Genomic DNA, 80,766 nt, shown 5'->3' with positions numbered 1-80,766 from the left:
TCGGTCGTCGTCACGGCCCGGGCCGGTGACGCACCGGCTACCAGGCCGCCGAAGGCGGCGGTGCCGACACCGGTCGCCGCGGCGCCGATGAACGTGCGCCGGCTGAGGCCGGTGGGGTCACCCGGAACGGTGGTCTCGGGTAACGGTGCTGCTGTGCTGGGCATTTTGCTCTCCTGTGCATAGAGTTGTTGCGTTCCGCCGCCGTGCGGACGGAACGTGGGGTACCTGTTCATCGCGCGCTCGTCGGTGTTGTGAGTCCTGTTTGCGCGCGGACACCTGCGGGCTGGGTCGACAAAGAGAGGAGCGCGGGCCGCTCCTGAAGGCTCCCGTTTCCTCGGGCAGGTATTCGTCGCGGCCGTCGCTCGATATACGGTGAACGTGGCGCCGGGTTGTCGGATCGTGCGCGTTCGGCATGGGTGGCCGGGTCCGGCGGCCAGTGGAAGGGGGCGTCACCGGGTATCCGGTGGCCGCCGACACTCATTGAGCCCTGGCTGTCTCACGCCCCACGGTCGGCGGTGTCGTGAATCCGAGTCGGCGAAGGAAAAGGCTCGTTCGCGAGCCGATCGCGCCCGGGTCGTTCGGTCAACTTGTCCGTTTATGTATAGAAGATTCGTGTGCGGGAGATTTTTAGCATGTGTTCAGAGTGTTATACAAGTATCCTCGTTGGAGGATGTTCCGGGATCGGCGAGCCGACCCACTTATCGCATATATTGGATAATTTGAGATCGCAAATTATGGCGTTTGAGGTGTGCGATGGTCCCTGGAAACGGATCTCAGACCTGCACGCCGAACCCGAACCCGAACCCGAATCCGGATCCGGATCCGGATCCGAGGAGTGGCCGTGCCTTCGGGGGTGCTCCACCGCCCGAAGGCACGGCTGTGTCCGGGCAACCGCGACCGGTGTCGGTCACGGTTGGATCCCGCGTATCGGTAACCGCGCCGTCCCGTAACAGCGCGGTCAGAGCCTCCCGGCGCCAGGACCGGCCGCGGTGGCCAGGCCGGCCTCGGCCAGGAGGGCGCCCCACCGGGTGCGCACGGCAGCGGCGATCTCGGCGGCGTCACGTCCGCTGCCGGTGGCGAGCAGCCGGCCCCCGGAGCCGGCCATGGCGTCACCGAGCGGGGCGAACTCGTCGAGGTGGCCCTGCAGCACCTCCCGGTTGGCCTCGTCGGCGAGCAGAAACCTGGTCAGCGCGGCAGTCCACCGCCAGCCGCGCTGGGCGTCGATCCACAGGTTCTCCAGGATCAGCGCGTCCAGCCGGGCACCGGCCTCGGCGCACTGCCTGCCGAGCTCGCTCAGCGTCAGCAGGTCGGCGACCGGCTTCACGACAAGGTTGGTGACGACGAAGGCGCGGTCCCAGTCGAACTCGACAAGCGCGAGCTCGACCGCACGGCGGATCGGCTGCCAGTCGTCGGCGCCCTCCCAGTCCTGGCGCTCCCCGGTCGCGAACCCGGCCCGCGGATGGGCCGACCGCAGCTGGGTCGTGCGGTAGGCGGTGAGCTGCACGCGACGCAGCTGGTCCGCGGTCTGGAACGCGGCGCAGTTCGCGACATAGCTGCTGGACGCGAGCTGCTGCAGGTAGGCGGAGAGCATCTGCTGGCCGTGCGCCAGGTAGCGGCTCGGCGCCAGGGCCCGCCGCAGCAGGGCGAYGGCCTCGGAGCCGAGCGTCGCGTCGTGGTCCTCCCGCTCGAACTGCTCCAGCAGGCCTTCGACGTAGGTCTCCTGATCGTCCTGCTGCGCGACGTACTTGCCGTAGGTCATCGCGTCCGGGTCGCGGAAGGCGTCCCAGTCGGCGCAGCGCAGCCTCGTCGCGTCCCGGTGCTCGCGCAGCCACACGTTGCCATGGACGTCCGGGCCCATCTCCAGCGGCACGGGGCGCCCGGTGGTGTGGTTGAGGCCGTGGGTGAGGATCTCGTACTCGGTCGGCCGCCGGCCGAGGTTCCCGAACGCGCTCCAGGTCTTCAGCGCGCGCTGGCGCGATCGGGGCGTGGCCTGGGGATTCGTCATCGCTGATCTCCTGGGGTGGCGGCGCCGCGCTGGTTGTAGAACCACAGGTACTCGTCGTCGCGGGTCTTCAGCCTTCCCCGGAACGACGGCATGTCGATCTCGAGCTCGGCGAGCCGGCAGGGCTGGCCGAGGCATGCCTGCAGGCTCGCCTGGGTCAGCCGGCAGGTGCCGAGCGTGTGGACCCGGACGTAGTCGTCGCGGTCGAGGACGAGGACGTCCGAGCCGGGATTGTCGAGGGCGACCGCCTCGATGACCGCCTCGGCGAGGTTGCCGGCCCGGATCACCGGGCCGACGAGGTCCGGCGAGGCTTCGGCGTCGGGCGTCATCTCGAGTATCGCCATCTGGGTGCCAATCCTTCGGTCGGACGGGGCGGGTGCGGGCTGTGGGGCGGGGCGAGCATGCGGCCGGCGGTCTGCTAGCGGGCCTGCGCGGGTTCCGTCGGGGCTGGCCGCGCGCCGGAACGGGCGCGGGCGCAGAGCCGGACCTGGATCACACCGGACTCGTCGATCCGCACGTCATGCCTGGTCAGGCGGCTTCCCCGGGGGTTGATGCTCTCGCCGGTGCGCGCGTCGAACTGCCACTCGTGGGCGCTGCAGGTCAGCACGCCGCCGGCCAGCTCCCCGTCGACGAGGGAGATGCTCTGGTGCGGGCAGGCACCGTCGTAGGCGTGGATCTCCCCGTCGACCCTGAGCAGGAGCACCTCGTCGGCGCCGACGTCGAACGCCTCCATCTCGCCGTCCCAGAGGCTGTCGGCGTCGACCAGGTCGACGAAGCCGTCGCCGGGCTCAGGCATGGACGGCGCCCGGCTCGGCGGTGGGGAGCTTCGGCTCCCGGAACCGGACGTCGAACCACTGCAGCGGCAGGATCTGGTGCTCGGCGATGACCTGGCCGAAGGTCGCGGCCGGGTCGAGGACCCGGCCGTCGAACAGAACCTCGTACCCGGGCTCGGCGGTGGGCCGGGCGACGCGGCGCCCGACGCTGTGGACCGCCACCTTCGCGGCCACCTCGTCCAGGGTGTCCTCGGTGTCGACGGCGACGAGATGCGGGACGAAGTCGCCGACGAACCGGCCGGTGATCGGAAACGCTGCCATGCGGACATCCCTTCGGATTTCTGGCGTTCGGCCTGGAGGCCGGCCAGGATGGTCGGCCTGGAGGTCGACCATCCTGGCCGGTTTTCCGGGGGGATCCCGGTCAGTCGGATTCGGTGCCGGCGTAGTCCTTCGCCCAGGCGTAGTTGTAGACGTCCTCGCCCATCACCTCGGGGGTGATGCCCATGTACGCCAGGCCACCGGTGAGGTCGGGTGGCAGGATCTGGCCGTCGATGAACCGGTCGACGATGTTCTGATGGCCGGCGTAACGTTCCGGATCCTGCTCGAAGCACCATTTCGAGACCGCATGGTCGAAATGGTAAAGACGGCCCCGGTGGACCAGCTGGTGCGGGGCCAGGTCATGCCGGGACGCGGCGGAGCCGAGCGGCAGCTGGGTCAGGTTGCACAGTGACGGCAGGGTCTCGGGAAGGGTCTGTTCCATCGAGCCGTCGTTGACATTCCTGATGATCTCGTCCCACAGGACGCCCCAGTTCTCCTCCCAGGTGGGATATTTCTCGTTCAGCCAGGCCCGCTCGTCCTTGGAGACCCCGGCATTGGGCCGCCAGAACAGCGTCGGGCGCCAGAACCAGGTCCCGATGTGCATGGCATGGTGGCCGTTCTCCAGCGAGTGCAGGAAATCGTCCCAGTACCACGGCTTCTTCAGCCCGTAGTCCTCCAGAACCCGCTCGTGGTGGTTCACGATCCACTCGAGCATGAACTCCTTGAACGACATCTTGCGCTGGTCGAGCGGCGTGTAGTAGTCCATCGCGGGGCCGGTCAGGGTCTGGAACAGCCGGGTCGACCGCCAGAAGGCGACGTCGAGTGCCTTCTGGGCCCGCTCGGGGTCGTGCTCCATGAGCACGGCCAGCGTCGGGAAGCCCTGCTGTGCGTGCCGGGCCTCGTCGGTCTGGATCGAGGACAGCAGGTTCGACCAGTTGATGTCGCCGGCCGCCATCGCGTCGGCGGCCAGGGCGACGAACTGGATGTTGGTGAATCCGTGTTCGACGGTGAGGCTGGTCGCGAGTGCGGCCTCGACGCAGTCCGCGTTGAGCATCACGTCGTCGAAGAAGTTCTTCACGGCCAGCACGCCCCACTCGTTGGTGTGGAACGCCTTCTGGGTCCAGTCGAACCGCTGGTCGTGCCGGAGCAGGTTGTGCGCGAAGCGCATGTCCAGCTGGGTGTGCCGGGTTTCGTCGAGCATGCCGAAGACGCCGAGGTTGCGCCACCGGGGCGTGGGTGCGAACCGGCAGAACCGGCTCTGCATGGTGACCGCCATGTGCTCGACCATGCAGGTCGTGCCCATATGCAGCTGGGAGGCGGCGACGTGGGCCGGGTCGAGCTTCTCGTAGGTGGCGGACCGCAGCAGCGCATTGCTGACCGCCTTGACGCCGGCCTCCTTCTCGCGCTGGATCCGGACGTAGTCGCGGTAGGAGACCCGGAACGGCTCGTCCCACGCCTGCCAGGCCTCGGCCGGAATGCCCTGGGTGCCTGACCACCGGGCCGGGAACGCCAGCTCGGGGTCGACATAGGACAGGGTCCACTCCAGGTCGCGAGAGGTGTCGTACCAGTCGTCACGATTCAGCGGCATCGGCGCGATTCCTCCAGGTGGACGACATCCAGGCCGCCCGGCGCGCGCGGCCTTCCCGGGCGCTTGGCTACCGTTTGCTCCACAGCACGAAGACGCCCGGTTCAGCCGGGCGGGCCGTGCGGTGAATGCGCCTGGACGAGCGGATCTTAGACGCGCCGTCCGGCCGCTGGCCGGCATTTGCCGAATCCGCCGGACGGATACTCACTCTGTACATCGCGAACCGAGAACTCGGCGACCGTTTTGGCCGTTTCAGGTTGTGGGCCCAGGTAATCCCCTCCCTGGTCGGAGGTGTCGGTGTGGCTGGTGGCTGGTGGCGGTCGTCGGCTGGTTCGACCGTGGATGTTGACGTCGATCTCGATATCGAGAACGATGTCGACCTGCGATGCTGACAGGAGATCCAGGTGGGAGGCAGCGTGACCGACGCCGACGACGCCGCTGCGATCATGGCGGTGCAGAACTCCTATGCGATCGCCATCGACCGCCGGGACTGGGTGGCGCTGCGTGCCTGCTTCGCGCCCGACGCCACGATCAGCTTCGGCATGCGGCTCCAGGTGGGAACCCTGGACGAGTTCATGGCCTGGGCCGCCGACTTCCACGACCCTCTCGGCCCGACACTGCATCAGATCTCCACCCACCAGGTGGTGTTCCAGGCATCGGCCGCCGTCGCCGAGGCGTCGTGCTACCTGCACGCGGTCCTGGTGGAAGCGGCGCGCGGTTCAGCCACCTCCGTCTTCGGCCGGTACGACGACGAGTTCATTCGGAGGCGCGATCGCTGGGAGATACGGCGGCGGCGCTTCCGCCCGACCTGGCTGTCGACGTCCGGCGCGACGGAAGGCCCGCGGACATGACGCATGGGTCGGTTCGGCCGGGCCACGGGCCTGTCCGGCTGGGAGTGGTGCTCCCGCAGGCGGAGATCCGTCCGAGCGACCCGCGTGCGGTACGACGTTTCGTCGAGCACGTCGAGGAGCTCGGATTCGATCATCTGATCGCCTACGACCACGTGCTCGGCGCGGACTCGCAGAGCCGCCCGGGCTGGACCGGCCACTACGACCACCGGACGCCGTTCCTCGAGCCGCTGACCCTGTTCGCGTATCTCGGCGCCACCAGCTCCCTCGAGCTCGTCACCGGGGTCCTCGTCCTGCCGCAGCGGCAGACGGCGCTCGTGGCCAAGCAGGCGGCGACCGTCGACCTGCTTCTCGACGGCCGGCTGCGTCTCGGCGTCGGCATCGGGTGGAACGAGGTGGAGTACGAAGGCCTCGGCGTGTCGTTCCGCTCGCGCGCCGCCCGTCTGGAGGAGCAGATCGGTCTGCTGCGCCAGCTGTGGACCCAGCCCGTGGTGGATCACCGGGGCCGGTTCGACACCATCGACCGCGCCGGCGTCGAGCCCCTGCCGGTCCAGCGACCGATTCCGATCTGGATCGGATGCGGTGACGCACCCACCGCACTCGAACGGGTGGGCCGGGTCGCCGACGGCTGGATACCCCATCCCGCGCTCGGCGGCGGCAGCCGGCTCGCCGCGGCGTGGACGGCCGTGCGCGCGGCGGCGGAACGGGCCGGCCGAGACCCGGCAACCCTCGGCCTGCAGGGGCAGGTACGGCTGACGCCCGGCAGCCTGAACGACGTGACGACCAGGATCGACCGCTGGATCGAGCTGGGCGCCACCCACGTGGCCCTCAACACCCTGGAGGCGGGGCTCACCTGGCCAGCCGACCACCACGACCTCTACACGCGGATCGCGCGGGCCTGGCGAGCCCGGTAGCACCTGGCAGGCCCGGTAGCACCCGTCAGGGCCGTGCGGCCCCGGCACGGCGGTCGGCCGCGGTGAACTCGACATGCAGCGCCTTCAGGCCGCGGAAAAGGCTGGTCGGGTCGTAGTCGTACCGGCGGGCGCCGGCCCGGCCGTGCTCCGCGGTGGAGATTCTGATGCCGGCCATCCGGTCGAGGATGTGTTCCAGACCGATGCGGGCCTCCGCGCGGGCGAGCGGCTGGCCGAGGCAGGTGTGGACGCCCCGTGCGAAGGTGACGTGTTCGTAGCTGTTGCGGCGGTCGAGGCTGAACTCGTCCGGCGCGTCGAAGCGGCGCGGATCGCGGTTGACGGCGCCGATCATCACCATCACGGTGGTTCCGGCAGGTATCGACACACCGCCGAGTGTGGTGGCCTTCCGCGCCAGCCGGAAATGATCCTGGACCGGGCTTTCCAGCCGGAGGATCTCCTCGATGAAGCCCGGGACGCGGTCCCGGTGCTCGCGGAGGAACTCCTGCGTCCGGGGATACTCGGCCAGGTACTGCACGGCGAAGGCCAGGGTTCGCGCGGTGGTCTCCTGCCCGGCGGCGAACAGGAAGGCGGCCTCGTTCGCCAGCACGGTGGTCGTCGGTGTCGAACCGTCGGGGAAGGTGACCTGCGCCAGATGAGTGAGAACGTCCCCCCGCGGCCGGCGCCGACGGTCCTCCAGGTAGCTGGTGAAGGCGTCCTCGAAGGATGACAGGACGTTCAGGTCCTCGACCTGGACCCTTCCCTCACCGGCGGTGTTGCGGGCCTGCTGCGCGTCGAACCAGGCCCGGAAACGCGGCAGGTCCTCCTGCGGCACGCCGAGGAGCGTGGCGATCACCAGCATGGTGTACGGCACCGCGAACTGGTAGATGAGCTCGCAGGCTCCGCGTTCGAGGAACTCGTCGATCTGGCGCTCGGCGAGCCGCCCCATGAAGGCCTCGGTCGCCGCGAGCCGCCGTGGGGTGAACAGCCCGGTGAGCAGGGAACGGTACGCGGTGTGCTGCGGCGGGTCCCAGGTGGCCATGTACCCGTGCAACGGCATGTCCGCGCGGTGTTGCTCGACCAGTGCGCTGACGTCGTCGGCCTCGGAGGTGGCGGGGAATCCCGAGAACGGCCCGGAGGGCGCGTTGCACGAGGAGAACGTCTCGTGATCTCGGTAGACGGTGAGGGCCTCCTCATACCCGGTGACCATCGCCATGCCGTGGACGGGCTCGATCCAGACCGGTCCACGCCGCTCGTGCAGGAACTGGTAGTACGGGTACGGATCCCGGATGATTGTTCCGTCGGTCAGGAAGTCGAGTGACTCGTACCTGTCTGTCGCTGCCTCGTRCACCGTCCACCTCCGCTGGCGGGGACCTACCGGGGTTCCAGACCACGCAGCACGGTGGTGGCGAACTGGTCGAGTGCGTCCGCCCGTGCCGCGTTGTTCTCCTGTGTGAGCAGCAGTGCGTAGAGCCCGAGAAGGAAAACCGTCGCGCTGTTCGAGGGGTCGGCCGCCGCATCGATCTCGCCGCGGTCCCGAGCGGAACCGACCTCCGCGATGACGCGGGCGACGACCGGATGCTCAGGCCACAGCCGAAGCTCGGGGCGCGACGGCGAGAAATAGAGCGCGAGCAGGTCTCTGAAAAGAAGCGTGCCGATGCGCTCCTCCAGCGACACCGCCATCCCGGTGACGACCGCGAACAGCTCCGTCAGGCCCCGGGGAGCCGCCAGGAAGGCATCGAGCTCGGCGGCCATCCGGACCTCCTCGCGCTGGCCCAGCTCGGCGACGACGTGCTCCTTCGTCGGGAAATGCGAGAAGAAGGTGCCATGGGCCACGCCGGCCGCCCGGACGATCGCGCCCACGTCGGCCGCCGCTGAGCCGGCCCGTTCGAACTCCGCCACCGCGGCGGCGAAAAGCCGTTCGTGGGTCGCGCGTCGCTGCGCCTCCCGGCCTCCAGCCTTCGCGCCCGCCGCCACATCCGGAAAGCTAGCGAGCTCGATGACTTGAGTCAATGACTTGAGTCATCGCTGTAGGTCGGAACCCAGTGTGGCACCGTTGCGTCGACGGAGTCTGCCGTACCGGCGGCTGCCGATCGGCCGTGATCGAGTGATGCGTCGACCTCGTGTAGGTCCGCGGTCAGGCGCCGCCGAAGGCAGGGGCGATCGCGTCGAAGGCGACAGCGAGAGGGCCCGGTGGCAGCGGCGGGCGGCGGGTGAGATCCGCGACGAGGTCCGCGAGATAGTCGCGGACGGTTCGGACCTCCGTTCCGAAGGTGTCCCGGCGGCTGTACAGATGGCGAAGCCCCCGCTCCCGGTAACGCCGGAACTCGGCGCCGTTCGGAGCGAACTGGACGGCGGGGAAGGGCGGCTTCGCGAGCCGGTCGGCGTAGTTCGCGGGGTTGTCCCAGAGCACCGGGACGATCGAGCCCGCCGGCCTGCCGGTCGCCCGTTCGAACTCGTCCTGGCGTTGGGTGAAGTAGGCCCACTCACGGCCGCAGCCACGGCTGCTCATCAGGCTCACGCTGTAGAAGGGCATGAGGACCCGGCAGCCTGAGAGGGCCTCGACGAGCTCCGGTGACCATTCGAGGCCCACGCTCAGGCCGGTGTCGACGTAGAGAGCCCGGGCCGGACTTACACCGGTGACGCGGACAATCGCGGCCCGCAGATCGTCGACGAACAACCCGAACTGATCGTCGTCGTCCGCCCCGTGGCCGTAGCTGACGAACACGACCGGCGGGTCATCGCCCGAGACCGACGGTGCCGCAGTGGCCGTTCTACTCCCAGTCATCGTCGCGGCGGCGAGCGCGGCCTCGGGCCGGTCCTCCGGTCCACCGGCCGGCGTCGGACCAGCCGTCAGATAGGGCCGTGCCCACTCCCGCAGCTGTCGGTTCCCACTGGTGGCGAGGGCGGCTTCCACGAGGTCGACCAGCCAGTCGTCAACGGCCGCCGCTTCGACCACTCGGAGCGAGATATCCCGCAGGTCGGAGGCCTGGGGTGCGTAGTCGGCCAGGTATCGATCAAGTCGGAACAGCAACAGTCGTTCCCAGTCTGCACGGGCCGGAAATGCCCTCCGCAGGACCTCGCCGAGCGTGCCCCGCTCCGGACCGGTCAGAGCTCGGATCCGATCGCCATCGAGCAGACTCATCTGTTCCTGTCTCCTACGTGTAGCCGGAGGATGCCGTGCCGCCACCGTTATATCCGGAGGGAAACGAGCACCGCTGACGGCCGCTGGGCATTCGGGCGGCTCTTCGCGTGGGCGGGGCCTTACCAGCGTCGGGCGCCCGCCCGGCCACGCATGCGCCAGAATCGACCGGGCCCGGAAACGGCGAACGTCGCCGTGGCATTAGAATGTCGCGACACGGCGACGGGCGGGGGGACATCGGCGTTGGCCGGGGTGCGTTCTTGATGGACCTTGACGTTGACCGGCTTGAGGGGCTGACAGGCCCTCAGCTCCGCCCCTTCTTTGACGCGTTGAAGGAAGCGTTTCCCGAGCGTGCGGCCGTGGATCGGCTCCTCCTCTTCAACCTGGACAAGCGAGTCGGCGACTACGCGGGTGACGGCAGTGGCATCTCGGAGATCCTGATGGCGGTGTTGACGGCGGCCAAGGCCGGGGGATGGTTGCCGCAGCTCGTGGCGGCAGCGAGCCAGGAGGCACCGGACGACAGACATCCGTTACGGATTTTCGCGCGGCAGTTCGAACGTCACCCGCAGGCGTCGGACACTCCCCGCATGGGCGGCAGCGCCGACTCCGGCGGGCGGGCTTTCGTCCCGGCCATCGATCGCCACTTCAACAGCACCTTCTTCGATCTCGCCTCGGTGGACGACATCGTGCTGACCGCTGTGGGTACCGGCGCGCCGATCCTCGCCTTCGCCACCACGTACGCCGAGGACATGTTCCTGGACAAGCTCCAGGTCCGCATCGAGGGCCTGGTCAGCGACGACGTCGCCCGGAAGACCCCGATCAACCTGCGTGAGGACATCCGGCCGCCCGGACGGTGGGCGGACGAGCTGTGCGGGCATCGCGACGAGCTGGCCTGGCGAGACCTGTCGTTCCGGGTCCACGTCGACGGGGTCGAGCGGGGGACCAGCGACCGGATCCCGGCGGCGATCGAGGTGTTCTGGAACCGCGTACGAAGCGATTTCGTCGCCGGGCCCCGGCAGCTGGTCCTGCTGTTCGTCAGCCGAGTCGGTATGGCTCTGCCAGACGACATCATCGCTCTCGACCCACCCCGCTTCACCTCGTCGGACGTCAGGACATGGGCGCACGGCGCGGTGTCACGGCTGGCGGAGACCCACGGCTGGCCGCTGGCCCTGCGCTGGGCCTGGCAGGAGCAGATCTGCCGGCGTGCCGCGCTGGGTCTCCCGGACAGCGAGGTTCTCGACGTCCGGGCGCTGTACTCGGCGATCGACGAAAGCGTCGATGAGCTGCATCGGGATCAGGCCGCCTTCCGCGGTCGACTGGAAGGAACCGGCTGATGCGTACCCGCCATCGGGTCGACACGTCCACGCGGTTCGACCCGGCCGCGGCCCTCCCGGAACACCGGCGCATCGAGCGGGTCGACCTGGAGCCGGTGCCGGCCACCGTCACCGACACGGTGGAGGTTGGCCGCGAGCCCTACATCGCCGGCCCTCGACTGGCCGAGGCGGTCAACGTCGCTGTCGCGTTGGGCCGGCCGCTGCTGCTCCAGGGGGATCCGGGCGCGGGCAAGACGCGGCTGGCACACGCCGTGGCCTACGCGCTGGGCCTGCCGCTGGAGGAGATGTACGTCAAGTCGACGACCCGGGCCCAGGACCTGCTCTACAGCTATGACGCAGTCCGCCGGCTGTACGACGCCCAGCTCCCGGCGGGAACAGCCGGAGACCCGAGGAACGTCGGCGACTACGTCCGGCTGGGGCCGCTGGGGCGGGCCATCGCCCGGGCCGAACAGGGGCGGCGCTCCGTCCTCCTGATCGACGAGATCGACAAGGCCGACATCGACTTCCCGAACGACCTGCTGCGCGAGTTGGACCAGCTCGCCTTCGACGTCGCTGAGCAGCCCGGCCGCCGTCACGCCGTCCCGGAGAACCGCCCTGACCTGCGGCCGATCATCTTCGTTACGAACAACGAGGAGAAGGTGCTGCCGAGCGCGTTCCTGCGGCGGTGCGTCTTCCACTTCGTGGAGTTCCCGCGCGACGTCGGGCTGCTGGACGAGATCCTGGCCGCGCACGACGTGCCCGAGGCGGCGCTGCGCGAAGGCGCGATCGACGTCCTGGTCCGGCTGCGATCGCTGAACCTGACCAAGCGGCCCGGCCTGTCCGAGCTGCTGGACTGGGTCGGCTACCTGCGGGCTGTCCAGACGCCGGTCGTCGAGCTGGACCTCCTGCCCTACATCGGCGCGCTGCTGAAGGTGCGCTCCGACGTGGCGCTGGCCGAGACCATGCCGGCACCGAGTGCTGCCTCGCCATCCGGCCGAGTAGCGGGGGAGCGCCTGCCGCGCGGCCTGCCGGGCGGGGACGGCGGATGAGCCCCGGGCCGCCGCCGTTCGTCACCGATCTGATCGACCAGCTGCGGCGGCGAGCGTTCATGCTCGGCCCCGAGGACGTGGCCGCGCTGCGCCAGGCTCTCGCCGCAGGCTTCGGCTGGTCCTCCCGCGCGGCGCTGGAGGACCTCTGCGTCACGCTGTGGGCCAAGTCGGACCGCGAGGCCGATGTCGTGCGTGCCGCGTTCCTGCGGGTGGACGTGCCGGACCTCGACCCGCCGGCCGCGGCCGAAGACGAGCCCGCCGCAGACCTGGACGCGAGCAGGTCTGACGCGGAGCCAGATGCCGTCGCATCACCTGCGGCTGAAGAGGTCCGTGCGGAGCCGATGGGTGGTCTGCCGGCGCTCCCGGCCCCTTCCTTCGCCAGCGTCGACCGCCGACTGGTACTGGTTCCGCGGTACCCGGTGAGCGAGCGGGAGATCGCGCAGGCCTGGCGCCGGGTCCGCCGCCCGGTGCGGGTCGGCCCGGCCGTCGAGGTCGACGTGGACGCATCGCTGCGTCGGCGCTGCGACAGCGGCGTGGCGACGGCGCCTGTCCTCGTCGCCCGGCGGCGCAACGCTGTCCGCATGCTGGTCCTCATCGACGCGGGCGGGTCGATGACGCCGTACGCGGACTATGTCGAACACGTCCGGCGCGCGCTGACGGAGACCGCCCGCTCCGAGACGACCACCGTTCGGTATTTCCACAACGTGCCGGCCCCGAGCCCCGACCGGCGGCTGCTGGACACGTTGTCCGACCCGTTCGCCGGCAACCTCGACGAGATCCTGCTCCGGATCTCGCCACTGCCGAACGGTGCCGTCTACGCCGACCCGGCGCTGACCCGGGCGGAGCGGCTGGCCGACCTGCTCGACCTCGACGACGCGGCGGCCGGCGGCCCGACGGGAGCGGTGGTGATCGGGGACGCGGGGGCCGCCCGTGGCCGCTACGACCCGGTGCGGCTCCTCGACACGATCGCCCTCCTGAAGGCACTACGGGAACGGTGCGGTCGCCTGGTCTGGCTGAACCCGACGCCGGTCGGCCGCTGGGCCGGCTCGACCGCCGGGCGGGTCAGCCGGCACGTGCCGATGTTCCCGCTGGCCACCAAGGCCGGCCTCGACACGGCGGTGGAGGCCCTGCGGGGCCGGTCGGTCCTGGTGGACGCGCCGCTGTGAACGCCGCCGCTGACACCGACACGGGCGACGTCGCGCGTCGCCGCTCGGACGTCCTGGCCGAGCTGCCTGACGGGCCAGTGGCGCTGGCCAGCCACGCCGCCGTGCCGGTGGTCGTCGACGCCCGCCTGCTGCACCTGCTGCGGGTGAACTTCTTCCTCGATGACGAGCCGCTGGACTACGCCGTGGAGGCCGATCTGCTGCTCTCGCCGGTGTTCCGCGACATCGGCGACGGCCTGTTCGAGATCGAGCCGGAGCTTCGCCGGTTCCTGCTCACCTCGCTGCGCGCGCGGTACGGGATGGACCGGGTGCTCGCCGTCGCCAACCTGCTCTGGCAGTACGCCGAGCAGACCGGTACCTGGCGGCATCGCCCCGAGCTGGAGAAGGCCCAACAGCTCACCGCGCTGCACCTGCTCGACCCGGAGGCGGCCGAACGCTGGCTGGCCGAGTCCGAGTCGACCGCGGGCACCGAGCACTCGCTGGCTCCCGGCTGGTTCGCGGCGATGCGCTACCAGTTCGCCCACCAGCCCGACCTCAGCCGCATCCCGGACGTGGAAGCGGCCCTGCCCACGATCGACGAATCGAAGATCGCGGCGATGAACGACGCGCAGCGACGAGCGGTACAGGACGCGCTCCTCGTCGTCTGTTCAAGCCGGGACCGGCTCGACGAGCTGCTTCACAGGCTCGAACGGCCTTCGGCGCACATGCTCGAGCGCGAGCGTGGCCCTATGACGGAAGTCGTGTTCAAGGTCGTCGGGGAGGCGCAGGCCGAGGGCTGGCTGGCACACCTGCTTACCGAAGCCGCCAGGGAGTACCCCGCCAGCCGCCAGCTCGCCGACGTGGTCCGCCTGTTCGAAAGCTCCGGCCGCGGTGTCGCCGACGATACTCCGGTCGACTCGTTGACCAGGTTTGAGGTGCAGGCCCTCGCGGCCGTCTATTCCGAGCGGACCGTTGCTGGTCAGCTGCTTTCCCGGGCCGGTCTGAAACCCGAACAGCAGCCGCCGACGACACCGATCGAGATCGAGTACTGGCACGCGGTCAACGCCACGCTCGTCCGGGGCGTGCTCCCAGGCGCCCGCCTCCGGATTCTCACCCTCGCGGCTCGCGACTTTCCCGCCAACAAGGCGTTCCAGACGGGGATGGCCGCCGCGCAACACGCCGAATCCGTGGCAGACTCGCCCCGCGACGCCAGCCCGGAGCCGCGAACGGATGGCGGGCTGCCCGCGAACAGCACCGTCATCGCCTTCGACACCGTCGGCGACAGCGATCGCAATATCGTGGAGATGAGGCGGCTGCGGCAAATCATCGAGAGCTCCCTCATCAGGGCCAAAATTCCCCGGGCGCTCCAGCAGCAGGACCGGGGCGATGACTATCCCATGGTGTTCTCGGCCGACATTCCGAAAGCATGGATCGTCGTCGACTTCGTCCGCGAGCTGGTTATCGCGCTGCGGGCGTACAACTCGACCCGCGATGATCGCGACCGTATCCGCCTGCGGGTCGCGATGCACGAAGGCCAGAATATCGTGGACCCCGGGACCGCCTGGGCCGATGAGGCCGTGGTGACCTGCGCGCGGCTCGTCGACTCGGCGCCGATCCGCGATGCGCTGCAGCGCAACAGGGACGCGGACCTGGCGCTGATCCTGTCGTCGAAACTTTTCGACACGGTGGTCCGCCCCGGGTTCCATGGCCTCTCTCCGGACGACTATCGCGAGGTCGCGGTGTCGGTGAAAAGTTTCACTGGTACCGCCTGGCTGACCCTGCCCGGCCGCGGGGCGCCTTCCACGCCGATGATCGGACCGTCGAACCAGTCGCTGGCCACGGGAACAGCGACCGGTCCGGAGAGCCGGGAACACACAGGTGGTCTCGATGCCCCGGTCCGGCCGGACGGCACCAGGTGGGACTTCTTCGTCTCCGCCGTCAGCGCCGACGAAGCGTGGAGCAGGTGGATCGCATGGCAGCTTCAGGATGAATATCTCGTTCGCGCCGACGCCTGGTATCCCACCGGGACCAACAGGATTTCCGCGCTCGAGGAGAGCCTGCGGTTCTCGGCCCGCGTTGTCGTCGTGCTGTCACAGGCCTACCTCGAGGCGGACGACATGCGGCCGGTCTGGCAGGCGGTCTTGAGTCGAGACCCAGGGGGACTCCACCGCTCACTGATTCTGGTCCGGGTGGAGGAATGCGAACCCGAAGGCCTGCTGCGCGGGATTCGCTACATCGATCTGGTTCCGTTCGCGAACGACGCCGATGGTGCACGCGAGTATTTGATCGACGAGATCAGGCGATTGGTCGAGGGCTCCTCCCGCCCGTCAACGGCGCCACCGTTCCCGGGCTGACCGGCCTCCTGGACGATCTGCCGTATCGGGTCAGAGTGTGTTCTTTGCGCTGATGGCCGAGAATGCTTGTTATATGCGAAGAGGCGCTTCTGTCGCATGTACCGGGATGTCTGAGGAACTACTCTCCGAACGCGGCCTGATCCGCCGGCGCGGGAGGCGGGCGGGTCTGGTCGGCGTTCGGGGGTAGCGGGAGCGGTCCCGGGGGCGCGAGGTAGTGGCCCTGCGCCTGGTGAACGCCGGCGCCGATCAGGACGTCGAGTTCCGCGGCGGTCTCGACGCCTTCGGCGAGCACCAGCCCGTCGGTCTCCCGCGCGAAGCTCACCAGCGCGGTCGCGAGTGCGCGCCGGGCCGGATCGGCGTCGATGTGCTGGGTGAGGCACCGGTCCATCTTGATGAAGTCCGGCCGCAGCTGTACGAGGTGACGCAGGCCTGCGGAGCCGCGGCCGACGTCGTCCACGGCGACCCGGACGCCCGCCCGACGCAGGACGTCGAGCGCGCGGTCCATCGCCGGGTAGTCCTCGATGTAGTCATGCTCGGTGATCTCGAGGACGAGGCGCTCGGCGGGGACGTCGACGATCATTCTGGCGATCTCCCCGGAGACGACCGTGGTCGGAGACGCGTTGATGCCGAGCCCGAACTCGGGTGGAAGCTGCGGCAGGGCGCCGAGCGCCGCCCTGATCGCGGACACCTCGAGGGCGATGGCCAGACCCAGCTCGGCGGCCTCCGCGAAGCAACGCTCCGGGCCACCGAAACCTGGCGGGAACCGTGCCAGCGACTCCGCTCCCATGCAGTCCATCGACGGCAGCTCGAAGACCGGCTGGAACGTCATCCGGGGACCGCCGTTGTCGATCAGCTGCCGGAACCGCCCGCGCCGTGCCTCCAGGTCCGGCCGCTGGCAGGAGAGCGACTCGGCGAGCACGCCGGCGAGCAGGATCAGGGACCGCGCCTGGCGGCCACGTGCGGTGAGGACGCGGTCGCGGCTCAGGCAGCACAGCATCCCGTACGGTCGCCCGTCCGCCAGCACCACCGGGACCCCGAGGTACGAACCCGCTCCGAGCCGTCCGGAGACCTGCCCCTCGGCAACCGTCGTGCCTGTGCCTGTGCCTGTGCCTGTGCCCGAGCTCGGGCTCGCCTGATCGGCCGGTGCGGGCCGGTGGCCGGTGTGCCCCCGCGAGTGCCGTCGGTCGCCGTAGCGGACGGTCGAGCCGGGACGAACGCCGAACGAAACCGCGTCCCCGCTGCAGGCCTCGATCACCTGGGCCCCGCCGATCAGCCGGGACAGCCAGCAGACATCCACTTCGAGGCAGCCGCGGGCGGTCGCGAGCAGCCCGGCCACCGCCGCCGGCACTGGCTCCAGCCCAGCCACAGGCTCCAGCCCAGCGGGGTGCTCCGGGTCCGGCTCCGGCCTCGAGTCCGGCTCGGGACGAACCGAGCACGGCGGTGCCCTCGTGCCACCGCGATCCCCGCTCTCCGCCACGGCCATCTCCTCCGTGCAGCTCCTCCCTCGGATGCTTCCCGGATACCCGGCAGGCACACGGCCGGGCATGCGGGCACGGCCACGTGGCCGTGGCACGTGGCACGTGCCGGGGCTGGGACGTGCAGGTCAAAGATCGGGATCGTTGTGGAGCATGCCGTGCACCCGGTTGAAGCGCTCCCGCAGCTCGTCCCAGTGGACCGTTCTCGTCGGAGCGATCCCTCTGGAGACGTAGAAGCTGTCCAGAAAGCGCGTGAGGTAGGCGACGTCCAGGCTCAGGTCGCGGGCCATCGCCTCCCGTGCCGCGGCCTCCTCGATACCGGCGATCACGTGTTCCCGCCGCAGGATCAGCAACTCGACCGTGTCGGCCAGCTCGCACACCTCGTCGGCACGGGAGCGGGCGGGATGGTCTGCTCCCAGGTCCTCCCTCCACTCCCGCACCAGCCGGACGGCGTCCGCCGCTCCCAGCGGGTGCGGCTGCGGAGGAGGGGGCGGCGGCTGCGGGCCGCGTCGGGTGGCCGTGATCAGGACGAGGGCCGCCGTCACCGGCCCGGCCACACCGGCCAGCCACGGCCACGGCCCGACCAGCCCGGCCACGAACGCGCCGAGCCCGAGCACGACGGCCTCGCCGACCCCGACCGGATCCTGGAACCGCTGTGGAAGCGCCACCGTTCAGCCGAAGTTCCGGAAGACCCGGACGAAAGCCGCGTCGATGTCCAGCGGGTTGCGGGCGTCGTACTGGGCCGCCCGGGTCAGGCGCGCGATCTCCGCGAGCGTGCCGACGTCGGCGTTGTCGGCCCGGCCGTAGGGGACGGTGAAGATCCGGACTGGCGTGTCCGAGGTGCCCGGGTCCAGGGCGGCCAGCAGCGCCGTCGCGTCACCGTGGTACGGCTCGGTGTTCTGCCCGTCGCTGAGCAGCACGATGGCGTTGATGCGCTCCGGGTCCGCGTTCGCCGTCATCATCTCGCTGGCCCGCTGGGTGGCCTCGAACAGGGCGGTGTCCCCGCGTGCCTGCAGTCCCCGCAGCCGCTCCTGCAGCGCGGCGCGGACCGTACCGACCGGTGACACCGGCACGACCTCGGTGTAGGCCGGGCCTGAGGAGAACGTCCACAGGCCCACCTCGTCATCGTCGTCGAGCAGCGTGAGCGCACGTTCGGCGGCCGGGATCATCAGCTGCAGCTTCGTGCGGTCGACGGCCTTGTCCGGGTCGTCGACCGGTTCGTTCATCGAGCCCGACACGTCGAGCAGCAGCAGCACGCGGGCCTTGCGCCGTACCCGGTCCCAGTTCTCCAGCATCGCCGCGAGCAGCTTGCCGTCGGGGATCGGCACGAGCGCCGGCGTCTGGTCCGCCGGTATGCCGAGCGTCCGTACGAGCTGCTCGGTCGGCCGGGTGGCCGTGGCCTGCTCGCCGTTCTCGCCGTTCTCGCCGTTCCCGCCATGCTCGGTGGAGCTGGCGGGCAGCGGGCGGAAACCGACGTCGGCGAACAGCCGCTGCTGGTCGTCCTCGACCAGAAAACGGTAGAAGTCCTCCGCGACCCGCCGCTGCGGCGGCGTCGCCGAGGCCAGCACGACGAACGGGTGATCGAGCTCGAGCGTGCCGTCCTGCGGATACACCACCCGAAGCGGACGGCGTGGCTGGCGCTCATCGCTCATCTGGGCCGGATCGCCGCCGGGCGCGCCTCGGTTGTACAGGTAGACCATCTGCTCCTGGATGACTATCGCGTCGACATACGGCCGGTAGGCGGCCTCGTCCTGTTTTTGCTCGGCGTCGTAGATCTGCTGCATGAACAGCACCGCCTCGTCGCCGTAACGCGAAACCGACGACTCGATTCCGTGCACGAAACCGACGACGTCCGGATCGTTGAGCCAGTCGGAGGTGGGTGTGGTCGCGGTACCGGTGGCGTGGGCGGCGGCGAGATAGGTGGCGACCGTGGCGGCCAGCCCGGAGGTCGACGTCTCCGCGTTGTCCCGGCCGAGCACGAACTTCCCCCAGTCCGGTCGGCCGTAGGYGGACCAGCCTTTCCGCGCCAGGTCGAGCACGTCCTTCCAGGTGGCGAGCGGGGCGCTGTGCTGCGCCAGCGTCTCGGCCACCGGCTGCGGCATCGCGATGACGAGCATGCTCCGGGTCACCGACCGGTGCGCGGGCTCGGATACCAGGAGGTCGCCGTGCCCCTCCTGCGCGAGCAGGCTCGTCCACATCGACGATGTCGGCAGCCACACCTGCGGTGGGTCCTTCTTGCCCTCGGCGAGGTCGTTCTTCGTCGCCCCGGAGGTGCGGGCGCTGAGCTGGACGTGCCCGCACAGGCCGGCCACGGCGCGCCCCGCGTCGTTGTACCGGTCGACGAGCTGCGCCATCACGCCGGCCTTCTCCGTGGACGAGGTGACCCGGATCGTCTCCGTGCGGTCGCAGTCGGCCGGGCCGTGGCCGCCGACCGCGACGCGCGGCGCCACCGCGGTCACCGCGACGAGGACGACGCCGACCAGACCGCCGAGTGCGTGACGGCGGCGGAAGAACCGGTGTGCCCGTCCGCCGAACACGGTCGCCTCCTGATGGGTCAGCGGGGCTCGGTCAGATCCCAGGTCTCGAAACTGAACCGCGCCGTCGTTCCCGCCCAGCGCCGGTAGGTGGGAAGACTACTGTGTACGGAATTCCCGTCTCCCAGCAGAGCCAGCAGACGCGCCCAGATGTCGTGTACCCGCCAGGGCTGTTCGCGGCGGGACAGCTCCTCGATCAGCTCGTGGATACCGGTCCCGTCGACTTGTCCGTGTAGCGCCTTTATCAGGGTCCGGCCGCCTTCCGGATCGGCCACGAGTACCGCGAGCAGTACGAGCACCGCCTGGTAGGGGCCGTTTTCGTCGGTGCCGATGAAGTCGTCGAGCTCGTTGTCGGGAATGCCCGCGCGCACCAGGCGGTACAGATTGACGAACCGTTTCAGCGCGCGCGGTGTCTCCAACATCGGGCGCAGCCGCTGGACGAACCGCAGCTCCTGGGGACGCAGCCGCAGCTGGTCCGGCTGGGGCGGCATCCCGCCGGGTGTGGCCGCCCGCCCGGTGCGTCCCGGCCCGGGCCGGTCGGGCTCCCCGGAACCCGGGCGCGGCCTGGCCTCGGGCGGTTCGGCCTCCCGGCGCCGGGGGCGTTCGTCCTCGGCGGCCGTCGGCACGAGCCACTCGACGTAGCGGTCGGCCTCGGCCCCCATCGGCCGCAGCGCGAAGACCACCTGGAAGATCTTGTCCAGGTAGTCGAACGGTGTCGCGCCGCCGGCGGCGTCCGCGTTCCCGGCGAAGATCTCGGCGTAGTACTGCTCGAGGCAGCGCCGAAGCCACCGGGGATCCACGGCGACCACCACCACGAACAGCGGAAGCGCCAGCAGCATGTGCACCGCGGCGAGAACGTCGACCACCCTGCGCGGTGAACAGCGGTCGAGGTCGTCGATGTAGAGGATGACCCGCTCCAGCGGAGGCCTGCCCCGGGAGCCGGTCCTCGTCCACTCGGCGAAGGCCCGCCGCGCGCTGTCGCTGAGCTGGCGCAGGTCGGCGTGGACCTGGCCGAGCAGCCCGCGATACTGGTCGTAGGCGCCCGACCGGGCCTGCTCGATCACGACCGCCAGCCGCTGCGCCGCGTCGAGCGTGGCCAGCTGCATCCGGGTGTCCCGCGCCTGTTGTTCCAGGACGTCGACACGCCGCTGGTCGAGGCCGCTGACCGCCTGCCAGGCCGCCAGGAGCCAGCCGACGATGGGAAACCCGGCCAGCACGGCGACGACGCCACCGACCGCCGCCACCGGGGCCGGGCCCCACAGCAGTCCGACCAGACCGGTGCACACTCCCAGCACCAGCACCGCCCCTGCCAGGACGAGCCGGCCACGCCACCGCGCGAGGTCGACCCGCCACAGCCGGGCCCGGGCCCGCAGCCGCTGTGCCCAGCCGGTGTCCTCGGCGGCCAGGTCCTCGAAGGCGCGCAGCCTGTCGCGCAGGACCTCCCGCCTCGCGCGGATCTGCTCGGTGTCCGACGGCTCCGGCTCGACGAGGCCGGCGAAGAGGTGCTCGGCCATGCCCACCCAGAGGTGGTCGTCGTTGTAGTGCCAGGCGTCGAAGCGCACCTGGCGGATGTTGGTCGCGAAGATGCTGCGCGCCGCGCTGCGGCTGGACTGCTCGGCCAGCGCGGCCACCCGGTCGTGGAGCTGGCGGGCGAAGCTCGACTTGCCGGAGCCCCACCGGCCGAGCAGCGCGATCGCCAGCGGCGGCTCGGTCGAGCGGTCCGCGAGGAGCGCGGCCATGCTCTCGACGTCCGTGGCGAACCCGAGCAGGTCGAGCGCGCTTTCCTGATCGCTGACGTGGCCGGGCAGCGGGCCGGGGGCGGCGCCCGGCGTGATCCGCGCACCCGTCGCCAGGTCCCACAGCCGGATCGTGCCGTCATCGGCGCCGCTGACCAGGCGCTTGTTGTCCGGCGTGACGGCGAAGGCCCGCACCGCGGTGGCGTGGCCCCGCAGCCGCACCGGTGCCTGGCCGGGCTGCTCTGCACTCCACACCCAGATCCCGCCACCGAGGCCACCCGCGACGACCTGCCTGCCGTCCGGGGTCACCGCCAGGGTGACCGGGTCCTCGCAGCCGGCCAGGTCGACCGCGGTACGGGAACCGGCCGTGTCCCAGTACCGCACAGCTCCCTGGATCGCGACGGCGATGTGGCTGCCGTCGTGGGAGGCCGCCACCGCGACACTGCCGTGCGCGGCACCGTCCAGCCGGCGCAGCTCGGCCCCGTGCCGATCCGTCACGCGGACGATCGGCTCCGATCCGCCGGTGACGACCTGCCCTCCGTCGCTCACCGCGATGCTGTCGACGCGCCGGTGGCCGCTGGGCCAGCTGCCGGTCCCGGGTGGCTGGATGACGACGTTCTGGCCGGTGTCGATGCTGACCACGGTGTCCCCGCGGGGCGAGACGGCTGTCTCGGCGACGCGCCTCGGATACGGCACCGAGGATGGCGCCGCGGACGAGGCCGCGGCAGGCTCGTTCGCCCAGACGACCGTCTTCCGCTGGTCGCTGGAGACCACCTGGCACTGCTCGTCCACCGCCACCGCGAGGACGGGGCCGGTGTGCGCGGTGTGTTCGGTGAGCAGCCGGCCCGACGGCAGGTCCCAGACCCGGATTCTGGTGTCGGCTCCGCCGGTGACGATTCGGCGGCCGTCCGGGAAGACCGCGATCGCGCGCACGGCGCCCTCATGTCCGGCAAAGAAATCCGCGGGTGTGGTCATGGTGGTCGCCGAGAATAGCCGGCACCGGCCGACCGGCCCACCGGGCCCGCGCGATCGGCCTATCCGATGGCTGACATCGTGCCAGGTGGGGCCGGAAAAGGCCCCCACCCAGCCGGCGCGGCCGTCGGCGGATCTCGTTGTCGCTTTGCTGTGAACAGGGTGGAGAAACCCTCTGGAAAACGCACCCGCCTCACCCGGTCGTGCGCCCGGCGGCGTCGGTCGCTGTGCGCGCCGTTCGTGTCCGCAGGCGGGGGAGGATGGCGGCGACGGCGAACCCGGCCGCGATCGTGACGGCGCCGTCGATGGACAGGGCCATCCTGATGCCGTCCAGCGTCGCCTCGTCGGCGGCGAGGGTGCCGGGGGCTCCGGCGGCGTTCGCGGCGACGACCGCGCTCAGGATCGGGATCCCGACGGTGAGCCCGATCTGCTGGGTCATGGTCGCGAGCCCGGTGGCCAGACCCTGTTCGTCGTCGGGCAGGTCCGCGGTCGCCGTCACCAGGAACCCGACGATGCCGAGGGCATGGCCGAAGAACCCGAGCACCGACGCGATCATCACCAGGGTGAGCGAGGTGCGGTCGAGGTCGACGAACGCCAGCGCCACGGCGGACGACCCCTGGACGAACAGCGCCGTGACGAGGGTCGTCCGCGGGCTGACCCGGCGCAGGACCCGCGGCGCGACGATGCCGGCGGTGAAGGCCGCCGCGCCCGGGACACCGAAGATCAGCCCGGTGACCATGGCGGAGTAGCCGAGCAGCTCCTGCAGGTAGACGGTGAGCAGGAAGACGATCGCGCTGCCCATCGCGAAGATCACGAATCCGCCGGCGTTGCCGCCACCCACCGCGCGCCGGCGCAGCACGGCCAGTGAYGCGAGCGGATGCGAGCTGGTCGACTCGATGCGCCAGAAGGCGACCAGCAACGCCAGGCCCACCCCGGCGGTGATCCACACGACGGGCCGGCCCCAGCCGTCCTCGCCACCGGTGGAGATCCCGTAGATCAGCGCCACCAGCCCGCCGGTGACGGTCAGCGCACCCGGGACGTCCAGTCGCCCACCGGTCTCACCGCGCCCGTCCGTGACCACCCGCGGTGCGGCGGCCAGGATGGCGAGCGCGATCGGCACGTTCAGCAGGAAAGCCCAGCGCCAGCTCAGGTACTGCGTGAGCAGGCCGCCGATGAGGGCGCCGATGGTGAACCCGGCCGGCAGGAGCGCACCGTTGAGTCCGAGCGCCCGCTGGCGGGCCGGCCCCTCCGGGAACGTGGTCACCAGCAGCGAGAGTGCGGCCGGCGTGGCGATGGCCGCGGCCAAACCCTGGCCCACGCGGGCGGCGAGCAGCACCGCCGGTGTGCTCGCCACCCCGCCGACCAGCGAGGCGACCACGAGCAGCCCCAGCCCGGTCATGAACAGCCGGAGCCGCCCGGTGAGATCGGCGACCCGCGCGAACAGCAGCGTGAAGCCGGCGGACGGGAGCGCGAAGGCCGTCGCGATCCACTGCAGGTGGCCCTCGGAGATCCCCACACCGGCGCCGATCGAGGGCAGGGCGACGTTCAGGATGGAGAAGTCGACCGCGAGCATGAACTGCGTTCCGAGCAGCAGCAGGAGCGCGACGCGCTGCCGAGCGGTGAGACGGTCGGAGCCCGCCGCCGCCGACAGCGGAGGCTGCGTCGTGGCGGGCAGGTCATCCGGTGCCTGCCGGCCGGGTTCCGCGGAACCGCGTCCGGTCTGCGCCTGCGCCCGTGCCTGCGCCGGGACGGCGACGGGCGTCGGTGTGGCGGTCGTGTCGGTCATGGGCCTGACGATCCAGGCGCCTGCGCGGGGTAGCCATCGCCATGCACGGGCTATCCACCGGGTGGGTAGCCCTGGCAGGGTCACCTTCCAGGTGCCGAAAACGTCTGCCGGCGGAGCGACAATGCCAGAATGACCGAGCTCGGTGAGTTCCTTCGTTCGCGTCGCAACCGGCTCGCGCCCGCGGAGGCCGGTATCGCCCGCCCAGGTGATCGGCGCCGGGTGCCTGGCCTGCGCCGCGAGGAGCTCGCCCAGCTCGCCGGGGTGAGCGTCACCTACTACACACGGCTGGAGCAGGGCCAGAGCCGCAACGCCTCCGACGCGGTGCTCGGCTCACTCGCCCGGGTGCTCAGGCTCACCGACGACGAGCAGGCTCACCTGCTCACCCTCGCCCGCCCGGAGCGGGCGGCCCGGCGCAGCCGCCAGCTGGAGCGGGTGCGTCCCGGGGTCCGGATCCTGCTCGAGTCGGTCCGTGACAGCCCGGCCCTCGTGATCGGCCGCCGCACCGACGTGCTCGCCTGGAACCGGCTCGGGCACGCACTGGTCGCGCCGCACCTGGACTTCAACGCCCCGGACCGCTGCGCCTCCCGCCCCAACATGGCCCGGCTGATCATGCTGGACGCCCATGTCCGCGACCTCTACGTAAACTGGCGGCGCAAGGTCGAGGACCTCGTCGGCTATCTCCGCCTCGCCTCGGGGCAGTATCCCGACGACGAGCAGCTCACCACCCTCATCGGTGAGCTCTGCGTGAAGAGCGAGGAGTTCGCGTCGGGGTGGGCGCGCCATCCGGTCAAGGACTGCGCCAGCCACGTGCGGGCCTACCGCCACCCGCTGGTCGGTGAGCTGACCCTGCACGAGGAGACGCTGCGCCTGCCGGAGGACCACGGCCAGCGCATCGCCATCCTGTCGGCCGAGCCGAACTCGCYGACCGCCGAGCGGCTCGCGCTGCTCGCCTGCCTGGGCGCAACCGCGCTCCAGGGGCCCTGCGGTCCTCCCGCCCAGCCCAGGGCTGACCGGGAGGCGGTCGCCGAACCCGCAGGCCCCGCGCGGGGGCCGGGCGCCTGACGCCCACGGGAAATCTCCCCGGACACTGCTTTCACTCCCGGGTATCTCCTTCAGCTCGGCGGGCCGCGGTCGCGATTGGCCCGCGATCTGGACAGAAGTCCGGATTTCGTCAGGCGGTGGCGTGGGGATCTGCGCAGGTCCATAAGAATGCCGCCGAATTCGGCCCCTAGCCCGGGCTGCCGACGTACGCTCGATCTCGGCCGTTTTCCGGGGGGAGGGCGTTCGTGCGTACTGGCGCGATGCGGGTCGGCGTCGTACTACCGATCGTCGAGTAGCGCCTCGTCGCGCAGCCGGATCGCGTCGTTGAACACGACCCGGGCGCAGCCGAACGCCCGCGCGAGCGCCTGAACCTGCCCCGGTTCGGGATAGGCCCGGTAGCGGTACCGCACGATCGGCATACCACCGATCATGCTTGCCCTATGGACATCTCCGACGACTATCGGCGTGGTAGGCATGTGGTTTCTGCACTTCACGTCCACTTGGTTTTCTGGCGAAGTACCGGCGTGGCGTGTTCGACGAGGCGATGCTCGACGCCTACGAACGGACGATGCGCGACGTACGCGCCGACTTCGGCACCCGCCTGGTCGCGTTCGACGGCGAAGACGACCATGTGCACCTGCCGGTCGAACACCCACCGAAGGTCGCCGTGTCCGCGCTCGTGAACTCTCCGAAGGGCSTGTCCACGCGGATGCCACGGGCCGAGTTCACCGGCCGGGTGAACCACGCCTCGATACGGGGGCGTTTCTGGTCGCCGTCATACTTCGCGGTCTCCGCCGGTGGAGCCCCCATCGCGCTGCCGCGCGAGCACATCGAAGGCCATCGAAGGCCAGCCCCGATGCGCTGACCCCGCCCTGAAGGACGGGGCTCGCGCGCTACGTTCCTCCGGTCAGACGTGGCCCGCGGCGAGGATCCCGGTGCCTGCGGCGTCGCGGGTCAGGGTGTGGGGTAGGCGGTGGTCACGGTGCCGGCCTGCCCGTGGAAGGTGAACGTGACGCCGAGCGGCACGCTGACCACCTCGGGACGGGAGAACCCGAGAGGGTAGGCACCGGTCGCGTCGGGCAGCCCGACGGAGAACAGGATCTGTTCGGCGAGCGGCACGTCCGCGTTGATGAGGATCCAGTTTCCGACCGCCGTGTGGCTGAAGGTGCGCAGGCTCAGCGACACCGTCGCGCCGGTGAGGACCCTGCGGAAGACGAGCTGGCCGTCGATCTGCGCGGTGATCGACCCGGCACCGCGCTGCGGGGGCTCGAGCGGGAAGGTGAGCCGTTCCGAGAGCGGGTTCAGGCACACGCTGGTCTGGCCGGGCGCGGTGGCGTAGGCGATCACACCCGCCCTGGCGAGCGCCAGCAGGAACTCGCGGTTGAAGGTGAACTGCGCGGTGCCGACCCCAGACGCCGGTGTCGCCGGTGGAGTCGGGGAGCACAACGGCCCGGATGAGGCGGCGGCCTGAGCCGCCAGCGTCGCGGCGAGGCCCGGCGCGGCGGCCGGGCTGGCCGCGCCTGCGGTTCCCGCCGTCGCGGTGAGTGCGGCCAGCACTGATAACAGGCCCGCGACAAGGATTGGCATCTTGTGTCGGATGGTCATGGGCGTCCCCCTCGACAGCACACGCACACCTTTGGGCGATCAAGCTAGCCGGAACCGCTCGTTCGCGCTGTGAATACAGTCGAGCACCTGCCGTAAGGTGCCATTGAGGGTTCTGGTTCGGCGCCGGCCGCGGCCGGTCAGGGCAGGAGTGTGGCGACCCGGTCGATCTCCGCGCGCACGGGTGCGGTCAGGCTCGTGAACGGCGAAGTCTCGATCGTGTCCCCGCGGCCGCGTAGCCGGCGCCGTTGCCAGGTCGCGACGATGCGGCCGTCATGGACGACGGTCGGTCGGAACACACCGTTGCCGCCGGGGACGACCCGCTGGAATTCCTCGCGGCCGAGCATCGCGGACCGGTCGGTGTAGCCGAGCACCAGTTCGTCGAACGCGGGCAGCAGGTGGACGGCGCGGGCCTCCTCCCGGCAGGTCGCCAGGCGCTCCGGGGTGAGCGGGTCCATCAGGTGCTCGACGCCGTCCACGTCCAGACCGGCGAGGTTCGGCCGGGCCACCGCGACGGCGGTGCGGACGTCCGCCGCCAGCAGCTTCGTCCACTTCGCGAAGTCGTCCCGGCTGGCTGGCCCGTGCCCGCGGAAGTAGGCGAGCGCCAGCACGCCGAGAGCCTCGTCCCGGTCCAGCTGCCGGGGCCGGCGCACCCACTCGGTGACCAGGACGAAGGCCTGCTGCCCGTCCTGGGCTGGGCCGAGGCAGAGCGTTCCGGTCTCTGCCAGGTGGACGATCAGGTGATACCCGCGCTGGCCACCGGTGACGATGCCCGCGGCCTCCCAGACGGCGTACAGCTCGTCCCGGAGCAGGCGGCGGCCCCCGGCCAGCGCCTCGACGGCCCGCGTGCGGGCCTGCTCGAAGACGGCGGAGTCCAGTCCGAGCTCGGCTCGGCGCCGGGCGGCGAGGGTGGCCAGCCGGGGAGCGGTGAGCGCGGTGAGCCAGCCGAGATCCTCCGCGGGGACGGTATGCAGCGTGCCCCTGATCGGCCAGCTGGTGACCAGCTCGCCGGCGTCGAAGGCGGCTGCCACGCCAGCCTGGTTGCGGGCGGTGGTGCGCAGCGCGACGGACATCAGCAGGCTTCGCCGCTCCTGCGCCTGCAGACCGCCGAGCGTGCGCACCGCCTCGGCCGGTGTCGCCGCGGGCTCCCCGGCGAGCCGCTGCGCCACCAGCCTGAGCAGGCCGATCTCGGACATACCGGGCATTACCGCTCCTCCTGCAGGGTGACGGGTAGGCCGGTGACGGGCCTGTTGGGCGGTGCCGAGAGGTCGTCGAGCCGTGCGGCGAGATCGGTCGGCAGGTCGAGGTCGAGGCTTGCGAGGTTGTCGGTGAGCTGGTCGATGGTGCGTGGGCCGAGGATCACCGAGGTGATGCCGGGACGCCGCAGAGCCCACGTTATGGCGACGGCTGACGGGGTGGTGGCGAGATGGTCGGCGACCTCCGTGACGCCGTCGGCGATGTCGAAGCTCCGGTCGCGCAGGAGTGTGGCCGCCCAGCGGGCGGCGGTGGGGTTGAAGGCGAGCCACTGGTGCAGGCGGCTGCCCGGTGCGGGCTGGGCACCGCGTCGGTACCGGCCGGCGAGCACGCCACCGGCGAGCGGTCCGTAGGCGATGGCGCCCAGGCCGTGGCGCGCGCAGGCCGGCAGGATCTCGGCTTCGATCTCGCGGGCGAGGAGCGAGTAGTGGGGCTGGAGGCTGACGAAGGGCGTCGTTCCCAGCCGCTGACTCGCCCACTGGGACTCGATGATCTGGCTGGCGGTGTAGTTGGAGCAGCCTATGTAGCGGACCTTGCCCTGGCGGACGAACCCGTCCAGGGTCGTCATCGTCTCCTCGACGGGCACGTCCGGATCCCAGTTGTGGCACTGGTAGAGATCGACGTGATCGGTGCCCAGGCGGCGGAGGCTGGCGTCCAGCGCACGGCTGAGATGGCGTCGGGACAGGCCGCGGTCGTTCGGGCCCGGGCCCAGCGGGCCGGCGCCCTTGGTGGCCAGTACGACCGAGTCCCGGCGGGCGGCGATGGCGCGTCCGACGACCTCTTCCGAACGTCCCCCGGTGTAGATGTCGGCTGTGTCGATGACGTTGCCGCCCCGGTCGAGGAATGCGTCGATGATCCGGCGTGCCTCCGGTTCGTCGCAGGGCGCGCCGGGACCGGCGCCGAAGTTCATGGTCCCAAGTGCCAGCCGCGACACCTTGAGGCCGGATCGTCCCAGCAGTGCGTACTCCACAGGATCTCCTCCATCTATCCGGGGCGCCGCCCCGCTTAGTGGTGACCACACTGTACGGGGCGGCGCCCCGCTTCGTGCCGGGAGCTCGTGGCGCAGACTGTGGAACGCGCAGGAACGTAGCCGGCCGCGAAGGTGGAAGGGAGTGCGGTGCCATGACGGACCGGACGGGCATCGCAGGCACGGCGGCGGCAGAGACAGACCCGGGCACGTCGCTCTCCGGGCGTCCACTGCGGGCTGACGCGCGGCGAAACCGGGCGCGAGTGCTCCGCGCCGCCCGTGACCTGTTCGCCGCCGACGGCCTGTCCGTTCCGCTGGACGAGATCGCCCGACGTGCGGGCGTCGGCGCGGGCACGGTGCACCGTCATTTCCCGACCAAGGAGGCGCTGTTCGCGGCGGTCGTCGTCGACCAGGTGGAACAGCTCGTCGCGGATGCCGCCACATACGCCACGAATGCCGATTCCCGTGAGGCGCTGCTTGCCATGCTGGCCCGAATGCTGGCGGAGGGCATCGAGAGCAGGCCGCTCAAGGCCGCGCTCGCCGGAACGGACTTCGATCTACGAACCGCCGCGCCCGACGTCGCGGCTCGTCTGCGCGAGACTCTGCACGACCTTCTCCAGCGCGCGCAGCGGGACCGCGCAGTCCGCGGCGACATCGACGTCGACGATCTGTTCGCCCTGCTGGCGGGGGCCTTCGCCACTCTGCGCCACGCGGACGCAGAGGGGGCCCCCGACCGGTTCGCGCGTCTCAACGCCGTGCTCTTCGACGGCCTGCGCGCACCGAGGTAGGCAGGCGGTCAGCGCGACATCTCCGTTCCTTTTCAGGAACCGGGGCGCCTGAAAGGGAACGGAGGAAGCGCGGCCGCGGTGGGGGCTCGTCTGTTCAGAGGGTCAGGAACCAGCGGACGATCGCGGCTGTGCCGAGCAGCTCGGATCCCTCGTGCACGAAGCCGCTGTAGTCACGGTTGACCCCCAGGTCGACAAGCCGAACCCGGCTGCCGCCGGCGGCGAACCGCTCCTGGCAGTGGACGGTGTTGAGGTTCGCCGCCTGCTCGTCACCAGGGCTGTAATACAGCCGGGACGGGGCGGCCGGAGCCCAGCCCGAACAGACGCTGTCGAGTACCGTCAGCGCCTGCGCGAACGCGCCGGAGGGCTGGGCCAGCAGCGCGAAACCCTGGGGTGTCAGCAGGTCCGCCAGTGTGTCGGGAAGTCCGTTGAGAACCTCGAGGCCCTGGTGGGTTCCGTCGAACAGTTCGGCGACGTCCACGTAGGACGGCTGGAATATCGCGGCCGGTGTGTCGTAGATGTGATGAAGCCGGTTGTAGGCGACCAGCAGGTACGCCGTGTAGGCCACGGAGAACTTCGGGTGCAGCTCGCCGTCGAGCATGGCCGGTATCTGGGCGTTCTGGAAGTCGTAGCCACCGCTGATCGGTGCGAGGGCACCGAGCCGGAACCACGGGTCCGCGCCGTCGTGCAGGGCTCGGCCCAGCCCCAGCGCGGCCGACGCGCCCTGGGAGAACCCGGTGGCCAGCACGTCCCGCCCGAGCTGGGTCCCACGGCCGGCCAGGAACGAGCGGGCGGCCCGCAGCAGGTCGAGCGACGCGGTCGTCTCCGACTGGACGTCCATCCACGGGTGCGGACCCGGGCCCTCGCCGAGGCCGAGATAGTCGGGTGCCACCGCCGCGAAACCGGCGGCGGCGAAGGTGATCGGCGGACCGGTGAGAAACCCGTCGGAGGACGTCGAGGGCGCATCGCCCTTGAAGATCTGCGTTCCGTGCGCGAAGGAGACCGGCCGCAGGCGCCGGTTGTCGTTCAGGGGCAGGGCCAGCAGCCCGCTGGCTGTGATCGGTGCGCCGTGCGGGTCGACCGTCCGATACACCAGCCGGAATGTGCTGACGCCATACCGGACGGCGCCCGCGTCGAAGCTCTGCTCACGCAGGAACGCCGCGGCCTCGGCTCGGTTCGCCAACGTGGTGAGCGGTGTCGACGAGACGAGGGCACCACGCCACTGGGCCGGGCGGACGGCAGTGCCACCGTGGTCCTGTACGGCGGTGTGCCCGTGGCTTTCGGTGGCGAATGCGGGAACGGCGCTGATTCCCGGTGTCACGAGAACGGCGGCTATTGCTCCGGACACGGCCAGAAAGCCGGACCGGCGCAGGCGCGACCGCCGGGAACCCGCCGCCTGTCGTTCGGGGTGGGAAGTCATGATGCGGAACGCTATGTCTCGTCCGCTTTCCGTGACCGCCGGCGGCCCGGTGTGTTCAGGGTGGGGTTTCCCCCACCCTTCTTCACACCGGTGGCCGCGGCCGCGGGGCCAGCCCGGTGGACTCCGCTGCCGTCAGCCCGGTATCAGCCTGGGAACGGGGGTGCCTCGGGGGGGCGGTAGTAACCTTTGACTGACCGCTCAATCTGCTCGTCCAGGTGCTTCCGGGCGTTCTCGGGGTCCTTCTTGAACGGAACCAGGTCGATGTAGCGGATCCCACCCAGCAGGCCCCCGGGTTCGCATTTTTCGATCCTGACGGGGATCAGTCTGCGGCCCAGGCCGGCCGGGTCGCGTTTGAACGCGGTTCCCCAGGAGGCCTGGACCTTGTCCGACGCCAGATAGGCCTGGGACAGCACGACGATCATGTGTTTCGAGAAGTTCAGGCCTTCGTCGAGTGCCCAGTAGTCGTTGGTGCCCGCGGGATTCCACGCGTCGTAGCGGACCAGATAGTCGTTCTGCAGGAGTCCCGCGATCCAGTCTCCCCAAGCCGCGTCGGTCTCGAGCACGGAGACGAAGAAGTCCCACTTCGTGCCGTCCGGCCGAACCGGGGCATCCAGACCATCCGGATCGTCCAGGCCGTTCGGGCTGGGCGGGTCGACCAGGCCGGACGAGCCGTCCGGGCTGCCGGGACCTTTCTGGCTCACCGGGGCGGCCGGGGTCTGCGTGCTTGCCGGGCTGCCCGACGGGCTACCAGCCGGCGTGGCGGCCACGGCGGCCACGCCGGGAACAGCGGGCAGTGGGCGGCCGGGAAGGGTCAGCCAGGCGGTGGCGGAGAACTTCTTCACCGTCACAGCGACCTCGCGGAAGTCGCCCGGGGAGAGCCCGCGCAGCCGCCGGGCGACGACGGAGTCGAACAGCGTGGCGGAAAGGATCAGCGCCAGGTCCGCGTCCGGATCGCGCTGCAGCAGTTCACGGATGGGTGTCGAGTCGACCAGTCGTGCGCAGATCACCACGGTGTCACCGGCCCAACCGGTGTCGTGCTCGAGGATGTCGCCCTCATGGATCGCGACCCGCAGCCGGATCCGGCCGAGCTTGTTGCGGGTCGCGTTGTACTCGTTCAGCGTGATGCCCAGCTCACGGACGAAGTCGGCGACGATCCGTGCTTTCGGGGTGGCGGCCGAGAACACCATGAGGAAGCCGTCGCCGCGGTCCTGCCGCAGGGGTGCGGGGGGTATTCGCGCCTCGCTCAGGGCGCCCTCGATGATTCCCCGCAGCCCGTCGCGCAGCTGCTTCTGCTCCAGCATGTTGAGATCGCTGTAGCCGACGGCGTCGAAGGCGATGACGGTGCCGTTCGTGGGCAGCCCGTCATCTGCCCGCGGCTCCGGGCCGCCGTGGTGGGACGGGCTGCCCACGGCTTCGGCGTGGGCAGCGGCCAGCCCCGTCCGGAACGCCGGGTTTGCGGGGAAGTCACGAGCCGCGATGGTGAGAATCCTGCGGCGGGCATCGGGGAGCACACCCCTGCCGAGCGTGGCGTTGACCGCGTGCCAGTACTCGATCGCGGTCGACGTCCCCTGCGGCTGTCGTTCGGACTCCAGGCCAGCCTGGCTGAGTAGCTGACCAGCGGAAATCCGCTCGGAATAGACGGCCGCGAGGGCCAGCACCTCCGCCTCGGCCAGCGAATGGACCAGCGCCCCGCCGCCGCTCGTCACCGCGACCTCGACTCATCAACCTCGGACACAGACCGCCCTCCCCGTACGTGCCGGCGCCGCTAGCTGCTTTTTCCTTTCGGAATGCTGGCAGACTATCCGGCGCCGGCAGAATCATTGCCGTCGGTGGCCGGTTTCTGACCAGGCGCGGCGGCGATCCGAGGAGGTTGCCGGCGGGAGATGCCGGCGGGCGCGGGGCGGCGGGTCAGATGATCTCGATGATCATGGCGGCGCCCATGCCGCCTCCGGCGCACATCGAGACGCAGCCGAGGGAGGCGCCGCGGCGGCGAAGCTCGCCGACCATGGTGACGACCATCCGGGCACCGGTGGCGGCGATGGGGTGACCGAGGCTCGCCCCGCTGCCGTTCACGTTGACGATCTCCGGGCGGATGCCGAGCTTGCGCACGGCCGCCACCGGCACCGAGCAGAACGCCTCGTTGATCTCGAACAGGTCGATGTCGGCGAGAGTGAGCCCGGCGCGGTCGAGCGCGCGGGGGATCGCGAGGGTGGGTGCGAGGCCGGTCAGCGCCGGCTCGATCCCGGCGGTGGCCCAGGAACGGACCCGTGCCAGCGGGGTGAGGCCGTGGGCGGCCGCGTAGTCGCCGCTGGTCAGGGTCACCGCGGCGGCGGCGTCGTTGAGGCCGGCGGCGTTCGCGGCGGTGACGGTGGCGTTCGGCAGCTCGGGGTGCAGCAGGGGCAGCGTGGCGAGGCGTTCCAGGGTGGTGCCGCGTCGGGGGTGCTCGTCGGTGTCGAACCGCTTGGTGGTGCCGTCGGGCAGGGTGACGTCCAGCGGGATGATCTCGTCGACGAAGGCGCCGGCGTCGATGGACGCCAGCGCGCGCTCGTGGGTGTAGACCGTCCACTCGTCGACGTCGCGGCGGGTCAGGCCCATCTCCCGGGCGGTGTTCTCCCCGACGGTGATGGACATGTCGAACGCGGGGGCCTCCGGCGTCTCCGGGTGCGACGGGGCCATCCAGGGCTGGTACTCGCCGGTGGCGTCCCGCTTCGAGCTGCGGGCCGCGTTGGTGAGGCTTTCGGTGCCGCCGGCGATGACGACGCGGTCCATGCCGGCGCGGATGCTGCCGGCGGCGATCGAGACTGCGGTCAGGCCGCCGGCGCAGTGCCGGTTCGTCGCGGCGCCGGAGGCATTGAACAGGCCGAGCCGGACGGCGATGTTGCGGGCGATCACCCCGCCGCCCTGGTACGACTCGGCGAGGACGACGTCGTCGACGTCCGCCGCGGGCACGCCGCCGCGCTCCAGGACGGCCGGGACGACGGCCTCGGCCAGCTCGAACGCGTCGAGGCCGACGAGGCTGCCCTTGCGGGTCCGGCCGATCGCGGTGCGGGCGGTGGAGACGATGACTGCTTCGGTCACGGGGGATCTCCTCGATCTCGACCGGACGACTATCTGGGTTTGCCTGGGGCCTGGGCCTGGGTTACTTGGGCGGGAAGCGCAGGGCGCCGTCGAGGCGGATGTTCTCGCCGTTGAGGTAGGGGTTGCGCACGATCGACTCCACCAGCAGGGCGAACTCCTCGGGCTTGCCCATCCGCTTGGGGAACTGGATGGTCTCCACCAGGCGTGCCTTCAGGGCGTCCGGTGCGCCGAGCATGATCGGCGTGCCCATGGTGCCCGGCGCGATCGCGCAGACCCGGATGCCCGCCGGGGCGAGGTCGCGGGCCATCGGCAACGTCATGCCGAGGATGGCCGCCTTGGCCGCGCCATAGGCGAGCTGGCCGGCCTGCCCTTCGAGGCCCGCGATGGAGGCGGTGTTGACCACGACGCCGCGCTCCCCGTCCTCGGTGGGCTCGTTGCGGCTCATCGCGGACGCCGCGAGCCGGGTCACGTTGAACGTGCCGATCGCGTTCATGTTCATGACCTTCACGAACGCGTCCTTGTCGTGCGGGGTCCCGTCGCGGGCGACGGTGCGCCCGGCGATGCCGCCGCCGGCGACGTTCACGACGACCGACAGGACGCCGAGATCCTGCGCGGCGGCGATGGCGGCGAGGACCGCGTCGTCGTCGGTGACGTCACCGCTCACCGCGGCGGCGGCCGGGCCGATGCTGTCGGCGAGCTCCTTGGTGCGGCCCTCGTGCAGGTCGAAGACCACGGTCTTCAGGCCGATGCCGGTGAGGTGGCGGACGCAGGCCGCGCCCAGCCCGCCCGCTCCGCCGGTGACGATCGCCGAACGCCCTGCCAGATCCACTGGTTCCTCCCGCGACGAACAACATCAAGATGCGACAATATTGACATCAAGATCGAAAAACTGTTCAAGATCGAAAAGGATCGAACTTCGAAATTGACATCGAAGTTGCAAAAAAGTTATTGTGCGCGAGTGTCGGTGTCAAAGGTTGCGCTAGGGCTCAGTCTCGCCGGAATCCGCGGTGACGCGGCCACCCTCGCCGCGGTCGCGCGGCGGGCGGAGGAGTCGGGGTACGACTCGGTCTGGACCAACGAGGCGTGGGGTAACGACGCGTTCACGCCGCTGGGCGTCATCGCGGCCGTCACCTCCCGGCTCGGGCTCGGCACCGCCATCGCCCAGATCCCGGCCAGGACACCGGCGACCACGGCGATGACCGCCCTGACACTGCAGCAGCTCTCCGGCGGCCGGCTCACCCTCGGGCTCGGCGCCTCCGGGCCACAGGTCGTCGAGGGCTGGCACGGTGTCCCGTTCCGCCAGCCGGTGCGGATGACCAGCGAGTACCTGGCCGTGCTGCGCAAGGCGCTCGCGGCGAAGGAGCGGCTGGAGTTCGCCGGCTCGATCTACACGATTCCCTACGCCGGGGCGGATGCCACCGGCCAGGGCCGGCCGCTGCGTTCCACGATGCCGCCCGCCCCGGACACGCCGATCCTCGTCGCCGCGATGGGCCCGAAGAACGTGGCGATGACTGTCGCCGAGGCCGACGGCCTGCTGCCATACCTGTGGAGCCCGACCCGCTGGAGCGCGGCCTGGGGCGAGACCCTCGCCAAGGCGCCGGCCGGGTTCCAGGTCGCGCCGACCGTCCTCGCCTGCGTCGGTGACGACCTCGACAAGTGCCGTGACCAGGTCCGTCCGCGCATCGCGCTGCACATCGGCGGGATGGGCTCGAAGAAGACGAACTTCTACGCGGCGCTGGTCTCCCGCTACGGGTACGAGGCCGAGGCCAGCCACATCCAGGACCTCTTCCTCAGCGGCGACCGCGCCGGCGCGTGCGCGGCCGTCCCCGACGAGCTCGTCGACGACCTGGCGCTGGTCGGGCCGCTCGAGCGGATCGCCGACCAGCTCGCCGCCTGGCGCGACGGCCCGGTCACCACCATGATCATCGAACCGGCCGACCTGAGCATGCTGGAGCCCATCGCCAGCCTGTGGTGACGTAACCATGCTCGGGCCAGTGCGAGAGAGTCAGACTTCGAAGGAGACAGCCATGCCAGCAGCGGCGACCGGGGGCGCGCAGGAAGCGGCAGGCGCGGGCACGGCGACCACGGCAGACGTGGCTGCGGTCACGGCTGCGACCGCCGTCGCGTCCGCGACCACGGTCGCGGATGTCCTGCTGGCGCGGGCCGGGCAGGACGAGCCCGCGTTACTGGTCGCCGACCGGCAGTGGACCTACCGCGAGCTGGTCGAGGAGGCGGCCCGCCGGGCGGCGCTGTTCGAGCAGCTGCGTGACGCCGACCGCCCCCCGCACATCGGCGTCCTGCTGGAGAACGAGCCCGACTACCTGTTCTGGCTGGCCGCGGCCGCGCTGTCCGGGGCGGTCGTCGTCGGCATCAACTCGACCTACCGCGGGGACGCACTCGGCCAGCTGATCCGGCACAGCGACTGCCAGCTGCTGGTCACCTCGACCGGTCAGCAGCCGCTGCTGGCCGGCGTGGACACCGGTGTCGCCGCCGACCGGGTGCTGCTGGTCGACGACCCCGACCACATCGCGCTCGTCGCCCGCCAGCAGGCGGAGCCGCCACAGCGGCAGGCGGCGCCCGAGGACCTCCTTCTGCTGATCTTCACCTCGGGTTCGACGGGCCTGCCGAAGGCGGTGCGCTGCACCCAGGGCCGGTACGCCCGCACCGGCGCGCACGTCGCGAAGATCGCGCAGCTGGGCGCGGGTGACGTCGTCTACTCCCCGCTGCCGTTCTTCCACTCGAGCTCGCTGTTCACCGGCTGGTCGTCCGCGCTGAACGCCGGCATCCCGATCGCGACCCGGTCGAAGTTCTCCGCCTCCAACACGCTGCCGGACGTCCGCCGCTTCGGCGCAACCATGATCACCTACACCGGCAAGGTGCTCAACTACATCCTCGCCACCCCCGAGCGGCCCGACGACGCCGACAACCCGCTGCGCCTCGCGGTCGGCAACGAGGCCTCCGCGCGCGACATCCGCGACTTCGCCCGCCGCTTCGGCTGCACCGTCCGGGACAGTTACGGCTCGACCGAGGGCATCATCATCATCCGCCGCGACCCGGCGATGCCCGAAGGCGCGCTGGGCGTCGCCGACCCGACGGTGAAGGTGCTCGACCCCGACACCGGGCTCGAATGCCCGCCGGTCACGCTCGGCGCGGACGGACGTCCCACCAACCTGGACGTCGCCGTCGGCGAGATCGTGGAGACCGCCCCGACCGGCGGGTTCGAGGGCTACTACCGCAACGAGGCGGCCACCCAGGCCCGTTTCCGCGACGGCTGGTACTGGTCCGGCGACCTCGCCTACCGCGACGCCGACGGCTGGCTGTACTTCGCCGGCCGCTCCAACGAATGGCTGCGCGTCGACGGCGAGAACTTCGCCGCCGCCCCCGTCGAAGCCATCGTCGGCCGCTACCCGGACGCGCGCTCCGTCGCCGTCTACGCCGTCCCCGACGACCCGGTGGGCGACCGGGTCATGGTCGCCCTCGAGCTGCGCGGCGGTGCCGAGTTCGACCCGGCGGCCTTCGACGCCTTCCTCGCCGACCAGCCCGACCTCGGCCCCAAGTGGGTCCCGGCGTTCGTCCGCGTGACGCAGGAGCTGCCGAAGCTCGCCAGCATGAAGATCGACAAGATGCGGCTGCGGCGCGAGGCCTGGCAGGCCGACCAGGTGGTCTGGCGCCCGGGCAAGGGCGAGCCGCTGCGCCGGCTCGACGAGGCCGACCGCACCCGGCTCGCCACCCTCCTCGGCTGAGCGGGGGAGCGCACCCATGACGACGCTCGAGCCGGCGGGCACCCGCCCGTCGCTGCTCACCGACGGCCTCGTCTTCGCGGAGGGCCCCCGCTGGCACGCCGGCCGGCTCTGGTTCTCCGACATGCACGGCGAGGCCGTCCACACCGCGACCTTGGACGGAAAGACCACCAAGGTTCTGGCCCTGCCCGGCGAGAAACCGTCAGGCCTCGGCTTCCTGCCGGACGGATCCGTGCTGGTCGTGGCCATGAAGCGCCGGGCACTGCTGCGCTTCACCACCGACGGCTCGTCCGAGGGCGCCTCGTACCAGGTGCACGCGGATCTAGCGCACCTGGTGTCGGACGAACTGAACGACATGGTGGTCGACACGACCGGCACCGCCTACGTCGGCAGCTACAACACCGAGCCAGGCACCGGCGTGATCGTGCGGGTCGCCCTCAACGGCTCGGCCGCGATCGCCGCGACCGGCCTGGAGTTCCCCAACGGCACGGTCATCACCCCCGACGGTCGGACGCTGATCGTCGCCGAGTCCAAAGGCCGCCGCCTCACCGCTTTCGACCTCGACGACCACGGCAACCTGGCGCAGCCCCGGACGATCGCGACCACCCCGGACGCAGCCCCGGACGGGATCGCGCTCGACGCGGCCGGCGCGGTCTGGGCCGCCTTCCCCCTCGCCCACGAGTTCCGCCGCATCCTGCCCGGCGGCGAGGTCACCGACCGGATCAGCACCGGTGAACGCATGGCCATCGCCTGCACCCTCGGCGGCGACGACCGCCGCACCCTGTTCCTGCTCAGCGCGAAGAACTGGAGCGCGGACGCCCTGGCCGGCGCCCGAACCTCCGTGGTGGAAACCCTCCGCGTCCCGGTACCCGGCGCCGGCCTGCCCTGACCGCTTGTCGCCGCCGGGATCAGGCGTGGGGGTTCATGTCCCCCCCAGCGATGCGACCTCCATTGCCGCCGCACCCGACGCCCGACGCCACGCCAGGCGCTCACGGCCATACACGGGCACCTCGAAGCGCCGACCAAGTAGCTCATCCAGGTTCCATGCCTTCACCCGCACCCCCAGTCATCGGCAAACAGGCAGACGATCTGCCCGGCGGATCGACGGCCCCGGGCACGGCCAGGACATGGATGTGTGTGGTCCGACGCCACACCCGGGACAGTCAGAGAACAGCGCGCCAGTGCCGGCCATCGGAACCGGTGCCACTCGCGTTCTCTTGTTGCCACCTCCTAGCGGAAATCTTCCTAGGAAGCTTGACCAAGCCTGCCCCACCTTCCTAGGTAGGTCAAGACCTTCCTAGGAAGCCTCTACGCTCGCGTAATGAGCAGCAGGCGCGGGGCATCTGATCGGATCTGGGCCGATCTCCGCGAGCAGATCACCACCGGACGCCTTGCCCCGGAGACCGCGCTACCTTCGACCGCCGAACTGGCCCGGCGCTACGGCGTCGCGACCGAGACGGCCCGTCTCGCCGTGACCCGTCTCAAGGAAGAAGGCCTGGTCAGCGGCAGAACCGGAGCCGGTGTCTACGTCCGCTCCCGGCCACATCTGCGCCGACTCGGGATCGACCGGTACGACAAGGCCAAGTGGCGCGACGCCGATCTGGTCGCGTTCGCCGCCGACCGGATCGCCTCCGGTCGGACCTGGAAACCCGGCGACCAGACGCAGACGGTCTGCCGCCTTCCCGCACCACCCGACGTCGCCACGGCACTCGGGATCCCCGAAGGCGCTGACGTGTACGAACGCGCACGCCTGATCCGCGAGAACGACGAGCCCACCCACACACTCACCAGCTACTACCTGCCCGAGCACGTCGAAGGCACCCGCCTCACCGAGGACACCGCCGGCCCCGCCGGTCCCGCTGGGGGATTCCGCGTCCTGTACGAACAGGGCCTCGAGCCCGCCTGGATCGAAGAAGACCTCCGGGCACGAATGCCAACCCCCGACGAGGCCACGACCTTGCAGCTACCGCCCGGCGAACCCGTCGTCGAGCTGCACCGGACCACCTTCACCGCCGAACAGACGCCCGTCGAATACGCCGTCGGAGTCCACGCCGCGTCACGGTTCGCCTGGTCCTACCGGTTCCCGGTACCCGACAGCACCCACCGCCCATGACCCCAACCGCGACACTGCCCACGGCGATACGAGGCCCGGTCGAAGTGCTCTGGAACTACCACGACCTGCACCACGACCCCCAGCCCACCGACATCGGCATCGGCCTGGGCAGCCACGACCTCAGCGTCGCCACCTGCACCGCCACCCTCTACCACCGCGGCCTGTTCCCTCGGATCGTGTTCACCGGCGCCAACGCCCCCACCACCATCGACACCTTCCCCCGCGGCGAAGCGGTCCACTACCGCGAACACGCCCTCACCCTGAACGTTCCCGACGCCGCCATCCTCATCGAGACCACCGCCCGCAACACCGGCGAGAACATCACCCGAACCCGCGACCTCCTCACCGCCCACGGCATCACACCCAGGTCCGTGACGCTGATCTCCAGGCCTTACCAGCAGCGCCGCGCCTACGCCACCTGCCGCAAACTCTGGCCAGACGTACACGTCCGGTGCGCATCCCTACCGGTCACTCTGGACGACTACATCGCCAGCATCGGCGACGCCGACCGCGTCGTGTCCATGCTCGTCGGAGACACCCAACGCATCTGGCTCTACGCCGAACGCGGCCACGCCATCCCCCAGCCCATCCCCGACAACGTCCGCGACGCCTACCGCGAACTCACCGAAGCCGGCTACACCAGCCGCCTGATCACCTGACCGCCGAGCCACACCGGCAGCACCGAGCAGGCCAGGCGGACCGGAAAGATCGTCGCCAATCTTCTGTACGGGTTCAAGGCCGCCCCTCCGGGGCGGCAACCCCCGCGCTCACCAGGCCGGAAATCGAGGCCGAGGGGCGCCGCGCGCCGCGCCGAACAGGACCCCGTCCGGCCCCGTGTCCGGCCGGGACCTGGCCGACAAGCTCAGCCGCGGTATGGACCACATCCATGCCTTCCGGGTGCGGCAGCTCACCGAGACCGCCGGGTCAAGCCCTGCGCTGGTGCGATGACCGTCGCCGTCGCCGAGGATCTGGCGGCTGGCGGGGTATGACCGCAGCCACCGGCTGACTGCCCGGGAGTTCGACGCCCCGCGTGGGCTGGGCGCCACCGGGCTGCGGCGTCTGCATCCCCGCCGATCGCGGGCGCCGGAGTGGGCCGATCTCAGCCGGTTGCTGCGCCCCCTCGACGACGTCAACGCCTGTCAGCGCCCCTACCGGATGGCCTGCGCCCGATGCGACTTCTACACCCGGAAGGACTCGTCGAAAGCCCAGCTGATCGAGGCGAAGACCGGCCTGCAACGCATGCTCGCCAGCATCCCGCTCACCGACGACAAACGCGCGGCGGTCGACGACGACCACGCAGCCCTCGGCCGGCTTCTCGAACGCCTCGCGGACGTCGCCACCCCTGCCGGCCCGACCGCGCGCGCGAACTCCGCGCCGAGCCCGGCACGCCGCTACCGTTGACCGTCAAGTCCAGCCCGCCCCGCTGATCGGAAGCATCGCTGACATGCGCCCGACTCTCTACACGGTCCACCAGCCAGGCCCGGGCCGGTTGAGCATCATGGCCAAACCTCGTGGCCTCGACTGGCTTGACGACGAGATGGCCGCGCTGGCCGCCGCCGGCGTCGACCTTCTGGTCTGCGCGCTCACCCAGCACGAACTCGACGAACTCGGCCTCTCCGAAGAAGCCCCGGCGGCACGCAACGCCGGCCTGCGGTTCGTCGCCCTTCCCATCCCAGACCGCCAGGTCCCCGAACTCGCCGCCGTCCTACCCGCCCTGCGCCACCTCGCCGAGCAGCTCCGACGCGGCGCACATATCGTCACCCACTGCCGGTTCGGGATTGGCCGCGCGTCCCTGCTCGCCGCCGCGATACTGATCCTCAACGACGTCGACCCCACCATCGCCTGGCAGCAGCTCGAACAAGCCCGCGGGCAGACCGTCCCGGACACCCCCGAGCAGCGAGAATGGGTGAGCAAGCTCCTCGAACGGGCATCTATTGACAAATCAGATTCCAGAGAATGATGTGGTTCACGGTGCCTTCGACCTGTCCGGAGCTGTGCGGCAGGGTAAGCCCGTTGAGGACGGCGTCGTGGTCGCGCAGGAGGCCACAGGTGAAGCGGTGAAGTTAGGGCAGGTCGTCGGCGTCGACAGCGGCGATCCAGCTGTTGAGCCGGTCCCCGTGACGACCGATGAGCATCTGCGCGAAAGCGGTGACGTGGCCGGCGGTCTTCTGGAGGCCCGGGCAACGGGAGAGGATCGTCTGTAGCGCCAAGGTCTCGTGCTCGTCCAGGTGGTCGGAGTGCGTGAGGATCCACCGGGTGACGGTGCGGACCTTGGGAGCCTGCCGTGCCGCGGGTGCGGCGGTGCCACCACCGGCGCGGAGTGGGCGGTGGGCGCGACATCCGCCTCGGGTTGATGTCGAGGGCGAGTTCGCAGTGTCTGTGGGCGGATGTTCCGGATCAAGGTCTGGTCGGTGTCACAGTCATCGGTCGCCCGCCGACCTGAGGGCTGGAAAGTTCGTGTGCCGGTTGAAGGCGTGTGTGTAGTGGCCGAGTCCCCCCTCGGACACGTTCCATTACTCCGCGGTAACTTGTGTCGATCTTCATGTCGGCCCTTACCGTGGTGGTCGTGGGGTGGTAGGTCGGGCGTAGCTGGAGCGGCGTGGGACCGAGAGCCGCCCGGCCGCCGGTAAATGCTGACCGTTACGGAGGTGCCAACATTTCGGCCCGTCGTCACCCGTGGTTCAGAATCGGCCAATAGCATTCGGCGTGCATGCGTGGTGTCGTGGCAATGGTCAGAATTGATGTTACCGGACTCCATCGGCATTTTTGCCGCAGCCAACTGAACCTGAAAACCAGGAGCTGACGGAACACGGACACCCAGCTGGCAGCAAGCCACACTCCGGACCGACCGTGATCCTCATCGGGTGTCGACGGGCCGCGTCGTCGGGTCGGCTGTCGGCTCGCTGTCGGGCGAATGAGGTGGGCGCGGCGGCACCGGCCGACCACCGTCAATGCAGGGCCGACCCCTGACCAGCTGCTACAAAGTGAGATCGTGATGGAGATCAAACACATCAGGTCGTTCCTCGCCGTGGCTGAGGAGCTGCACTTCAGCCGCGCCGCGAAACGTGTTCACGTCACCCAGCCGACACTCAGCCAACACATCCAGATCCTGGAACGTGACCTCGCGGTCCAGCTGGTCAACCGAACCTCCCGGAAAGTCGAGCTGACGCCGAGCGGCGAGGCGTTCCTGATGAAGGCGCGCAATGCCATCGCCGAATTCGAGCAGGCTCGTGAGAACGCCCAGCTCGCGGCCGTCGGACGTATAGGGTCCATCAAGGTGGGGTACAGCGTCGTCGCCAGCAGGACGGTATTGCCGGGCGCGGTGAGCGCGTTTCAGGGCGAATCGCAGCGGGTTCACGTCCAGCTGCAGCAGCTACGGACAGGCCCGCAGCTGGCCGCCCTCGAGGCCGGCGAGCTCGATATGGCGATCACGTCCGRCAAGCCGTCCACCTCCGACCTGTCCGCCCACTGGCTGCACCCGATCCGGGTTCAGGTGGTCGTTGTTTCCTCCGACCGCCTCGCGGGCCTCAGCGCGGTCCGTTTCAGTGATCTCGCGAACCGGCCGTGCATCCTGTTCGAACGCGCGCAGAGCCCGATGATGTACGACGCCATCGCGAGCAGTGCGATGCAGGCGGGCGTCGACCTGAAGGTCGCCGACGTCGTTTCCGACCCCTGGCATGCGAACGCGCTGGTCGCGGCGCGCGCGATGGTCGCCTTCACCACCGGCGTGGACCGCGAGCGCCGCCAGACAGGTCCGCATGTGAGCCGTCCGATGACCTATATCCCGCTGGTGGATCCGACTCCCCGGCTGGCGCTGCACGCGATGTGGCGGAAGTCCAGCGAGACACCCCTGCTCGTCCGCTTCATCAACGCCCTCGACGCGGCCGCGGCCGCCATGGCGATGCCCGGCGGGTCCGGTTCGCCGACCCCGCCGGGCATCTGAGTGGTGCCTGCCTCACCAGGCGCACTGCCTCACCAGGCGGGCGCGTCCGCCTCACGTAGCTCGACGCACAGCTGGTCGACCTGGTAGATGCGCATGCCCGGCTTCCAGACGTTCCCGTCGGCGGTGACCCGAACCCGGCCCGGCCGGCGTTCCACCCCGGTGATATGCGCCTCGAAGGTCATCGGGGAGTCGGTCCGGAGAAACTGGCCACGATATTTCCACCTCAGGGTGGAGCCGACCGGGACGACGAACTCCGGACGATCGAGATCCCGGTCGAGACCGGCGTCCAGCGCCCACTCCTGGACCGCCTGGATCAGCGTTTCCACGCCGAACGATCCGGGGATCACCGGATCGAGGCGGAAATGCTGCTCGAAATACCAGGCCGTCGGATCGATGGGCTGTACCCAGTGCAGGTACGCCAGGCCGGCGTTCCCGCCGCCGTCGACGACGTCGAACCCGTCGACGAGCGCCAGCCGGCCCACGGAGCGGGCGACCTGACCTGGGCTGGCCCGGCGCGCGGAGACGTCGACCGTCCGGGTGGCGGCGGTGTCGTTGCGCTCGAGCCAGGTCGGCGCGAGCCGGCCGCCATCCAGGCCGACCTGGTTGTTCAGCGCCTCGTTGCTGAAATAGCCGAACAGTGACGTGCCTCGGTAGAAGGGCTCGCCGGCAAGCGAGCACTCGTAGGCGAACTCCTGCAACAGTGCGCCCGGGGTCACCGACGTCGTGATGACCGAGCTTTCCTGGCTGATGGTCTGGTCGCGCAGGTCGACCGCGCGCAGCAGCGTCGCCTGGCCCTCCAGATTGCGCAGCCGTAGCGGTTCGTCGCCCCCGCCGAGCAGCGTGCCTCCCAGGTAGGGGCCGATGAACGCCGCGGCCTGCAACGAGGATTCCATGTGGACACAGTTAGGCATTCCGGCGTTCGCGCTGTCCCGGTAGTACCAGGCGTCGGCCGGTGAGTCGTACTCGGTCCGCCAGCGGGATTCGCCGTGGACGTCACCCCGCCGGCCGGTCAGCGACATGACGCGGTCGACCAGCAGCAGGTCCCCGCTGGGCAGCCGGACGGCTGGGACGTGCGAGAACCGGGCGAATTCTGGGYCCATCGCAATCGCCTGATCGCCGTCCGAGATGTGGGCGAGGTTGAACTCGCTGAGCAGTGCCCGTTCACCCCGGCCGTTGAACCGGCCGAGAAAGCCGGGCACGATCCCGCCGGCGCCCGGCCCCAGTGGTGCGCCGGGCCGGGGCCTGACGTGGACACCGAGCCCACTGACCCGGCCGACTGTCGCGCCCCGCGGATCATGGAACGTGACATGGGCGGCCAGCCAGGGCAGGGGAACCAGCTCGGCCGCCATCACCTCGACGCGCATCGTGCGCGCGTCGAGGCCGGTCGGCACGGACAGAACAGGTACCGGCCACCCGTCGGGAACGGCGCCGGGGGGGAGCCCGCCGGCCAGCTCACCGTCGGCGAGACACAGGTGCAGGCCGAGGTAGAGCGCCATCACCTCCACTGCCTGCCGTGCCGCCGCGAGGTGCCGCGCCGGAGTACTCCCCGCCGCCCCGGTGGTCCGCAGACGCGCATCGAGCGCGCCGAGGCCGGCCGACCCGCCCGTGAGGCCGAGCCGGTCAACCGCCGCCAGCTCCAGTGGCCGGCCCGCCCCGAGCGCGATCCGCTGGTTGAACCCGGGCTGGGCATAGGCCGCTCCGAGGACGGCGGCGATCTCGCCGCGGGCGAGCGCCGAGAGGTCCTGCTCGACGAGGGCGACGCGGGCGGAGCGGGCCAGCGGCTTGGGCGAGGAACGCCTGGAGGGCCGCGGTGCGGGGTCGGGAGGAGGGCCGGGCCGTTCGACGAGCTGGTCGTCCCGCAGCTCGTAGTGGTGCCAGGCTCCCGGCTCCGGAGCTCGTGCCCCGGGCATCATCGGCGCACCGAGCACGCCGAGGCCGGGCGTGCCGAGGCCACCGAGTTCGCCCGCCACGCCCGCGGTGGGCTCAGCCTGAGACCCGTGGCCCTCCGCCCACCGGCGTACCAGGACCAGTTGCAGCGCCTGCTGCGCGGCGAGGGCGTTGCCGTGGGCCTCCGCCACACCGCGGTGGAGACGGCTGGCGATCCCGGCCGTCCCAGCCGTGCCGCGGATCGGCTCGGGACGTGCCGTCGCCGCGCAGGCGGTGGGCGGCACAGCCCCGAAGGCCGTCCGCGCGCCCGCGCTGTTCTGACCGGAGTCGTGCTCACCGGAGCCGACCTCCGCGGAGAAGTCGGACCAGCCCAGATCGTCGAGTTCGACGATCATGACCTCGCTGTCGGCGAGTTCAGGTCCGTCCTGGAGCCGGTCAGGAACTGACATGGCTACCCCCCGCCGCATCGGACGGCTTCCAGCTCCGCACACCGGCCATGAACTTCTCGTCCAGCCCGGGCGAGGTGACCAGCACGATGCCGGTCAGCCGCTGTAGGAGCAGCCCGGACGCGGACACCGCCTCGGCGTCCACCCGCATCACGTTCGGGTCGTCCCCGACCTTGCGCGCCCGGATGGTGAACGTCTCGGTCAACGGAAGCGGCTCCCGGAGGTCCAGCCGGTCGACACCGAGTGGCAGCCAGCCGACGGTGCCGGACTCGGCGGCGAGCACAAGCGCCGCCTGGAAGACCAGGTCGGTGGGTACGGCCCGGTAGCGCCGCCCACCGTAGCCGGGCCGCTCGGCCGCCGGATCAGGTATCCGGCAGCGGACGAGCAGTTCGTCGACGCCCCGGTGCAGGACGGCCTCGATCCCCTGCAACGCCGGGCCGTGGAAGAGGACGCCCTCCTCGTAGAGGCGCGTTCCGTCCTCCGGCGTCGCCAGGCCGTTCCCGTCCACCGCCGGGTGGGCGATCTGCTCGGGGGCCGGCGGCGCGGCGGCGGGGCCGCCGGTGGTGAGAGCGAGGGTCGCGCGGTAGCGCGCGGGGCCGGGTGGCGCGTCGCGGGCCGGGTGGCCGTCCGCGATCACGGCGGTGACGATCAGCTCGTCCACCGTGTCGGGCCTGGTTGTCAGCCGGACGTGGTGGGGACGGTCCCCGTCCGCGTCGAAGGTGATGCCCCGCAGTACCTCGAAGTCCTCGACCGAGGTGACATGGTGGCCGGGGTGGGCGGCCTCGGCCACCGCGATCATCCAGCCGAGGGCGTGGACCGCGGGCAGCACGATGGCCGTGCCGATGCGGTGCGCGCCGAGGACGCCGTCGGCGGCCAGGTCCGCGAGGTCGCGGCGGGCGATGTGATCCGTGCCGGCCGGGACCGGCTGGCCGTGCAAGGGCAGCGGTGGAGCGAGCAGGAAGCCGCCGCTGTCCCGGTGCTCGATCATCTCGGTGACGAAGGCGTCGGCGGCCGCGTCGGCATCGAGCAGCGGCACGCCCCGTGCCGCGAACAGCGCCCGCAGGTCCGCGGTCACCATCCCGCCGTCCCACGCGCCCCAGGCGATCGCGACGACACGCGGGCGCGGGCCGCTCGATGCCACGACGGGCCAACGGCTCAGCGCCTCGTTCGCGACCGCGTAGTCGGACTGGCCGCTGTTACCGAAGACCCCGGCCACCGAGCAGAACATCGCGACCTGCCGCAGCGGCGCCGCCGAGATAGCCCCGAGGACCGCGGCCATGCCGACCAGCTTGGGGCCGAACACACGACGCAGATCATCGCCACGCTTGCGTGCGAGCAGGCTGTCGGCCAGGGCGCCGGCGCCGTGCACGAGTACGGTGACGCGGTCCCGGTCGGCGTCGAGCGCCTGACTGACCGCTTCCGGATCGCTGATGTCAACGCTGATGTAGCGGGCCCGGGCCCCGGCGGCCCGCACCGCGTGCAGCGTCCGGTCGATCTCCCGTCGCGCCCGTACCTGGTCGACCGCGGCCGTGACAGCCCGCGGATGCGGTGGGGCGCCCGCCCGCGCATGGTCGGCGATCAGCTCCCGCGTGAGGTCCGCGTCGTCGACTCCGACGGACCAGGCGGGCAGGGGCCGCGTGAGGTCGGTCCGTCCGAGCAGGATGAACTCGGCCGGGGCCGCCGCGGCCAGCGCGACGACACAGCGGGCGGTGATGCCTCGGCCGCCACCGGTGACAAGTACGACGTCGTCGGCGCGCACCGCCGGGTCGGGCTGGCCGTCGCGGCCGGTGGGGCCGTCGACGCCCGCGGTGGGAACCGGAACGATCGTGCAGCGGTTCCCGGCGGCATCGAGCCCGACGACCGGTGGGGCGACGGCGGCGTCGCACAGCTCCGCCAGGACGAGGCGACCGAGCTGGCGCGCCGGCACCTCGGGATGGACGTCCAGGGCCCGGGCGAACAGGGTGGGCGACTCGGCGACGATGGTCCTGGTGAGGCCGGCCAAACCGCCGAGGATCCGTGTCGCGGAGCCCGCGTCGCTCTCGGCGCTCTCGTCGGTGTCCGCCGCCGTGCTCTGCTCGCCGGTGCGCCCGTCGATCCGGGTGACCGTGAGGAAGGCCGCCCGGTCACCGGGGACGGTGTCGCGAAGGCGAGTGCCCGCGTGCTTCGCCACGAGCACGGTGTCGGCGAGGCGCCGGACGTTGCGGCTGAGATCGCCCGAAGCCTCCACCCATGCGACGCAGGCGTCGACCCGGGGCAGCGTGGCGAAGAAGTCGGACAGCCGCCGTTCCAGTGCCTCGTCGTCCCAGCTCGTACCGAGCCAGCCCTGCGCGGGCTCGTCGTCGTCGAGAGCCAGCTCATCGACCGTCCAACCCGCTTCGGCGAGATGGTCCGCCAGCGCGCGGGTGTCGGCCGTACCCGTTCCCAGCCGGACGATCACCGCCGCCGGCGCCGTCGGGAAGGGGTCCGGTGCCTGGTCGGCCGGGGGCAGCGGCACCGCTACCAGGCGGTGGCGCGGGATGACGGTGAGCGGCCCGCCGCCGCCAGCACTGCCGCCGCCAGCGCCGTCGTCGTCGGCTGTCAGGCTCGTGCCGTTGGCCGTGGTCGGGTCGGGGGTGGTGAGGTGGTTGACGAGCTGGTCGATGGTGCGTAGTTCGGCGAGGGTCTCGGTGCCCAGGGAGGGCAGCAGCGGGTACTGCTCGCGGAGCTGGCTGGCGATCTGTACGCGTTTGATCGAGTCGACGCCCAGGTCGGCTTCCATGTCCATGGAGGGGTCGATCATCTCGGCGGTGTAGCCGGTGCGGGTGGCCACCATCGCCACGACGGCCGCTCGCAACGACTCCCCGTCCGGGCCGTCTGCGGGCGCGCCGCCGTGCGCCACCGCCGCCGGCGTTCTCCCGGTCCCGTTCCCGTTGCCGGTCGGTGCGGGCTCGACACGGGTGTCGGTGACGGGACCGCCCGCGTCGGTCGGCGACGCGGGCAGCGCGATGGGCAGGCCCGGCCCGGCGGCCAGGGACGGCGGCTGGGCCGCACGCGGCTCGCCGCCCCGCCCACCGGCCGCAGCGGGGTCGGCCGGGGCGTCGGGTGGATCGGACAGGCCGGCGTGCGCGAGCCGGACCAGGAGGCTGTTCGCCAGGGAATGCGCGCCGCTGATCGCCTCACTGACCGCCGCGATGCTTCCGATCAGCTCGGGCTGCCTGACGGCCTCGGGCTCGCGCAGGGCGGTCAGCAGCTCGTCGGCGATCTTCAACTGGCCGTCGAGGTACCGGGTGTGCAGGTCGGTCTGCCGGTTCAGGACGTCGGTGAACCGGTCGAGGGGGTCGGCACCGGCCGGCTCGGCCGCCGGGGCCTGGCCGTTGTCGTCCGTCAGGCCGTGCTGCGGCGACGGCGACGGCCGCGGCGGTGCGCTGACGATCGCCGCCACCGGTGCCACCGCCGCCACCGGTGCCACCGCCGCCACCGGTGCCACCGCCGCCACCGGTGCCACCGCCGCCACCGGTGCCACCGCCGCCACCGTTGCCGCCGGCGTGAGAAGGGGCGTCGGGGAAGCCGCCTCGAGGCGGTGCTCGGCCCCGATCGCGTCGGCGTAGGCCTGCCGGCGCGCCGGTGGCACGTACTCGGCCCCCGTCAGGGCGATCGTCCCGGCGGTCGACACCGCGTCCTCGGCCGTGCTGCCGGCGTCGGGCGTCGGGACCGCTGTGGGCGGCATCCGCAGCGGGACGCCCAGCACGAGCAGCTGCGCGACAGCGCGGTGGAAGGCGACGTCGCTGTCGCCCAGCGGCCCCGCGTCGACGGAGACGGTGTGCACGTCCTCGGCGACGGTCCGCCGGGCGAGCTGGGTGAGCACCTGCCTGGGCCCGAACTCCACGAGGATGTCGCAGCCGGACTCCTCGGTGACGGCCCGCAGGCCGCCGACGAAGTCGACCGGGCGCAGCAGCTGGTTGACGAGCACTTCCCGGTTCGCCGCCACGTCCGGCCCGTAGCCGGCACCGGCGGTGTTCGCGTGGACGGGACCGGCCGGGACGCGTAGGTCGACCGCGGCGACGGCGGCCCGGAACTCGTCGACCGCGTGGGCGACGAGCGAGGTGTGGAACGCGGCTGACACCGGCAGCCGGCGGGCCCTGACCCCGGCGTCCCCGCAGGCGGCGATGACCGTGTCGAGCTGTTCCGTCGGACCGCCGACGACGATCTGGTCGGGCGCGTTGTAGTTGCAGATCGTCACCTCCGCGGCCTGCGCCAGCAGGGGCTGGGCATCGGCGGCCGTGCACTGCAACGCCGCCATCGCCCCGGCGTCCTCACCCGGGTGGCGTGGGGCCATCGCCTGCCCTCGCGCGCGGGCGAGCCGGAAGAAGTCGGCGTCGTCCAACGCGTCGGCCGCCCAGAGCGCGGTGAGCTCGCCGAAGCTGTGCCCCAGGTATGCATCGCAGGTCAGGCCCAGCTCACGCAGCGCGCGGAACTGGCCGACCGACAGGGCGCCGATGGCGGGCTGGGCGAACTCCGTCCGCCGCAGTGTCTCCTCTGCCTCGTCGGCGTCGTCCTCGCGGAATCCGCGTGGCGGGAAGACCACGGGTGCCAGGCGCGTCCCGCCGTCCGCGAAGACGTCTTCGGCCTCGTCGAACGCGCGGCTGACCGCGGGATCGGTGAGGGCCAGCTCGAGGCCCATGTTGACGTACTGGCTGCCCTGGCCGGCGAACAAGGCGCCCACCCGGGGCCGCGGCAGCGCGCGTGACCGGAAGTAGATCCAGGACGGGGTGGACCAGGCGTCCGCGTCGGGCTGGGCCTCGATCAGGCCGGCCGCCTGCTCGCACAGCTCCGCCAGCCGGTCGTCGTCCGTGGTGACCAGGGCGAGGCGCGGGGCCTCGGCGGGGATCGGGCCGTCGGACTCCGCCGCCGCACCCGACCGGACGGCCAGAGCCAGGGCGGAGATGTCCGCCGCGTGCCAGCGGTGGATCCGCGCGCGCCGGTGCAGCGCGACGGCCGGCGCCTCGCCGTGCTCCTGCAGCACGATGTGGAAGTTGGTGCCGCCGAACCCCATCGCGGACACGCCGGCCCGGCGCTGTGGCCGGCCGGGGTCCCGGATCCAGGGGCGGGCGGTGGTGTTGAGGTAGAGGGGACCGCCGTCGAGCGCCTCGTTCGGGTTGTCGACCCCGATGGTCGGCGGCAGGACCTTGTGGAACAGCGCCAGCGCAGTCTTCATGAGGCTCGCCGCGCCGGCGGCTCCCTTGGTGTGCCCGATCTGCGACTTCACACTGCCGATGGCGGCGTACCCGCGGTCGGAGGTGGCCTCGTCGAGGACCGCGGTGAGGGCGCCGATCTCGGTCCGGTCGCCCACCGCGGTGCCTGTCGCGTGCGCCTCGAACAGCTCCACGGACGAGATGGGGAAGCCGGCGTCCTGGTAGGCGCGCCGCAGCGCGAGCTGCTGCCCCTCGGCCCGCGGCGCGTAGATGCTCTTGGCCCGCCCGTCGCTGGAGGAGCCGATCCCGCGGATCACCGCGTAGATCCGGTCCTGGTCGCGCTCGGCGTCGGCCAGGCGCTTGAGCGCCAGCAGCCCGATGCCCTCGCCGAGGAGGGTGCCGTCGGCGGACTGGTCGAACGGCCGGACCCGGTCGGAGTGGGCGAGCGCGCCGGTCTTGCTGAAGCACATGTAGGTGAAGATCGAGTTCTCGGTGTCGCAACCACCGGTGATCATCATGTCGGCGCGGCCGTCGACCAGCTCGTTGACCGCCATCCGCACGGCCGACAGCGACGCGGCGCAGGCGGCGTCGACCGTGCAGTTCATCCCGCCGAGGTTGAACCGGTTGGCGATCCGCCCGGCGGTGACGTTGGCCAGCAGGCCGGGGAAGCTGTTCTCCTCCCAGGGCGCGAAGGCCTTGGTGAACCGGTCGCTGATCTCCTCGGCGTCGGCCTCGGTCAGCCCGCAGCTGCGCACGACCTCCCGCAGGACCGGAGTGGACAGGCGCATGGCCAGCGGGTGCATCAGGCCGACGACGCCGACGACGCCGAGGACGACGCCGGTGCGGGCGGGGTCGTACCACCGCGAGCCGACCGCACCTGCGTCCGCCAGGAGGTCCCGGGCGACCAGCAGGCTCAGGGTCTGGAGGCTGCTCGTGACGCCGAGCAGGTTCGGCGGGAGGCCGAACTCGATGGGGCTGAAGTCCAGGTCGGGCAGGAACCCGCCGCGCTTCGCATAGACCTTGTCCGGCACCTCGGGGTCCGGATGGTAGTAGTCCGCGACCCGCCAGCGGTCCGGCGGGACCTCCGACGAACAGTCGACGCCGTCGACGATGTTCCGCCAGTACTCGCCGCTGTTCCGGGCCTGGGGGAAAAGCCCGGCCATTCCTACGATCGCGATCGGAGTGTTCTCCAACCGTCGGTCCTCGAACGATGAGGTCGAATCCATGGTTTCTCTTTCTCGTGTTTCCGCACGCAGCCCGGCGCGCGGCGGCCGATCAGCCGATCAGCCGGATCAGCCGGATCAGTGGAACGCGAGCGCCGGGGGCAGGGGAGTAGACCCCGGCGCCATCCCGGTGAGCGCGATTCCCAGGCTCTCCGCGACCGCGTCGGCCAGTTCTCCGGCGAACCTCAGGTAGCCGGCCCGGCTGGGATGTATCCCGTCGTCGGACCACAGGTCGTCGTCGTCCCATACCGGTCCCGTGCGGGCCACGTCGAGACAGACCATGTCGAATTCCGCCGCGGTGCCGCGCAGCGCGGCGTTCACGTCCTGGATCCGGGACCTGATCCCGGCTCGGACCGGGGCGGTCAGGGCCATGCGCCGGGTGATGTCCGGATAGGTGGCGGTGAACGCCAGCGACGCGTGGCGGGTCATCGCGTCGAATATCGTCGTGAGGTTGCGCCGCAACTCGGCCGGCTGGTATTCGCTGACGATGTCGTTGAAGCCCGCGATCATTCCGGTGAGCCGGGGGCGTGCGGTCCGGACCGCGTCGAGCTGCCGGTCCAGGACCGTGGTGGTGGTCGCCAGGTGCTCGCCGTGGTTGCGGCACTCGTCGTCGCCCAGGCCGAGAAGGCCCGCGAAGGTCGGTAGCCAGCCGCGGTAGCCGGACCCGCGAGGATCGGGATCGCCGCGGCCCTCGACGAAGCTGTCGCCGATGACCACCAGTCGGACAGGCATGTCGGTTCCTCCGTTCGCGAGGCGTCCGGGCGTCAGACCTCGACGGTCGGTTGGAATCCGACCTCGCGGTACATACGCGCGAGCCGTTCCGGAGCGAAGAACTCGTGACCGGGCATCGCGCCGCCCAGCAGCCGGAAGAACTCCGTGCGGTAGTGCGGGTCGCGGCTTGACGCGTCAAAGGCGTCGTAGACGTCCTGGGGCAGGTCGAGCTCGGAGATCGTGCACGTGAAGTTGTAGGTCTCCGCGGATTCCTCGTCGCGGTGCTCACCGTAGCCACGCAGTGCCGCGTCGAGAACCTCGTCGCTCGCGTCCAGGCCGGACAACAACGCGCTCGACAGCATGCCGGCATGCCGGAACGCATCGGCGATTCCGTTTCCCGTGTACGGATCCTTGTGATAGCCGGCGTCGCCGACCAGAGCCCATCCCGGACCGCTGGCCTGGCGGTAGTAGTTGTCCGGATAGAGCATGGGCTGCAATGGCGCGACCCGTTCCGCCTGGCGGAGATCGGCGCCGAGATCGGGGGTTACCTGATCGACGATCTCCTGGAAGTTCGCCTCCGCGGCGGCGCGGAAGTCCCGGAACCTGGTCCGCTTGCGCATGACGGCGACCAGGTGCAGCCCGTCGTTGGTCGGCCAGGCTCCCATCTGCTGCTCTTCGTGGCTGGTGCGGTGGTGGAAGGAGGTCCAGGGCAGGCCGGCGAAGTAGCTGTAGTAGATGAAGCACGACGCCGGCACATGCTTGTAGGTGGTGGCGCCGGTCAGCCGTGCGACTGTGGAGTTCGCGCCGTCCGCGCCGACGACGATCCGGGCCCGCTCCTCGCTGGCCGCGCCGGAGGCCGACCGTCCCCGGATGCCCACGACCCGGCCGTCGTCGTCGAAGACGAGCTCCTCCACCGTGTAGCCCTGACGGACGTCCGCTCCCGCGCGCTGCGCCGCCTCGACGAGCGCGGCGTCCATCACCGTCCGCCGTGGTGCGTACACCCGGTCGATACCGTCGATCGGGTCGGCGAATCCGCTGATGTTGATGCCCCTGAACGACATGGTCATGTACTGGATGGGCGTGGCGTTGCCCATCGCGGCCTCCAGCACGCCCCAGTCGCGCAGCAGCGCCAGGCCGGTCTGCTGGATGAAGTGGGTCGACACCGTGTCGCTCGGGAACGTAGCCCGATCCACCAGCAGGACTCTTCTCCCGCTGCGGGCCAGCAGCATCGCGAGCGGAGATCCGGCGCAGCGGGCGCCGACGACGATCACGTCGTACATTCCTGTTTCCTTCCGAGAGTGGGTGTCCGCCCGCGCCGCGGGCAGCCGGGATCCACCGCACCGCGTCGCGCGGCGGCGGGTGGGCGGGCCAGGGCAGGGTGCGGGGGTGGGGTGGGGCGCGGGGGTGGGAGAGCGCACGCCGAGCCGCGGACCGCCCGCGGACCGTTGGGTAACGGCTGTTGGTCAGAGCGCGGGGATCAGAGATCGAGGACGAGGCGCTCGGAGCCGGCCGTCGAGACGCAGAGCATCATGGTGTTGCCGGCCAGCCGCTCCGCGTCGGTCAGCACCGAGTCCCGGTGCACGATCTCGCCGGCCAGCACCGGCGTCTCACAGCTTGCGCAGGTGCCCTCCCGGCAGGAGAAAGGGACCTCCACGCCGGCCGCGCACAGTTCGTCGATGATCGATCGGCCTGGCTCGATCGTCAGCGTGATCCCGGAGCGGCGCAGTTCCACCTCGTAGGTACGGGGGGCGGCCGCGCCGGCTTCGACGTCCGCCGCCGGCCGGGGGCGGAAGCGTTCCACGCGCAGCGTGAGGGCGGGCCGTTCGCGGCAGTACCGCTCCACGGCGGCGAGCAGCCCTTCCGGCCCGCAGCAGTACACCGTCGTGCCGTCCGCCGGTCGGGCGCCGAGGATGCCCTCCAGCGGCAGCGGACCCACCTCATCCTCGGGATGCAGCGTGCAGCGCGGGTCGTCGGCCATCCGGGCGGCGAAGGCCATCGCCGCCCGGCGGCGCCCGCCGTAGTGCAGCGACCACGACCGGCCTGTCGCCCGTAGCTGCTCGATCATCGGAAGCAGCGGGGTGATGCCGATGCCGCCGGCGATCAGCACCGTGTGGGCGCCGGGAACGAGCGGGAAGTTGTTGCGCAGCCCGCCGACCGTCAGCTCCGCGCCCTGGCGCGCGTGCTCATGCAGATAGGCCGAGCCGCCTCGGCCAGCCGGCTCGCGCAGCACCGCGATCCGCCACTGGGTGACCTGGGCCGGATCGCCGCACAGGGAGTACTGGCGGATGTCCTCGTCGGCGACTCGGACGTCGATGTGCGCGCCGGGCGTCCAGAGCGGCAGCGGCGCACCGTCCGGCCGGGCCAGCGTCAGCGAGATCACCCCGTCGGACTCGTCCTCCCGGCCGTGTACGAGCAGCGTGCCCACCTCACGGGCGGCGTCGGGGATCGGCGACGTGACGGCCGGCGACATGACGGCCGGGGGTTTGACCGCGGGGGGTTTGACCGCGGGGGGTGCGAAGGCCGGGGGTGTGACTGCATGGGGTGTGACGGCAGGGGGCGCGCCCTCGCCATGGCGCGTCCGCCGGGCCGACACCTGTCGGGACACGGCGATAACCCCCAGCCGCAGGGCGACGCCGGGGCGAAGAAGAATGCGAGGGCTGCGGGTGAGGTTGATGACCTCAAGCAGCCGGGCGGTGACATACGGGGAGACCGCGGTCGCCAGCTGGACGTGCTTGAGGTAGTGCCCGAACATCGTCCCGAGCCGGGTCCGCTCTCCCTTGACGAGCGGTGAGCGCAGGTCGATGGCCGTGGACATGCCCCAGGCGGTGTCGATGACCGGTGCGATGCGCCGGTACCACCGCCGCGGCAGCACCGGTCCCGGCTCACCCAGCACGGCCCGCAGCACCAGCGCCTCCTGCGCGGCCACGGTCATGCCCTGGGCGTAGATGGGGTTGAAGCTCGTCACGGCGTCGCCCATGGAGATCAGGCCGGCGGGCGGATCCGGCAGGTCCTCGTAACGGCGGCGGATGGAGTCGCGTACCCGGTGCTGGACCGGGTCGTCGAGGGCCTCGGCGTTCGAGATCAGCTCCAGCACGTCCGGGATCGGCAGCCGGGCGGCGTAGTCGAGGTAGCCTGCCGGATCGGTCGGCGCCCGCCGGCCGAGCGTGCCCGACAGCGTGACGTGCCAGGCATCGTCTTCGATGGCCAGGACGGCGGCGCCCGGCATCCCCGGCACCGTGGACGCGGTCACCGCGACATCGCCGCCGAGGTCGCCCGGCCGGCGGCGGTAGCGTCGTGAGCAGTAGCCGAGGTCGACCTCGACCCGGGACTCCGTCGGGGTCTGATAGCCGAGCTCGGCCAGCCAGCTACCGGCCGCCGAGTTGCGACCGGTGGTGTCGACCACCAGGTCGCTCGGGAGGATCTCCTCGGTGTCGGAGGCGGCGGCCACCACCCGGACTCCGGTGATCCGGCCAGGGGTGTGGGTCAGGCCGACGACCCTGACCTGATCGCGCAGCGTGACGTTCGGGTAGGTCGCCACCCGGGTCCGCAGCAGGTGCTCCAGCAGCGGGCGGCTCGGCGTGGCCAGGGTGGTCTCGGTGTGGCGGGGTGCCCGCATGGGGGTGCCGCCCAGATACCAGCGGGAGCGCTCGAGCCACCGGGTGCGGGGCGCCCCCCGGGACTCCAGCTCCTCCAGCAGGCCGGGAAAGAGCTCTGCCATGATCTGGCTGCCGCCGTGCATGAGGGCGTGGATGTGCCGGGCCTGCGGGGCACCGTCCCGGTAGCCCTCGGCCCTGAACGCGTCGCGTTCGAGCACGGTCACCCGGTCGAAGTGGTCCGCGAGGACGCGCGCGGCCAGGAGGCCCGCGATACTCGCGCCGAGAACGTGGACATGTCCCCTTGATGTGCTGTCGCGACTGCGCTCGATATCAGGCATCGCGATTCCTCCTAGCTCGCTGGTGCGGGCGCCGGATTCAGCCCTGGACCTTTCCGCCGTTGACGTGCAAAGCCTGGCYGTTGATCGCCGCCCCGCCGGGGGAGGCAAGAAGTACGCAGGCCGCCGCGACCTCCTCGGCCGAGGTCAGCCGTCGCTGCGGGTTGAGCAGCGGTCTGATCGCCTCTTCGTAGTCACAACCCTTTGCCTGCATCCGCTCGGCAATGGCGCGCTGGGTCATCGGAGTGTCGACGTAATACGGGCAGACACAGTTCACGGTTATTCCACGGTCGGCGTACTCGGCGGCGGCGGATCGGGTCAGCCCGAGCAGTGCGTGTTTCGCGGCGGTGTACGGGGCGGCGTAGGGAAGGCCGACAACGGAGGCAGCCGACCCGACGTTGACTATCGCGCCGCCGCCAGTGGAGACCATAGGGGGGATAACCGCTCGCATGAGTACGAGCGGTCCTTCGACGTGCACCCGCATGACGCTGCGCCAGAGATCGACGGTGATGTCGGAAAACTGGCGGGTATCGGCGACGCCAGCCGCGTTGACCAGCACGTTCGGTGCGCCGAGTCGCCTCGTGACCGCCTCGACCGCGTCGAGACAGGCGCTCTCGTCGGTGATGTCGAAGGCCGATGTGACAACCGACACATTCTCGTCCCGGCAGTTGTCGGCCAGGTGCTCGAGGGTTCCGGCGTCACGGCCCGCCAGTGCCACGTCGGCACCTTCGCGGGCGAACGCCAGGGCCACCGCACGACCGATTCCGCCGGACGCCCCGATCACCAAAGCGGTCCGGCCACGCATTGTCCGCGACATCATTGATTTCCCTTATGATTGCAGGTGGGAGTACCCCCGGTGGTCCGTTCGGAGGTGGGGAGGAAACGTGCGAACGTGGTTCGTTCGCGGGTGTCGGCGCGCAGGTCCCAGTCGACGGCCATGCGGCGCCCTGAATCTCGGCGGGCGGTACTGATCGCCACCTCGTCAAGTTGATGATCTTATTTCAACACAAGCCGGTCCGATGAACCAGAAGGATCGGCCTTCGCGATGATTCACAATGTGGTGTCGTCTGGATCAATCCAGCGGTCGCGGCAATTAAGATGGCTTTGGCGCTGTCGTGATGCCTTGTTCACGGCCGGTTAAGATACCGCCGCAAACGTTGGGGCCGGGTCCGGTCGGCATCCGGACGGACGGCATGAGCCGCCGGCCCGCACGTCTTCCCACCTCTTCCGACGCGCCCTCGGGTGCGATCCGCCTCCCTGTCGGTCGGGTCGGCCGAGCGCCGGGACGGCCCGGGAACACCCGGGCGCGCGCATCCGACGTGGTCTGCGCGACCACGCCACCAACCAGGAGGGGACTGCCATGGCGCATGTGCTCGATGCCGGAGCCCGGACCCAGTCGGCGGCCGACATCCACGCGATCCTGAGCCGTTTGGAGGAACCCGTCCACGTCGTTCGACACGCGGACGGCTACTGGCTGTCCCATGACGGGAGCGGCCCGGACGGGTCGCGCGCGCGCCGGCTGCTCGCCCTCGGGCCGCTGCCACCCGAACGCCTCGGCTCCCGGGCCTTCCAACGCGCACACGGCGTCCGCCAGAGCTACCACACCGGCGCGATGGCCGGCGGGATCGCTTCGGCCGACCTGGTGATCAGTCTGGCCGATCGCGGGCTGCTCGCCTCGTTCGGCGCGGCGGGGCTGCCCGCGGACCGGCTGGAGGACGCACTGGAGCTGCTGGGCCGGCGCCTGGCCGGACGCCCGTATGCCTGCAACGTCATCCACAGCCCGAGCGAGCCGGCGATGGAACGCGACGCGGTCGACGCGTGCCTGCGCCACCGGGTGCGGTGCGTCGAGGCGTCGGCCTTCCTGGACCTGACCCAGGAGATCGTGCGGTACCGCGCCCGAGGCCTGAGCACGGCACGGGACGGGCGGGTCGAGATCACCAACCGGATCATCGCGAAGGTGTCCCGTCGGGAGACCGCCGACCTGTTCCTGCGGCCGGCGCCGCCGTCGCTGCTGGCCGCACTGCTCCGCGGCGATCTGATCACGGCGGAGCAGGCGCGCCTGGCGGCGACCGTACCGATGGCCGACGACATCACCGCGGAGTCCGACTCGGGCGGCCACACCGACGGGCGCCCGCTCACCGTCCTGCTCGGCGAGATCATCGCCCGGCGCGACGAGATCGGATCGAGCTACGGCGGCCGAGCGGCGCGGGTCGGCGCGGCCGGGGGGATCGGGACGCCGGCGGCGGCCGCGGCGGCCTTCGCGATGGGGGCCGACTACGTGGTCACCGGGTCGATCAACCAGGCCTGTGTGGAGGCCGCCCAGTCCGCCGCGGTGAAGTCCATGCTGGGCGCGGCCGAGATGGCCGACTGCGAGATGGCGCCGTCGGCGGACATGTTCGAGCTCGGCGCCGGTGTCCAGGTGCTGCGGCGCGGGTCGATGTTCGCCGCCCGGGCCCGCCGGCTGTTCGAGCTCTACCGCGGCTACGACAGCATCGCGGACCTTCCGGGTCCTGAGCGCGCGGCGCTGGAGCGGAATGTCTTCCGGGCACCGCTGGAGGACATCTGGGTACAGACCCGCCGGTACTTCGCCGAGCGCGACCCCGCCCAGCTCGAACGGGCGGAGGGCAACGAGAAGCGGCGGATGGCGCTGGTCTTTCGCTGGTATCTCGGGCGTTCCTCGCGCTGGGCCACCACCGGCGCCGCCGACCGGGTCGCGGATTACCAGATCTGGTGCGGCCCGGCGATGGGAGCCTGCAACACCTGGCTTCGTGGGACCTATCTGGAGCCGGTGGAGGCCCGTCGGGCGCCGGACCTCGCCCTCCACATCATGCGGGGTGCGGCCTTCCACCAGCGGGTGACCGCGTTGCGCTCGCACGGGGTGACCCCGCCGGCGCGGGCCAGCCGCTACCGCCCGCTGCCCCTGGAGGGATGACGGACGGTCACCCCGGTGCCGTGGCCGGGCCGGCCACGCGGTCGAGGTCACCCCGCCGGCCGGACGGCCCGGGATTTTATCGTGTCGACGGGACCGGGTCAGAAAGCACGGGAGAAATCCTCGCGAACAACCGGCCTCGGTCCCGATTCCAACCGGGGTCCTCGACCGGGAGGCGTCGTTCTAATCACCGCCCACATAGAACCATCGGCGGTTCGAATAATTCTTGGTCCGTCCGTTCTCGGGGGCTAGTCTGAGTTCCGCCGTCAATTCAGTCTAGAATGGAGGGGATATGGATCTGACAATAGTTGGAAATCGGGCCGGTATGCCCGCTGACGGGGCCGCCAGTTCGGGTTACCTGGTGCGGACCGAGCAGTCGAACATACTCATGGACTGCGGGCCGGGAATCGCGGTCATGCTGACGAGGTACATACATGCCAGTCAGCTGGACGCGGTGGTCATCAGCCACATGCACCTCGACCACTGCTACGACGTGCTGCCCATCGGGAAGCAGGCGATGCTCCCGGTGGGGAAGACCTGGCTGGTCGACACGGACGGCAAGGGCGACTTCCACGGCGACGACACCGACCGCCGCATCAAGCTGCTCGTCCCGCGCGGTGCGCGAGCGACGCTCGACCAGCTCGCCGAGCTCTTCCCGGTACGGACCATCCCGCACCTCAACCGGGCCTTCGACCTGGCCTACGAGGTCATCGAGTACGAGCGGGGCCAGTCGTACGAGCTCGCCGACGTCACCATCACCATGGTTCCGATGGTGCATTCCTCGCCGGACTGCGGAATTCGTATCGACGGCGCGTCCGGAAGCCTCGGCTTCACCGGTGACACCGCTTACAACGACAACCTGGTGACGCTCGCCAAGGATGTCGACATCTTTCTCGCCGAAGCATCGCTGCAGGATCCCGACCACACCCGCCACGGTCATCTCGCGGGAGTGGAGGTCGGCCGGGTGGCTGCCCGGGCCGGTGCGCGCGAGCTGGTGCTGACCCATTTCACCGCGCCCCAGCCTGCCTGGAAGGAAGCACGCCGTGCGGACGCCGCCGCCGAATTCACCGGGCCCATCCACATCGGCGAGCCCGGCATGACCTTCTCGACTCCGGTGAAAGAGCGATGACCATGTGGGCGAACAGAAAGTGTTTCCGCCGCGGGCTGGTGGCCGCGACCGTGGCCGCGGTCCTGGGGCTGACGGCGGCCGCCTGCGCGGGTTCCGACGGCGACAGTGGCGCGGTCAGCGGGACTGGTGGTGACAGCAGCCCGGTGACGATCCGCTTCATGTCGTACAACTACGGAACCCCGTGCTGCGGTGCCGGCACCCAGCAGCTGATCGACGAGTTCCAGAAGGCCAACCCGAACATCAAGATCGCGCCCGAGGCTGTGGCGGCCGCCGACGTGCTGACCAAGCTGCGCACCGAGACCGCCGCGGGAAGCCCGCCGGACGTCGCCCAGCTCGGCTGGAGCAAAGCGGGCGAGGCCCGCTCGACCCTGCCGCTGGTCCCGGTCCAGGACATTCCGTCGGCGGCGGAGTGGAAGGCCGGCACCGACGGGATCTACCCGAACATCCTGAAGGCGGTCAGCAACCCCGAGACCGGCAAGAACGACATCATGCCGTTCTCCATCTCGGTGCCGATCATCTACTACAACGCGGACGTCTTCCGTGCGGCCGGGCTGGACCCGGACAAGCCGCCGACGACGCTGGCCGAGGTGAAGACAGCTGCGGCGGCCATCACGAAGAGCGGTAAGCAGGGCGTCTACTTCGCCGTCGCCGACCCCGGCAAGTCCGACTACATGACCCAGTCGGTGATGAACAGCGCGGGCGGCGGTGAGGTCGACGCCAGCGGCGCCGTCACCGTCGACTCGCCCCGGTCGGTCGCCGGCCTCAACGCGATCCGCGACCTCGTCGTCGGCGGGCTGCAGCCCAAGGTGACGGCGACCGATGCCCAGGCTGCCTTCGCCGGCGGGAACATCGGCATGATGATCTTCACGACGGCGGCCATGGCGACGTTCGAGAAGTCGGCGGCGGGCAAGTTCGACCTCCGTACCGCCGCCTTCCCCTCGTTCGACGACGCGAAGGCCAGGCCCACCTACTCGGGTGCCGGCCTGGCGGTCTTCAGCAAGGACAAGCGCAAGCAGCAGGCGGCCTGGAAGTTCATCCAGTTCCTGACCAGCCCGCAGGGCTTCACGATCCTGACGAAGACCATCGGGTACCTCCCGCTGCGGCCTGCCATCGTGTCCGATCCGGCCTACCTCGGCGACTACTTCAAGCAGAACAAGCACCTGCTGCCGTCGCTGGGCCAGATCGACGACGTGACGCCCTACACCTACTTCCGGGGCAAGCGCGCCAACCAGGCGGTGGTCCTGCTGCAGGACGAGGCCGTCACGCCGATCGTCCTGCAGGGGGCGGACCCCGCGGCGGTGCTCGGCACGGCCGCGGACAAGATCCGGTCACTGGCACAGTGACCGGAGCGACGATGGCCGGCGTCACATCCGGACGTGTTCCCGCCCCGTCCGCGCAGGAGGGCCGGGGCGGGCGCGGCGGCAGCGGCGCCCGGCTCCGTTCGGGGCCCTGGATGTACTCGGCGCCGGCCATCCTCTCTCTGGTGGCCTGGGTGTACGCGCCCATGGCCGCGACCGGTGTCGCGAGCCTGCTGGACTGGAACCTCACCTCGCCGGCCAGCTACGTCGGCCTGGCCAACTACCGCCGCCTGCTCACCGATCACGACTTCCACCAGGCGATCTGGCAGACCGGATGGTACGTGATCATGATGGCGCCGCTGGCCACCGTGGTGCCGCTCGCCCTGGCCATCGTCCTGTGGCTGCGGCCCGGGAGAGCCTCCAGCGTCTACCGGGCGCTGTTGTTCCTGCCGGTGGTGCTGGCGCCCGCGGCCAACGCGGTCTCCTGGCAGTTCATCCTCAACCCGCTGCAGGGGGTCACGAACGCCGCCCTCACCGGCCTGGGGCTGCCCGGCCCGGGCTGGTTGAACGACCCGTCGTGGGCCCCGCTGGTCATCGTGGCCATCACCGCGGGCAAGATCGTCGGCCTTAACACGCTGCTGTTCTCCGCCTCCCTGTCCGCGATCGACCAGTCCACCCTGGAGGCGGCCCGGGTCGACGGCGCCAGCAGCTGGGAGACCGTCCGCCATGTCGTCGTGCCGCAGCTGATCCGGCCCGTGGTGCTGCTCGGGCTGCTGTGCGTGCTGCTGGCCGGCCAGTGGGTCTTCACCAACGTCGCCCTCGTGACCCAGGGCGGACCGAACGGCGCCACCGACAACGTCTACTACCGGCTCTACACCTACGCGTTCACCTTCTTCGAGACCGGCACCGCCGCCGCGGCCGCGGTCGTGATCGCGGTGGGTGTCGCCGCCGGCTATGTACTGGTGCGGCTGCTGTCCGGACGGATCCGGCGCGCCGACGGGCCGGTGGCGGGGTGAACACGATGCCGTGGGCCCGGACTGGTGCGGCCGCCCGGCACGTGGCTGTGCTGACTGTCATCGTGGGGCTGCTGTTCCCGCTGTTCTGGGTGGCGATCACCTCGCTGCGGCCGGCGAACGACCTGTTCTCCACCAGCCCGGTCCCATGGCCGATGTCGGCGGAGAACTACCGGGACGCGCTGTTGCGGTTCCCGATCGGGATGATGCTCCTGAACACCCTGATCATGGCGCTCGGCGCGACCCTGCTGCAGGTCGTGGTGGCCATCGGGGCGGCCTACGCGGTGGTGCGCTTCCGCCCGCGCTGGGGCGGCGCCGTGGTGCTGCTCGCGGGCGCGGCGTTGGTCATCCCGCCGCAGACACTGATCATCCCCCAGTTCCTGGCCGCCAGCCACCTGGGCTGGCGCAACAGCTACCTGGGGCTGATCATCCCGCAGCTCGCGGCGTGCGGCCTGCCGATCCTGCTGCTGCGGGAGTACCTGGCCGCCATCCCCACCAGCCTGATCGAGGCCTCGGTGATGGACGGCGCCCGGCCGGCGGAGACGCTGCGGCTGGTCGTGCTGCCGCTGTTGCGGCCGGCGCTCGCCGCCGTGTCGATCCTGGTCTTCATCAACACCTGGAACGAGTACCTGTGGCCGACGCTGATCGCGCCCCAGGCGAACCGGACGACCATCCAGGCCGGGTTGCAGCTGCTCGGGAACCAGGAGGGCCCGCCCTCCGGCGCGCTCCTCGCGGCCGCGATCATCACGACGCTTCCGGTCCTCGCGGTCTACGCCGTCGCGTCGCGGCGCATCACCAACGCCTTCCTTCAGTCGGGGATCAAATGACGGACGCAGTGCAGACATCCGTGGCGGCGGTGCCCGCACCGGCGGCGGTGCCCGCACCGGCCTGGGCCTCCGAGCCCGCCCAGGCGGACCCGGCCGCCGCCACCGCCGCCACCGCCGCCACCGCCGCCACTGCGGCCACCGCGGCCACCGCGGCCGCGCCCTCCGGTGGGATCGAGCTGCGTTCGGTGCGGAAGTCGTACGGCGCGACGCTGGCGACGGACCTGCCCGCGCTGACCATCCCGGCGGGCTCCTTCACCGTGCTCGTCGGCCCGTCCGGCTGCGGCAAGTCGACCCTGCTGCGCATGATCGCCGGTCTCGAGACGCCGGAGGCCGGCCAGATCCACATCGATGGGCGGGACGTCACCCGCGCCGAACCCGGTGACCGGGGTGTGGCGATCGTGTTCCAGGACTTCGCCCTCTACCCGCACATGACGGTGGCGCGCAACGTCGGCTTCGGGCTGACGCTCGAGGCGAAGCACGCCCGCCGGGGTTCGCTGCCGCGAGCGGAGATCTCACGGCGGGTGGGTGAGGTGTGCGACCTCCTCGGGCTGGGTGACAAGCTCGGCCGCAGGCCCCGCGAGCTCTCCGGCGGCGAACGACAGCGGGTGGCCCTGGCCCGGGCCCTGGTCCGCCGCAAGCCTGTGCTGCTGCTCGACGAGCCGCTGTCCAACCTCGACGCCGGCCTGCGGGCACATGCGCGGGCCGAGCTCATCCGGCTGCACCGCGAGGTGGCGGGAACCTTCGTCCTGGTCACCCACGACCAGGCCGAGGCGCTGTCGCTGGGAACGAGGGTGGTGGTCCTCAACGAGGGCCGGCTGGAACAGGCCGGAACTCCGGAGGAGATCTGGAACCGCCCGGCGAACCTTTTCGTGGCACGTTTCCTCGGCAGCCCCGCGATGAACATCCTGCCGGACTCGCGGGGCCCGACCGGCACCGGGACCGGTACGGGCACCGGGACCGGCAGCGCCACCGCCGACGGCGCCGGGGCGGACGACCGGCACCGGCTGCTGGGCTGGCGCCCGGCCGACGCGATCATCTCGGACGTCACCGGCCCACCGCCCGACCCGGGCGCGGGCGAGGCGTTCGAAGGCGTCGCCGATGTCGTCGAGTTCGTCGGAGACCGGCGGATCGCCCACTGCGTGAGCGAACGCGGCCCGTGGAGCGTCGAGTTTCCGGCGACCATCCGGATCACCGCCGGCCAACGGATACGCGCACTGGTTCCCGCCGGATCCCTGCACCGTTTTGACGCGCAGACAGGAGTGAGACTGTGACGACCACGCCGGCTCCGGCCGGAACCCGAACCTCCCCGTTCTCCGCCTTCCATCCGTTCGCCGGCGAGAGCCCCGACTACGACGGCCTGCGCGAGGTTCTGCAGAACTTCGTCCCCTTCAACACCCTCGTGGACCTGACCATCGCCGAGGTCTCTCCGACCGCTGGCCGGGTCACGATCGCTCACCGCGCTGAGCTCACCAACGCCGTCGGCACCCTGCACGCGGGTGTGCTCTTCCTGGCGGCCGACATGGCGGGCTCGGCGGCGTTCCTCGGGGCGACCGCCCACCGGCTGCGGGGGCTGACCATGTTCGTCCTCAAGAACTGCCGGATCGACTTCCTGAAGCCCGGTGCCGGTGACGTCTCGGTCGCGGTCGTGATGGACGAGCGGATCCTGACCGCCGCGCTGGCCGACCCCGGCGCCGTGCGGGTGAGCTGTGACGCCAAGGCCTACCTGCGCGACAGCGCGGGGATCCTCATCGGGAAGGCCTACCTCGAGTTCGTCTGCGCGTTCGACGCCGTCAGTGCCCCTGATGCTGTCGTTGCCCCTGATGCTGTCGGCGCCGACGACGAGGGCTCGGCGGGCCATGCCCGGCGCTGAGGCGGGCTCCGTCCCCGTGCCCCGGGCCGAGCCCGAAGCCGCCGACCTCGCCGCGGAGGAGAGCATCTGGCTCGTCCTCGGCCGGGGCCTCGCCCGCCACGGCGACCGGACCGCCGTGCGCCATCTGACGGAGCGGGGCTGGGAGGCCGTCAGCCACCGGGAGTTCGGCGAACTGGTGGATCGGTTCACCGCCCGGCTGCGCGGCCACGGCGTGCGGCACGGCGACTGGCTGGCGCTGATGGGCGACAGCAGTCTGGACTGGGCTGTCGCCGACCTCGCGGCCCTGCGCATCGGGGCCGTCGTGGTGCCGATCTACCCGACCAGCTCGGCCGACCAGGTCGAGCACATCGTCCGGACCACCACGCCCACCGTCGGCGTCGCCGACACCCCGCACCGCCGCGCCCTGCTGCGCGACGCCGGCGTGGGCACGGTCATCGTCGACCCGACAGCGCCACTCGACCCGACAGCGCCACTCGACCCGACAGCGCGAGTCGACCCGACGGCGCCACCCCGGCTGACACCGGTGGGCTCCGGCGTGCCGGCGGGGTCGGTGCTGGCGGAGTCGGTGTCGGCGGGGTCGGTGCCGGTCGACGCCGTGGCGGTACGTGACGACGGCGGCCGTCCGGTGACCGCCGAGGATGTCGCCACCGTCGTCTTCACCAGCGGCACCACCGGCGAGCCCAAGGGCTGTGTGCTCACCCATCGCAACGTCTACTGCGGGGCGGCGAATGTCGCGGCGGCGCTGCCCGAGATCTTCGCGCCGGCCGACGGGACGGCCCCCCGCACGGTGATCGCCCTGCCGCTGTCCCACATGTACGGCCGTTCGACCCTGTTGGCGACCCTGCTCGCCGGCGGTGAGGCGGTGGTGGTCCGACAGCCGGCCGAGATGTTCGGTGCGATGTGCCACCGGCCGCCGACCTTCCTCGCGCTCACCCCCTACCTGCTGGAGAAGCTCGACCGGGCGGTGCTGGAGGACGAGCGGGAGGGGGGTGGCCGCGCGGCCTGGGCGGTGGGCTCGCTGGCCCACGTCATCTGCGGCGGTGCGTCCCTGGCGCCCGAGCATCAGGAGTCGTTCCGCCGCCGTGGAATCACGGTCCTCGGCGCCTACGGCATGACGGAGTCGGCGGCAGCCGCCGCGGTCAACCGGGCCGCGGACAACCGGATCGGCACGGTCGGCCGCCCGAACCCGGGGACGTCCGTCGTCGTCGACGACTCGGGCGAGCTGATCATAACGGGCGGGAACGTGTCGCCCGGTTACTGGGGCGAGGCGGATCTCGACCGGCGCGAGCCCGGTCCGTACTCGGTCCGTACCGGTGATCTCGGGGTCGTCGACGACGACGGCTTCATCCGGATCACCGGCCGACGCAAGGACATCCTGGTCACCTCGTCGGGCAAGAACGTCGCGCCCGCGCCGCTCGAGGACCGGCTGCGCGCGGACCCGCTGATCAGCCAGTGCGTCGTCGTCGGCGACCAGCGGCCGTACGTGACCGCGCTGATCGCCGTGGACCCCGCGGAGGCGACCCGGCGGCGCCTGTCGCCCGCGGACGTCGCGGACCGGGTCCAGCGCGCGGTCGACGCCGCGAACACCCTGGTGTCCCGGGCCGAGTCGATTCGGCGGTGGCGCCTGGTCCCCGGCGAGCTCAGCGTCTCCACCGGTCATCTCACCAGCTCGGGAAAGCTCGTCCGGGCAAAGGTCCTCGTCGATCTCGCGGACGAGATCGACGCCCTCTACCGCTGACCGCGTCGCGTCGGGTCGCCCACCGCGCGGCCACCAGCGGCCACCAACGGCCTTCGCGCCGAGCGGCACCGCGGTCACCGCGGGACGGAGCCGCAACCCGGCCCCGTGTCTTCGCCAAGGAAGGACGTCATCATGGCAGCCGGAACACTGAGCGCTGTTTCCTCTCCTGTACCTCCCGACGACATACCGGACGCGATCGTCACCGCGGAGGAGTTCGGCTCGGACGGGTACAGCCTGGCCTGCGTCCGGGTCGCCCGCCGGCTGGGGCCGATCTACCGCTGGCGAATCAGCGACGACTACGCCCCGCTGCTCATCTCGTCCCAGGAGCTGGTTGCCGACGTCTGCGACGACGCGCGCTTCGGAAAGGACCTGGGCGCGGGACTGCGCTTCGCGCGGGAGTACATCGGGGACGGCCTGTTCACGGCATACACGGAGGAGGAGAACTGGCGGAAGGCGCACACGGTCCTGCGGCCCGCGTTCGCGGTCGACGGCCTGCGCGGCTACCACGCGTTCATGATCCGTGCCGCCCGCCGACTGCTCGACCGCTGGGACCAGGCGGCGGCGTCAGGGCCGCGCGGCACGGCCGGGACCGCGGCGACCCCGGTCGACGTCCCGGGCGACCTGACCAGGATGACGCTGGACACCATCGGCCTCGCCGGCTTCGGCTACGACCTCGACTCGTTCGCGCGCGACGAGCCGCATCCGTTCGTCAGCGCGATGAACGGGGCCCTGACCTACAGCCGCCTTCAGGTGGGCTGGGCACCCGGCGACGAGGATCCGGAGCTGACCCGGCAGTACCGGGCGGACTGCGCGACCATGGCCCAGATCGTCGACGAGGTGATCGACGCGCGGAAGGCCGCGCCGACCACCGGCCCGCGGGATCTGCTCGACCTGATGCTGACCTCCCCGTACTCGCAGACTGGGGAGCTGCTCGACGAGCTGAACGTCCGCTACCAGGTGATCAGCTTTCTGATCGCCGGCCACGAGACGACGTCCGGGCTGCTGTCGTTCGCGCTCTACTACCTGATGAAGAATCCGGAGACGCTGCGTCTGGCCCAGCGAGAGGTCGACGCCGCCTTCGGTGGGGATCCCGATCCCGAACCGGGCTTCGCCGAGGTCCGGAAGCTGACCTACATCCGGCAGGTCCTTCAGGAGGCGCTGCGGCTGTGGCCGACGGCCCCGTCATTCGACCGGCGCCCGCTACACGACACCCTGCTGGCCGGCCGGTACCCGGTCCGGGCCGGTGAGACGATCAGCGTGGTGACCACCATGCTGCACCGCGACCCGGTGTGGGGCGACAACGTCGAGCTGTTCGATCCCAGCCGGTTCGACCGTGACCAGATGGCCCGGCGCCCGGCGCACTCGTACAAGCCGTTCGGCACCGGGCAGCGGTCCTGCATCGGGCAGCAGTTCGCGCTGCACGAAGGCACGTTGATGCTGGCCCTGCTCGTCCACCGATACCGCCTGCTCGACCACGCCGACTACTCCCTCGACGTACGACAGACGCTGACCCTCAAGCCGGCGTGCTTCACGATGACGCTGGCCCGCCGGTCGCCCGCTGACCGCGAGCGATGGACGTCCGCCACGCCCGGGCGGTGACCGACCCGCGCCGGCAGGCGCGGGGCCAGCGACAGGCAACAGTCGCGGAAGGCATCACCAGGAGGTTGGTCCGTGACCGACCGAGTGATGAGAGTAGGCCCGTGTGACCACCGTGTCCGACCAAGCAGTCCACGATCCCCGCGACGGCGACCTGGTCCGCGCGACCGCGGCGCCGGTGAACCGGCTGCGGGAGGCGACCCGCGAATTCAACGCGCTGCGCAGCGGAATACGTGGCGGCCTCGCCGCCGACACCTCCGCCCAGAAGAAGAGGGGGAAGTGGACCGCGCGTGAGCGCATCGACTATCTCTTCGACGACGGCACCTTCAACGAGGTCGAGATGTTCCGCCGGCATCGGGCCAGCGGGTTCGGCATCGAGCACAAACGGCCGCACACCGACGGTGTGATAACTGGCTGGGGGGCGATCGAGGGCCGCACCGTCTTCGTCTACGCCCACGACTTCGAGGTCTTCGGCGGCGCGCTCGGCGAGGCCCACGCCGAGAAGATCAGCAAGGTGCTGGACATGGCGGCCGCCGCCGGCGTCCCGGTCATCGGGCTGTGCGACGGCGCAGGCGCGCGTATCCAGGAGGGCGTCACGGCGCTCGCCGGCTACGGCGACATCTTCCAGCGGATCACCCGGAACTCCGGGGTCATTCCACAGATCAGCGTCATCCTCGGCCCGTGCGCCGGGGGTGCGGCCTACTCGCCTGCTCTGACGGACTTCGTGTTCATGGTGCGTGGGATCTCGCAGATGTTCATCACGGGCCCGGACGTCGTGCAGGCCGTGACCGGGGAGATCGTCAGTCACGAGGGCCTCGGTGGCGCCGACGTCCACGCCACGCTGTCCGGGGTGGCGGCCGGCGCCTACGACGACGAGCCGACGTGCCTCGACGACATCCGGTATCTGATGTCCCTGCTGCCGGCGAACAACCGTGAGCTGCCGCCGACCGTGGCCACCACCGACCCGGCGGACCGCCCGACCACCCGCCTGCTGGACGTGGTGCCCGCCGAGGGATATCGCTCCTACGACATGCGCATGGTGATCCAGGAGATCGTCGACGACGGTGACCACTTCGAGCTCCACGAGACCTGGGCGCCGAACGTCGTGTGTGCCCTGGCCCGGCTGGACGGCTCCACCGTCGGGATCGTCGCGAACCAGCCGGCGGCGTTCGCGGGCGCGTTGGACATCGACGCGAGCGAGAAGGCGGCCCGGTTCGTGCAGACCTGCGACGCCTTCAACATTCCGCTCGTCACGCTGGTCGACGTCCCGGGCTTCCTGCCCGGTGTCACCCAGGAGCATCAGGGGATCATCCGGCACGGAGCCAAGCTGCTGTACGCGTACTGCAACGCGACGGTGCCTCGGGTCCAGGTGATCCTGCGCAAAGCCTACGGCGGGGCGTACATCGTGATGGACTCGCGTTCGGTGGGCGCCGACCTCTCCCTGGCGTGGCCGACGAACGAGATCGCGGTCATGGGAGCCGAAGGCGCCGCGAACATCATCTTCCGGCGGGACATCTCCTCCGCCGACGACCCCGACGCCCGGCGGGCGCAACGCATCGCCGAGTACCGCGAGGAGCTGATGCACCCCTACTACGCGGCGGAGCGGGGCCTGGTCGATGACATCATCGATCCCACGGAAACCCGGCAGGCTCTGATCAGAGCGCTCGCCATGCTGCGGTACAAGAATCGGCCGCTGCCGGCGCGCAAGCACGGGAACCAGCCCCAGTGAGTGGTTCCGGGGCGCTGGCGCTGCGCATCGTCAGGGGCGGCCCGGAGGCCAGCGACATCGCCGCCCTGGTGGTGGCCCTTCGGGCGCTGGACTCCCGTCGCTCCCGCCCTTTCCCGCGTGCTCAGGGGTCGGGCTCCCGGACGGCCGACGGCCGTCCGGCGTGGACGGCACCGGACCTGTGCCAGCCCACCGGCGTCTCCTGGACGGACCGCTAGATCCTCACCGGGCGGTGCCGCCGACCCGGGAATCTGTCAGACCAACCAGATGGGTTCTTGTTCGCCATGATCCTGTTCGTCACGGAATCTTTGCCGGAATCCGTCGCGGCGTTCACTGCGAAATTCACCGCGAAATTCAAGGCGGCATTGTCGGGACGCCCGGGTGTTCCGGCATGACCGCCACCCGGCACGAGCCCCGGTGGATCAGGCTCGTCGGCGCCCACAATGTCCGCGACCTGGGCGGGCTGCCCGCGGCCGGCGGTGCCGTGCGCCCGCGGGCGCTGCTGCGCGGCGACAACCTCGACGCGCTGACCACCGAGGACATCGCGGTGCTGGGGAACGACGTCGGCCTGCGTGCGGTGGTGGACCTGCGCGCGCCGTTCGAGAGTCCCCGGGCGGCCGCATGGTTCCCGGAGCTCGGCGTCTCCTGGCTGCACGAGCCCCTGGCCGACCTCTCCGGTCTGACCGATCCGGCGGCGTTGCGCTACCGGGCCGGCGACGAGCTCGCCGCCTTGTACACGACGATGCTTGAATCGGCCGCCACCGGCCTGGTCCGCATTCTGCGGTTCCTGGTCTCGGGCGGGCGGACACCCGCGCTGGTGCACTGCGCGGCGGGCAAGGACCGCACCGGAATCGTCGTGGCGGTCCTGCTCGCGGCCGCGGGTGTCGAACGGGACGCGATTCTCGCCGACTATCTCGCGACCGAGCAGCGAATCCAGCGGGTCAGGGCGGCGCTGGACCGCCGCGCGGAGTACGCCCACCTGCGGGCCGCGGGCTCGTCCGCCCGGGGTTCCGGGGCTGTGCCCGCCCTGGACCCGAGGGCCGTCGGCAGCGTGCTGGATCTTCTCGATCACGCCCCGGGGGGCGCCGTGGGGTTCCTCGTCGCGAGTGGCGCGAGCACCGAGGAGATCGACCGCTGGCGTGAGCTGCTCATCCAGCCCGCCGGGGACTGAGAAGGCCCGGTGGTGGTCTCGTCTGCGCTTTGTCGACCATCGCGCGAGGGCGTAACTGAACCGTGTAACAACCGCCTTCGAAGTCCGACGGCGCCCGCACCCGCGCGGCCTGCGTTTGGCAGGCGCGGGTGGGTCTGCCGAGAGGGAGTGAATCCTCTGCCAGGCCAACGGAGATCGCCGGGTCCGCCGGGTGGTGGTGGTTGTGGTGGATGTGGAACCCGCCTGGCGACTCTTCCGACGTGCGGACCGGGAAGCGGCGGGTGACAGTGGAGGAGGCCGCCAGAGCCGGCCGGCGGGGACCTACGCCGGTTATGGAAGGAACCTGTCGACGTGGGAGCTTTGATGATCCCGGGGGTGACCCTGGGGAGTGAACTGGGTCAGGGCGCCTCAGCTGTGGTGTATCGCGCTGTGCGGAACGGCGAGCACTACGCGGTGAAGTTGTCCCGTCATGTCCCGCCTGCTGAGGTGATCCGTTCCTTCCGGAGGGAAGCCACCGTCCTGGCGTGCATCCGGCATCCGAACATCGCCAGAGTGTTCGCCGCCGGGGAGGTCGACGGCAGGCCCTACCTGGTGCTTGAGCTTGTCGACGGGGATTCGGTGGCCGCTCGTCTCGGCGCYGGCCCGCTGTCCATCCCCGACACTCTGCGCGTCGGTCGAGACGTGGCGAGCGCGCTCGCGGCCGCGCACCGGCTTGGACTCGTCCATCAGGATGTCAAACCAGCGAACATCATTCTCGGCCCGAGTAGCCGGACCGTCCTGGTTGACTTCGGATTGCTGGGTCGGGCCGGTGGCGTCGTACGGGACACCGTTGTCGGCACGGTCCGGTTCAGCGCACCGGAGCAACTCGGCATGCTGAACCGGCCCGTGGACGCCCGCTCGGACCTGTATGCCCTCGGCATCGTGCTGCATCTGTGCCTCACCGGCACGCCGCCGTTCGAGGCTGACGATGTCGCCGGGCTGATGAGGCTGCACGCCGTGGCAGCGCCGCCAGACCCGAGGAGCAGACGCGAGGGTATCCCGCCGGGTCTCGCGAACATCGTCCGCACTCTCCTGGCCAAGGACCCGGATGACCGTTTCCAGTGCGCGGAGGATCTGCTGGCGGCGCTTGGCGCGGTCGCCGAGCTGGAGTCGCCTACGGCGGCGGCCCAGCCGTGCCCCGACGGGTCGGCGGACCGTCTGGTCGGTCGCGCCGTGTGGCTCGAGGTGTTGCGGACGGCCTGGCACCGGTGCCGCGGCGGCGATGGGGAGCGAACCGTGGTCGGTGTCGGCGGCGACGCGGGTCTGGGTAAGACCCATCTGGTCCGGACGTTCGTCCGGGAGGCATGCGCGTCTCCTCGGACCATCCTGATGGAGGCGAAGTGCGCTGATCTGGCAGACGCGCCGTTCGCCACGTTCCACGCCTTGGTGGACAGTTATCTGCGCGCGCCGCCCGCAGCCGGCCCTACGGCCGAGGCCCCGCTCACGCGACTGCGCGCGGCCGCCGGTGATGATGCTGCCGCGCTCACCCATCTTCATCCCTGCCTAGGCGATCCCGACCGTCCTCGGAAACCGGAAACGGTCGACGTGGCGGACACTGGAGTTCAGCTCCGGCTGGCCGCGGCGCGATTCGTTCGGCATCTGGCCCGGCTCAGCGGGGGCCTGCTGCTGTGGGTGGATGACACGCAGTGGCTCGGCGCGGCGGACCGCCAACTCCTCGAGGAGATCGCCCGCGATCCGGCGCCGGCGCCGCTGCTGGTCGTCGCGACCGCCCGTGACGCCGCCGGACTGCTCTCGGCCGGGACCTCCCGCAGGGTCGCCGTCTGGCTGGAGCCGCTCAGCGAGCCCGAGGTCGCCGAGCTGATCCGGAGCTTTCTCGGCGATGTCGCCGACGACCGCTTCGTCCAGGACATAGCAATCCGTTCGTCCGGTAGCCCGCTTGCGGTCTTCGAGTATGTGCGGGCAGTGATAGATGCCGGCCTGATTCAGCCTTCATGGAGTGGTTTCGATCTTGACCGGGAGGGATTCGACTCGCTCGCCCTCCCGGACCACGTGCTGGGGCTGATCAGACGTCGCGTCGCTGCCCTGAGCCCCGCTGCGCTGCCGTTGCTGAGAACCGCGGCGGCGATCGGGCACCAGTTCGACGTGGACGTGCTGGCGGCCTCGTCCGGTGCTCTTCCGGAACGCGTAAGGCTCGCCCTCGCCGACGCCGAGCACCACCAACTCGTCACGCCTGCGCAGGGCCGGTGGTCCTTCGTGCACGACTGTGTGCGCGAGGCGCTGCTGCTGACCTTCGGCAAGGATGGCCTGCGCCGCGCGCACGCGGCGATCGCCGACGCATTGGAAGCGAGAGGCGCGACCTGCGGCACCGACCTCTTCGCCGTCGCCCGCCACGCGATCAGCGGAGGACTGCCGGCGGCCCGGCAATATCGTCATACCAGGGCCGCGGCCGAGGCCGCGCTCGCCGAGCGCGCTCCGGTCGAGGCGGAGGATATGTTTCGCGCGGCCGCGAAGGCGGCGGAGCGGGCCGGCGTCGCCCCCGACGCCGCGTTCGAAACGGGCTTCGGTCTTGCCTGCTCCCGCCGCATCCTCCCGGATCAGGCGCGTGTGCACTTCGCGCGTGCCTTGGAGCTGGAGAGCGACGCGCTGGCCCGGGCGGTACTGCATGCCGAGGCGGCGGGCGTTGAGTACGGGATGCGGAACTACACTGCTGCGGCCACCCATGTCCGTCAGGGCCTCGCCGAGGTCGGGCGACCGTTCCCGAATTCGGCGCTGGTCGGCCCGGTAGCGCTGGGCCGTCTGCTCTGTGCCTGGATCGTGCGCTGGCCGGCGACCGGGTTCGGAACGGCGACCGGCGAGACAAGACGGCGGTACGAGATCGAGCTGCGGTTACACGAGGTCGGCGGCCCCAACGCGCTCTTCCTTTTCCACGTCCCCTCTTTTCTGTGGCATCTCAGTGGCTTGTACGCGATGCGACGGGTTGGCATCGGTGAGCTTTTCATCCGCGGACACGTAATGATCAACGTCGCGGCGGCGGAGTTGGGTCGAGGGCGGGCGGTGCGCCGCTCGATCGACACCTTCCGGGCGCTGGCGAGCAAGACCGGTAATCCGGTCCTTCTCGCGGAGGTCGACCTTTACGCGGGTATCGCGCTCCAGTTCCTCGGCGAGACGACGGCCGCCAGCGAACAGCTCGAATCGACGCTGCGTCGGGCGGCCCGCTGGGTCGACGCCTCTCTGTATGACAACGCGGTGACGGCGGCCACCCTCGACCTCTCCTACCGAGGGTTCTGGCGCGAGGGCTTGGCTTGTCTGGAACCGGGTGCCAATGGCATCAATCACGTCTTGAATGACCTCCGAATTACGAGATGTCGACTGTCGCGCGCGCTCGGAGGTGCTGGCGAGCGCCTCGGGCCAGCACTCACCGAACTTCCGCCAGCAGAAAAGGAGCCGGTCCGCAACTTCTTCGCCTATCACGGTCTGATGCAGAACGACCTTGAGGAAGGTCGACTCGGAGAGGATTTCGACCGGCTGGTGACCCAGGCCGATGCCCTCGGCTGCACGCCGCTGCGGACGGCAAAATACTATAGATACTATTGGATCACCAGGGCGCGAGGGCGCCTTGAACAGGCGCGGCTGGCGATCGGCGATGATCGGGCGGGGCGGGTGAGGGTGGCCCGCCGCTGCTTGAGAGAGGCGTTGCCGGCTGCGGTGACGCCCCTGTTCCGTGCTGATCTACTTGTGCTCAAGGCCATTTCGGACCAACTGGTCGACAGGCCAGGACGGGCATTGAGATGGTTGGCGGCGGYCGAACGGCTCGCCCTCCGGCTGGACGCTCCCCGAATCACCTTCGACGTGTTCGTCGAGCGGGCACGGTGCCTGCGCTCGCTCGGCCGCGATCGCCAGGCACGTGAGCAGGCCAGGTATGCCCTGTCCTTGGCGGACGGTTACGGTTGGGTCCCACGCGGGCGTGCAGTCCGACACGAGTTCGAACTCTCCGACAGTGCGAACAGTCAGGTCGGGAAGCCTGCCGTGGTGAGTTCGGGCCGGGACCGGCGCCGCCTCGACGCACTCCTGCGAGTCAGTGCCGCTGCGGATGTGACACTCGATCCGGACGCGGTTGCTGACATCGTCCTCACCGAGATCATCGATATTCTCGGCGCGGACCGTGCCATCCTCCTCTTTCCCGCGGACCCGACCGGAGATGGAGACCGGCCGCACCCGCACAATGCCGCCGCGCTGATACCCCACGCCTGGCGGACGGCCGGGGAAGACGCCCCGATGGATCTGTCTCGCTACGCCCGTAGCATCGTCGCCCGGGTTCACGCGGAGGGAAACCCTCTGGTCGTGACCGGCACCTCGGAAGGGGCGGCGCTCGGCTCCGACAGCGCGGTCCAGCATGGACTGCGGAGCATCCTGGCCGCTCCGGTCCCGATCGAGGGCCGCGCTGCCGGGGTGATCTACATAGACAGCCAGGTCGCCAAGGGCCTGTTCACCGAGGACGATGTTGACGTTCTCGTGACACTGGCCAAGCAGGTCGGGATCGCGCTGCGCACGGCGGAGGCCGCCCGTCTGCAGACTCGCCTTGCCACCGAACGCCGGCAACGCGAGTTGGCCGAGGTGCTACGCGAGGTCGCCGAGCAGGCAGGGGCGACGCTGCGGTCAGGAGACGTCCTGCCGAGGGTCCTGGCCGCAGCGCGGCCTGTCCTTCCGCATGACGCGGCGTGGGTACTGGAACGGCGGCCCCAGGCGATGATGCGGGTCATGGAGGTCACCGGAAACGTCGATTCGCGCGCGGTTGGGACGGTTCTTCCGGATCCCCCGGCCCAGCTGGCGCCTGCCTTCGACGGTGTCGCGGTCAGCGACACCAAGGTCGCTGTCCACCTGCCGGGCACGCCCTGTCCGCTGACCTCCTGGCTGGCGCTACCGGTCGCCCCGCCCCGCGCCGTCCCGACCATCCTCGTGCTCGCCTCCCAGAACGAGGGCCAGGAGCGGGCCCTCCAGACCGAGGTGGCGCGGATGGTCCTCGACACCGCGGCGACGGCCTACGAGAACGCGCGTCTGTATGAGGAGGCACGGCATTCGGCCGCGACCGACCCCCTCACCGGGCTACCCAACCGGCGGCATTTCCTTGAACAGGCACGTGTGAAAGCGGGCGTCCGCGCGCAAGCGGGGGCAGCTATGTCCGCCATGATGATCGACGTTGACCGATTCAAGCAGGTGAACGACGCGCACGGTCACAATATCGGCGACGAAGTTCTTGTCGAGATCGCCCGGCGGATCGAGCGGTCGTTGAGAAGTGACGATCTCGCCGGGCGCCTTGGCGGGGAGGAGTTCGCCGTCCTCGTTACCGGCGACGCCGAGATGGCCTACGCGCTCGGCGAACGTGTCCGGCTAGCTGTATGCACACACCCCGTGCCGACTTCCACCGGTCCACTGACAATTACCGTCAGTGTCGGTACGGCGTCCTTCGAATCTGCGGAGTCCTCGATCCCCGCAGTACTGGAACGCGCCGATCAGTCCCTGTATGCCGCGAAACGCGGGGGTCGGAACCGGACTGTCACCGCGGAGCACTGACCGGAGAGGCCGTCCGAACCGAGTTCCAGGTCCTCACCGAGATCCGTAACCGGGGTGTCGAGGACGTGTGCATCGCCGTCTGTGACGGGTTGAAAGGCCTCCCGGAATCGCATCCAGCCCTCCGCTGCCCTATTAGGCCGTCCTACGGGCTTCTAACCGGTGAGGAACCGGACGGGAGGGACGTGCTAGCGGCTGCCGGTGGCATCGACGATCCAGGAGAAGTCGCCGTTGGCGAGAGCCTCGCGCCATTCCGCGGGTGCGGGGCCCATCAGGGTCTGCATATCCCAGTAGTCCTTCCAGAGGGTGATCACGCCGTCCTGCACGACCTGCACCGACAGGCAGGGCAGCACGATCTCCTCGCCTGAGGCGAAGCGCCAGATCTCGTGATGCTCCGTCATCACCGTGTCGCCTTCGCTGACTGTCCTGATCTGATCGTTCTCAAAGGCGGCGAGGCTGTCCAGGACGGACTTCGCGCGAGCGACGATGCCTTTCGGCCCCTTGGCCGCCAGGGTGGGCCCTGCGGGCACGTCCCAGTACACGGAGTCGTCACCGAAGAAGTCGTGGAGGTGCTCCCAGTCACGGGCGAAAAGTGTCTCCCAGAACTCCGCTACAAGCGCCTCGGGGCTCGTCGTGGACGGGGCGTCGGACATGGTCGGCTCCTAGTACGCGGTACGACGGTGCGGTACGACGATGCGGAAGGGGGCTGCCGTTGCCGTGGGCGGGTACTGCCCTCAAAGCGTGACGACGGTGCGGCCCTTGGTCCGGCGGTTCTCCATGGCGTCGAGCCATTCGGGGACGTCGGCGAGCGTGATGCGCTGGCCGATGACCGGTCGCACGATCTCCCGCCGGGCCAGCTGCAGGATCTCGTTCCAGATGTCGATGCCCTTCGCCGTCGACATGAAGTTCATCCCGAACGCCCGGGAGGGGCGGGGGTTCTCGACGGTCATGAAGCAGACGCCACAGATATCGAAGTTTCCGTAGATGCTCGGCTGGAGGTTGACGCCCGCTTCCTCGGCGGCCGCGTCGGCCGAATAGCCGATGATCAGATGGCGGCCGTTGAACGCCATCACCCGGAACGTGTCGCGGGTCGTCTGCCCGCCGACGGTGTCGAACGCGACGTCGACGCCCCTGCCGTTGGTGACGTCCAGGGTGTACGCGACGAAGTCATCCTCCTGGTAGTTCACCGCGTAGTCCGCGCCGAGGCCGCGCGCGAACTCGACCTTCTCCGCCGAGCCGGCCGTCGCGATCACGGTCGCTCCGGTCGCCTTGGCGAGCTGCACGGCGCCCGACCCGATCCCGCCGGCCGCCGCGTGGATCAGCACGACATCGCCTGCGGAGGTCCTCGCCCGCTCCTTCAGCGCCAGCCAGCTCAGCATGTACGGGAAGTACATCGCGGCGGCCTCGGCGGTGCCGAGCCAGGACGGGACCAGCTGTACCGTGCGCTCCGTGAGGACGGCGACCGAGGCATAGCCACCTTTTCCGCCGGCGGTGCACCCGACGACCCGCGCGCCGCGCAGATGGTCGGTACCCGCCCCGCAACGCTCGACGACGCCGGCTGCGACCATGCCGGGAACGAACGGGGGATCGGTCTTGAACACCCACCGCCCGTAGATCGAGTCGATGTCGTTGAAGTCGAGGCAGAACGCCTCCGTCCGGATCCGGACCTCTCCCGGACCGGGCTCGGGTACGTCGACGTCGCGCATCTCGAGTGCGCTGGTGGGCGCGGCCAGCCTCGTGGCGACCCAGGCCTGCGCCACCGCGGTCTCGTTCGTCGTCACTGCTGTGCCCTCCGTTGTCACTGCGACGGGTTCCGTCACCGGACACCGGTGGCGTCGTAAAGCCAGGACCGGTCACGTCCAAGGTTCGCGATCCAGGACGGGGGCGCCTTCGTGAGGAGGGCCTGGAGGTCCCAGTAGTCCTTCCAGATGGCGATCACACCGTCGCGTATGACGTGTACCGAGACGMAGGGAAGCACGATCTTCTCCCCGCCGGCGAACTGCCAGATCTCCGCGTGCTCGGTCATGACCGTGTCGCCGGAGGCCACCGTCCGAAGATGGTCGTTGCCGTAGAAGACGAGGGCGTCGAGGACCGACGTGGCCCGGGCGATGATGTCCTCCGGGCCCCTGGCCGCCACGGTCGGGCCGGTGGGCACATCCCAGTAGACGGAATCCGGGCCGAAGAACGTGCGCGCGCGGTCCCAGTCGCGGGTGTACATCGCTTCCGTGAACGCGGCGACGATCTCCCTGGGGGTCGCGCGCGCCGTGGTGTCGGGCATGGTCAGCTCCTTGGTGCCGGCCGGCCGCTGGCCGGCGGAAGGCTGGTGGACGGCTAGCGGACGGGTGATGGGGCGGCGTCCGGCTCGGCGCACACGTCGACGGGAATCGCGGTGATGTGGGACATGCAGCTCACGGGATCGAAGGCCCCTGGCCCCCGCGGTGTCAGGACGTTCACGTTCGCACCGCCACGGCGCTGGGCCACCGGCATACCGGTCGTCGCCGCATTGCCGAAACCGTGGGTCATCGCCACCACGCCGGGGCGCAGCCGCGGGTCGAACTGCACCTCGGCGGCAAGCGCGCCCCACTCGTTGCTGACCGAGACCCGCGACCCGGCGGTGAGACCGAGGCCGGCGGCATCGTGCGGGTTCATCCAGAGCGGGTTCGGCCAGTCGCC

63 protein-coding genes and 3 pseudogenes (1 of these 66 cut by a window edge) are annotated in these 80,766 nt (G+C 70.7%); 33 read left to right on the top strand and 33 right to left on the bottom strand.

Annotation, left to right across the window (positions count from 1 at the left end):
* The 6 genes from CcI49_RS41160 to isoA all read right to left on the bottom strand — a co-directional run.
* Positions 1 to 164, bottom strand: a 164-nt coding sequence (locus CcI49_RS41160; protein WP_116437575.1) for a twin-arginine translocation signal domain-containing protein, incomplete at its 3' end; no start/stop codon positions are given.
* A 794-nt stretch (positions 165 to 958) separates the two neighbouring features.
* Positions 959 to 2,005: a toluene hydroxylase gene (locus tag CcI49_RS34540; protein ID WP_076833607.1), complete on the bottom strand. Its 1,047-nt coding sequence runs from the start codon at positions 2,003 to 2,005 to the stop codon at positions 959 to 961.
* Positions 2,002 to 2,346 carry an MmoB/DmpM family protein gene (locus CcI49_RS34535; protein ID WP_083749887.1) on the bottom strand — a complete coding sequence of 115 codons (345 nt, stop codon included), beginning with the start codon at positions 2,344 to 2,346 and terminating at the stop codon, positions 2,002 to 2,004. Before CcI49_RS34535 ends, CcI49_RS34540 begins: the two co-directional genes overlap by 4 nt.
* Positions 2,347 to 2,420: 74 nt before the next feature.
* Positions 2,421 to 2,798: a Rieske 2Fe-2S domain-containing protein gene (locus CcI49_RS34530; protein ID WP_054566234.1), complete on the bottom strand. Its 378-nt coding sequence runs from the start codon at positions 2,796 to 2,798 to the stop codon at positions 2,421 to 2,423.
* Positions 2,791 to 3,096 carry a toluene-4-monooxygenase system B family protein gene (locus CcI49_RS34525; RefSeq protein WP_054566235.1) on the bottom strand — a complete coding sequence of 102 codons (306 nt, stop codon included), beginning with the start codon at positions 3,094 to 3,096 and terminating at the stop codon, positions 2,791 to 2,793. Before CcI49_RS34525 ends, CcI49_RS34530 begins: the two co-directional genes overlap by 8 nt.
* A 100-nt stretch (positions 3,097 to 3,196) precedes the next feature.
* Positions 3,197 to 4,681 carry an isoprene monooxygenase oxygenase subunit alpha gene (isoA, locus tag CcI49_RS34520; protein WP_054566236.1) on the bottom strand — a complete coding sequence of 495 codons (1,485 nt, stop codon included), beginning with the start codon at positions 4,679 to 4,681 and terminating at the stop codon, positions 3,197 to 3,199.
* A gap of 125 nt (positions 4,682 to 4,806) precedes the next feature.
* On the opposite strand from isoA, the gene CcI49_RS34515 reads away from it, so the two are divergent.
* Genes CcI49_RS34515 through CcI49_RS34505 form a run of 3 tightly spaced genes read left to right on the top strand, consistent with a single transcriptional unit; the run spans position 4,807 to position 6,440 of the window.
* Positions 4,807 to 5,070 (top strand): hypothetical protein, encoded by a 264-nt coding sequence (locus CcI49_RS34515; RefSeq protein ID WP_076833605.1) that lies wholly within the window; start codon positions 4,807 to 4,809, stop codon positions 5,068 to 5,070.
* Positions 5,071 to 5,082: 12 nt separating this feature from the next.
* Complete coding sequence (locus CcI49_RS34510; protein ID WP_054566238.1) at positions 5,083 to 5,529, top strand: nuclear transport factor 2 family protein; 447 nt, start codon at positions 5,083 to 5,085, stop codon at positions 5,527 to 5,529.
* Complete coding sequence (locus CcI49_RS34505) at positions 5,526 to 6,440, top strand: LLM class F420-dependent oxidoreductase (RefSeq protein ID WP_076833601.1); 915 nt, start codon at positions 5,526 to 5,528, stop codon at positions 6,438 to 6,440. The genes CcI49_RS34510 and CcI49_RS34505 overlap by 4 nt, the downstream gene beginning before the upstream one ends.
* Positions 6,441 to 6,465: 25 nt before the next feature.
* Here the strand turns inward: CcI49_RS34505 and CcI49_RS34500 are convergent, their stop codons facing one another.
* The 3 genes from CcI49_RS34500 to CcI49_RS34490 form a co-directional block, all read right to left on the bottom strand.
* Positions 6,466 to 7,785: a cytochrome P450 gene (locus tag CcI49_RS34500; protein ID WP_076833599.1), complete on the bottom strand. Its 1,320-nt coding sequence runs from the start codon at positions 7,783 to 7,785 to the stop codon at positions 6,466 to 6,468.
* A 23-nt stretch (positions 7,786 to 7,808) separates the two neighbouring features.
* Positions 7,809 to 8,447 (bottom strand): TetR/AcrR family transcriptional regulator, encoded by a 639-nt coding sequence (locus tag CcI49_RS34495; RefSeq protein ID WP_241840401.1) that lies wholly within the window; start codon positions 8,445 to 8,447, stop codon positions 7,809 to 7,811.
* Positions 8,448 to 8,571: 124 nt separating this feature from the next.
* Positions 8,572 to 9,579 carry an effector-associated domain EAD1-containing protein gene (locus tag CcI49_RS34490; RefSeq protein WP_076833595.1) on the bottom strand — a complete coding sequence of 336 codons (1,008 nt, stop codon included), beginning with the start codon at positions 9,577 to 9,579 and terminating at the stop codon, positions 8,572 to 8,574.
* Between the two features lie 260 nt (positions 9,580 to 9,839).
* Between CcI49_RS34490 and CcI49_RS34485 the strand changes: the two genes are divergently transcribed.
* The 4 genes from CcI49_RS34485 to CcI49_RS34470 are packed head-to-tail and all read left to right on the top strand — an operon-like array spanning position 9,840 to position 15,434.
* Positions 9,840 to 10,910 carry an effector-associated domain EAD1-containing protein gene (locus tag CcI49_RS34485; RefSeq protein ID WP_076833593.1) on the top strand — a complete coding sequence of 357 codons (1,071 nt, stop codon included), beginning with the start codon at positions 9,840 to 9,842 and terminating at the stop codon, positions 10,908 to 10,910.
* The gene (locus CcI49_RS34480; protein WP_076833591.1) at positions 10,910 to 11,938 is read left to right on the top strand and encodes a MoxR family ATPase; all 1,029 of its coding nucleotides are present in this window, start codon (positions 10,910 to 10,912) and stop codon (positions 11,936 to 11,938) included. The genes CcI49_RS34485 and CcI49_RS34480 overlap by 1 nt, the downstream gene beginning before the upstream one ends.
* Positions 11,935 to 13,104 (top strand): VWA domain-containing protein, encoded by a 1,170-nt coding sequence (locus CcI49_RS34475; protein WP_076833589.1) that lies wholly within the window; start codon positions 11,935 to 11,937, stop codon positions 13,102 to 13,104. Before CcI49_RS34480 ends, CcI49_RS34475 begins: the two co-directional genes overlap by 4 nt.
* A complete protein-coding gene (locus tag CcI49_RS34470; protein ID WP_076833587.1) occupies positions 13,101 to 15,434 on the top strand; it encodes a toll/interleukin-1 receptor domain-containing protein in 2,334 nt (777 codons plus the stop codon). Before CcI49_RS34475 ends, CcI49_RS34470 begins: the two co-directional genes overlap by 4 nt.
* A gap of 118 nt (positions 15,435 to 15,552) precedes the next feature.
* On the opposite strand, the gene CcI49_RS34465 is transcribed toward CcI49_RS34470, so the two are convergent.
* From CcI49_RS34465 to CcI49_RS34445, 5 genes are all read right to left on the bottom strand, one after another.
* Positions 15,553 to 16,800 carry an EAL domain-containing protein gene (locus CcI49_RS34465; protein ID WP_241840400.1) on the bottom strand — a complete coding sequence of 416 codons (1,248 nt, stop codon included), beginning with the start codon at positions 16,798 to 16,800 and terminating at the stop codon, positions 15,553 to 15,555.
* A gap of 237 nt (positions 16,801 to 17,037) precedes the next feature.
* Complete coding sequence (locus tag CcI49_RS34460; RefSeq protein WP_054566247.1) at positions 17,038 to 17,577, bottom strand: hypothetical protein; 540 nt, start codon at positions 17,575 to 17,577, stop codon at positions 17,038 to 17,040.
* A gap of 3 nt (positions 17,578 to 17,580) precedes the next feature.
* Positions 17,581 to 19,446 (bottom strand): substrate-binding and VWA domain-containing protein, encoded by a 1,866-nt coding sequence (locus CcI49_RS34455; RefSeq protein WP_076833585.1) that lies wholly within the window; start codon positions 19,444 to 19,446, stop codon positions 17,581 to 17,583.
* Between the two features lie 17 nt (positions 19,447 to 19,463).
* Positions 19,464 to 22,154 (bottom strand): P-loop NTPase fold protein, encoded by a 2,691-nt coding sequence (locus tag CcI49_RS34450; protein ID WP_076833582.1) that lies wholly within the window; start codon positions 22,152 to 22,154, stop codon positions 19,464 to 19,466.
* Between the two features lie 190 nt (positions 22,155 to 22,344).
* Positions 22,345 to 23,937, bottom strand: coding sequence for an MFS transporter (locus tag CcI49_RS34445; protein ID WP_076833580.1), 1,593 nt, complete (start codon positions 23,935 to 23,937; stop codon positions 22,345 to 22,347).
* Positions 23,938 to 24,066: 129 nt separating this feature from the next.
* Here CcI49_RS34445 and CcI49_RS34440 point away from each other — a divergent pair, with 129 nt between their 5' ends.
* Positions 24,067 to 24,999, top strand: coding sequence for a helix-turn-helix transcriptional regulator (locus CcI49_RS34440; RefSeq protein WP_076833578.1), 933 nt, complete (start codon positions 24,067 to 24,069; stop codon positions 24,997 to 24,999).
* A gap of 275 nt (positions 25,000 to 25,274) precedes the next feature.
* Here CcI49_RS34440 and CcI49_RS34435 read toward each other — a convergent pair.
* Positions 25,275 to 25,397: pseudogene (locus CcI49_RS34435) on the bottom strand (helix-turn-helix domain-containing protein); the annotation flags it as partial.
* A gap of 21 nt (positions 25,398 to 25,418) precedes the next feature.
* Here CcI49_RS34435 and tnpA point away from each other — a divergent pair.
* Positions 25,419 to 25,843: pseudogene (tnpA, locus tag CcI49_RS34430) on the top strand (IS200/IS605 family transposase).
* A gap of 89 nt (positions 25,844 to 25,932) precedes the next feature.
* On the opposite strand, the gene CcI49_RS34425 reads toward tnpA, so the two are convergent.
* The 3 genes from CcI49_RS34425 to CcI49_RS34415 form a co-directional block, all read right to left on the bottom strand.
* A complete protein-coding gene (locus tag CcI49_RS34425; protein WP_054566251.1) occupies positions 25,933 to 26,583 on the bottom strand; it encodes a hypothetical protein in 651 nt (216 codons plus the stop codon).
* A gap of 137 nt (positions 26,584 to 26,720) precedes the next feature.
* Positions 26,721 to 27,785: a winged helix DNA-binding domain-containing protein gene (locus tag CcI49_RS34420; protein ID WP_076833576.1), complete on the bottom strand. Its 1,065-nt coding sequence runs from the start codon at positions 27,783 to 27,785 to the stop codon at positions 26,721 to 26,723.
* The gene (locus CcI49_RS34415) at positions 27,785 to 28,804 is read right to left on the bottom strand and encodes an aldo/keto reductase (protein ID WP_076833574.1); all 1,020 of its coding nucleotides are present in this window, start codon (positions 28,802 to 28,804) and stop codon (positions 27,785 to 27,787) included. The genes CcI49_RS34420 and CcI49_RS34415 overlap by 1 nt, the downstream gene beginning before the upstream one ends.
* 152 nt (positions 28,805 to 28,956) lie before the next feature.
* Here CcI49_RS34415 and CcI49_RS34410 point away from each other — a divergent pair, with 152 nt between their 5' ends.
* Complete coding sequence (locus CcI49_RS34410) at positions 28,957 to 29,589, top strand: TetR/AcrR family transcriptional regulator (protein ID WP_076833572.1); 633 nt, start codon at positions 28,957 to 28,959, stop codon at positions 29,587 to 29,589.
* 94 nt (positions 29,590 to 29,683) lie between these two features.
* Here the strand turns inward: CcI49_RS34410 and CcI49_RS34405 are convergent, their stop codons facing one another.
* The 4 genes from CcI49_RS34405 to CcI49_RS34390 all read right to left on the bottom strand — a co-directional run bounded on the left by CcI49_RS34405 (position 29,684) and on the right by CcI49_RS34390 (position 34,913).
* Positions 29,684 to 31,006, bottom strand: coding sequence for a lipase (locus CcI49_RS34405; RefSeq protein ID WP_198955723.1), 1,323 nt, complete (start codon positions 31,004 to 31,006; stop codon positions 29,684 to 29,686).
* A 143-nt stretch (positions 31,007 to 31,149) separates the two neighbouring features.
* Positions 31,150 to 32,712: a TIR domain-containing protein gene (locus tag CcI49_RS34400; RefSeq protein WP_076833570.1), complete on the bottom strand. Its 1,563-nt coding sequence runs from the start codon at positions 32,710 to 32,712 to the stop codon at positions 31,150 to 31,152.
* Between the two features lie 202 nt (positions 32,713 to 32,914).
* The gene (locus CcI49_RS34395; RefSeq protein WP_076833568.1) at positions 32,915 to 34,084 is read right to left on the bottom strand and encodes a thiolase family protein; all 1,170 of its coding nucleotides are present in this window, start codon (positions 34,082 to 34,084) and stop codon (positions 32,915 to 32,917) included.
* A 61-nt stretch (positions 34,085 to 34,145) separates the two neighbouring features.
* Entirely contained in the window at positions 34,146 to 34,913 is a 768-nt protein-coding gene (locus CcI49_RS34390) for an SDR family NAD(P)-dependent oxidoreductase (RefSeq protein ID WP_054566258.1), read from the bottom strand.
* A 135-nt stretch (positions 34,914 to 35,048) separates the two neighbouring features.
* On the opposite strand from CcI49_RS34390, the gene CcI49_RS34385 reads away from it, so the two are divergent.
* From CcI49_RS34385 to CcI49_RS34345, 9 genes are all read left to right on the top strand, one after another.
* Complete coding sequence (locus tag CcI49_RS34385) at positions 35,049 to 36,059, top strand: LLM class F420-dependent oxidoreductase (RefSeq protein WP_076833638.1); 1,011 nt, start codon at positions 35,049 to 35,051, stop codon at positions 36,057 to 36,059.
* Positions 36,060 to 36,111: 52 nt separating this feature from the next.
* The gene (locus CcI49_RS34380) at positions 36,112 to 37,827 is read left to right on the top strand and encodes an AMP-binding protein (protein WP_083749886.1); all 1,716 of its coding nucleotides are present in this window, start codon (positions 36,112 to 36,114) and stop codon (positions 37,825 to 37,827) included.
* A 16-nt stretch (positions 37,828 to 37,843) separates the two neighbouring features.
* The gene (locus tag CcI49_RS34375) at positions 37,844 to 38,713 is read left to right on the top strand and encodes an SMP-30/gluconolactonase/LRE family protein (RefSeq protein WP_076833563.1); all 870 of its coding nucleotides are present in this window, start codon (positions 37,844 to 37,846) and stop codon (positions 38,711 to 38,713) included.
* A gap of 432 nt (positions 38,714 to 39,145) precedes the next feature.
* The gene (locus CcI49_RS34370) at positions 39,146 to 39,937 is read left to right on the top strand and encodes a GntR family transcriptional regulator (protein ID WP_076833561.1); all 792 of its coding nucleotides are present in this window, start codon (positions 39,146 to 39,148) and stop codon (positions 39,935 to 39,937) included.
* A complete protein-coding gene (locus CcI49_RS34365; RefSeq protein ID WP_054566262.1) occupies positions 39,934 to 40,596 on the top strand; it encodes a YdcF family protein in 663 nt (220 codons plus the stop codon). Before CcI49_RS34370 ends, CcI49_RS34365 begins: the two co-directional genes overlap by 4 nt.
* 448 nt (positions 40,597 to 41,044) lie before the next feature.
* Positions 41,045 to 41,338 (top strand): hypothetical protein, encoded by a 294-nt coding sequence (locus CcI49_RS34360; protein ID WP_198955722.1) that lies wholly within the window; start codon positions 41,045 to 41,047, stop codon positions 41,336 to 41,338.
* 97 nt (positions 41,339 to 41,435) lie between these two features.
* A complete protein-coding gene (locus CcI49_RS34355) occupies positions 41,436 to 41,897 on the top strand; it encodes a hypothetical protein (RefSeq protein ID WP_198955721.1) in 462 nt (153 codons plus the stop codon).
* Positions 41,898 to 41,964: 67 nt separating this feature from the next.
* Positions 41,965 to 42,141, top strand: a complete 177-nt coding sequence (locus tag CcI49_RS42960; RefSeq protein WP_206745187.1) for a hypothetical protein — start codon at positions 41,965 to 41,967, stop codon at positions 42,139 to 42,141.
* 710 nt (positions 42,142 to 42,851) lie between these two features.
* Positions 42,852 to 43,880, top strand: a complete 1,029-nt coding sequence (locus CcI49_RS34345) for a LysR substrate-binding domain-containing protein (protein ID WP_083749885.1) — start codon at positions 42,852 to 42,854, stop codon at positions 43,878 to 43,880.
* A 29-nt stretch (positions 43,881 to 43,909) separates the two neighbouring features.
* Here CcI49_RS34345 and CcI49_RS34340 read toward each other — a convergent pair whose 3' ends face one another.
* The 6 genes from CcI49_RS34340 to CcI49_RS34315 all read right to left on the bottom strand — a co-directional run bounded on the left by CcI49_RS34340 (position 43,910) and on the right by CcI49_RS34315 (position 58,033).
* Entirely contained in the window at positions 43,910 to 46,216 is a 2,307-nt protein-coding gene (locus tag CcI49_RS34340; RefSeq protein WP_076833555.1) for a hypothetical protein, read from the bottom strand.
* The gene (locus CcI49_RS34335) at positions 46,203 to 52,610 is read right to left on the bottom strand and encodes a type I polyketide synthase (RefSeq protein ID WP_076833553.1); all 6,408 of its coding nucleotides are present in this window, start codon (positions 52,608 to 52,610) and stop codon (positions 46,203 to 46,205) included. Before CcI49_RS34335 ends, CcI49_RS34340 begins: the two co-directional genes overlap by 14 nt.
* Before the next feature lie 75 nt (positions 52,611 to 52,685).
* Complete coding sequence (locus tag CcI49_RS34330) at positions 52,686 to 53,339, bottom strand: GDSL-type esterase/lipase family protein (RefSeq protein WP_054566269.1); 654 nt, start codon at positions 53,337 to 53,339, stop codon at positions 52,686 to 52,688.
* Positions 53,340 to 53,371: 32 nt separating this feature from the next.
* Positions 53,372 to 54,598, bottom strand: coding sequence for an NAD(P)/FAD-dependent oxidoreductase (locus CcI49_RS34325; protein ID WP_054566270.1), 1,227 nt, complete (start codon positions 54,596 to 54,598; stop codon positions 53,372 to 53,374).
* A gap of 197 nt (positions 54,599 to 54,795) precedes the next feature.
* A complete protein-coding gene (locus tag CcI49_RS41155; protein ID WP_116437573.1) occupies positions 54,796 to 57,252 on the bottom strand; it encodes a 2Fe-2S iron-sulfur cluster-binding protein in 2,457 nt (818 codons plus the stop codon).
* A gap of 37 nt (positions 57,253 to 57,289) precedes the next feature.
* A complete protein-coding gene (locus CcI49_RS34315) occupies positions 57,290 to 58,033 on the bottom strand; it encodes an SDR family NAD(P)-dependent oxidoreductase (protein ID WP_158230857.1) in 744 nt (247 codons plus the stop codon).
* Positions 58,034 to 58,609: 576 nt separating this feature from the next.
* Between CcI49_RS34315 and CcI49_RS34310 the strand changes: the two genes are divergently transcribed.
* From CcI49_RS34310 to CcI49_RS34250, 12 genes are all read left to right on the top strand, one after another.
* Positions 58,610 to 60,181, top strand: a complete 1,572-nt coding sequence (locus CcI49_RS34310; protein ID WP_076833550.1) for a PfaD family polyunsaturated fatty acid/polyketide biosynthesis protein — start codon at positions 58,610 to 58,612, stop codon at positions 60,179 to 60,181.
* A gap of 322 nt (positions 60,182 to 60,503) precedes the next feature.
* Entirely contained in the window at positions 60,504 to 61,307 is an 804-nt protein-coding gene (locus CcI49_RS34305; RefSeq protein WP_241840398.1) for an MBL fold metallo-hydrolase, read from the top strand.
* 2 nt (positions 61,308 to 61,309) lie between these two features.
* Positions 61,310 to 62,650, top strand: coding sequence for an ABC transporter substrate-binding protein (locus CcI49_RS34300; RefSeq protein ID WP_116437572.1), 1,341 nt, complete (start codon positions 61,310 to 61,312; stop codon positions 62,648 to 62,650).
* An 11-nt stretch (positions 62,651 to 62,661) separates the two neighbouring features.
* Positions 62,662 to 63,621 (top strand): sugar ABC transporter permease, encoded by a 960-nt coding sequence (locus CcI49_RS34295; RefSeq protein ID WP_083749890.1) that lies wholly within the window; start codon positions 62,662 to 62,664, stop codon positions 63,619 to 63,621.
* Positions 63,622 to 63,626: 5 nt separating this feature from the next.
* Complete coding sequence (locus tag CcI49_RS34290; protein ID WP_054566600.1) at positions 63,627 to 64,445, top strand: carbohydrate ABC transporter permease; 819 nt, start codon at positions 63,627 to 63,629, stop codon at positions 64,443 to 64,445.
* Positions 64,442 to 65,716 (top strand): ABC transporter ATP-binding protein, encoded by a 1,275-nt coding sequence (locus tag CcI49_RS34280; RefSeq protein ID WP_083749883.1) that lies wholly within the window; start codon positions 64,442 to 64,444, stop codon positions 65,714 to 65,716. Before CcI49_RS34290 ends, CcI49_RS34280 begins: the two co-directional genes overlap by 4 nt.
* Positions 65,713 to 66,315, top strand: a complete 603-nt coding sequence (locus CcI49_RS34275; protein WP_054566276.1) for a DUF4442 domain-containing protein — start codon at positions 65,713 to 65,715, stop codon at positions 66,313 to 66,315. Before CcI49_RS34280 ends, CcI49_RS34275 begins: the two co-directional genes overlap by 4 nt.
* A complete protein-coding gene (locus CcI49_RS34270) occupies positions 66,302 to 68,053 on the top strand; it encodes an AMP-binding protein (protein WP_054566277.1) in 1,752 nt (583 codons plus the stop codon). The genes CcI49_RS34275 and CcI49_RS34270 overlap by 14 nt, the downstream gene beginning before the upstream one ends.
* Positions 68,054 to 68,185: 132 nt before the next feature.
* Entirely contained in the window at positions 68,186 to 69,652 is a 1,467-nt protein-coding gene (locus tag CcI49_RS34265) for a cytochrome P450 (RefSeq protein ID WP_054566278.1), read from the top strand.
* A gap of 214 nt (positions 69,653 to 69,866) precedes the next feature.
* Positions 69,867 to 71,378, top strand: coding sequence for an acyl-CoA carboxylase subunit beta (locus tag CcI49_RS34260; protein WP_347280165.1), 1,512 nt, complete (start codon positions 69,867 to 69,869; stop codon positions 71,376 to 71,378).
* Positions 71,375 to 71,593, top strand: coding sequence for an acyl-CoA carboxylase epsilon subunit (locus CcI49_RS34255; RefSeq protein ID WP_076833543.1), 219 nt, complete (start codon positions 71,375 to 71,377; stop codon positions 71,591 to 71,593). The genes CcI49_RS34260 and CcI49_RS34255 overlap by 4 nt, the downstream gene beginning before the upstream one ends.
* 173 nt (positions 71,594 to 71,766) lie before the next feature.
* On the top strand, positions 71,767 to 72,546 hold the full coding sequence (locus CcI49_RS34250; protein WP_076833541.1) for a tyrosine-protein phosphatase: 780 nt from the start codon (positions 71,767 to 71,769) through the stop codon (positions 72,544 to 72,546).
* A 387-nt stretch (positions 72,547 to 72,933) separates the two neighbouring features.
* On the opposite strand, the gene CcI49_RS43835 is transcribed toward CcI49_RS34250, so the two are convergent.
* Positions 72,934 to 73,518: a hypothetical protein gene (locus CcI49_RS43835; RefSeq protein WP_241840421.1), complete on the bottom strand. Its 585-nt coding sequence runs from the start codon at positions 73,516 to 73,518 to the stop codon at positions 72,934 to 72,936.
* On the opposite strand from CcI49_RS43835, the gene CcI49_RS34245 reads away from it, so the two are divergent.
* Together CcI49_RS34245 and CcI49_RS43830 are read left to right on the top strand one after the other, a co-directional pair.
* The gene (locus CcI49_RS34245; RefSeq protein ID WP_241840418.1) at positions 73,507 to 78,096 is read left to right on the top strand and encodes a diguanylate cyclase; all 4,590 of its coding nucleotides are present in this window, start codon (positions 73,507 to 73,509) and stop codon (positions 78,094 to 78,096) included. The genes CcI49_RS43835 and CcI49_RS34245 overlap by 12 nt on opposite strands.
* Positions 78,097 to 78,116: 20 nt before the next feature.
* Positions 78,117 to 78,218: pseudogene (locus CcI49_RS43830) on the top strand (transposase); the annotation flags it as partial.
* Positions 78,219 to 78,281: 63 nt separating this feature from the next.
* On the opposite strand, the gene CcI49_RS34240 reads toward CcI49_RS43830, so the two are convergent.
* The 4 genes from CcI49_RS34240 to CcI49_RS34225 form a co-directional block, all read right to left on the bottom strand.
* Positions 78,282 to 78,746 (bottom strand): nuclear transport factor 2 family protein, encoded by a 465-nt coding sequence (locus CcI49_RS34240; protein ID WP_054566282.1) that lies wholly within the window; start codon positions 78,744 to 78,746, stop codon positions 78,282 to 78,284.
* 81 nt (positions 78,747 to 78,827) lie between these two features.
* Complete coding sequence (locus tag CcI49_RS34235) at positions 78,828 to 79,874, bottom strand: zinc-binding dehydrogenase (RefSeq protein WP_054566283.1); 1,047 nt, start codon at positions 79,872 to 79,874, stop codon at positions 78,828 to 78,830.
* A 35-nt stretch (positions 79,875 to 79,909) separates the two neighbouring features.
* Complete coding sequence (locus CcI49_RS34230) at positions 79,910 to 80,371, bottom strand: limonene-1,2-epoxide hydrolase family protein (protein ID WP_076833631.1); 462 nt, start codon at positions 80,369 to 80,371, stop codon at positions 79,910 to 79,912.
* A 53-nt stretch (positions 80,372 to 80,424) separates the two neighbouring features.
* Positions 80,425 to 80,766, bottom strand: the end of a protein-coding gene (locus tag CcI49_RS34225; protein ID WP_054566284.1) for a molybdopterin-dependent oxidoreductase. It continues 1,830 nt past the right edge of the window; 342 of the gene's 2,172 nt are visible here — the last part of the coding sequence; its start codon lies beyond the right edge, outside the window — the gene reads right to left on this strand; its stop codon occupies positions 80,425 to 80,427.

This window comes from Frankia sp. CcI49 (assembly GCF_001983215.1).
In the GTDB taxonomy this organism is placed as follows: domain Bacteria; phylum Actinomycetota; class Actinomycetes; order Frankiales; family Frankiaceae; genus Parafrankia; species Parafrankia irregularis.
This window is presented reverse-complemented; position numbering and strand designations above follow the sequence as displayed.

What these genes read in the sequence shown, in the direction of transcription:
- CcI49_RS34535 (WP_083749887.1), bottom strand. Translation starts at nt 2,346, where the DNA reads ATGGCGATACTCGAGATGACGCCCGACGCCGAAGCCTCGCCGGACCTC.
- CcI49_RS34530 (WP_054566234.1), bottom strand. Translation starts at nt 2,798, where the DNA reads ATGCCTGAGCCCGGCGACGGCTTCGTCGACCTGGTCGACGCCGACAGC.
- CcI49_RS34525 (WP_054566235.1), bottom strand. Translation starts at nt 3,096, where the DNA reads ATGGCAGCGTTTCCGATCACCGGCCGGTTCGTCGGCGACTTCGTCCCG.
- isoA (WP_054566236.1), bottom strand. Translation starts at nt 4,681, where the DNA reads ATGCCGCTGAATCGTGACGACTGGTACGACACCTCTCGCGACCTGGAG.
- CcI49_RS34515 (WP_076833605.1), top strand. Translation starts at nt 4,807, where the DNA reads ATGCGCCTGGACGAGCGGATCTTAGACGCGCCGTCCGGCCGCTGGCCG.
- CcI49_RS34505 (WP_076833601.1), top strand. Translation starts at nt 5,526, where the DNA reads ATGACGCATGGGTCGGTTCGGCCGGGCCACGGGCCTGTCCGGCTGGGA.
- CcI49_RS34490 (WP_076833595.1), bottom strand. Translation starts at nt 9,579, where the DNA reads ATGAGTCTGCTCGATGGCGATCGGATCCGAGCTCTGACCGGTCCGGAG.
- CcI49_RS34485 (WP_076833593.1), top strand. Translation starts at nt 9,840, where the DNA reads ATGGACCTTGACGTTGACCGGCTTGAGGGGCTGACAGGCCCTCAGCTC.
- CcI49_RS34480 (WP_076833591.1), top strand. Translation starts at nt 10,910, where the DNA reads ATGCGTACCCGCCATCGGGTCGACACGTCCACGCGGTTCGACCCGGCC.
- CcI49_RS34475 (WP_076833589.1), top strand. Translation starts at nt 11,935, where the DNA reads ATGAGCCCCGGGCCGCCGCCGTTCGTCACCGATCTGATCGACCAGCTG.
- CcI49_RS34450 (WP_076833582.1), bottom strand. Translation starts at nt 22,154, where the DNA reads ATGACCACACCCGCGGATTTCTTTGCCGGACATGAGGGCGCCGTGCGC.
- CcI49_RS34425 (WP_054566251.1), bottom strand. Translation starts at nt 26,583, where the DNA reads ATGACCATCCGACACAAGATGCCAATCCTTGTCGCGGGCCTGTTATCA.
- CcI49_RS34420 (WP_076833576.1), bottom strand. Translation starts at nt 27,785, where the DNA reads ATGCCCGGTATGTCCGAGATCGGCCTGCTCAGGCTGGTGGCGCAGCGG.
- CcI49_RS34410 (WP_076833572.1), top strand. Translation starts at nt 28,957, where the DNA reads ATGACGGACCGGACGGGCATCGCAGGCACGGCGGCGGCAGAGACAGAC.
- CcI49_RS34405 (WP_198955723.1), bottom strand. Translation starts at nt 31,006, where the DNA reads ATGACTTCCCACCCCGAACGACAGGCGGCGGGTTCCCGGCGGTCGCGC.
- CcI49_RS34380 (WP_083749886.1), top strand. Translation starts at nt 36,112, where the DNA reads ATGCCAGCAGCGGCGACCGGGGGCGCGCAGGAAGCGGCAGGCGCGGGC.
- CcI49_RS34375 (WP_076833563.1), top strand. Translation starts at nt 37,844, where the DNA reads ATGACGACGCTCGAGCCGGCGGGCACCCGCCCGTCGCTGCTCACCGAC.
- CcI49_RS34370 (WP_076833561.1), top strand. Translation starts at nt 39,146, where the DNA reads ATGAGCAGCAGGCGCGGGGCATCTGATCGGATCTGGGCCGATCTCCGC.
- CcI49_RS34365 (WP_054566262.1), top strand. Translation starts at nt 39,934, where the DNA reads ATGACCCCAACCGCGACACTGCCCACGGCGATACGAGGCCCGGTCGAA.
- CcI49_RS34355 (WP_198955721.1), top strand. Translation starts at nt 41,436, where the DNA reads ATGGCCAAACCTCGTGGCCTCGACTGGCTTGACGACGAGATGGCCGCG.
- CcI49_RS34335 (WP_076833553.1), bottom strand. Translation starts at nt 52,610, where the DNA reads ATGGATTCGACCTCATCGTTCGAGGACCGACGGTTGGAGAACACTCCG.
- CcI49_RS34330 (WP_054566269.1), bottom strand. Translation starts at nt 53,339, where the DNA reads ATGCCTGTCCGACTGGTGGTCATCGGCGACAGCTTCGTCGAGGGCCGC.
- CcI49_RS34325 (WP_054566270.1), bottom strand. Translation starts at nt 54,598, where the DNA reads ATGTACGACGTGATCGTCGTCGGCGCCCGCTGCGCCGGATCTCCGCTC.
- CcI49_RS41155 (WP_116437573.1), bottom strand. Translation starts at nt 57,252, where the DNA reads ATGCCTGATATCGAGCGCAGTCGCGACAGCACATCAAGGGGACATGTC.
- CcI49_RS34310 (WP_076833550.1), top strand. Translation starts at nt 58,610, where the DNA reads ATGGCGCATGTGCTCGATGCCGGAGCCCGGACCCAGTCGGCGGCCGAC.
- CcI49_RS34305 (WP_241840398.1), top strand. Translation starts at nt 60,504, where the DNA reads ATGCCCGCTGACGGGGCCGCCAGTTCGGGTTACCTGGTGCGGACCGAG.
- CcI49_RS34300 (WP_116437572.1), top strand. Translation starts at nt 61,310, where the DNA reads ATGTGGGCGAACAGAAAGTGTTTCCGCCGCGGGCTGGTGGCCGCGACC.
- CcI49_RS34295 (WP_083749890.1), top strand. Translation starts at nt 62,662, where the DNA reads ATGGCCGGCGTCACATCCGGACGTGTTCCCGCCCCGTCCGCGCAGGAG.
- CcI49_RS34290 (WP_054566600.1), top strand. Translation starts at nt 63,627, where the DNA reads ATGCCGTGGGCCCGGACTGGTGCGGCCGCCCGGCACGTGGCTGTGCTG.
- CcI49_RS34280 (WP_083749883.1), top strand. Translation starts at nt 64,442, where the DNA reads ATGACGGACGCAGTGCAGACATCCGTGGCGGCGGTGCCCGCACCGGCG.
- CcI49_RS34270 (WP_054566277.1), top strand. Translation starts at nt 66,302, where the DNA reads ATGCCCGGCGCTGAGGCGGGCTCCGTCCCCGTGCCCCGGGCCGAGCCC.
- CcI49_RS34265 (WP_054566278.1), top strand. Translation starts at nt 68,186, where the DNA reads ATGGCAGCCGGAACACTGAGCGCTGTTTCCTCTCCTGTACCTCCCGAC.
- CcI49_RS34250 (WP_076833541.1), top strand. Translation starts at nt 71,767, where the DNA reads ATGACCGCCACCCGGCACGAGCCCCGGTGGATCAGGCTCGTCGGCGCC.
- CcI49_RS34240 (WP_054566282.1), bottom strand. Translation starts at nt 78,746, where the DNA reads ATGTCCGACGCCCCGTCCACGACGAGCCCCGAGGCGCTTGTAGCGGAG.